This is a genomic window from Pauljensenia sp. C0170B5, assembly GCF_056590195.1.
This window is the reverse complement of record NZ_JBWPVR010000001.1, coordinates 57,672-173,014: the sequence shown is the minus strand read 5'-3', so window position 1 is coordinate 173,014 and position 115,343 is coordinate 57,672. Positions and strand designations below refer to the sequence as shown.

The 115,343-nt window shown below is 57.8% G+C and carries 100 protein-coding genes, 4 tRNA genes, 2 pseudogenes and 1 CRISPR repeat array (2 of these 107 cut by a window edge); of the genes and pseudogenes, 36 read left to right on the top strand and 70 right to left on the bottom strand.

Annotated features, from left to right (window positions below):
• From AC1EJZ_RS00770 to AC1EJZ_RS00750, 5 genes are all read right to left on the bottom strand, one after another.
• Positions 1–773, bottom strand: the 5' portion of a protein-coding gene (locus tag AC1EJZ_RS00770; protein WP_480293775.1) for a phosphatase domain-containing protein. The gene continues 739 nt to the left of window position 1, outside the view; the window shows 773 of its 1,512 coding nt (coding positions 1–773); the start codon lies at positions 771–773; its stop codon lies off the left edge, out of view.
• The gene (locus tag AC1EJZ_RS00765) at positions 739–3,429 is read right to left on the bottom strand and encodes a beta-glucosidase (protein WP_480293774.1); all 2,691 of its coding nucleotides are present in this window, start codon (positions 3,427–3,429) and stop codon (positions 739–741) included. The genes AC1EJZ_RS00770 and AC1EJZ_RS00765 overlap by 35 nt, the downstream gene beginning before the upstream one ends.
• Positions 3,430–3,506: 77 nt before the next feature.
• Positions 3,507–4,865 (bottom strand): MFS transporter, encoded by a 1,359-nt coding sequence (locus AC1EJZ_RS00760; protein ID WP_480293773.1) that lies wholly within the window; start codon positions 4,863–4,865, stop codon positions 3,507–3,509.
• A gap of 166 nt (positions 4,866–5,031) precedes the next feature.
• Entirely contained in the window at positions 5,032–6,702 is a 1,671-nt protein-coding gene (pgm, locus tag AC1EJZ_RS00755) for a phosphoglucomutase (alpha-D-glucose-1,6-bisphosphate-dependent) (RefSeq protein ID WP_480293772.1), read from the bottom strand.
• A 60-nt stretch (positions 6,703–6,762) separates the two neighbouring features.
• Positions 6,763–7,098 carry a hypothetical protein gene (locus tag AC1EJZ_RS00750; RefSeq protein ID WP_480293771.1) on the bottom strand — a complete coding sequence of 112 codons (336 nt, stop codon included), beginning with the start codon at positions 7,096–7,098 and terminating at the stop codon, positions 6,763–6,765.
• 189 nt (positions 7,099–7,287) lie between these two features.
• On the opposite strand from AC1EJZ_RS00750, the gene AC1EJZ_RS00745 reads away from it, so the two are divergent.
• From AC1EJZ_RS00745 to AC1EJZ_RS00730, 4 genes are all read left to right on the top strand, one after another.
• Complete coding sequence (locus AC1EJZ_RS00745) at positions 7,288–8,541, top strand: AGE family epimerase/isomerase (protein ID WP_480293770.1); 1,254 nt, start codon at positions 7,288–7,290, stop codon at positions 8,539–8,541.
• Positions 8,542–8,560: 19 nt separating this feature from the next.
• Complete coding sequence (locus AC1EJZ_RS00740) at positions 8,561–8,707, top strand: hypothetical protein (RefSeq protein WP_480293769.1); 147 nt, start codon at positions 8,561–8,563, stop codon at positions 8,705–8,707.
• Positions 8,708–8,715: 8 nt separating this feature from the next.
• A tRNA-Ser gene (locus tag AC1EJZ_RS00735) sits at positions 8,716–8,802 on the top strand.
• Positions 8,803–8,952: 150 nt separating this feature from the next.
• Positions 8,953–9,041 (top strand) — tRNA-Ser (locus AC1EJZ_RS00730).
• A gap of 993 nt (positions 9,042–10,034) precedes the next feature.
• Here the strand turns inward: AC1EJZ_RS00730 and AC1EJZ_RS00725 are convergent.
• Together AC1EJZ_RS00725 and AC1EJZ_RS00720 are read right to left on the bottom strand one after the other, a co-directional pair.
• Positions 10,035–10,181, bottom strand: coding sequence for a hypothetical protein (locus tag AC1EJZ_RS00725; RefSeq protein WP_480293768.1), 147 nt, complete (start codon positions 10,179–10,181; stop codon positions 10,035–10,037).
• A gap of 140 nt (positions 10,182–10,321) precedes the next feature.
• A complete protein-coding gene (locus tag AC1EJZ_RS00720; RefSeq protein WP_141757250.1) occupies positions 10,322–10,630 on the bottom strand; it encodes a hypothetical protein in 309 nt (102 codons plus the stop codon).
• A 177-nt stretch (positions 10,631–10,807) separates the two neighbouring features.
• Here AC1EJZ_RS00720 and AC1EJZ_RS00715 point away from each other — a divergent pair, with 177 nt between their 5' ends.
• Both AC1EJZ_RS00715 and AC1EJZ_RS00710 read left to right on the top strand, forming a co-directional pair.
• Positions 10,808–12,094, top strand: a complete 1,287-nt coding sequence (locus AC1EJZ_RS00715; RefSeq protein ID WP_480293767.1) for an IS1249 family transposase — start codon at positions 10,808–10,810, stop codon at positions 12,092–12,094.
• A gap of 286 nt (positions 12,095–12,380) precedes the next feature.
• Complete coding sequence (locus AC1EJZ_RS00710; protein WP_070726137.1) at positions 12,381–12,734, top strand: hypothetical protein; 354 nt, start codon at positions 12,381–12,383, stop codon at positions 12,732–12,734.
• Positions 12,735–12,756: 22 nt separating this feature from the next.
• On the opposite strand, the gene AC1EJZ_RS00705 is transcribed toward AC1EJZ_RS00710, so the two are convergent.
• Positions 12,757–13,416 (bottom strand): hypothetical protein, encoded by a 660-nt coding sequence (locus AC1EJZ_RS00705; RefSeq protein ID WP_070726135.1) that lies wholly within the window; start codon positions 13,414–13,416, stop codon positions 12,757–12,759.
• A gap of 366 nt (positions 13,417–13,782) precedes the next feature.
• On the opposite strand from AC1EJZ_RS00705, the gene AC1EJZ_RS00700 reads away from it, so the two are divergent.
• The 3 genes from AC1EJZ_RS00700 (at position 13,783) to AC1EJZ_RS00690 (ending at position 15,422) form a co-directional block, all read left to right on the top strand.
• Positions 13,783–14,151 (top strand): antitoxin HicB, encoded by a 369-nt coding sequence (locus AC1EJZ_RS00700; protein WP_285016385.1) that lies wholly within the window; start codon positions 13,783–13,785, stop codon positions 14,149–14,151.
• A gap of 434 nt (positions 14,152–14,585) precedes the next feature.
• Positions 14,586–14,960 (top strand): sigma-70 family RNA polymerase sigma factor, encoded by a 375-nt coding sequence (locus tag AC1EJZ_RS00695; RefSeq protein ID WP_070726130.1) that lies wholly within the window; start codon positions 14,586–14,588, stop codon positions 14,958–14,960.
• Positions 14,961–15,185: 225 nt separating this feature from the next.
• Positions 15,186–15,422, top strand: a complete 237-nt coding sequence (locus tag AC1EJZ_RS00690) for a hypothetical protein (protein ID WP_480293766.1) — start codon at positions 15,186–15,188, stop codon at positions 15,420–15,422.
• Between the two features lie 144 nt (positions 15,423–15,566).
• On the opposite strand, the gene AC1EJZ_RS00685 is transcribed toward AC1EJZ_RS00690, so the two are convergent.
• The 5 genes from AC1EJZ_RS00685 to cas6e form a co-directional block, all read right to left on the bottom strand.
• Complete coding sequence (locus AC1EJZ_RS00685; protein WP_070726127.1) at positions 15,567–15,755, bottom strand: hypothetical protein; 189 nt, start codon at positions 15,753–15,755, stop codon at positions 15,567–15,569.
• A 66-nt stretch (positions 15,756–15,821) separates the two neighbouring features.
• Positions 15,822–18,780: a CRISPR direct-repeat array (repeat unit 29 nt; unit sequence GGAAATACCCCCGCGTGCGCGGGGAAGAG).
• Positions 18,781–18,799: 19 nt separating this feature from the next.
• Positions 18,800–19,114 carry a type I-E CRISPR-associated endoribonuclease Cas2e gene (gene cas2e, locus AC1EJZ_RS00680; RefSeq protein ID WP_070726124.1) on the bottom strand — a complete coding sequence of 105 codons (315 nt, stop codon included), beginning with the start codon at positions 19,112–19,114 and terminating at the stop codon, positions 18,800–18,802.
• Entirely contained in the window at positions 19,114–20,064 is a 951-nt protein-coding gene (gene cas1e / locus AC1EJZ_RS00675; RefSeq protein WP_285015489.1) for a type I-E CRISPR-associated endonuclease Cas1e, read from the bottom strand. The genes cas2e and cas1e overlap by 1 nt, the downstream gene beginning before the upstream one ends.
• 15 nt (positions 20,065–20,079) lie before the next feature.
• A complete protein-coding gene (locus AC1EJZ_RS00670) occupies positions 20,080–22,686 on the bottom strand; it encodes a CRISPR-associated helicase/endonuclease Cas3 (RefSeq protein ID WP_070726120.1) in 2,607 nt (868 codons plus the stop codon).
• A gap of 43 nt (positions 22,687–22,729) precedes the next feature.
• Positions 22,730–23,410: a type I-E CRISPR-associated protein Cas6/Cse3/CasE gene (gene cas6e, locus AC1EJZ_RS00665; protein WP_070726208.1), complete on the bottom strand. Its 681-nt coding sequence runs from the start codon at positions 23,408–23,410 to the stop codon at positions 22,730–22,732.
• Between the two features lie 215 nt (positions 23,411–23,625).
• Between cas6e and AC1EJZ_RS00660 the strand changes: the two genes are divergently transcribed.
• From AC1EJZ_RS00660 to AC1EJZ_RS00640, 5 genes are all read left to right on the top strand, one after another.
• Positions 23,626–25,335 (top strand): type I-E CRISPR-associated protein Cse1/CasA, encoded by a 1,710-nt coding sequence (locus AC1EJZ_RS00660; RefSeq protein WP_083314415.1) that lies wholly within the window; start codon positions 23,626–23,628, stop codon positions 25,333–25,335.
• Positions 25,332–26,003, top strand: a complete 672-nt coding sequence (locus AC1EJZ_RS00655; RefSeq protein WP_070726119.1) for a type I-E CRISPR-associated protein Cse2/CasB — start codon at positions 25,332–25,334, stop codon at positions 26,001–26,003. The genes AC1EJZ_RS00660 and AC1EJZ_RS00655 overlap by 4 nt, the downstream gene beginning before the upstream one ends.
• A complete protein-coding gene (gene cas7e / locus AC1EJZ_RS00650; protein ID WP_227469252.1) occupies positions 26,000–27,064 on the top strand; it encodes a type I-E CRISPR-associated protein Cas7/Cse4/CasC in 1,065 nt (354 codons plus the stop codon). Before AC1EJZ_RS00655 ends, cas7e begins: the two co-directional genes overlap by 4 nt.
• Positions 27,061–27,882, top strand: coding sequence for a type I-E CRISPR-associated protein Cas5/CasD (gene cas5e, locus AC1EJZ_RS00645; protein WP_070726117.1), 822 nt, complete (start codon positions 27,061–27,063; stop codon positions 27,880–27,882). Before cas7e ends, cas5e begins: the two co-directional genes overlap by 4 nt.
• 71 nt (positions 27,883–27,953) lie before the next feature.
• The gene (locus tag AC1EJZ_RS00640) at positions 27,954–28,826 is read left to right on the top strand and encodes an NADPH-dependent oxidoreductase (RefSeq protein ID WP_480293765.1); all 873 of its coding nucleotides are present in this window, start codon (positions 27,954–27,956) and stop codon (positions 28,824–28,826) included.
• A gap of 100 nt (positions 28,827–28,926) precedes the next feature.
• On the opposite strand, the gene AC1EJZ_RS00635 is transcribed toward AC1EJZ_RS00640, so the two are convergent.
• The 4 genes from AC1EJZ_RS00635 to AC1EJZ_RS00620 form a co-directional block, all read right to left on the bottom strand.
• Positions 28,927–30,360 (bottom strand): MFS transporter, encoded by a 1,434-nt coding sequence (locus AC1EJZ_RS00635; protein ID WP_480293764.1) that lies wholly within the window; start codon positions 30,358–30,360, stop codon positions 28,927–28,929.
• 219 nt (positions 30,361–30,579) lie between these two features.
• Positions 30,580–31,107 (bottom strand): menaquinone-dependent protoporphyrinogen IX dehydrogenase, encoded by a 528-nt coding sequence (gene hemG, locus AC1EJZ_RS00630; protein ID WP_157886418.1) that lies wholly within the window; start codon positions 31,105–31,107, stop codon positions 30,580–30,582.
• Between the two features lie 128 nt (positions 31,108–31,235).
• Positions 31,236–32,309 (bottom strand): ABC transporter permease, encoded by a 1,074-nt coding sequence (locus tag AC1EJZ_RS00625; RefSeq protein WP_480293763.1) that lies wholly within the window; start codon positions 32,307–32,309, stop codon positions 31,236–31,238.
• Positions 32,306–33,202: an ABC transporter ATP-binding protein gene (locus AC1EJZ_RS00620; RefSeq protein WP_070726111.1), complete on the bottom strand. Its 897-nt coding sequence runs from the start codon at positions 33,200–33,202 to the stop codon at positions 32,306–32,308. The genes AC1EJZ_RS00625 and AC1EJZ_RS00620 overlap by 4 nt, the downstream gene beginning before the upstream one ends.
• Before the next feature lie 136 nt (positions 33,203–33,338).
• On the opposite strand from AC1EJZ_RS00620, the gene AC1EJZ_RS00615 reads away from it, so the two are divergent.
• Both AC1EJZ_RS00615 and AC1EJZ_RS00610 read left to right on the top strand, forming a co-directional pair.
• Positions 33,339–34,676, top strand: coding sequence for a sensor histidine kinase (locus AC1EJZ_RS00615; protein WP_480293762.1), 1,338 nt, complete (start codon positions 33,339–33,341; stop codon positions 34,674–34,676).
• Positions 34,673–35,386 (top strand): response regulator, encoded by a 714-nt coding sequence (locus AC1EJZ_RS00610; protein WP_092648999.1) that lies wholly within the window; start codon positions 34,673–34,675, stop codon positions 35,384–35,386. Before AC1EJZ_RS00615 ends, AC1EJZ_RS00610 begins: the two co-directional genes overlap by 4 nt.
• Positions 35,387–35,388: 2 nt before the next feature.
• Here the strand turns inward: AC1EJZ_RS00610 and AC1EJZ_RS00605 are convergent, their stop codons facing one another.
• The 22 genes from AC1EJZ_RS00605 to AC1EJZ_RS00500 form a co-directional block, all read right to left on the bottom strand.
• Positions 35,389–38,586: a hypothetical protein gene (locus AC1EJZ_RS00605; protein WP_480293761.1), complete on the bottom strand. Its 3,198-nt coding sequence runs from the start codon at positions 38,584–38,586 to the stop codon at positions 35,389–35,391.
• An 8-nt stretch (positions 38,587–38,594) separates the two neighbouring features.
• Entirely contained in the window at positions 38,595–39,614 is a 1,020-nt protein-coding gene (locus AC1EJZ_RS00600; protein ID WP_058237570.1) for a LacI family DNA-binding transcriptional regulator, read from the bottom strand.
• Positions 39,615–39,624: 10 nt separating this feature from the next.
• Positions 39,625–41,073, bottom strand: a complete 1,449-nt coding sequence (locus tag AC1EJZ_RS00595) for a GH1 family beta-glucosidase (RefSeq protein WP_285015461.1) — start codon at positions 41,071–41,073, stop codon at positions 39,625–39,627.
• A complete protein-coding gene (locus AC1EJZ_RS00590; protein WP_227469248.1) occupies positions 41,070–42,143 on the bottom strand; it encodes a carbohydrate ABC transporter permease in 1,074 nt (357 codons plus the stop codon). Before AC1EJZ_RS00590 ends, AC1EJZ_RS00595 begins: the two co-directional genes overlap by 4 nt.
• Complete coding sequence (locus AC1EJZ_RS00585) at positions 42,140–43,240, bottom strand: carbohydrate ABC transporter permease (protein WP_083314412.1); 1,101 nt, start codon at positions 43,238–43,240, stop codon at positions 42,140–42,142. The genes AC1EJZ_RS00590 and AC1EJZ_RS00585 overlap by 4 nt, the downstream gene beginning before the upstream one ends.
• Positions 43,241–43,352: 112 nt before the next feature.
• Positions 43,353–44,660, bottom strand: a complete 1,308-nt coding sequence (locus AC1EJZ_RS00580; RefSeq protein ID WP_227469246.1) for an ABC transporter substrate-binding protein — start codon at positions 44,658–44,660, stop codon at positions 43,353–43,355.
• Positions 44,661–44,910: 250 nt separating this feature from the next.
• Positions 44,911–45,792, bottom strand: a complete 882-nt coding sequence (locus AC1EJZ_RS00575) for a sulfite exporter TauE/SafE family protein (protein WP_285015453.1) — start codon at positions 45,790–45,792, stop codon at positions 44,911–44,913.
• A complete protein-coding gene (locus AC1EJZ_RS00570) occupies positions 45,789–47,165 on the bottom strand; it encodes an anaerobic sulfatase maturase (RefSeq protein ID WP_480293760.1) in 1,377 nt (458 codons plus the stop codon). Before AC1EJZ_RS00570 ends, AC1EJZ_RS00575 begins: the two co-directional genes overlap by 4 nt.
• Positions 47,166–47,317: 152 nt before the next feature.
• Positions 47,318–47,662 (bottom strand): peptidoglycan bridge formation glycyltransferase FemA/FemB family protein, encoded by a 345-nt coding sequence (locus AC1EJZ_RS00565; protein ID WP_058237573.1) that lies wholly within the window; start codon positions 47,660–47,662, stop codon positions 47,318–47,320.
• 38 nt (positions 47,663–47,700) lie between these two features.
• A complete protein-coding gene (locus AC1EJZ_RS00560; protein ID WP_285015450.1) occupies positions 47,701–47,835 on the bottom strand; it encodes a hypothetical protein in 135 nt (44 codons plus the stop codon).
• A 24-nt stretch (positions 47,836–47,859) separates the two neighbouring features.
• Positions 47,860–48,084: a hypothetical protein gene (locus tag AC1EJZ_RS00555; protein WP_058237574.1), complete on the bottom strand. Its 225-nt coding sequence runs from the start codon at positions 48,082–48,084 to the stop codon at positions 47,860–47,862.
• Complete coding sequence (locus AC1EJZ_RS00550; RefSeq protein WP_157886420.1) at positions 48,081–48,425, bottom strand: hypothetical protein; 345 nt, start codon at positions 48,423–48,425, stop codon at positions 48,081–48,083. The genes AC1EJZ_RS00555 and AC1EJZ_RS00550 overlap by 4 nt, the downstream gene beginning before the upstream one ends.
• 309 nt (positions 48,426–48,734) lie before the next feature.
• Entirely contained in the window at positions 48,735–49,787 is a 1,053-nt protein-coding gene (locus tag AC1EJZ_RS00545; protein WP_480293758.1) for a permease prefix domain 1-containing protein, read from the bottom strand.
• 9 nt (positions 49,788–49,796) lie between these two features.
• The gene (locus AC1EJZ_RS00540; RefSeq protein WP_092649007.1) at positions 49,797–50,117 is read right to left on the bottom strand and encodes a PadR family transcriptional regulator; all 321 of its coding nucleotides are present in this window, start codon (positions 50,115–50,117) and stop codon (positions 49,797–49,799) included.
• A gap of 936 nt (positions 50,118–51,053) precedes the next feature.
• Positions 51,054–51,809: a cyclase family protein gene (locus AC1EJZ_RS00535; protein ID WP_092649008.1), complete on the bottom strand. Its 756-nt coding sequence runs from the start codon at positions 51,807–51,809 to the stop codon at positions 51,054–51,056.
• A gap of 39 nt (positions 51,810–51,848) precedes the next feature.
• Positions 51,849–54,404: a DEAD/DEAH box helicase family protein gene (locus AC1EJZ_RS00530; protein ID WP_092649009.1), complete on the bottom strand. Its 2,556-nt coding sequence runs from the start codon at positions 54,402–54,404 to the stop codon at positions 51,849–51,851.
• Position 54,405: 1 nt separating this feature from the next.
• Entirely contained in the window at positions 54,406–56,079 is a 1,674-nt protein-coding gene (locus AC1EJZ_RS00525) for an Eco57I restriction-modification methylase domain-containing protein (RefSeq protein WP_092649010.1), read from the bottom strand.
• A complete protein-coding gene (locus tag AC1EJZ_RS00520; RefSeq protein ID WP_092649011.1) occupies positions 56,076–56,720 on the bottom strand; it encodes an N-6 DNA methylase in 645 nt (214 codons plus the stop codon). The genes AC1EJZ_RS00525 and AC1EJZ_RS00520 overlap by 4 nt, the downstream gene beginning before the upstream one ends.
• Before the next feature lie 500 nt (positions 56,721–57,220).
• Positions 57,221–57,397 (bottom strand): hypothetical protein, encoded by a 177-nt coding sequence (locus AC1EJZ_RS00515; RefSeq protein WP_157886421.1) that lies wholly within the window; start codon positions 57,395–57,397, stop codon positions 57,221–57,223.
• Between the two features lie 817 nt (positions 57,398–58,214).
• Entirely contained in the window at positions 58,215–59,159 is a 945-nt protein-coding gene (locus tag AC1EJZ_RS00510) for a hypothetical protein (protein WP_257590332.1), read from the bottom strand.
• Between the two features lie 2 nt (positions 59,160–59,161).
• A complete protein-coding gene (locus tag AC1EJZ_RS00505; protein WP_257590333.1) occupies positions 59,162–60,166 on the bottom strand; it encodes a hypothetical protein in 1,005 nt (334 codons plus the stop codon).
• A gap of 211 nt (positions 60,167–60,377) precedes the next feature.
• Positions 60,378–61,670: an ApeA N-terminal domain 1-containing protein gene (locus AC1EJZ_RS00500; protein ID WP_480293755.1), complete on the bottom strand. Its 1,293-nt coding sequence runs from the start codon at positions 61,668–61,670 to the stop codon at positions 60,378–60,380.
• 285 nt (positions 61,671–61,955) lie between these two features.
• Between AC1EJZ_RS00500 and AC1EJZ_RS00495 the strand changes: the two genes are divergently transcribed.
• Positions 61,956–62,165 carry a helix-turn-helix transcriptional regulator gene (locus AC1EJZ_RS00495; RefSeq protein ID WP_092649014.1) on the top strand — a complete coding sequence of 70 codons (210 nt, stop codon included), beginning with the start codon at positions 61,956–61,958 and terminating at the stop codon, positions 62,163–62,165.
• On the top strand, positions 62,162–62,608 hold the full coding sequence (locus AC1EJZ_RS00490) for a hypothetical protein (protein ID WP_092649015.1): 447 nt from the start codon (positions 62,162–62,164) through the stop codon (positions 62,606–62,608). The genes AC1EJZ_RS00495 and AC1EJZ_RS00490 overlap by 4 nt, the downstream gene beginning before the upstream one ends.
• A 76-nt stretch (positions 62,609–62,684) precedes the next feature.
• On the opposite strand, the pseudogene AC1EJZ_RS00485 reads toward AC1EJZ_RS00490, so the two are convergent.
• The 14 genes and pseudogenes from AC1EJZ_RS00485 to dnaA all read right to left on the bottom strand — a co-directional run.
• Positions 62,685–62,753 (bottom strand): annotated as a pseudogene (locus AC1EJZ_RS00485) (LPXTG cell wall anchor domain-containing protein); the annotation flags it as partial.
• 15 nt (positions 62,754–62,768) lie between these two features.
• Positions 62,769–63,218, bottom strand: coding sequence for an InlB B-repeat-containing protein (locus AC1EJZ_RS00480; protein WP_480293754.1), 450 nt, complete (start codon positions 63,216–63,218; stop codon positions 62,769–62,771).
• Between the two features lie 11 nt (positions 63,219–63,229).
• Positions 63,230–63,835: a hypothetical protein gene (locus tag AC1EJZ_RS00475; RefSeq protein WP_480293752.1), complete on the bottom strand. Its 606-nt coding sequence runs from the start codon at positions 63,833–63,835 to the stop codon at positions 63,230–63,232.
• A gap of 24 nt (positions 63,836–63,859) precedes the next feature.
• Entirely contained in the window at positions 63,860–64,585 is a 726-nt protein-coding gene (locus AC1EJZ_RS00470; RefSeq protein ID WP_480293751.1) for a hypothetical protein, read from the bottom strand.
• Between the two features lie 213 nt (positions 64,586–64,798).
• A tRNA-Ala gene (locus AC1EJZ_RS00465) sits at positions 64,799–64,874 on the bottom strand.
• 78 nt (positions 64,875–64,952) lie between these two features.
• Positions 64,953–65,105 (bottom strand): DLW-39 family protein, encoded by a 153-nt coding sequence (locus AC1EJZ_RS00460; protein WP_227469239.1) that lies wholly within the window; start codon positions 65,103–65,105, stop codon positions 64,953–64,955.
• A gap of 33 nt (positions 65,106–65,138) precedes the next feature.
• Positions 65,139–65,212 (bottom strand) — tRNA-Ile (locus AC1EJZ_RS00455).
• 122 nt (positions 65,213–65,334) lie between these two features.
• Positions 65,335–65,739 (bottom strand): DUF3566 domain-containing protein, encoded by a 405-nt coding sequence (locus AC1EJZ_RS00450; protein WP_070726086.1) that lies wholly within the window; start codon positions 65,737–65,739, stop codon positions 65,335–65,337.
• A complete protein-coding gene (gene gyrA, locus AC1EJZ_RS00445) occupies positions 65,736–68,321 on the bottom strand; it encodes a DNA gyrase subunit A (RefSeq protein WP_257590334.1) in 2,586 nt (861 codons plus the stop codon). Before gyrA ends, AC1EJZ_RS00450 begins: the two co-directional genes overlap by 4 nt.
• 72 nt (positions 68,322–68,393) lie before the next feature.
• Complete coding sequence (gyrB, locus tag AC1EJZ_RS00440) at positions 68,394–70,430, bottom strand: DNA topoisomerase (ATP-hydrolyzing) subunit B (protein WP_058237582.1); 2,037 nt, start codon at positions 70,428–70,430, stop codon at positions 68,394–68,396.
• Positions 70,431–70,645: 215 nt separating this feature from the next.
• Positions 70,646–71,359, bottom strand: coding sequence for a DciA family protein (locus tag AC1EJZ_RS00435; protein WP_480293750.1), 714 nt, complete (start codon positions 71,357–71,359; stop codon positions 70,646–70,648).
• Complete coding sequence (gene recF, locus AC1EJZ_RS00430; protein ID WP_480293749.1) at positions 71,352–72,605, bottom strand: DNA replication/repair protein RecF; 1,254 nt, start codon at positions 72,603–72,605, stop codon at positions 71,352–71,354. The genes AC1EJZ_RS00435 and recF overlap by 8 nt, the downstream gene beginning before the upstream one ends.
• 4 nt (positions 72,606–72,609) lie before the next feature.
• Positions 72,610–73,743, bottom strand: coding sequence for a DNA polymerase III subunit beta (gene dnaN, locus AC1EJZ_RS00425; RefSeq protein WP_058237585.1), 1,134 nt, complete (start codon positions 73,741–73,743; stop codon positions 72,610–72,612).
• A gap of 531 nt (positions 73,744–74,274) precedes the next feature.
• Positions 74,275–75,681 (bottom strand): chromosomal replication initiator protein DnaA, encoded by a 1,407-nt coding sequence (gene dnaA, locus AC1EJZ_RS00420; RefSeq protein WP_070726077.1) that lies wholly within the window; start codon positions 75,679–75,681, stop codon positions 74,275–74,277.
• A 473-nt stretch (positions 75,682–76,154) separates the two neighbouring features.
• Between dnaA and rpmH the strand changes: the two genes are divergently transcribed.
• The 9 genes and pseudogenes from rpmH (at position 76,155) to AC1EJZ_RS00375 (ending at position 83,817) form a co-directional block, all read left to right on the top strand.
• On the top strand, positions 76,155–76,292 hold the full coding sequence (gene rpmH, locus AC1EJZ_RS00415) for a 50S ribosomal protein L34 (protein WP_083314406.1): 138 nt from the start codon (positions 76,155–76,157) through the stop codon (positions 76,290–76,292).
• Positions 76,293–76,299: 7 nt separating this feature from the next.
• Positions 76,300–76,674 (top strand): ribonuclease P protein component, encoded by a 375-nt coding sequence (gene rnpA / locus AC1EJZ_RS00410; RefSeq protein WP_480293747.1) that lies wholly within the window; start codon positions 76,300–76,302, stop codon positions 76,672–76,674.
• Positions 76,671–77,081: a membrane protein insertion efficiency factor YidD gene (yidD, locus tag AC1EJZ_RS00405; protein WP_480293746.1), complete on the top strand. Its 411-nt coding sequence runs from the start codon at positions 76,671–76,673 to the stop codon at positions 77,079–77,081. Before rnpA ends, yidD begins: the two co-directional genes overlap by 4 nt.
• The gene (gene yidC / locus AC1EJZ_RS00400; protein WP_480293745.1) at positions 77,071–78,441 is read left to right on the top strand and encodes a membrane protein insertase YidC; all 1,371 of its coding nucleotides are present in this window, start codon (positions 77,071–77,073) and stop codon (positions 78,439–78,441) included. Before yidD ends, yidC begins: the two co-directional genes overlap by 11 nt.
• A 93-nt stretch (positions 78,442–78,534) precedes the next feature.
• A pseudogene (locus AC1EJZ_RS00395) lies at positions 78,535–79,038 on the top strand (Jag family protein); the annotation flags it as partial.
• Between the two features lie 151 nt (positions 79,039–79,189).
• Positions 79,190–79,879 carry a 16S rRNA (guanine(527)-N(7))-methyltransferase RsmG gene (gene rsmG, locus AC1EJZ_RS00390; RefSeq protein ID WP_285015407.1) on the top strand — a complete coding sequence of 230 codons (690 nt, stop codon included), beginning with the start codon at positions 79,190–79,192 and terminating at the stop codon, positions 79,877–79,879.
• A 48-nt stretch (positions 79,880–79,927) separates the two neighbouring features.
• On the top strand, positions 79,928–80,812 hold the full coding sequence (locus AC1EJZ_RS00385) for a ParA family protein (protein ID WP_092649023.1): 885 nt from the start codon (positions 79,928–79,930) through the stop codon (positions 80,810–80,812).
• Between the two features lie 1,015 nt (positions 80,813–81,827).
• Positions 81,828–82,742: a ParB/RepB/Spo0J family partition protein gene (locus tag AC1EJZ_RS00380; RefSeq protein ID WP_413772595.1), complete on the top strand. Its 915-nt coding sequence runs from the start codon at positions 81,828–81,830 to the stop codon at positions 82,740–82,742.
• Positions 82,743–83,160: 418 nt separating this feature from the next.
• Positions 83,161–83,817 (top strand): HAD family hydrolase, encoded by a 657-nt coding sequence (locus AC1EJZ_RS00375; RefSeq protein WP_480293744.1) that lies wholly within the window; start codon positions 83,161–83,163, stop codon positions 83,815–83,817.
• 72 nt (positions 83,818–83,889) lie between these two features.
• Here AC1EJZ_RS00375 and AC1EJZ_RS00370 read toward each other — a convergent pair whose 3' ends face one another.
• The 7 genes from AC1EJZ_RS00370 to AC1EJZ_RS00340 all read right to left on the bottom strand — a co-directional run bounded on the left by AC1EJZ_RS00370 (position 83,890) and on the right by AC1EJZ_RS00340 (position 94,158).
• Positions 83,890–84,849 (bottom strand): D-alanine--D-alanine ligase family protein, encoded by a 960-nt coding sequence (locus AC1EJZ_RS00370; RefSeq protein WP_480293743.1) that lies wholly within the window; start codon positions 84,847–84,849, stop codon positions 83,890–83,892.
• A gap of 91 nt (positions 84,850–84,940) precedes the next feature.
• The gene (locus AC1EJZ_RS00365; protein WP_480293940.1) at positions 84,941–86,260 is read right to left on the bottom strand and encodes an aminotransferase-like domain-containing protein; all 1,320 of its coding nucleotides are present in this window, start codon (positions 86,258–86,260) and stop codon (positions 84,941–84,943) included.
• Between the two features lie 123 nt (positions 86,261–86,383).
• Complete coding sequence (locus AC1EJZ_RS00360; RefSeq protein ID WP_070726064.1) at positions 86,384–86,740, bottom strand: thioredoxin family protein; 357 nt, start codon at positions 86,738–86,740, stop codon at positions 86,384–86,386.
• Positions 86,737–87,789 (bottom strand): thioredoxin-disulfide reductase, encoded by a 1,053-nt coding sequence (gene trxB, locus AC1EJZ_RS00355; protein ID WP_092648034.1) that lies wholly within the window; start codon positions 87,787–87,789, stop codon positions 86,737–86,739. Before trxB ends, AC1EJZ_RS00360 begins: the two co-directional genes overlap by 4 nt.
• An 11-nt stretch (positions 87,790–87,800) precedes the next feature.
• On the bottom strand, positions 87,801–91,112 hold the full coding sequence (gene murJ, locus AC1EJZ_RS00350; protein ID WP_480293742.1) for a murein biosynthesis integral membrane protein MurJ: 3,312 nt from the start codon (positions 91,110–91,112) through the stop codon (positions 87,801–87,803).
• Positions 91,109–93,622 (bottom strand): DUF6049 family protein, encoded by a 2,514-nt coding sequence (locus AC1EJZ_RS00345; RefSeq protein WP_480293939.1) that lies wholly within the window; start codon positions 93,620–93,622, stop codon positions 91,109–91,111. Before AC1EJZ_RS00345 ends, murJ begins: the two co-directional genes overlap by 4 nt.
• Complete coding sequence (locus AC1EJZ_RS00340) at positions 93,622–94,158, bottom strand: NUDIX hydrolase (protein ID WP_082628632.1); 537 nt, start codon at positions 94,156–94,158, stop codon at positions 93,622–93,624. Before AC1EJZ_RS00340 ends, AC1EJZ_RS00345 begins: the two co-directional genes overlap by 1 nt.
• 212 nt (positions 94,159–94,370) lie before the next feature.
• Here AC1EJZ_RS00340 and AC1EJZ_RS00335 point away from each other — a divergent pair, with 212 nt between their 5' ends.
• The 3 genes from AC1EJZ_RS00335 to AC1EJZ_RS00325 all read left to right on the top strand — a co-directional run bounded on the left by AC1EJZ_RS00335 (position 94,371) and on the right by AC1EJZ_RS00325 (position 99,906).
• Complete coding sequence (locus AC1EJZ_RS00335) at positions 94,371–95,795, top strand: CCA tRNA nucleotidyltransferase (protein WP_082628699.1); 1,425 nt, start codon at positions 94,371–94,373, stop codon at positions 95,793–95,795.
• 132 nt (positions 95,796–95,927) lie between these two features.
• On the top strand, positions 95,928–97,397 hold the full coding sequence (gndA, locus tag AC1EJZ_RS00330; protein WP_058237597.1) for an NADP-dependent phosphogluconate dehydrogenase: 1,470 nt from the start codon (positions 95,928–95,930) through the stop codon (positions 97,395–97,397).
• Positions 97,398–97,533: 136 nt separating this feature from the next.
• On the top strand, positions 97,534–99,906 hold the full coding sequence (locus AC1EJZ_RS00325) for a transglycosylase domain-containing protein (RefSeq protein ID WP_480293741.1): 2,373 nt from the start codon (positions 97,534–97,536) through the stop codon (positions 99,904–99,906).
• 196 nt (positions 99,907–100,102) lie between these two features.
• On the opposite strand, the gene rplI is transcribed toward AC1EJZ_RS00325, so the two are convergent.
• The 5 genes from rplI to AC1EJZ_RS00300 form a co-directional block, all read right to left on the bottom strand.
• The gene (gene rplI, locus AC1EJZ_RS00320) at positions 100,103–100,561 is read right to left on the bottom strand and encodes a 50S ribosomal protein L9 (protein ID WP_058237599.1); all 459 of its coding nucleotides are present in this window, start codon (positions 100,559–100,561) and stop codon (positions 100,103–100,105) included.
• 23 nt (positions 100,562–100,584) lie between these two features.
• Positions 100,585–100,827, bottom strand: coding sequence for a 30S ribosomal protein S18 (gene rpsR, locus AC1EJZ_RS00315; RefSeq protein WP_058237600.1), 243 nt, complete (start codon positions 100,825–100,827; stop codon positions 100,585–100,587).
• A gap of 116 nt (positions 100,828–100,943) precedes the next feature.
• Entirely contained in the window at positions 100,944–101,507 is a 564-nt protein-coding gene (locus AC1EJZ_RS00310) for a single-stranded DNA-binding protein (RefSeq protein ID WP_070726052.1), read from the bottom strand.
• Positions 101,508–101,543: 36 nt separating this feature from the next.
• Complete coding sequence (gene rpsF / locus AC1EJZ_RS00305; protein WP_058237602.1) at positions 101,544–101,834, bottom strand: 30S ribosomal protein S6; 291 nt, start codon at positions 101,832–101,834, stop codon at positions 101,544–101,546.
• Positions 101,835–102,029: 195 nt separating this feature from the next.
• The gene (locus tag AC1EJZ_RS00300; RefSeq protein WP_480293740.1) at positions 102,030–103,481 is read right to left on the bottom strand and encodes an MATE family efflux transporter; all 1,452 of its coding nucleotides are present in this window, start codon (positions 103,479–103,481) and stop codon (positions 102,030–102,032) included.
• Between the two features lie 290 nt (positions 103,482–103,771).
• Between AC1EJZ_RS00300 and dnaB the strand changes: the two genes are divergently transcribed.
• Both dnaB and AC1EJZ_RS00290 read left to right on the top strand, forming a co-directional pair.
• A complete protein-coding gene (gene dnaB / locus AC1EJZ_RS00295) occupies positions 103,772–105,121 on the top strand; it encodes a replicative DNA helicase (protein WP_058237603.1) in 1,350 nt (449 codons plus the stop codon).
• A gap of 113 nt (positions 105,122–105,234) precedes the next feature.
• A complete protein-coding gene (locus tag AC1EJZ_RS00290) occupies positions 105,235–105,456 on the top strand; it encodes a hypothetical protein (protein ID WP_480293739.1) in 222 nt (73 codons plus the stop codon).
• Here AC1EJZ_RS00290 and AC1EJZ_RS00285 read toward each other — a convergent pair.
• Both AC1EJZ_RS00285 and AC1EJZ_RS00280 read right to left on the bottom strand, forming a co-directional pair.
• Complete coding sequence (locus AC1EJZ_RS00285; RefSeq protein WP_480293738.1) at positions 105,453–106,109, bottom strand: CPBP family intramembrane glutamic endopeptidase; 657 nt, start codon at positions 106,107–106,109, stop codon at positions 105,453–105,455. The genes AC1EJZ_RS00290 and AC1EJZ_RS00285 overlap by 4 nt on opposite strands.
• A gap of 183 nt (positions 106,110–106,292) precedes the next feature.
• Entirely contained in the window at positions 106,293–107,057 is a 765-nt protein-coding gene (locus AC1EJZ_RS00280; protein WP_480293737.1) for a GntR family transcriptional regulator, read from the bottom strand.
• A 231-nt stretch (positions 107,058–107,288) separates the two neighbouring features.
• Between AC1EJZ_RS00280 and xylA the strand changes: the two genes are divergently transcribed.
• Together xylA and AC1EJZ_RS00270 are read left to right on the top strand one after the other, a co-directional pair.
• Positions 107,289–108,635: a xylose isomerase gene (gene xylA, locus AC1EJZ_RS00275; protein ID WP_480293736.1), complete on the top strand. Its 1,347-nt coding sequence runs from the start codon at positions 107,289–107,291 to the stop codon at positions 108,633–108,635.
• 358 nt (positions 108,636–108,993) lie between these two features.
• The gene (locus tag AC1EJZ_RS00270) at positions 108,994–110,487 is read left to right on the top strand and encodes a CoA-acylating methylmalonate-semialdehyde dehydrogenase (RefSeq protein WP_480293735.1); all 1,494 of its coding nucleotides are present in this window, start codon (positions 108,994–108,996) and stop codon (positions 110,485–110,487) included.
• Positions 110,488–110,739: 252 nt separating this feature from the next.
• Here the strand turns inward: AC1EJZ_RS00270 and AC1EJZ_RS00265 are convergent, their stop codons facing one another.
• The 3 genes from AC1EJZ_RS00265 to AC1EJZ_RS00255 form a co-directional block, all read right to left on the bottom strand.
• Positions 110,740–110,964, bottom strand: a complete 225-nt coding sequence (locus AC1EJZ_RS00265) for a hypothetical protein (RefSeq protein WP_092648039.1) — start codon at positions 110,962–110,964, stop codon at positions 110,740–110,742.
• Positions 110,965–111,303: 339 nt separating this feature from the next.
• Positions 111,304–112,146 carry an MBL fold metallo-hydrolase gene (locus tag AC1EJZ_RS00260; protein ID WP_480293734.1) on the bottom strand — a complete coding sequence of 281 codons (843 nt, stop codon included), beginning with the start codon at positions 112,144–112,146 and terminating at the stop codon, positions 111,304–111,306.
• Between the two features lie 222 nt (positions 112,147–112,368).
• Positions 112,369–112,578 carry a cold-shock protein gene (locus tag AC1EJZ_RS00255; protein WP_058237610.1) on the bottom strand — a complete coding sequence of 70 codons (210 nt, stop codon included), beginning with the start codon at positions 112,576–112,578 and terminating at the stop codon, positions 112,369–112,371.
• Positions 112,579–113,063: 485 nt separating this feature from the next.
• Between AC1EJZ_RS00255 and AC1EJZ_RS00250 the strand changes: the two genes are divergently transcribed.
• Positions 113,064–114,626, top strand: a complete 1,563-nt coding sequence (locus AC1EJZ_RS00250) for an SLC13 family permease (RefSeq protein WP_480293733.1) — start codon at positions 113,064–113,066, stop codon at positions 114,624–114,626.
• On the top strand, positions 114,627–115,343 hold the 5' portion of the coding sequence (locus tag AC1EJZ_RS00245) for an ATP-binding protein (protein WP_480293732.1). The gene runs 1,290 nt beyond the window's last position; only the first 717 of its 2,007 coding nucleotides appear in the window; the start codon lies at positions 114,627–114,629; its stop codon lies beyond the right edge, outside the window.

Here is a 115,343-nt window from a genome sequence, read left to right as displayed (position 1 = left end):
GTCAAGACAAGATGCTCAATGTAGGACAGGTGGCCGCCAGCCGTTGAGGAAAGACTCTCCGGCACCAGCTGGTACAGTTCCTTACCCGCAGTGACGAACACCTGCTGGCCTGACGGCATGGTGGGGATGGCATTGATGCGCTGAAGAACTGCCCGTTGTTCGCGTGAAAGCTGAGTGCGCAGTCGGCGGCGGCGCTCCGCAGTGGGCGTGACATCGGTGTGCGTATGTTCGTTACGCACGTGATGCAGAATCGGAGCGTCGCCCTCGACAATTCCCAGGTGTGCCACGTCGCCGGCGTGCAGAACCTGAATCCACGCGTCATGCCAGCCGGGCGCAAGTCCATGGTCGCTCAGTGTCAGGTCGATGTAGCCTTCCGCGTTTGCGAAGCAGATGACGCGCGCCTTTCCCACGGTGATCAGGGCGGGTTGGCGTGGCACCTGCGCGTCGAAGAACTGTCGCCAGCCGCGCCTTTCGGCCAGCCATCGACGCTGATCATCTGTGCGGCTCATCAGGGCGCGCGCCAAGATGCGCACCTGCGTTGCAGAGCCGTACCCTCCGAATCCGACGACGGAGGGATAGAAGCCGCCGAAGGCCAGTGCATGCGCCAAGCCGGTGGAGGCGAATTCGCTCACCGTATTCACTGCGCGCAACAAAGGCGCGAATGTGGCGCGGGCACCCTGGTTCTCGCGGCGGGCATCCCCTGTGTGCGGGCTGTCGGGCTGATCCCCTGTGTCCGGTTTAATCGTCGGATTCACCTTTCGTGTTGTGCTCACTGAGACGCGAATCAGCCTGCGAGGCGAGGGCGCGAACGGTTACCAGCGTACCAATGAGTTCCGCGGTTGCCCTCCGAACGACTGATTCGCCCACTCGTCCTTCGCGCACCGCGCGCACAATCGGAGCCGTGAAAGTGTCATCCGGGGAAGCCGGAGTGATCCAGTTGGTGCCTGCAGGCACCATCATGTCAACCGGGCACGTGTCGTAGGAGGTCCAATCGGTCATGATCATGCCGCGCCAGCCCCACTCGCCTCGGATAATCGTCTCCAGCAGTTCGGTATCTGCAGCGGTGTGACACCCGTTGACGCCGTTGTAACTGGTCATCAGCGTTGCGGCCGGGTGCACGCCGATCGCGACTTCGAAGGATTTCAAGTACAGTTCACGCAGCGCACGCTCCGGAATCAGCGACTGGTTGCGTTTGCGGGAGGCTTCAGCGTTGTTCGCCAGGAAGTGCTTGTAGCAGGCACCCACTCCCCCGCTTTCCAGGCCCTTCGCAAAATGCCCCGCCATCATGCCAGTCAGATACGGATCTTCCGAAAAGTATTCAGGGTGGCGCCCGCACAGGGGGTGGCGATGCAGATTCATGGCCGGTGCCAGGATCACGTCAATCCGGTTGGCGTGGGCTTCCTGGCCGATCACCCGACCGACTTCCTCAGCAAGATCCACGTCAAATGTGGAGGCGAGGACGACCGTCGTCGGCATCCCGATGTTCGGTTTCCTGATGTTGACACCGGAATTGCCGTCAGCCACTACGAATTCAGGCAGGTCAACGCCCGCGACGGTGGCCATGATGCCGGCAGCGCCTGTCCCTTCCATCCCCCAGTCGTCTCGCGAACACACCAGCAGCCGCACACACTGATCCACGTCGAGCTGTCTGGCCAGGTCAGCTGCCGTGGCCCGCCCTGCCGCCACGTCGTCAAATGTGACTGGGGTGTCAGAAGGCAGGGCTTCCTCCAGTCCGTCACGCGAGGGGACATGGCGCACGGGGATAAAACCGGGAGTATCCCTGATTCCGCTGCGCGTGCCCTGAGGCCAGGTGTGGGACGGATCGCGCCGTGAAAGCGCAGTGACCGGCTCAGGTGCGCGCATTACTGGGTGCCCGTGGGCAAGAACCCGGTCAGCGTCAAGACGGAACTGGCAGGTCTGGCCGGCATCGGCCGCGTCGTGTCCGACAAACAGGGTGTACTCACCTTCCGTCACGATCCAGCTGGACACCTCTTCATCCCACACACTCAGGCGGTCAGCGCCAACGTCCAGGTGCACGACATGTGATTCACCTGGCTCAAGGAGTGGCGTTTTCGCAAATGCCACGAGTTCACGTTCAGGTGTTTCGATCCGCTCATGTGGCTTGCGCACGTAGGCCTGGACGACGTCCCGGCCGGCACGCTCCCCCGTATTCGTCACTGTCACATCGATTTGCGCATGCGGGTGGCCCCCCTCGTCACTGTTGATCGTTGCCGAGGGCGTCAGGTCGAATGTGGTGTAGCTGAGTCCGTAGCCAAATGGGTAGGCCGGCTCGGCGTCGAATGTGGAATAGAAGCGGTAGCCCACATAGATGCCTTCTTCGTACGCCGTGTCGATCCATGTGCGGTGTTCGGCGTTGTAGCGCGTCTTTCCACCTGCACAGTCGTAGAAGTTGACGTGGGCGGGCAGGTCCGCGAGTGCCCGTGGCCACGAATCTGGCAGGCGGCCAGAGGGGTTCACTGCGCCCGACAGGACGCGTTCGATGGCGGGGCCGGCCAGCATACCTCCCACTCCTGCAAGGATGAGCGCATCGACCGGGTAGGTGTCCATGAAGGACACGTCAATGGGGTACGGAGTGTTCAAGATGACGACGGTGCGGTCGAACAGGTCGCATACAGTGCGCACGAGGGTGTCCTCGGCGCCGTCAAGTCTGAATTCTGCCTCATCTGAGCTGTTGTCCGTGTTTTCTCCGCAGGGGCGGGTGATCACGATAATGCCGGTGTCGGACAGTGCGCGGGCGCGATCACGCAGGTCACGTGGTGGCAAATCGTTGGTTCCGGTGCGGTAGAAACATGCCAGTTCTTCGTTGAGAGTGAACGTGTCGGATGCTTCGATGGCATCACGCAGCCGCACCGTGTAACGCGGGTTGATCCTGCCTGCCCCGACGATGGCGGTGCGGAAGGCATGCACGCCTGCTCCGAACAGGTTGAGTGTGCCCGAAGGCAGCGGCAACGTGTTGCGCCGGTTTTCCAGCAGGACGATTCCTTCTTCGGCGGCGCGCAGGGCGATGGCGTCGTGGTGTGCGAACGCTGGATCGGGGGCAGTGTCGGGCAGGGTGGTCAGCGTGAAGCTGGTCGGTTCCATCACCGTGCCGTTCAGGTCGCGAAATCCCCGGACCGTGACGCGGTGGCAAGTTCCTCGCCGGGTGAGCACGCCGAATACTGTGATCCCCAGGTGGGTCACGCCCCGGATAGCCAGAACGTCAGCCAGCACGTACGGGGTTGGGGAGCCGTCCAGGAAAACATCGCCCGGATGTTCCTTGTCGATCTGCGTGCTGAATGCCAGTGAGACACAGCCTTGAAGGGAGCGTTCCAGCATGAACATCTGGCCGTCGGGATCATCGATATCGACGGTGATTCCCTCGGACGGGATGCGCAGCGTGGGTGCGGACGGTGTTGGAGTGACAGCCATGTCAGGTCCCTTTCACAGGTCAACAGGATCAACAGGATCTGTCACTAGCTTATCCACGTGCACTCATGGCGCACACTTTAATGTGGGTCACTCTCACTGTCAGAATCGTTGGAAATGTGCTCGTCAGGCGTCTGCCCGTTGGACGCTGGTTCTTGGGAGGCTGGCTCCTCGGGTGAGCTCGAGGCCGTGTCTGAGTCTGCGTCTTCGTCTTTTGGCGAGTCTGCGATCAGTGGTTCGGCTTCAGCGCGCAGCACGTCGCGACGCAACCTGGGCAGCCCGATCAGCATGACCGCGACCATCACCCAGCCAAAAGACACGGTAACGAGGAAGCCGCCGTGAGCGCCGGACGCGTCGATCACACGGCCACCCAGCGTCGCCCCCACCGACACACCGATATTCATTGCCGTGGACATCCACGTCAATCCCTCAGTGAGCTGTGAGGAGGCTACGACTTTCGACACGATCGCATTGACGTTCGTCATGGTCGGCGCGATCGCCAGTCCCGTCACGAGCATTGCCACGCCAAGGGCAAGCAGGGAGTGCGCCAGCAGGAATGTTGACACACCGATGGCGAGTGCCAAGATTCCGATGGCAAAGAGTTTCCACAGCGCAGTGGTCCAGTGGCGAGCACCGTAGAACAGTGCAGCCGTGAACGAGCCCATTGCGAAGAAGCCGAGCAGCACACCGGCAAGTTCCGGGTGAGCGTGCTCTTCAGTGAAGGCCACCACTGCCACGTCGTTCGCACCGAACATGACACCCGCACCGATGAAGGTGAGCACCAGGATGATGATGACAGGGTTGAGCAGAACGGTCGGCTGGCGCACGCCCTTGATTTTCGGTGTCGGGGTCGGCTCGCTGGCGCGCTGCGGAAAGAACCCGATTGAGCCGACGATGATGAAGAACACCGACAAAATCAGACCCGTCCCCGGATGGAGCGCTGTTCCCAGCAGCGTGGCAACGATCGGTCCGATGACAAAGACAACCTCGTCAACTGCAGCTTCAAATGCGTACGCGGTGGTGAGCTGTTTCGGCGTGCGCACCACTTTTGCCCAGCGGGCACGCACCAGCGCACCGGGTGAACCCCACGTTGCGCCGGACAGCCCGGCGAAGATGAACAACACCCACGAAGGGGCGTGCAGGACGGCGGCACCAAACAGTCCGATGGTCGCAAGTGCCGACACCATCAGGGACGGCACCATAATGACAGCCTGGCCGCGTTGATCGACCAGGCGGGCAAGTATCGGGGCGCAGATCGACAAGGAGACGACGGAGATTGCACTGACCGCGCCCGCAAGCGTGTAGTTGCCATACATGCCTTTGACCAGCAGAATCGTTGAGATTCCCATCAATGACATGGGTGTGCGCAGCACCATACCAGCCAGTGAGAATTTCCATGCCCCTCGGATGCGCAGCAAATCAGCGTAATTCGAGAGCACGATTCACTATCCTAACCGTCTGCAGGCGGGTCAGCACCACCATTTTTGGCCAGATTCGTCACCCAGACGGGTATAGGATCACTGCCCCGCCGGCAGGTTCGCTCGTCGGACCCGCGTCACCTTCATTTCAGCTTTACGGCAGCGTGCAGCAGCGTTGCATCAAGCCTTACGTGAGTGCTTCGCTCACCACGTCACGCGCAGCGTCCTGAACCTTCGCAAGGTGGTCATCGCCCTTGAATGATTCGGCGTAAATCTTGTACACATCCTCGGTTCCTGACGGGCGGGCAGCAAACCACGCGTAGTCAGTGGTCACCTTCAGGCCGCCGATTGCCGCATCGTTACCCGGTGCGCGCACCAGCTTCGCAGTAATCGGGTCGCCGGCCAGCTCCGTTGCGCTCACATCGTCAGCAGCCAGGTTCTTCAACTTGTCTTTCTGCTCCCGGTTCGCGGGCGCATCAACACGCGCGTACGACGAGGCGCCGAAGCGTTCCACCTGCTCAACGTGAATGTGCGAGGGCGACTTGCCTGTCACCGCCATAATTTCCGAGGCGAGCAACGCCAGGATGATTCCGTCTTTGTCGGTGGTCCACACGGTGCCGTCTTTACGCAGGAACGAAGCTCCGGCCGATTCCTCACCGCCGAAGCCCACTGACCCGTCCAACAGTCCGGGCACGAAGTACTTGAAGCCCACGGGTACCTCGATCAGCGTGCGATCCAGTGATCGGACAACACGGTCAATAAGGGAGGAGGACACCAGGGTCTTACCGATCGCTGTGGACTCTGACCATCCTGGGCGGTGCGTCAGCAGGTATTCGATGGCGACCGCCAGGTAGTGGTTCGGGTTCATCAGGCCGTCAGCGGTCACAATGCCGTGACGGTCTGAATCTGCATCATTGCCGGTGGCGATGTCGTAGGGGGTGTGCCCGTTGGCATCGGGCGTCATCTGATCACGCAGGGAAGCCATCGCGTAGGGGGATGAACAGTCCATGCGGATCTTGCCGTCCCAGTCCAGCGTCATGAACGACCAGGCCGGGTCAACTTTCGGGTTGACCACCGTCAGGTCCAGATCGTACTGTTCGGCGATTGCCGCCCAGTAGTCCACCGAGGCGCCACCCAGCGGGTCTGCTCCGATGCGGATCTTCGCTTCGCGGATTGCATCCATGTCGATGATCGTGTCGAGCTGGCGCACGTAGTTCGCCAGGAAGTCGAATGTGCCCACACATTCGTGGCTGTACAGGTCAGTGTCGAGGACGCGCGGGATGGAGCGCCATCCTTTTTCAAGGAGCTCGTTGGCTCGCTGCGCGATCCACGAGGTGGCATCCGTGTCAGCCGGGCCACCGTGAGGCGGGTTGTACTTGAAGCCACCATCGCGCGGCGGATTGTGGGATGGGGTGATGACGATGCCGTCAGCCAGTCCGTCACCACTGGTGCGTAGATTTTCGGGCGCACCGTTCGCATTGAGCACGGCCAGGGACAACGCGGGGGTCGGCGTGTAGGAATGACGCTCGTCAACCTTGATCTGCACGCCTGCAGCGGCAAGCACCTCAACGGCGGTCTTCCATGCAGGCTCGGACAGCGCGTGAGTATCGCGCGCAATGAACAGCGGGCCGTTATATCCCTGGCTTTCGCGATACTCCACGATGGCCGCGGTGATCGCGACGATGTGCGCCTCATTGAATGCGCCATCGAGTGAGGATCCACGGTGCCCGGAAGTTCCGAACACGACGCGTTGGTCCGGATTGCTGACATCCGGCTCAATGTCGTAATACGCGGAAAGAAGTTCTTGAACGTCGATCAGGTCTTCTGGTAGGGCAACTGTGCCAGCTCTTTCATGCATGACTCCAGTGTGTCACTGATCGGTGCCACCTGTCGCCCTATTCCAGCTTTCGGCACGTGCCTACTTGGTTGCCGGATCATCTCCATCAGTGGGATTAATAGGCGTTTCCAGGGAGGATTCACCTGAATCAAGATTCTCATCAGCAGCAACTGCTCCGCCTGCAGCATCGGTTGCATCAGTGGCGGTGGAGCCTGCCTCGTCAGTGTGTGCCGGCGGAACGACCGGCTTGGCTGCGGCAGCCTGCTCAGCCTGCTGGCGACGCGAATGACGTGCCCACAGCAACGCGGCGATGGCGAGGACAACCAGCAGGAGGCCAATCAGAACGTACGGCAGTACAGTTGCGCCGGTGTTGGCCAAAGGTGACGACGCGTTGAACGTATTGATGACAGTAGGCATCTGAACTCCACTGAGACGGTAGGCTGAGTACTGATAACAACCACTCTACGACGAAAAGGCAATGACGCGATAGAGGCTCATCAGTGCCATTGGAGGTTAACGAAGACAATGGGTTGGATTGGTTCAGTTGAACACAATAACTGGCTATCGGCACAAATGCGCGCCCTCCTAGAAGAGGCGAAATGCACGATGGCATCCACCGGGTTTGCTCACCTGACCACGGAGGGGGACGCTGACACGACCCGACCAGTGGAGCTCGCGGTCACCTCGCGCATGACCTACGTGTACTCGTTGGGTGTCCTGATGGGAATCCCCGGTTGCCGTCGCTTCGCAGACCACGGGATCCACTGCCTGTCGACACATTTTGTGGATGAGGCTCAGGGCGGCTGGTTCACCGGCCTCACACACGACCTGGATGCTGAGGGCAACGCGGTCCCGTGGGAAGGCCCCTACGCCGATATGAAGTCGCAGTTCCACCACGCGTTCCTGATTCTGGCGGCTTCCGCGGCCACAGTCGCCAACAGGCCCGGCGCGCTTGAACTTCTCAACGCTGCGCTGCACGATCAGGAGCGGTTCTGGCTGGACAAGAACGGGTTGGTGCACGATTCGCTGACCGCTGACCATAAGCCGACCGACCGTCTGCATGCGATGGATTGCCTGCTGCACACCGCCGAGGCTTACCTATCGGCCGCCGAGGCGACAACCGATCCGCTGTGGATTGAACGTGCCGAAGTGATCGCGCAGTTCGTCAACGAGCAGGCGTCATCCCACAACTGGCGCCTGCCCGAATACTACGACGCGCAATGGAAACCGCTGGATCATGTCCCCTCCGGTTTCGACGACGGTCGGCGCGTGTACACCGGCTACGTCATTGGCCACTCAATGCAGTGGGCGCGCCTGGCTGTCCATATTCGCGCCGCACTGCGCTCGATGGGTCGCCAGCAGCCGGATTACCTGTTCGAAATGGCACAGGAGCTTTTCCACCGCGCCCGCGTTGATGGATGGCGGCGCAACGGAAAGCCCGGTTTCGCACTGACCGTGTCCGCAGATGGTGAGCCTGTGGATACGCACCACCTGCAGTGGGTCGTATGCGAAGGTGTGTGCGCTGCGCTGGCGATTCGCCGCGCAATGCTCGATGACGGTGTCAACCCTGCTGAGGTGGAGAGCTACGAGCACTGTCACCGTTCCTGGCTCGACTTCATCAACGACTACCTGATCTTGTCTCCTGGCAGGTGGATTCGCGCGCTGGATGAGAACAACGAACCGGCTTCCGAGCCGATCGCCTCACGCCTGGATGTGTACCACGCAATCCAGACATTGTTGATGTCACGCGTGCCGCTGTGGCCGCCGTTTGCCTCGGCAATTTCGCGCGGTCTTCTGGATCATCCGGAGGAAGCACCTACGGATCGGCGTTCGTGGAACATTTTCAAGCATCGCTGGTAGGCCGTTTCGGCTGTCGTGCGTGGCGCGTGATGCGGGTGGGTCACCCTCGTTCGTCATCATCATTGACGAGGGTGACCAGCGCACTGATGGTGCCGTGATGTTGACATCGTCACGTGTTTCACTGCTGTTTCAGATTTTCATCTGCGCGCCCGAACAGGTACACTAGGCGGGCTGGGAGGGCTGACCGAGCGGCCGAAGGTGACGGTCTTGAAAACCGTTGTGTCAGCAATGGCACCAGGGGTTCGAATCCCTTGCCCTCCGCGGGATTTCCCGAAAATGGCGCTTCACCTCGGTGATCACTGTTTTCGGGATTTTTTCCAGCTACGTGCCGCCGCGCCGGGAAGTTTGCCCGGATCGTGAGTCTGCGTATTTGTGGCACGGGCGCAAGCCCGGTAGACTCAAGCGGTACCTGGAGACGTCGCATAGTCCGGTCGAGTGCGCCTCCCTGCTAAGGAGGTAGGGGTTCACGCCCCTCGCGGGTTCAAATCCCGCCGTCTCCGCGGTTGCCCCGCTGTTTCGTTGGAACGGCGGGGTTTTTCGTTGGCATGACAGGGTTTCGCTGTAGCTCGTGCCTACGCGTGTGACTGCAAATTACGCCCGGTTTCGGGCCACCTTGAAGGCTTTTTTAGACACACAGTAGTCACAGGCTGAAGCTTGCAGTCGAGGTTGGAGCCGCTGGTCGAGACAGCCGGAGGGCTCCCGATCAACCACTCAAGGTAGCCTGATGGTTTGCGATCAACCGGTCAAGGTAGAGATCAACCGGTCAAGGTAGCCGGAGGGCTGGCGATCAACCGGTCGAGGTAAGAGAGACCTCGCTAAGAGTCTCATCATGTGAGAACCGCATGATGGTGCCAAAAAGTCGGGGTCTTCCTTCTACACGAGACGTGCATTCAGCGCTCTTACCTTGACCCGTTGACTCAAAAGCCCCTCATCGACCTTGACCCGTTGACGGCACACTCGATCGGAGGACCATGCTTCGACCACCTGCCGCGCTTCTCCCCACTTGTTTTCACGAGCTGAAACTAGATCCGCAAGAGATTGTTACTCGCACATTGGGACAGACTCCCACGGACTTTTGCCTCAGAGGCAATCAATCATCCGGTGGTGAACCTCGATGGAGTCAAGCGGACGTAAATTGCTCGACCTCCTCAACCGAAACTCACGAGAGATGAATTACTTTGACCTGCCTCCCTCCGTTGTGCAGATCACATGCAGCATCGAACATCCAACAGCTCCCGTAGCACGCGACATACGGGAAACAACTCTTCGAGATGACAAACCAATAAGGTAGCAACCTTCGGCAAACACTGATACCGCGCACGGAGCGAGAACTCTCCCCAAGATTCAGCGACGTTGGCACGCTCATCACCGCGATGGCTTTTGTATGTATGACGAAATGCGATCTTTGAAAGCCACGTTCCAAGCTCTGGGTTCGCTGCAAGTTCTGTTGTAACGACAGGCATTCGGTCGCGCCACAAATATCTGAGCCTAAGTTAACCAGCCAATTTTTTGCGTTCTCTCACCAAGCGGTTTTCAATGATCCGATCCAAGTCTTCCTGACTGGTGACAGGCTTGAATCCGCCTGTGTTTTCTCCCGAATGATCGGTGTTGCCCTCGCTGGGCGCAGTTGAATCAGACATGGTCTGTTCCTTTCTTCCCGTTTATGGCTCGTCAGCCTTGTTGGTCCAGCCAATGGTCTCCGGGCTGTTTACGGAGCGCCACAAGGGGGCATAACAAAACCCCGCACGGTCAAACCAATGCGGGGCAAAATTCTGAAAGGTTAAATGCGGCCTATCGCTTTTAGACTGCGTTCAACATGCTGATCCCAAGTTTCCTTACTTGGATCATAGTTCCACGGAGCGGAGGCTACCTCGTCAGTAACAACCGTCAATCCGAGGCTACGCAAGCCGGCGAGAATCTCTTGCGGCTCATGACGAGAATCCACCCAAATCTCAGTCTCATAGCCTGGATAAGCAGAAGTACCACACGTCCACGCCACATCACGCAAAACCGGCGCAAGTTCTTTCTCTCGCGCATACTCAACACAATGATAAATAGCTTCAGGAACGGATCCACTCAAGGTACTCACCCCCGTCTCCAACGATAATTATAAGTTTGTCGAGCTCTGCTCCAGATTGCCATAAGGCTGTTTTCGTTATATTGCGTGCATCTTCTAAAGGAAGAGACTCCAGACTCTTATACATGACGAAACGAGATTGCCTTGCGCCTCGTCTTATCTGATCACACGCTGACAGAAAGCGAGTTAATGCCCGGATTGTGTGTACGTGGTGTTGGTTTTTGTTCGGTGTGTCAGGGGTTTGAGCGCTGTGTGCATGCTTTGAAAGCATGTATGGTCCATGGTGGTAGAAATCGGCCGCGTTGTGGTGTATGCGGCCACAAGCTTGTCAAGAACGGTCAAACCAGTGCTGGAAGAACCAGGTGGCGGTGCCGAGCGTGCGGGGCGTCGAGCGTTATCAACCGCCCAGATGTCACCAGGCGAGCCCAGGCATCACTTTTCGTGTCATGGTTTGTGGCAGGAGTGTGCGTCAAACAGCTGGCAATGCCGACAACCACGTTTGCCAGAAAGGTCTCCTGGTGCTGGCACATCACTGTGCCCCAGCCACCGCTAACGGGCCACTCCTATCCCCAGATCATCATCGACGGGATCTACCTTGCCCACCACTGGTGTTTACTGATCGCAACAAACGGGTCACATGTCATTGGCTGGCAATGGTGCGACCGTGAATCCGTAGCCGCATGGCAGGCGCTTCTTTCCAGGTTCTCAGCCCCTACCGTGGTCATCACCGATGGCAGGCCAGGAGCACTCAAAGCGATCCGGCAATGCTGGCCCGCCACCGGGGTTCAGCGCTGCCTGTTCCACGTATGGCTCAACACGAAAACCGACCTGACAGGGCACCCGAAAACCCCTGCCGGCAAGGCATTACTGCGCCTCGGAGGTAACCTCGCCGCCATCAACACTCTCGACGAAGCCGCCACATGGGCCACCCAACTCAACAATTGGTGGAACGCTTACGGGTATCTCACCCGCGAACGAACCTACAACACCAGCTGGCAACCAGGACAACAACACTGGTGGTACACCCACTACCGGCTTCGACGCGCCTACCTGCGCCTAGCGAAGCTACTGGCCAACAAGTCCCTGTTCACTCATCTTGACCCCAGCATTGCCACCCTTGGGATAGCAAGAACCACAAGCAGTCTCGAAGGCGGGATCAACGCCGGCATCAGAAAACTGCTCGCCGCTCATAAAGGCCTGTCACAAGGCCACATGCGAACCGCGGTCCAATGGTTCCTCAACAACAAATCAATCCACCCCCACCAACCGGTACGCTACCTCACCAGCCACTACCAGCCACCAGCCCACAAACCCCTCACCACGCGTGCCGACAACCCCGGCACACCAGCCCGCTACGACACCACCATCGACTACGACACCAACTACCAAAACGGATCACTACACATCAAAAAAGGCTGGGCCGGACACCAAACACCCCGCGACACGCCCACCCCATACACACATTTCGAGCATTAACTCTTCGTTTCCACTTGGATGTGCCGGTGCGTGATATAAGCATACCTAGAGTGTTTAGCGTAGTAGACAAATAATGTTTAGTGAGCTATACTTAATGTGTGAAAAGGCGAGACCTACTCAAGAAACTCAAAACCATTGCCCAGCAAACAGGCAACCCCATGACCACCACAGAAGGCGGACGACACACCCAAATCACAATAGGCCCCCACGTCACCTACGTCCCCCGTCACAGGGAAATAGACGAACACCTGGCCAAAGAAATCCTCAAACAAGCGAAAGGACTCAAATGAACATCCACGCAACCGCCAGCTTTCACGGCAAATGGTGGGTACTCGAATTTGAAACACCAGCAGGAGTGCGATTCACTCAAGCACGCCACTTAAAAGACGCCGAAGAAATGATACGCGATATCTGCACCATGGAACATGTGAACGTCGAGAACGTTGCTATCAAGCCGCAGGTTCCCGCCATTGTGCGTGAATACCATGAAAAAAGCACCCGTGTCACCCAAGAACAAGAAGCCCTCGCACGCACATCGAAAAAAACAGTCGCAACACTCAGGGATCTTGGAATGTCTGTCCGCGATGTTGCCAGCGTCATGGGAATCTCACCGGGGCGAGTATCCCAACTCGCCAAGTAGGCGCACTACTCCCTTAAAACATCTAACACTTTATCACAGGATTGTGTGAGTGGGTAGCGTTCATGCGCGTGTTGACCACAGCAAGAGGGTAGGTTTTCGGCTTACCCGCCCTAGGTTCAATGACCCCCCGGTGTACCCATAGGTCGAAGCGGTTGTCTGTGAGGGTGGGCCATATTGTTTTCAGGTCCTGCCGCGTCACATACACGTCTAGGCTGGCAACATGCAGGAGCCGCGTCCAGGCTGCCTCGCCCTGGGTGAGATACAGGCGGTCGCAAATGTTGCACCACGACTGGTCGGTGAGCCCGCGCTTGGTGGGGTACCGGTAGATCCTCCCACCACATTCACACGTGCCGACGAGCATGGGAGCATGCTCGGTCAGGCGGGCGATGTGGTGGTGGATGCGGTGGATCTCGTCCAGGACAGCATCCGCATCCGGGTAGTGTTCTGCTGCCCATGGCATGTCACGCTGCAGGTCAGCTATCGGACTGCCTGTCGAGTGCGTGCCGCGCTCACCGGCAATCAGCGTGGCGTAGGAGGAGAGGATTTTAAGGGCTCCTACGTGTGTGCGGATACCTGGCCACCCGTCGTCGGTTTGGTCGATCCGGTGGTCGAGCCCGAAGGGTAGGCCGTTGTGCCTGGCGCACCTGGCTGGCGTGACGCGGGCTGACCTGACACCACACACGGCCAGTGACTGCGCGGTGAGCAGTGGGAGCCATGCGGCTATGTCGGATAGCTCGTTGATGGCTCCTTTTTTTCTGTCGTTTTGTTGTGTCTTTGTACGTCAACCTGTCTCCCATCTTTTGGTGTACACACCTCTTGACACTACTGTTAATAGGTGTTACCATTTAGCTATGACGAAGCCAATGCCGTACCGGAAACTAACCGCACTCCTCAAGTAGGCAGGCTTCACTTCACGCCAAGGCAAAGGCGACCACGAAATATGGACCAACGGGCCTTTCCGCGTTACCATCATTCAAACCCGCGAAATCTCTCCAAGCCTCACCCGCAAAGCACTCAAAACAATCGAAGCAAGCAAAAGAAACACGAAATGAACGCGATAACCATCACTGCCCGCCGCTGGAGCGGCGGCTGGGAACTGTGGAACGGTAACGACATCTGGACACAGGTGCGCACTCTTGCCAAAGCCCGCCAGCAAGTAATTGACTACCTCGACACGATGGAAGAAGACATCGATCACTCCACGTGGAACATCACGATCGTCCCTGAAATAGCACAAGCCGCCCAGGTCGAGCAATCTGCCGCAGCATCTAAACTGGCTGAAGAATCCGCCAGAGCGGCCTCCGCGGCATCCCGAAAAGCAGTGCGAGCCCTGAAAGACGATCACTACTCTCTGGCAGATATCAGCTACATTATGGGCTTGTCCCGCGCACGCGTCTCGCAACTCGCCAACTCTTAACATCCAGATTCTTTCCGCCAATTCAGACCAGCTGCCATTTCTCTTGACAGCGCTTCCTTGTCGCGGGGTTGGGAACCGGTGGGGTTGCCGTCAATAATGGTGGATGCTTCTGGCTGTGCTTGGTCGTGTCGTGCTCACCGTCGCGTTCCTTTCATTTTGGTTTCAATTCTTGCAGGTTTACAATCGTTTTTCACCCGTAGGCAGGTGCGGTGAGCTGTGGTCGTAATGAGTCGCCTACCTAAATGCTCTAGGGGGATTGACTTAAATAAGTCAATGGGGGTAGAATATAGTAATGAAGCGGAGAGACCTCATCAAACAACTCGACAAGCTCGCCAAAGGAGAAACACTCACCCTCACAGAAGACGGCAATCACTCCCACGCCCCAGAGAAGTCAACGAGCTACTAGCGAAAGCGATCATCAGTAGGGCACAGAAATGACACACATCAACGCAACCGCCACCCGCTGCGACGGATGGTGGTCCGCCGACTTCACCATCAACAACCGCGAGTACGGAACCCAAGCGCGCCGCCTCGACCAGCTCGAAGCCATGATCAAAGACGCCGCCACACTCATGACCGGCCAGCCCGAAGAAAGCTTCACCGTCACCATCGAACCCTGCGGGCTCCCACTCGAAGCAATCAACCGCTACAAGAACGCCACAAAAGCTGCACGAGAAGCAGAACAGGAACTGTCCGCGTCTTCGCGCAAAGCAATCCAACTCCTGACACAGGCGGGCCTGTCTATGCGTGACATTGGATCGATCATGGGCATATCCGTACAGCGCGTCTCCCAGCTCGCTAACTCCTAAGTTCATAAGTCCGTATCCGACTTACTACTAGTCAAGGACGGCTAAGTCACTGTGCGTCGTGAGTGCCCACTGGGAACCTAGGCCGTTGACTGCGCGGCGGTTGGCGACAACGGTCCCCGCGGGCGCATTATCGTTACCCATCTCGGTGTGCGCTTCGTTGCCCCATTGGCCGGGTAGGACGCAGCCGCCGTACCCTTTTGTTCTGACGACGATGCACCTGCCCATGTGTCGCATATTCACAATGTCGCCGGTGTCGCCGGCTCCAGCGCGTACTTTCCGGTCGATTCTATCGTCTACCTGTTGGGCGAGGTAGTTGGCGATGGTGTCGAGGAGCCTGCTAGCGCTGACTCCTTCCCTGTAGATGCGGGCTTCGACGCGGTGGTCGCTTCCGGAAGTGGGTTGGTCGTGGGTGGTGATTTGGTGGTGAGGACGCGATGGATGACTCGGTCGAGTATTGCTTGAGCGATCAACATAGTGATTGTGATGGGACTGGTTTGTGTGATGCGCTAGATGTGCTCTTTGTCTTGGGTACGAGGGCGTGCGTCGATTCAGTTTCCACGCTTAGTGCGTCTTCTGCGAGGGTGAGGCCGACTCGGCGGCGGTGATCTAGGCAATGACCACGTCAACACCGCATACCTGAGAAACGTCCGCGGTGGTGTGGCGCATCTGTAGCCTTTGGGGCGAATTCGTCTGCCACGTCATTGAACGCTGCACGCCAGGAATATCGACGAACTGAGTGTGACGTGTGTTGGGTGGCGGGTCGGACAGGCCGCCTTTGTGTTGCGTCAGATCCATACGAGGGCGGACACGTTTGTGGGGAGTAGGTATGCGTTCGGGAATTGGTTCGAGGCAGCACCAGTGCGAAGTACCCCCGCGTACGCGGGGAAGAGATGCCCAGGCAGCGCAGACGCCGCCAGCCCGTGGAAATACCCCCGCGTGCGCGGGGAAGAGTCGGCGGCTTGCTTGACGCATAGGTCTAGGTAGGAAATACCCCCGCGTGCGCGGGGAAGAGCTGACTTCCGGGTTGTACGGGAGGCGGATCGCGGAAATACCCCCGCGTGCGCGGGGAAGAGTAGCTGCCTGACCAATGAATGACCCGATACCAGGAAATACCCCCGCGTGCGCGGGGAAGAGCTGCGTGATACGGGGCAGAAAATAGACTGGCTGGAAATACCCCCGCGTGCGCGGGGAAGAGTGGATGATCCAGGCGCGCTGCGTCGCATCGATGGAAATACCCCCGCGTGCGCGGGGAAGAGCTCAATGGGAGCCGCCGTCGACCTGACCATGAGGAAATACCCCCGCGTGCGCGGGGAAGAGGTGATCTGGACCGAGGTCGACGGGCTGATGATGGAAATACCCCCGCGTGCGCGGGGAAGAGTCGAACGACAACATTGTTTATTCGCTCCATCCGGAAATACCCCCGCGTGCGCGGGGAAGAGCGGTGGCTGGCAGTGCGAGGCGGGCGCGGCACGGAAATACCCCCGCGTGCGCGGGGAAGAGTGCCGGGCGACACTGAGCGGGTCTAAAGCGCCGGAAATACCCCCGCGTGCGCGGGGAAGAGCTCCCTGCTCTATCTATTTTTCTTCCAAATCCGGAAATACCCCCGCGTGCGCGGGGAAGAGTCGTTTGGTGTGAATTGTGCGAGGTCAGAGCCGGAAATACCCCCGCGTGCGCGGGGAAGAGAACGAGTACTTTGACTGCGCGCGGTCAATATCAGAAATACCCCCGCGTGCGCGGGGAAGAGAAACCTGATTGGGCTTATATGCCCATGAGTTCGGAAATACCCCCGCGTGCGCGGGGAAGAGGTGAACGACACGCGCAGTGAGGTGCGTGACTTGGAAATACCCCCGCGTGCGCGGGGAAGAGTGATGCGGATGATGATTTCCGCGCTGCTGCAGGGAAATACCCCCGCGTGCGCGGGGAAGAGCGACGCGGGTGGGTGGGACTACGCCGGTCGATGGAAATACCCCCGCGTGCGCGGGGAAGAGTTATTGAACGCTTGGCCTAGCTTCTTCATGTAGGAAATACCCCCGCGTGCGCGGGGAAGAGACGATGCGAATAATTCCGGCCTCTGGCTTACCGGAAATACCCCCGCGTGCGCGGGGAAGAGCGCGCGACACGGACTGGCGTGATGCCGTCCATGGAAATACCCCCGCGTGCGCGGGGAAGAGAGATCATGCGGAAAAGTGGTTGCCGTGGCGTCGGAAATACCCCCGCGTGCGCGGGGAAGAGCGCTTGAGTATTTGCGGCCGCGCCATGACACCGGAAATACCCCCGCGTGCGCGGGGAAGAGAATGAGCTCGAATCAATTAAAGATCGACATCTGGAAATACCCCCGCGTGCGCGGGGAAGAGGAGGATGCGAACAGTCATGGGAGACACCGCACGGAAATACCCCCGCGTGCGCGGGGAAGAGAGTTTGTGCGCGGTATGCAACGCTACTACCGCGGAAATACCCCCGCGTGCGCGGGGAAGAGATCACCATGCGCCATCTCGTTACCAAAAAGCCGGAAATACCCCCGCGTGCGCGGGGAAGAGTCTGGTGGCAGCACGCGCGGTGACAGACCTGCGGAAATACCCCCGCGTGCGCGGGGAAGAGCGCTAATGGCTTTGCTAGTTTTGCGCTTTGTTGGAAATACCCCCGCGTGCGCGGGGAAGAGTCAAGGGCCGGGCGGTAGAATGCCGGCGTCATGGAAATACCCCCGCGTGCGCGGGGAAGAGTCGCCGGGCAGATCGTATGTATGCATGAACATGGAAATACCCCCGCGTGCGCGGGGAAGAGGACCTCGAGGATCTCGTCACCGAGACCGGAATGGAAATACCCCCGCGTGCGCGGGGAAGAGCAGACACCGAAAGGCAAACCCCTATGGACACCAGAAATACCCCCGCGTGCGCGGGGAAGAGGGCCGCTGACCGTCTTACCGGCACTGTTTGCTGGAAATACCCCCGCGTGCGCGGGGAAGAGTCAAACGCGACACCACCGACCTTGCCACAACCGGGAAATACCCCCGCGTGCGCGGGGAAGAGTCGCCTGAGCCTTGGGCAATTGCGCTGAGATTGGAAATACCCCCGCGTGCGCGGGGAAGAGTCAAACACCGTGGGCACGATCGACGCCAAAGCGGAAATACCCCCGCGTGCGCGGGGAAGAGGGCAGCTCACGCTGCACACCCCAACGGATACCGGAAATACCCCCGCGTGCGCGGGGAAGAGCGAGGAAGCCGATTAGGGAACGACGCGACACCGGGAAATACCCCCGCGTGCGCGGGGAAGAGCGAAAAAGAGCCGCGCCGGTGATGATTGGCTCTGAAATACCCCCGCGTGCGCGGGGAAGAGTCCCTCAAGCGCACGAATGCGATTGATTGCACGGAAATACCCCCGCGTGCGCGGGGAAGAGCCCACCGAGTAGGGCGACGATGAGTGCGATCAGGAAATACCCCCGCGTGCGCGGGGAAGAGATCAAGCGGGACGGTCGCGTACGTACCGTCCTCGAAATACCCCCGCGTGCGCGGGGAAGAGAGTGGTGTGACGGAGTGGGGGGCTTTTTCCCAGGAAATACCCCCGCGTGCGCGGGGAAGAGCGCTTGGAAACTGCACAAGATTCTCGGCGCACGGAAATACCCCCGCGTGCGCGGGGAAGAGGGGTTGCGCCTGGTCGCGTAGGCAGGCATCGCGGAAATACCCCCGCGTGCGCGGGGAAGAGAAGAACTAGAACAGGATCCATCACCGATCACCGGAAATACCCCCGCGTGCGCGGGGAAGAGTTGGTGTACCAGTCACCTGCGTGATAAGCGGTGGAAATACCCCCGCGTGCGCGGGGAAGAGTCTAAGTGACCTGCAGATATTAGCGGGAGTTGTACAATTTCTGAGTGGCCCTGCCGGGTAAGCCAGCGATCACCGTTACCCCATCAATATCCACAGCGGTTCGCGCCGAGTCACCAACTGACACCACGTTGAATCCTTGCTCTCGTGAAGGGTCACTGAAAATCATAGTAACAGCGCCTGAAGTGGGCACAGAGCTAATTCGTTCCCACAAACGTTCCACTACAGCTTTCGACAAGTTCCCCACATATAGACCCACATCGGCTTCAGTCAGGAAGCGGCTTAGATATCCGTGAAAATGCTCCTGCGATGCACGAACGCTCACAACAACAAACATCAGGAATCCTGCCCGTACTGCACATGGCCCGGAACCTGCTCATCATCCCCGATCAGTCGATCATCATCACGTTCCGGCAAATGCACCCGCAATACATCCATCAAGGCGTCCAGCATTCCCTCCAGGATTCTTTTTCTCCTGATCTCAACGCGCAGACCCTTACGAATCGCGGTCACAGGATCCTCATCATGAGCGTGCGAAAACACTAATGGAATAACCGTGTTTGCCTTATACAGATCCGCTAGATCATAGAGCAACGCCCTAATGTCGCCTCGATGAATGATTCCAAGCGCTGGATTAACCCCCAAAGTCGTACAAGCCGTCGCCGCGAGCCCATACATGATTGAGTTAGCGATGTTGAGGCCTACGTTGACCGGATCCTTCGCGTGTGTATCTCGCCTAAAACCACGTATTCTCGCCTTCTTCGCCTCGTTCCGATACGCATTTCGCATGAGGCGGCCCTCCATCCCTCGCATGGCTTCAATATTGGATCCGGGCATATCCTCCAGACCAAATTGGCGCTTATAGAGTTGAACCGCAGCCTGCTTTTGAAAATCCTCCGAGGCAATCAGGCGAGTCTGAGCAATCGCCCAGCGTGCAGATGAGGTCAGCGGTGTCGCATGCGAATACGCATTCACACCATTCGCACCACTGAAAATCACAGTGCAACCGGATCTGGTACACGACGTCAAGGCGGCGCTGGAAATACTCGTACCAGGCCCTAAACACAGCACCGCCAGTCCCGCGACCGGAATCTGAATTCGCGACAGAAGCACTTGCTCATCTTCTTCAGCGGTGTCGCCCTCGCTCCTCCTTAACGCAACAACACCGGTACGGTCCTGCCGAACCAGACACTGATCGACGTACAGGAAAGAAACTCGATCCTCGAAACGGACCTGCTCACCTGCCGGAATAACACTGAATGCTATAGCTTCCTCGGAGTACCCCATCGCTGACTCACTGACCTAGTCCTCATCCACAAACCCGACGAGCGGGTCGTAAAGATCTTCCGCATCAGGCACGAAATAGTAGCTACGCAGCAGTGAATGCGCCTCCCCAAGCGAAACCGGCCCTCGTTTAGATAAGGCTTCGAACTGTCTTCCGCTCAACGGAAGAGAAGCTCTTAATGCTACGCGTAGCCCATCTTGATCAAATGCTCTCACCGCCAATAGATCCTTCGCATCGCCTTCGAACGCTCCGGGAATTCGATCAGGATCGCCGCCGAGGATGACGCGAAACGTCTCGCTCCCATCCAGGAATCGCGTCTGCCTTTCTTCCACCGTCAGATCCTGGGTGAGCTGACTGAAATCTTCAACGTAGGCGTCGGGAAGAAGAGCATCAGATAGCCTTGCCCTTCTGTCGATGCCTGCCCGCGCCCTCGTCGCCCACACCGCCAATTCCTCAATATCATTCGAATCGACAGCATCATCGAAGGAGATAGTCGCCACGTCAACGAACGCTTGCGCATCGGCAGGCATCTGGATTTTCTCATGACTCATGAGCCACTCCCTCGTTCTGCGCAGCTCGGCGGGTAAGTATGGCAAGCACTGCCACGGCTGAGCGGATGAAATTGCAACGACCGACAGGGATTGACATACCATTTTCGGCACTCGCTGAGAGCGCTCAGGATCGGAACGTCTCCACTGGCGTCCGGCTCGTTGAATGACTGAAGCCGGCGGGCAAAGCTCGGTCCTCAGAAGGTCGAGGTCAATATCCAGTGACGCTTCGATCGCCTGTGTCCCGATTAGGACAATCTGATCGCCACGACCATTCGGCCCGAGGGTGTCCTCCAAGGCACTCGCAACTCGCCTGCGGTGCTCAGCTGTCATTCGAGAGTGAAGGACCAAAATGCGTCCGTCGGCCTCCAGTTTTCTGCCCAGCTCCTGCGCTCGAGCGACAGTATTGCACACAATTCCGATACGCGAACGAGGGAAATCGAGACACTGCTGCCGACACCATGACACATGAGAGTCCACGAGCCTTTCATACGGCTCGTCAGCCAGTTCCACTCGAATAGTCCTGCTGGCCGCGGACATTGGCACTGTATTCAGCCCAGCCTCGTTCAACGTCTCTGAAGCCGGAAAGTGTGTGTCACTCAATTGGAGATCACGAGATCTATACGCCGTCATCAGAGCTTCGCGTTGCCAGCTCGGCATTGTTGCAGTCAGGAATGTCACCCGCGTTCGGGTGGCAGAAAGCCAGGGCAGAATTCCTTCAAGAAGTTTCGTCTGGTACTGGTCAAGAGTGTGCACCTCGTCAATCACGACGTGCGCGTTAGCAAGTGCCAGCAATCTGAGGTGAATCCACTTTGCCGGCAGACTTGCCATCAATGCCTGGTCCACGGTCCCCACAGCTACAGGCGCGAGGAGCCTGGCTGCGCCGCTCTTGACGAATGATGAGGGATACAGTCCGCTGGGTTGAGACGATGTGCTGTCCTCGTGCGTATCAACCGAAACAGGATTGACGTAGAAATCCTCCACCGATGCCAACTCGTGCGCCAGTGCCGCAACGTTTGAGGTCGTCGAGTACGCTCTTTGAACTCGCCGCATGATTGCGTTTGAGGTTGCCTGAGTTGGAAGAAGAAAGATGAGACGTTCATTTCGAGTCGAGTGGCGCAAAAGGGCCGCTTCGGTTTTTCCTCCACCGGTTTGCGCCATTAACGACCACAGCCCGTCACCTACCGACAAAGCTTCCTCCTGGATGGGCCGAGGGTCGTGTTCACCCAGGATCGAGCGTTGTGCCTCTTCTTCGCTCCCCCACGAGCTGTATATTCCGACCGTATCGCGCACCCGTTTCGCAGCATCTTTTCGCCGCTGGACGATCCACTGAGCCGGATTCTTCAACGCGTCAGGGGTCCGGGTGAGGATCTGACCCCCGGCTTCCACAAACGGCACCCCTGAAGCAATTCGATCCGCAAGGATCGTCAGACCGGAAAGCAGGAGCGTAACCGTCGGGCTCACTTCATCGGGCATTTCACTGACGTCAACATCGCAGGCCGCAGCAACGCACGCCACGAGATCCCGCTGAGCCTGGAGCCATCCGTACTCTTCAAGTTCTTTGCTTGCAGTCTTCCGCTTAGCTGCAAAAATCCGGTTGTGCTCCCCCAACGAAAAGTAGCCATGATGTCCAAGCGCCGCGAGGGCATGCCACCTGTCCCGCGCCTCGTCGCTCGATGACAGAAAACCCCCAGCGACGCAGTAGGCAGACCACTGCTCGTGTCTGCGAGCAAATTTATTATCGAAATCGCGCAAGGGTGACCCAACCGGTATCTGTCCATAGAAGCCGGACCCGTCGATGACTTCCCGTATTCGTCGCCAGTGGTCGTCATCTCTGCGGTACTGCATCTGAAAAATCGGTGACGCCTTGCCGATGTCGTGAGAACCTACGACGAACTGAACAATTCGGCGGGCATGCTCTCCGAGTTCTTGCTGAAGAAGATCTCGCAAACCATCACGGAGCCAGAGATCAAAAAGCACCTCCGCGACGGTCGCAGAGTCCAGGAGATGCGCCAAGAGCGGATAGGGAGTGCCCACGCCGTCATCCTTCGACCACAGTTCAAGGTGCTCGTTCATCCGCACTTCTTTCCGCACTCAGACTCCTCGTATCGAGGCATGCTCATAACTGGCGTACTGACAGCAGCCCGCATCCGTAGGACTTAGCCCTGCCAACACCGTTAAGAATGAGCTTGTTCAACTGCGCAGAGTCGGCAACAATAGCTGCGCCATCGACCTTATCCACCTGCACAACTCGTTGCGAGGTTTTCCTGCCCTGGCGCGAAGTTCCCAGCACTTCCCTCCGATGGTTGATGATTTCAAGATCAGAAAGGCCGCCGGCAAGCTTGCCTTGAAGCCACGGCGTCATCCTGCTGATCGACTCCGGCGCCTGCTCGTCGCCGTCGAAGGGGACGGGCTTGATGCCACCGTTGCTCCTAGGATCAGAGCCGGAATCTCTGTTCTGCCGGCGCACAGCATTGATCGCGATGCGGAAAGCCACCGGTGTTCCCTCTGGGACCAGCGGCAGCTCCCGAGAGATCATCTCCGCGCCCTCAGGAAGGTTGACCGGAGCCACGCTCGACTGGATGAGGAAGAATGGCGGCTGACCAGGCAGATGCTCGACACGGAATAGCACATTCCACTGCGCCCGAGGGTTCGCGGAATCAGAATCTTCGAAAAGTGCCATCACCGCACGATGACGAAAAAGAGGATCATCCATTTTCCCCGACACTGAACCCTGCGCATCTGGAACTTGCTGCAGAGCAACCATCATCGGGTATTTGACGAGGTAGATGGATCCCATGTCTTTGCCTTTCATAGGGGTCGGACTTCTGTTGTCCGCCCAACTTCGACGATAGCCAAAGAACGCCGCGTTGCGAAGCCTCAGGTCGGGCGATCAATGCCTGAGCGGCAGCTGCAGCACGGGCGACGCTGAAGTGAGCTGCACAACTCTTTGTTCGTGTCCACTAGTATAATGGCCGCACTAGTTCATTTACTTCAGTAGATAGGACAGGAGCATTGGAGCTCAACGCGATCGAGGACGTTGCGTGGATCGATACCACTGTCGGCCTTATGACGCCCAAGGATTTCCTGCTTGAATGCCACACACCAGACGTGGCTCTCCGCCTTGATCGCCCAGCTTTCGAGGTCTCCGCACAGATCAGATTCCTTACCTCAATCCTCGCGGTCGCGATTCGCCACGATTCTGCTGATGTGCGACCCGGCAGAGGCATCGTGAAAGACCTGATCAACAATGGCCTCTCCCGTGACGCTGCAGACTTCATGGTGGAACAGCTTAAGGATGGATCCAACGTCTTCGACACCGAGCAACCTTTCATGCAGCGCCCCCCACTTCCTCGAGAAGAAAAGAAAATAGGGGACAGGTATTCGACAACTAAACCAGACGCTGTCAAGAAGCTGTCACCTGCAATGCCTCCGAGTCAAAGTGAAGATTTCTGGAATCGCAGAGTTGCCTACCCAACCACGCTTGCCCTGCCAGAAGCTCTACTCAAACTCACTACTTATCACTACTTCTCTCCGGCCTCAAACCTCAGTGTGACCATTGATTTTCGCACATCCCCCACGTCGCAGCCTATTTCCTACGTCGAAAAGCCACGTTCAGCAACTCCTGGCTTCCGTTTTCCTGGCCGAAGCCTCACTGCCACAGAATTCTACTGGCGGTACCCCAATGGGTCTTTTCTTAAGACCCTTCTTAGTTCCCTCCCCGCACGCTGGGTTAACGAGGGTGGCCTTCCCGCCTTTGCGGACCGAACCTGTGAAAAATCTCGAGCATCTAATGGTGACTTTTGTTCCCTCTGGTCTGCCACATGGAGCTCCAACACAGCGATCGGATACTGGAAAGGTACCGATCTGGTTCAGGTGAGGGTATGCGGAGTCCCAGAAGAGTGGCTACCGTTTCCTCTCAAAAAGATTGAAAAGAACAAGCGTGGCAAGAAAATACTCGAATTTATCGATACACCTCTTATAGAATGGCGGAACCACCGCAATACGCAGGATCCCTTCTACTTCTACCTCGAAGATTCAAAAGGCGTGCTTAAGGCGCAACGCTTGGACATTGGTCGCGACCCCACGGATCTGTCAGTGGAATGGTATTCCCTCAACAAGTCTGAAAAGCTCCTAGACAGATCTGCTGGCAATCTCTTCCCACCTCGATTCGAAAACGTGGACTTTCCCGAACCGGTTTTCCTCAGACACCTAGTGGAGGGAACGTCCCCATCACCAGTCGTGCGAGCATCCGAAATCTTTCAGCCACGCCGCGATCAATGGGGCTTCGATCTGCCAGAGGACGAACAGGATGCAATTGTCGCAATGGCAGTGGTTGTCACAGATCTGCACCGATATGTAACGGCGGCCTTTCCTCGAGGCGAGGCCAAAACGCAGGGAGGCAAATCACGCACCCAACGGGCCCGTCCACTGTTAGCAGGACGCTATAACGACGTATCCAGCGAATTCTGGCGCAGGATTTCCGCCGTGTATGAGGGATTCATTCAAAGTCTTCGCGCCCATGAGTCTTACCCAGGCGATCTCTTGACGGATCTTCGCGCCGCATCGTTGGAAACCTTCGATGAGATCACTGAACCTTATCTGGCAACAGATGCACAACAGATTTACGAGCTCCGCGCCGACCTGCAACGGGACATCAACAGGCGACTGAAAGACGCTAAAAAGGATGGCAAAGTCGCATTTTCTCAGGATGGTGAGCAATGACAACTGAAAGTCTTCCGGGTAGACAGCTTTTGCAGGAAATTCTCCGGCGACGAAACGATTCCGGTTTCCGCAAGCAGCGGGCGGAACTCAGACGCGGAGCGGACGACACCACCGAGTACTACGCAATTCCGTACGTGTACCCCGCGCTGCCAGCAGGAACTCGGGAGCATGAATATCGCGTGCTTCTTCGCATGGCTGCGATCGCCGCTGAATTCACGGATGTACCCTCATTTGAAAGAACGAAGGAGTTAAGGCGTAAACCGTTTGGACGCTGGTGCCAACAGGTGTCGTGGGCGAAAAAGAAGTCGCGCAGTTCTCGTGAAACCTCGGAGGTGAGTTCCGCGAGCACAGCCGAGACACTCGCCAGTTCTTCACCCACACACGATGCGATCGCAGAGCGCCTTGCCTATCTGCATACGCAGGACTTCGAGGAGGCAGTGAAGACCATCCGCCGCATCCTTCAGATCGCGGAATCAGTGGACGCAGTTCCCGCCCTCGACTACCTCGATCTTTATCGCCTCCTCCTCCACTGGGGTAAAGGCGCGAGCGCGCAATCACGAGCAATGCGGATGTCACCTCTGCGTGACTACTATTCCAATTTCGTTCCCCGGACTGATCAGATCATCGACGCAGCCGACCATTCAGAGGACTCAGACAAAGGAGAATGACTTCCATGGCAAAGAACCTGACCTTGCACTTTCTGACAAACGTGCCGTATTCGAATCTCAACAGAGATGATGCCGGAACGCCCAAACGGGTGATCGTTGGAGGCCAATTGCGAGCACTCCACTCCTCACAGAGCATCAAGCGAGGGATCCGCGCACGATATGAAGAAGCGAGTCTTGATACATCGGTTCGCTCGGGGCAACTGACCGACGAAATTGTGCGACTTGCGTACGCGATCAGGCCAGAATCTGATCTAGAGGCTTTGAAGGAACGAGCCAATGAATTAGTCAGCAAGCTGACTTCAAACAAAGGCAAGAGCGCCAACGGTTCCGACCGCTCAGTGTGGATGAGCAGAGAAGAGATAAACGTAGCAACCCAGAGAGTTCTGGACGAAAAGGGCGGTGAATTCATCCAAGACGACACGACGGGTTCCCTGGCGATAGCAGCCTTCGGGCGAATGTTTGCGAAAAAGCCGAACAAAAACACTGAAGCCGCAATCGCGGTGTCACCGGGAGTGACCACGCATGCCACGCCCATTGAGAGCGACTACTTCACAACTGTTGATGACCTGAAGGTTCGCGATCACAAAACCGGTGCCACCTATCTGGGTGTGCAGCGTTACGTCAACGGCACTTTCTACCGCACGGTGACCATTGATAAAGAACAGCTCAAGCGCAGCTGGAGCGCTTTCGACGATCCCGAATCCCGCGATAATGTGCGCGAGCTGCTTCGGGCAATGGTCTATGGCGCTCCGCGCGGCAAAGAGAATTCCACTGCCCCCTATACCATGCCTGTCCTCATTCTGGCGGAAGAGCAGCGCTGCCGAACCTCATACGAATTTGAAACACCCGTCGAGCCGAACGAAGGCGGAGGTTTCGAGGCACCCAGCATCACTGCCCTGAGCGACCAGTACCAGCGAGCTCGCGAATTTGATGCCGGAAACTTTGGCGACCTGCAATTGCTATCGGGCACCGCGAAGTGTCCGGAATCAGAGTTCCCAGGTGCTGACCGAGTGAACCTTCACGACCTTATTGAGCGCGTCGTCGATTGGATCTATGCGTGATTGACGGCATTTATCTGCGCCTGGCGGGAGTGCTGCAGTCGTGGGCTGGACCGGCAATAGCTGGAAATATCGTCCATACTGAGCGGTTTCCCACCCGGACGGGATTGAAGGGTTTGGTAGCGGGAGCACTGGGGGCGCCGCGTGACGACTGGCCCGAGTGGCTTGACGATGTTGAGTTCACCGTGCGCCAGGACCGGCGGCCGCGCGTAGTTGACGACTACCACACCATCAATCCGCGCACAGAATCTACGAAATTCAGGACGCGGCTGCTTCTGTCACATGGTGACAAAGTATCGGACCATAGTTTGGTTTTCACGCCTGACCAGCAAAACGGAACGTCAGTCGTTAACAGAACCTACCTGGCTGATGGGGAATTCATCGTCCGGATTGTATGCGACGCGCGCCTCGACGAACTGGAATCAGCCCTGTCATCCCCGTCATTCACCAGTTATCTGGGGAGGAAAGCCTTCCCGCCGGCCTTTCCTTTCTATCTGGGACGCGGATCCGTCGATTGTCTCGAGCAAATTCCCACACTCGACTGGCACAGTCATGCGCGCCGGAAAGTTACTCGACCTGACGCTGGAACAGGAACCGCCGATGTGCGGACCGCCGATTCCAACGCAGCGTCCGATTCAGTTCTACCGCGCACGACCCCGCTGATTTTCGTTGAGTATTCGCAGTACACCGGGCCAAAAGGGAAACGCACACAGTGTGCAGTCCCGCTGGCAACCGATCAGACACAGCGGCTTCAAGCGATATCCGACCTGCTCAGCATTCGACGCGAACTTGACTCACCCCCGCGTGGACAGGTGTTGTGATTTGGCCGGGCGGGTCGGACAATGATGGGCAGACATCAACGAGCTGCATGCCGCACAGCGAAGGAGGCACCGTGTCCGACCAGCCATCCCATTCAGACCAGTCAGCCCAGCCCACCCATCCGACCCAGCCAGTGAAACCACCCGTATCTGATGACGATCCACTGCTCACTGCTCCGACCACTCCGGTCACCAACGAGACGATCCGCACTCAGCTTGCGCACCGCACGATCCGCGCATTCACAGACGAGCCGGTCGGTAAGGACATCATGGACACGCTGATCGACGTGGCACGCCGCTCGCCCACCTCCAGCTTCTACCAGCAGATGACGATCATCCGTGTCACGAACGAGGACACGCGCAACGCGCTGGCCCGCAACGCGGGCCAACCCTACATTGGAGGCACGAAAGGCGAACTGGTCATCTTCGTCGCGGACCTGCACCGCAACGCCGTGATCCGCGAGCGCGCAGGCCAGCCCACCGACCCGGCATCAACGATCAACGCCTATCAGCAGGCCGGTCGCGACACCCTGATCGCCGCGCAGAACTACGTGATCGCCGCTGAATCCCTCGGGCTCGGCGCCGTCTACCTTGGCTCCATCGGCGCGAAGCCGCAGGAAACAACCGATCTGCTCAAACTACCCGCACACACCTACCCCGTTGTCGGAGTCCTGGTTGGCCACCCGGCCCAGGAACCCCAGTTCAAGCCGCGGCTCCCGCGCGAGCTGACAGTTGGCGTTGACGCATACCCTGACCTGGACTCCGATCAGGCACGCGCGGCACTGGATGACTACGACGCCCTCGTCACCCGGTACTACGACATGCGAAACCTGAACAGCCGCGTCGACTCGTTCAGCAACCAAATCATCTCGAAGTACGGCACGAGCCCATCGGAAACTGCCCCCGCCATGCAGGTCATGAACGATCAGGGCCTCGTCCAGAGGTAGTCCTCAGAACCCGTCAGCTGAGCGGCTCCCAGAATCTGTCAACAGGCAGATCTCAAAGCTAGTCAGCAGGCAAATCACAAATCCTGTCAGCAGCTCGTTCTTAGAAGTAGTTCGCGGGCGTCTCCCCGCTTACGGCGCGCTTAATCGGCAAAAATGTCGCGAATGCGCAGATCAGTGCTGCCAGGGCGCAGCCGACCGTCGTCAGGAATCCTCCGATGGCGCCGAACGCATCGATCAGGTGACCACCGATCAGTGAACTGGCAGACTGGCCGACCACCCACATTGTTCCGCACAGCGCCATGCCTTCGGTAAATCGGTAGGACGGCACCATACGCACAATCATTTGATTCACGTTCACCACGGTCGGTGCCTGCGCCAGTCCGGCGATGAACATGACGATCGCGGCACCCCACATGGAGTGCACGAATACCAGCATCGAACAGCCCACGGCCAGCGCAATCAGCCCGATGTAGAAACGTTTCCACAGCTCACCCTTCCAGTCGATCGCACCGTAGGTGAGGGCCGCGATCATGGATGCAGCTGAAAAACAGGCGGTGATCACGCCGGACAGTTCCTGGTGGCCCTGCTCGCCACTGAACGCCACGACCGACAGTGTCGTGATCGACAGGAACGCGCCGTAGGCCAGCTGAATGATCAGCATCGATGCGAACGCAACCGACCACAGGCCCTGGCGCGCCGCCGGTTGTGGCTGCGGGTTTTCGGTGGGCAAGTCGCCCTCGTCCGTGGTGGGTGAAGTGACGAGGGAGTCCTGCACGTCGCCATGACGGCGCAGTATTCGCGAGACCTGGCGCGCGATGGATCGGTGGCGGGTAGCGTACTGCGGGGCCGGTTCGTAGGTCGAATCTGCCAGCATGATCCACATGCCCACGCTCATGAGGACCGCAGCTAATGCCAGGGACACGAGCGGTGAAATGGAGGTGGCAAGAAATGCTGCCAGCGGATTGCCGATCACCCACATGCACTCTTCAAGCGTGGAAGTCAAAGACAAAGCAGAGTTGAGGCCTTGTGGCCGCTCACGCAGCGCAACAGCCCACCGTGCTCGCAGCATGGAGCCGAACGGTGCATATAGGCCGAGCAGGGGGCTGAGAGCAAAGAGCACCCAGATCGGGGCGCGCAGCGCCAGGGCCACCATGACGGCGATGTCGGCCAGAACCCAGATCGTGATGATGGGAATGGAAACGCGGCGCTGGCCGTGGTTGTCAACCAGACGGCCAATGATCGGGCCGGCAACGGCCGAGGTGAGCGCCACGACCGCTGACAGAGCACCCGCCAGACCATAAGAACCGTAGGCGTGCTGAACGCCGATGAGCATGCCCATTCCGACCAGGGGAAACGGGAACTGTGCGATTGTGCCGCCGAATGCGAAACGAGGGGTGCGCGGAATGCTCAGCAGGGAGCGGTAGACCTTCACACCGTGTGATGGCCACTCATCTGCCGGCGAGCTGGAAGAGTGTGACGCATCGGCGGCGCATTCGGAAGTCTCGGGTGCAGGGGTCACATTCTGCGCGCTCACGTGTTCTCCGCAAAAATCGAGCTGAACTACTGTGTGAAGGGATTGATGAGGGCTGCATAGTCAGCATGCCGCTCAATGCACCATTGTCCACCATCGAGCAGGTTGTCGCACCGTGATTCTCCACGCATACACATCGAACTTTCAGTGGCCGCGCAGCACCGGCAGATCCGGGGTATTCATGGGGATATCGTGCGATCCAGCAACCGGATCAGCGATAGTTTACTTCCCGTGAGCGGCCAGTGCGGAAAAGTCGTGGGCGAATGTGGCCACGTCATCCCAGTTGGTGAATTCGACACGCTGGGTGAAGTCAATGTCGCGTCCCATGAAACGGCGGATCATCTTGATTACCGCGGCATCGAACGGGTTGTAGAGCGAAAAATCGAGGTCACCGGCAAATACGTCAATCATGTCCGGTTTCCATGGGGTGTGTTCGAAGAAGCGACGCATGTACACGTTTGTTTCCGGAGTGTTTTTGCCATCATTCGCGGCCACGAGGTTCACTCCGAAAAAAGCACTGGGGATGTGAGCCAGTGCTGCAGCGTTGGTGCGGGCAAAGCGCCACACTCGTGGGGAAAAATAACCGTACCTGGTGGAGGCTCCGACGATGACTGCCCGACCCGGTGCAGGCTCGATGCGTTCGCGTCCCGTGATGTCCAGGACGCGAGCATCGTTCCCGTCCTGGCGCAGGATGTCAGCGACGCGCCCACAGATGCGGCGTGTATGTCCAAATCGGCTTGAGCAGAGCACCACGATGTCCATAAACCCAGTTCCCGTCCGTCACATGTCAGGTACGGATCCACATCATAGTGCCGTTTTGCGGCTCGTAATATGACGGACTGTGGCAAAGAGCGTGCTGCGCGCACAGTTCCCGCTGCTCACACCGTTTTGATCGCGTCCTTGAGTGCAACGCGCTTGCCGATGCGCATCACCGCACGCTCGTACACGATCGAGCTCAACCACACCAACACCACCGTGGTGACGATCAGGATCGCCGTGCTGATGAACGGTTCCCACCACTGTGCCGTTCCCATGTACAGGCGTGCCGGCATCGCAATCGGAGCACTGAATGGCACATAGCTCATGACGGCCATGACCGTGGTGTTGTCAAAGTAGAGGATGACCAGAACGTACGGAATCATGATGAGCATCATGAGTGGCCCGGTCACTCCTGCGACGTCTTCCTGGCGTGACACCAGTGAAGCAGCACCGGCATAGAGCGCAGCCAACACGATGAAGCCCAACAGGAACAGAATCACGAACCAGATCAGAGCCGATCCCAGCTCACCGAGCAGCAAATCCTGCCCCGTCACCAGCAGACCCGTCGTCGCCAGAATTGCAGCCACACCGATACAAGTGAACGCCACGATCGTGTTACCTGCGATCTTGCCGCACATCAGTGCGCGCGCACCCGTCGTGGCCAGCAGAATCTCCACAATGCGGCTCGACTTTTCCTCCACGACGCCTTGCGCCACGTAACTGCAGAATGTGACCGCACTGAGCATGAACAGGGCCGCAAAGATGAGCGAGATCATGAACGCCATCATGCTGTCCACTTGTGGTGGATCCAGAAGTTCAACCTTTGGGTAGGCCGCCAATACATTGATCACGTTGGCCGGTTCTTTTTCCAGTGCCACCACTGTCAGGCCAACGGGTGAGTCTCCCTCGTCAATGACGGCTTCGACGCTGCCGTCGCGCAGGAGTTCTTCACCGCCGGACCTGTCAGCAACTTCGGTGGCATCTAGCCCCACGCTCGTGGCCATCTGCGTAACGGAGGGTCCGACAGTGGCGACCGAAGGCACCTCATCATCGCCGCCGAGCAGCCCGGGGATGATGGTGCCCGCAAGGACGCCAAGACCCACGATCGACACCATGACGATGAAAGCTTTGGACGTGAATCGTGTTTTTGCCTCGCGTGCGGTAATCAGCACGACTTGCTGGAACCAGTTCATTCGATGACCTCTTTGAAGATTTGTGCCAGTGAGGGGACGATGGGGCCGAAGTGCAAGAGCTGACCCGCTACGTCGCGACGGTGCAGAGCCTGCTCGACGACGCGTTGTTCTGCCTGCTCGTCGGGTGCTGAAAAGCGTGCAAATCCGCCTTCCAGGGCGCTGACTTCGATTCCGGGCATGTCACGAATCCACCCGCAGTCACCGCTGACTTCGATTTCGAACGAGCGGTCCGAGTACTGTTCGCGCAGCTCTTCCCTCTCTCCCGCGGCCACGATGTGACCGTCGCTGATGATGACGAGGTCCTCACATAGGCGCTCGACCACGTCGAGCTGGTGAGAAGAGAAAAGCACCGGAATACCTGTGTCCGATATGCGTTGCAGGACGCCGAGCACCACATCCACCGCGAAAGGATCCAGACCGGAAAAGGGTTCATCGAGGATCAGCGCTGTCGGGTGGTGCACAATCGCCGCCGCGACCTGGGCGCGCTGTTGATTGCCAAGCGACAGGTTTTCCACCGGTTCCGCAGCGCGTTCCGATAAGCCGAGTTCATCAAGCAGCTCATCAGTGGACGTGGATGCGTCGTGCGCGGACACGCCGTGCAGACGCGCGAGGTAGATGAGTTGTTCGCGCAGCGGCATTTTCGCGTACAGGCCGCGTTCTTCTGGCATGTATCCGAATTGCGCGCGCTGAGCGGTGCTCGTCGTGTGTGAATCGATCAGGACTTCACCCGAGTCAGCTTCCAGGACGCCCATGATGATACGCATCGTCGTTGTTTTCCCGGCGCCGTTTCCGCCAACGAAACCCGTCATGCGCCCATCGGCAACAGTCATGGACAGATCGTGGAGGACCTGGTGGCCGGAAAATGACCGGTTAAGATTTCGAACTTCCAGCATGGTGCTTACGCTACGTGCCACCCGAGCCGATCCGCATCCGTCTGGCGGATGATTCCTATCGGTCGTGCGACTGATTTTCGCTTCCCGCCACCTCCCTGACCCCGCGCCCGCAGGATCATGACTTTATGCTGGATTCATGACGGGTCCGATTGTCGAGTTGAACTCCACATGGGTCAGGCCGCGTCCCACTGAACAGGGGCTCAGGCGTGACATTGTGTTGGCCTGCGTGCTGGCCGCATGGTCAGCTCTGACGGTTCCCCTCTACTTGCGTTCGGGCATATTCACGGAAGTTGCCCCCATGTGGCTGACGCTCGCCTCCCTGGCGATCACGTTTACAGCTTCCGCGCTGCGCCGACGCATTCCCTGCACCGTGGCCCTCATTATCACGGCGGCGTTCCTGGTCAATGCGCATTTTGGCGTGCCCGAACAATTGGTCACCTCCCTGTGCCTGTCGATCGCTCTGTACACGGTGGGCGCGTGGGGTCGCCAACGCGTGCGCGCATTGGTGGTGCGGCTGGTCTGCACCGCGGCGATCGTGATCTGGTGCGTCGTGTGGCTCATCCTCGCCTCCTCCAATGTCGAACTTTTCCCCGGTATCTCCCGCGCCGGCGTCTTTTCTGCCTATGCCACGGTCATTCTCATCACCGTCATGACAAACCTGTTGAACTTGATACTTGCCTGCGCAGTCGGTGAAGCCTCCTGGCAGTGGGCACGCACGCGGGCACGCCTCGAAGCGCAAGGCGGAGAGTTGGAACGGGAACGTCGCACCACCGCTACCCAGGCTGTCGTGCTGGAACGACTGGCTATTGCGCGCGAACTGCACGACGTGGTGGCTCACCACATCTCTGTCATCGGCATCCATGCCGGCGCTGCCCGGTTGAACCTGACATCGGATCCTTCGAAGATCGGCCCCGCCCTGGAGCACATCGAGGAAGGCACGTCCGCCGTGGTCACAGAGCTGCGCCGCCTCGTGCACACGTTACGTGACCCGAGCAATGGTGAAGACGGGCCGACCGTCGGTATCGCACAGATCCCTTCCCTTGTAGAAGAGGCCGCGCACATCGGTATGGATGTAACCACAGTTGTGGTGGGTGAGCCGCGTCCGGTGCCGATGCTGGTCGACGTCGCTCTATACCGCGTGGCTCAGGAGGCGCTGACGAACGTGCGTAAACACGCGCCGAAACGCAGCCGCGTCCAGGTCATCGTCCGGTTCGCCTCTGATGCGGTGGAGGTTGAAGTGGTTGACACGTCCAGGGCAATGATTGCCGATCGACGAGGGCGGCCCGCGCATTCGGCGAGCACGTCAACGGGAATGGGGTTGCGTGGTATGCGTGAACGTATCGGTGCGGTCGGGGGCACTGTCGAAGCGCATCCCGGTCAATACAGCGGGTTCGTCGTACGCGCACATGTCCCCCTGATGAAATCGACCGGTGATCGTGATCTCAGCACAGTCGCCAGGCAGGAGATGGCATGATTCGAGTCGCCCTCGTTGATGATCAGGCGTTGGTGCGTTCCGGGCTGCGCATCATTGTCAACACTGCTGACGATATGGAGGTTGTCGCTGAAGGTGCGAACGGACTGGAGGCACTCGACATTGCACGCAGTGCGAGGCCGGATGTGATCTGCATGGATATTGAAATGCCCGTGAAAGATGGGCTCAGCGCGGCGCGCGAGATTGTGGACGAATGTGCAGATAGCGGGCCGGAGATCATCATGCTGACAACGTTTGGAGATGATTACTACGTTGTTGATGCTGTTTCTGCCGGCATCAGCGGGTTTCTGCTGAAAACGTGCAGGCCTGAGGAACTTCTCGACGCGATTCGGCGCGTCGCTGAAGGCAAAGCGATACTGGATGATGACGTGACGCGCATTGTCATGAACGCGATGCGTCAGCGGAGCGAAGGTGCTCGTGGCGAAGGTGGTACTCGTGGCTCTGAAATGGATGCGGGCCACGCTTTGGATCCACGCCAGGCTCTGGAAGCCGCCAATGTGACTGACCGCGAGCGCGAGGTACTCGAACTTCTGGCAGCCGGCCACACCAACGCGGAAATCAGCGAGGCTCTTTTTGTCAGTGAATCCACGGTGAAAACTCACGTGTCGAGTTTGCTGCGCAAGGTGCACGCTCGTGATCGTATTCAACTGGTGGTGTGGGCACATGCGCACGGCATCAGACCGCGCAGCTGACGTCAGGCCCACACGGTGCGTACCTGTGAATGCGTCTGATTGTTGCGGCTGGCCAGGCGAGCCTGCGCCAGCGGCCTCATCGCCTCGGCGCCCGATACCTCCACAAGCTGGCAAGGTCCAATCAGTTCGGCCCAGGCGCGCGCGAATTCTTTGGCTCCGGCTTTTCGCCTTCCCACCTCCTTGGGAACCTGCACGTACAGTGCCGAGGGTGAGATCCGTTGCGCGATCCAGCTGACCATGCGCAACAGCAGCGTCGACGGGCGCTGCGAATCTCCCTGAAAGGTCACGCGCAGCAGAAACCGCGGTGTCTCAATGGGAGCGAAGACTTCACTGACTGCATCAATGATGGTGCGTGCACTCGCATCGGGCACATCCGGCAAAGACACGACATAGCCGGCGGGCATTGCCTGGGTTCCCACTGTGACCGCGCCGTAAGGGCGGACCTGAACCTCATCGAGTGAGACAAGGCGCTGGCCGCGTTCTGAGGCGACAAGGCCGCGAGAGACGGCAACAGTGGCACCGGCATAGACGCGGGCGGGGTGTGAACGCCCTCGTAACATGCGCCATATTTCAACGGGGAGCCGCCATGCGCCTGCGATGCCCAGGAGCACCACCATGAATGCCAGTGCTATCAGGATGCGGACAGGGTGCGTGCCCCACATGACGAGCATTGGCCAGATGATGCCGGCCAGCAGGGCACACAGGCCGGAAAGGAGGGCCACGGCTGTCCAGAGGGTGGGCGACGAATAGAACGTTGGATTCTTTCCGGCCGACACTGCCGTGTCGTGGCTGGTGTCGCCTGAATAGGGCTGGCCGATACCCCACTGTTCGTAGGTGGCGGCTCGTGACGCTATGAGCTGCAGTGTCTGGTCATTGAGCTGGTTGATGGTGGCACGCCTGTCGCCTTCAAGAAGTGCGCGCAACCTGGCTTGCCCAGTGAGCGTGAGCGAGTGATCGATGCCGGTGACGATCTGTGGGAACTGACCTGATAGCAGGGTGTTGGCGGGCTGCGGCTGGTTGCCGGGGTGCGGGCGGTCGCTGACTTGCAAGTAGTCGCTGGCCTGCGGGGCATGACCGATTGGCAGGGTGACATCCAGTCCCCACAACTGTTCGTGGCGACGATTCATACGCGATATTTCCGCATCAGAATCCAGGGAGATACGCGGCGGCATCACACAGATCACTCCCCAGTTGTGCGCCACCTTTCCTGGCCATTGGGGATCCAAGCGCAGTGTGCGCCCACGCAGCTGCTGAGTTGCAGCTGATGTGGCCACAGCGGTCAGGTCAATCAGCGTGTTGACGGCCGGGCAGTTCCATCCCTCCCCCAGCAAGCCTCGGGTGCCGACCAGCAGACGTACTGTGCCTTGCTCCATCAGTGCGGATACCGCTCTGACAAGCACTGCCGCAGAAGGGGAGGATGATTCCACTTTGACTCTGGTCACCAGGTGGTCTGCCTGTTCCGGCTCGTTCTCGTCACCGCTATCAACTGCCAGGCGCAGACCGCTGAGTTCTTCAAGGGCGGGAATGATCCACTGCGCGTCAGCGCTGGCAACATGCAGGTGCTGTGAGGTCAGCAAAATCGGGTGCAGTCCCGCTGTTGTCGCGTCAGCACACACTCGGGCAAAACATTCCACCGCGCTGGCAACGGGGCCGGTGGAGCGCCCTCGTCGATTCCCTTCAGTGGCAAAGTCGCACACGATAACTGCCCGAACGTGTTGACCGTCCGCGCTTGCCAGCTCGTGATGCACAATATCGACGGCCGCATCGTTCTTGGCGTGTGACTGCGCCATGACGGTGTCAACCGGATTCCGACCCGCACGGATCCCTCTGTCAGTCAGGTAATATCCAAAGTCTTTGAGTGTGCGGCGCATCGCGTGCCATTCATCGGCTCGGCTCGCATCCGGCAGAATCTTCTCCAACGCGAAGCGTGCACACACCCGTATGGCGCTGTCGATGCTGGGGCGTCTGTTGCCGATCAGTCTGGGCAGTGTGAGTGCTGCAGGGTGATCACCGTGGGTGTGAATCAGAACCTGCGCAGCTGATTCCGTGAATGCATAATCGGCCTCCAATTGTGCATCTATACCTGTAGGCTGCTCGCCGTCTATACCTATGAAACCTATTGATTCCAACAAAAAGTCGAGGCCTTCACCCCCTGCAAAAACTGCCTTCAAAAATCTACGCAATTGGCGATCATGAGAGGTAAGGAATGTGATTTCATCATCTGCCGGCTCAGTGAACCACACAAGATCCCGGTATGGTGCAAGGTTGCCTTCCCGAACGACGGCAGGGGTCGGAACCTCAAAGTCGACGTCACCGAACAAACCTGAATAGGTGTCAAATGCGCGGCCATCGTCCACACTGGGCAGCGTGGCGGTCAGACCGATCACGATCGGTTCGCGGCCACTGGCACGAATACGCGCCAACAGCAGTCCGATAACCAGTGCCCAGTGGTCAAGCAGATGATGGCATTCATCAAGGATGACTGTGCGCACGCCAGCCTGAACTATCCGATCAATTGCAGCAATTGCATGAGGGTGCAGTACGCGTTCCACCAGCTTAGGATCCTGCGCTGTCAGGGTTGTGCGGATCTTGGAGGCTCGACGAGAAATGCCGGAGCGATAAGCCGCGCTATTTGAGCTCTTCAGATCTTTCAACCATTCGTCAGCCGCCTGCACTGAGCGGCCCGCATCCACCAGGTCGTCGATCCACTGCTCCCGCGCCAAATCAGCAACAGCATCTGTGCTGCGGACGGTGGACAATGCCTGATATGTCAGCGCAGTGAAATCGCCGACCAGTTCCGGATCTTCGCTGATCGTAGCTTGAGGTTCATCGTCCGGCACGGGTGCATAGGCGGCGGCCGCCCGGCTCAGCTTCGTGGCAGTCAGAGCCCATTGATGGCGAATAGTTGTCGTGGGAGCCAGTGCAACGGCTTTCCATCCTGAACGCATGGCCAGCATCAGGCCGACCAGTGTTTTGCCTGCTCCTGGCGGCGCCACAATATGCAGGGGATGATCCGGGCCTGGTGTCAAAGTGGCAAGAATGTCGCGTTGGTACGTGCGCAGGGTTCCCGTGAATTGCCACGTGCTCAGTGGGCGCTCCTCTTCACAGCTATCGGTATCACAGCGCTGACGCCTGTTCCTGTGCGCATCACAAGGCACAGCTGAGTCGTCATCACGTGCGCTCGATTCGGGCTTGTGCATGCTCCACTCTAACCTGATGCGCGGACCACCAGCTCACAGGGCAGCAAGACAGGAGCTTCCGTATGTTCGCCGTTGATCAGGTCACGCAGCATCCGCGTGGCAACGTCAGCCATCTGATCAGCAGGGTTCGTCAGTGACGTCAATGGCGGAGTGAAGCTCGCTCCCATTTCCGAGTTGTCGATCGACACCACGCAAACATCATCCGGTATGCGAATGTCCTGGTCACGCCACACATTGATTGCGGCCATCGTCATCAGGTCCGACGAGGAAAAAACAGCGTCAACTTCGCCGCGCTGAATCGGCTCTATCAACTGATACCCCGCCCGGGCTCCCGATTCAGCAGTGAACGAGCCGTTGACAACGAGTGCCTCGATATCGTGAGTTCGCAGCTCATCACAGAAACCAGCCAGACGATCCTGCGCTGCCACCATATCCGTTGATCCGGTGATAATAGCCGGTTTGCGCGATCCACCCTCGACCAGTCGGCGGGCAGCCATACGACCAGCCTGCTTGTTATCCACATCGACCCACGACTCAAAGGAGGTGGATTGTTCGGGTCGTCCGATGAACACGATTGGAATGGGCGCGTGCATGAAGGTTTCAACCTGGCCGGGGATCTGGTGATGAGAAGTCACGATCGCACCGTCCACATGCCCGTCGTACAGGAATGGTCGCAGGCGCTGGTGGTGGCCTTCCTTGTCTGCAAATGCCAGAACCAGTTGCACGTCCGTGTCATCCAGGCTGGAGACAACCGCCTGCACAACCGAAGAAAAGAACGGGTCGGAAAAGATGCGTTGATCCGGCTCAGGCACAATCAGCGCGATCGTGTCAGTTCTCCGTGTCACGAGCGAACGGGCCGCACGGTTAGGCCGATAGTTCAGCTCCTTGACAGCGCGCTGCACGGCGCGCACTTTCTGCGGTGACACACGGGCATCCCCGCGCACGACACGCGATGCCGTTGCACGTGACACGCCAGCTGCACGCGCCACGTCCTCAAGGCGCACTGCGCCCGTGCGTGGGACTCCCATGACTCATCCTCTATTCCTGGGCGTCTGGAATCTTCAGCGTTCCGGTGCGCATGACGTCGCGGTACCACAGCGCTGAAGCCTTCGGTACTCGCTCGAGCGTGTCATAGTTGACGCGCACGATGCCGAATCGCTTCGAATATCCCAATGCCCATTCGAAATTGTCCATCAGTGACCATTCCAGGTAGCCGCGCACGCGGGCGCCCTCGTCAATTGCCTGGTGAACAGCTGCCAGATGATCACGAATGTACACCAAACGGTCGTGTGAATCGTCAACGTAGTCGTGCTCATCAGCAGCATCAGGGTAGGCGGCACCGTTCTCGGTCACCACAAGGTCAGCTCCTGCCGGCCCGGTGTATTTCTGATATAGGTCGGTGAGCAGCAGGTACAGGTCGTGAGCGTCGACTTCCCATCCCATATCTGTCAGCGGCAAGTTGCGCGAGACTACGCGCACAGACGATGAACCGACTTCCGGGCTGGAACGCAGCACTCCCTGCGCATTCGGTGCAGGCACCGATTTCCTGTATCCATCCTCAGGTGCGGCCACTGCCATTCCGTTATAGAAGTTGACGCCCAGCACGTCGATCGGCACATGAATCGTCTCCATGTCTCCGGGGCGTACATACTGCATGATGTCGGCTTCCAGACGCATGTCTTCGACCACGTCAGCAGGGTATTCGCCGCGGAAAATGGGGTCGAGGAAGATACGGTTGTGTAGCCCGTCAATTCGTCTGGCGGCATCACGATCAGCCTCGCTATCCGGGTCAGCGGGGTGTGCGACAGTGAAGTTCAAGGTAATTCCACGCGTCGGCTCCTCACCTTTTTCATTGGCGAGGGCGTCGATGGCACGTATCGCCAGTCCGTGCGCCAACAGCAGGTGGTGCGCCGCCGCCACAGCCTCATCAGGGCTGGTGTGACCGGGTGCATGCTCACCGCATGCGTAGCTGAGGAATGACGAGCACCACGGTTCGTTCAGCGTTGTCCACACGTCCACGCGGGCGCCAAAACGGTCGTATACGGCGGCTGCGTAATCAGCGAACAGTTCGGCGGTGTGGCGGTTTGTCCAGCCGCCCTCGTCCTGCAGGACCTGCGGCAGATCCCAGTGGTAGAGCGTGAGCCACGGCTTGATTCCCGCTGCGCCGAGCTCATCGATCAGGTCACTGTAGAACGCCAGGCCTTCTTCGTTGAGAGTGTGCCCGTCAGGCATGACCCGCGCCCACGACACGGAGAATCGGTAGGTGCCGACACCGAGGTCTTTCATCAAGGCGACGTCTTCTTTCATGCGGTGGAGGTGGTCGCATGCGACGTCGATAGTGGATCCGTCGATGATGGCGCCCGGGGTTTGGCAGTGAACGTCCCAGATGGACGCAGCTTTCCCGCCCTCGTATGCGCCGCCTTCAACCTGAGCTGCCGCGGTGGCGACGCCCCATCGAAAATCTTCAGGGAAAGTGAGTGTGGTCATCCTTTGACAGCTCCTTGCATGACGCCCGAGACGAGGTGTCGTCCGGCCAGGAAGAACAGAATAATCAGTGGTGCCGTTGCCACGACGACGCCTGCCATGATCAGGGAGTAGTCCTTGAAGTAGGAGGCTTGCAGCAGTTGCAGTGCAACGGGCAGTGTTGGGTTTTTCGCGCCCAGAACGATGAACGGCCAGAAGAAGTTGGTCCATGAGCCGACGAACGTGAACAGGGCAAGCATCGCCGCGGCGGGTCGTGCAGCTGGAATCGCCACTGACCAGAACGTGCGGAACATGGAGGCGCCATCCACGCGGGCTGCCTCGATCAGTTCGTAGGGCAGTGCGTCGCGGATGTACTGCGTCATCCAGAACACGCCGAATGCGCTGACCATGCCCGGCACGATGACGGAGGCGAGTTTGCCGCTCCATCCCAGTTTTGTCATCACCATGAACAGCGGGACAACGCCCAGCTGTGCGGGCACCGCCATCGTCGCGATGATGAAGGTCAGCAGCGGTTCACGCCCGCGGAAACGCAGCTTCGAAAACGCGTAACCCGCCAGCATCGAGAAGAACACCACAGAGGCGGACGAGATCACTGCGACGATCACCGAGTTGATGAACGCCCCCCACACGTTGATGTCGGAGTTGAGGACGCGCTGAATATTCTCGATCAGGTGCCCGCCCGGAATCAGGGAGGGAATCGGATTCTTGGCAATGTCAGGCGCGGTGGACGAAGCGAGCAAAAACGCGAAGTACAGCGGGTAAGCAGAGATCAGCAGGATCACTACCAGCAGTGCGTACTTGTACCACCGCGGCCGCTGGGTCGTGCCGAAACCACGATGTTCGGGTGTGTCCGCGCGCCGGCCACGCTTTTTCCGCACAGGTTCGGAGAGCTCATGAGCAGTTGATTGAACTGACGAGGCAGCCTGGCTCTTTCCTTCCTGAGTCCGTGCCCTGATGGTGCGACGACGGTCTTGCCTGGCTCTCGCGCGCGCCGCTGCGCGCGCAGCCCTTTTGCCGCATCGCTGCTCAATCATGGCAATCGACGGCTGGTAAGCACCTTCAAGGGTACTCATGACAGGTCAGCTCCTTTCCCTGCAGAAGTTGAATGTGCCGAACGGTGATCGGAGTGTGCGGCCGAGGTGGCAACCAGTTCGTGCTGCGCACCCGATTTGTCGGAGCGATGTTGTGCTTCGACGGCGCGCCGACGCGCCTCGCGCTTCTCAGCACGGGAAACCCTCTGACCGGAGGAGGAAATTCGCTTGGTCAGGAGGAAGTTGATCGCCGCGAAGAAAACGATGATGAGGAAGAGCAGCCATGCCACGGCAGATGCCTTACCGAAGCTCTTTTGCGCGCCCCACCCGACCTGGTACAGGTACATCGTCAGGGTCAGCCACTGGTTGTCGGCGCCGCCACCACCCATCGTGTCGTACATGCGCGGCTCGTCGAAGATCTGCAGGCCGCCGATAGTGGAGGTGATGACAACGAAAATAATGGTCGACCGAAGCTGCGGGATCGTCACCGAAAAGAACTGGCGGGCCGGGCCTGCCCCGTCAACGGTTGCCGCTTCGTACAGTTCACGCGGAATCGCCTGCATGGCGGCCAGAAGAATCAGAGCGTTGTACCCCGTCCAGCGGAAATTCACCATATTCGCAATAGCGATATGGGAGGCCAGAGCGTTGGCATGCCAGCCGATCGGACTGATGCCCACCATGCCCAGCAGCGTGTTGATCATGCCTGACTGGTCAGCGAAAACTTTCGAGAAGATCAGGGCCACGGCCACAGGCGCCACAACGTAAGGCAGCAGCACACCCATGCGCCAAAATGTCTTGGCACGCAAGTTGGCATCGAGCACCCAGGCAATGAATATCGCGGCGATGATCTGCGGAATTGAGGACAGTAAGAAAATTGAGAATGTATTGCGCAGCGCGATCCAGAAGACTGAATGGTCCAGAACGGCTGCGTAGTTTTCAACTCCGTTGAACCCTTTATCCCCACCGATCAGGTGCCATTTATGGACGGACACCCAGGCTGTATAGACCAGGGGGAACAATCCGGTCACGGAGAAAACAATAAAGAATGGCGAAATGTACAGGTACGGAGAGGCTTTGTACTCGAATCTACTGAGACGATCTCGCCATGTAACGCGCGCAGTGGCAGCATCGCTCGACATGGGTTTTCCTGTGTTCTTTCAGGTAGAAAAGCACGAATGTGCAAGATGGATCCGATGAGCTGGGGACTGTGGCGGGCCCATTTTGAGCCCGCCACAGTCTCACAGTGAGGAGTTATTGAAGATCAAGCTGGTTGTATTCAGCAATAACCTTGTCCCAGGACGCCTGGGCATCATCAGTCTTGTCGACATCGACGCGCGTAATGCCGTCGGTGACCAGCGTGGTCAGAGCGAAGAAGTTGGGTCCCTTGTACGGCTGGACCGTGATCTTCTTCGACATGTCAGAGAAGATCTGCCCGATCGGAGCGTTGTTGAAGAACTCGTTGGTGTATTCGGTCAGCTCCGGAGAATCCAGTGCTTCCAGCTGCGAGGGGAAGTTGCCTTTGGTCTCAAATGCCTTGATCTGCTGTTCGGGTGCGGTCAGCCATGCTGCGAGTTCCCTGGCTTCCTCCGGGTGTGCGCCCTGCGCAGGAACAGTCAGGTAGGAGCCGCCCCAGTTACCACCGCCACCGGGGAAGACAGGAGCCACGTCCCAGCCTTCGACGCCTTCAGCATTTCCTTCGACAACGCCGAGCATCCACGGCGGGCACAGCATCGTGGCAAAACCATCATTCTGGAATGCGTTGGTCCAGTCTTCCGACCACTGTGACAGGTGGGCAGACAGGTTATCCTCGACCGACGCCTTCAGTACCTGGTCGTACACCTTCTTGATGGTGTCGTTTTGGTCCAGCGGGATCACGGTATTGTCAGACTCTTCGAAGGGCTGTTCAACCTGGTTCAAAATACCCTGGTAGGTACCGGTTCCACCGTCAAACCACGGAATTCCGGTTGCCTCGACGAACTGTTTGCCGACTTCGAAGTACTTGTCCCAGTCGCCTTCCAGCAGCTTGGCCACCTCATTGCGATCAGTTGGCAGGCCGGCTTTTTCGAACATGTCTGCGCGGTAGCAGATGGCTTCCGGACCGGCATCCGTGCCGTATCCCATCAGCTTGCCATCTTCAGTCATCGCAGCTTCGGCCTTCCAGTCCAGCCAGCGACCCTCAACGTCAGGTGAGCTCAAATCGACGAATTCATCTGGGTACTGCTTCAGTTCGGGCCACCAGTCCACTTCGATAGCTTCGATGTCCGACAGGCCGGATCCTGCTGCCAGACGGGTGAGCATGTTGTCGTGGGCTTCGTTCGAGGTGGCCGCTTTCTTCTGCTCGACCTTGATGCCCGGATGTGACTCCATGTATTCGTCAAAGAGGTTGTCGTAGCCAAATTCGTTGAATGTTGCGACAGTCAGCGTGATGTCGCCGTCTGATCCGCCGCCAGCCTCGCCTGATGCTGAAGATTCCGATCCTCCGCCTGACGAGCAGGCTGCCAACGCAAGTGCGCCAATTGAGAACACCCCGATGGTGCCCATCATTTTTCTCGATCTCACAACTACTCCTTCGTATGTGATGGTGTCGTCCATTGCCGATGCGCATGGACCAGCGCCCTGATAAGGCCACCTTTGGGAGCGCTCTCTCATTGTGTTCACAGGCTGAGAGCGCTCTCAACAGGATGTTTCCCATCATGCCACCATAGTGAGTAGGCTGCCACCGTTAAATGGACACAATTTAGTAACACCTCTCACAAGGCGGGTGTTCAGGCTTTCGTCGGTACTTCTTGTGCCTGACGGCAACCGTTGCTCACAGTGCCACAGCTGTGGAGACCAGCGTCGCTACGGCGACGATTAACAGCAGCCCACCGAAAGTCAGTGTCAGGGTGCTGTCTTTGGCTCGAGTGGTCAATTTTCCGCCGAAGATTCCACCCACCATTGAGGCAGCCGCGAACGACAGTGTCACAACCCAATCGACGCTCACGTGAGTTCCCACCCGAGATAGCAGTCCCATCGCTGAGGCAATGATCATGATCAACAGCGACGTGCCTGACGCTTCCTTGATCGGGAATTTCAGCACCAGCACCAGCATCGGAACAACCGCGAACCCGCCGCCGACACCGAAAAAGCCAGTCAGGAAGCCTGTCAGTGTTGCCGCAGCGATCAGTGCCCAGACGTTGACGCCGTCCAGTGAGAAAAGACGACGAGGCGCGCGGGCACCCTCGTCAATACGGGTGGAGGAAGGGTCAGCATCGTCGCCATCAGCACCATCAGCGGGAGTATCGTCGAGGGCATCTGTGGACGCATCGCCGGATGACGATCCGGCACGGCGCAACACTCGCCAGATCATGAGTGTGCCCACGCACAGCAGCAATGCGCCAAAACAGAGCATGAGGATGGTGCCGTCTACCAGCACGCTCAGGCGTGAACCGGCCAGGGACCCGATGCACGACAGGGCTCCGAAAATGAGCCCTTCCTTGATTCGAACCCGTCCGTGGCGCTGGTGGTCAACGATTGACACGACGGCGGTCAGAGCCACGATGACCAGCGACGAAGCGGCGGCAGAATGGGGGCTCTGCCCCAGCAGATACACCAGGATCGGGACGGACAAGATGCCGCCGCCGGCGCCCAGCGCGCCCACCACGACACCCACCGCTAATCCGACTGCCAACGCTGCAACAATGCTCATCATGTCCTGCATGTTCCCTTTCGCGTGTCATTCATAATGTCGCTGGCGGGCCGGCCCGAGACAATCAGGCCCGCCATGCGCTCCAGGTCAGCGCTGATGTGTCGGTAGAAGTGCTCGTATCCGGCGCACAGATAGTTCTGCCCGTACTCTCCGTCGACCGAGCGAACGAAGCGGTCCTTCGGGCATCCGCCATAACACAGCTGCAGGTACGGGCAACGCCGGCATTGTCCGGTCAGCTCGAGGCGTTTCTTGCGTGAAAAGCGGCCCATCGTGTCAGTTCGGGCCAGGTCAGCAAACGCGTCCGATGCCACGTTTCCCACAAGCCAGTCAGGTTCAACCCAGTGGTCGCAGGCGTACACATCGCCGTTGAATTCCATGGCGAAATTGAATCCGCACTCGGGCGCATGCACGCACACCGACGCGGCACCGAAAAGCGCAGACAAGGCTGAATCGAAATCCTGGACGAAGACGCGCCCCACATCGCGCTTAACCCAGCAGTCGAAAACGGTGGAGAGGAACTGGCCGTACGCCTCAGGGTCCACGCTGCGTGATGTCACATCCGAGCCATGCTGACGGTAGAACACGCTCGGAGCGCGCTCCCCTTCGCCGCGCCAGCCGTTTTCAGCCAGATCAGCATATTCGGGGTCGACGCGCTCCACGATGGGAATGAACTGCATAAACTCAGCGCCCAGCTCATCGCGGAAGTACTCGTACACTTCGCGGGCGTGGTGTTCGTTCGCATGGTGAACGGTGCACAGGACATTGCAACGCACACCGGCTTCCTGCAGGTATTGCCACCCTCGAATCACCATCGTGTGTGTGCCGCGGCCACCCTTATTCAGTCGGTAGGCATCGTGCAGCGCCTCAGGCCCGTCAATCGACACACCAACCAGGACGTCGTGCTTGGCCAGGAATTGCGCCCAGTCGCGGTCGATCAGAGTGGCGTTGGTCTGAATCGCGTGGACAACGCGTTGCGAGGGGCGGCGGTAATCCTCGCACAGCTGGACGGCACGTCTGAAAAAGTCGAGTCCGCGCAAGGTGGGCTCGCCACCTTGCCACAGCATCGTCACCTCGCCGTCGGCGCTGGCGGCCAGGAACTCTGCGATGTATCGCTCCAGCGTGTCCTCGCTCATGCGTTGGCGCAGCACGTCGTAGAGCAGTTCCTTCGACAGAAAGAAGCAGTACTGACAGTCGAGGTTGCACGCCGCACCAGAGGGTTTGGCAACGACGGAGAAAGGAAATCTTTCGCGTGCCAGAGGTGTCCCGTCGAGAGAAGGGGCCTCGGTGCGCACATGTGGAAACGGCAGTGGTGTCAGTGCCGGCACGGAGTCTGCTGCGGGTTCGGGATCCGGCGCTCGAGGTGATCCGCGTGTCATGGATACCTCCTGCCCGTTCATCGTCAGCCGTTTTGATCCAGCGTAGTCACGGTTTTCGCTCAGGCGCCACCGCATCAAGGCCCGGGCGGGATGTCTTATGCAACGTCACATCGTGCAGTGATCGCGTCCCTGCCCGACAGTTGGCTCCCTCGTTATTGACGAGGGGCGTGCCGCATCACTGTTCGAATGCGCGCCAGCTGATCACGCAGTTCGGTGAGACGCAGGACCAGGCGGTAACGAAGCATGTTGATCGGGATTTCCCCGTACGTCCACACCTGTGTCGGTTCGGCAGCAAATTTCGTCTTGAACGTATCGAGGTGGGCGAACTGGGGAGCGTCTTCTGAGCCGATTCCCATCAGATCCAGGGTGTGGCACTTGCGTTCGCGGGCCACCTGAATCATCTTCCACACCAAGGCGTCGGGAGCCAGTTCGCGTTTGGCCTGAGGCGTGGCAGCGGCAAAGTAGTAGGTGGCGAGGTCGTGCGCATGGGTCATCATCAACCAGGCCGAAGATTGACCTTCGGGGGCGTAGGTGATCAGTGTTGCCGCATCCCCTGTGCCAATGCAGTCAGGAAGTCATGGTAGTAATCGCCCGTGAAGGTGGCGAAGTGTTCCGCGCTGCCGAGATTGTTCATGATCTCGACAAGAGGGCGAAATTCTTCAGCGCTCAAAGAGGTATAGGTGTGAATAGCACTCTAATCGATCTCGCGCAGGGCTTTCCGCGCGTCGCGTCGCCCTCGTTTTTTCATGCGAGCGAGCACATCGGAGTCCTCATCGCCCTTAAGGTCCAGCATCACCGTACGATCGTAGGCCACGGCATCGCTGCACGGCAGGCACTGCGCCTGAAGGCTCGCCACAATTCTGAGGAACGTGGCATCACTGCGTGATTTCTTGACGTACGCGGCTAGGTCATCGATCATGCGTCGTTCAACTGAGGCAGGGGGCGCTCATTCCAGACCGGCCCGCCACGAGACCACAGGAACGGTACACGATGAGTCTCATACGACTTCAAGGTTAAGACTGCTTCATAGTGCCCATCAGTCCACAGGTGGCGGGACCCCTCACAAAGGTCGCGGCCCTCATGCAGTGCGTCCACGCGATCCCATTGCACTGTCGCCTCGATCGGCACCAATGACTGCGCACGTGACAGGAATGCCTCGTATTCCTCGTCAGTCAGTGTCTGGATATGCGAATCAGCCGATACTTCCGCTGCAGTGTAAGGGTCGCGCGAAACGGGCGCGCTTTTTTCTTTGTGACTCACGACGCTCACCTTCTGTGTCTGACCTACGGAGCAGGGATGATGATCCGTATCCCACCAACCGGCCATACTCATTGGAAAAACGTCACTGTAGGCGGATATTGCGCCGAATCTTTCGAGCTCCTCAACGGACAACAACGGTTCAGTAACGAGTTGCAATTCCTCATCGTAGCATTTGGATCATCCCGAGGATCTCACTGTGATCACTTGAGGCTGACACCACAAAGGCCCCGGCCCATGACACCTCACCCCGCCGATCAGGCCACTCGAGAGACCGTTCGTCGGGGTGAAGCTCAGATGATTGCGATGCTTCTACTTTTCCGTGCTGAACATGTAGTTCGTGGCCACCACGATCGCGCCGTAAATCAGTCCGGCGATCGGCCACACCAGCCACGAGGTTTCCCAACTGCCCAGGAATGACACCGCCAGGAAGATTGCAACGGTCAGCAGCCAGTACACTCCGCTGATCATGCCCAGAGGGCTGTGTGAGGTCTTCTTGGCCAGGTCGTACTCTTCAACCTGCAAGATGACGTTCATGCCGTTCATAACAGTCTGAACTGCAGTAATGCTGTAGGTCGCGACGGCGAAGACGATCAGGGAGAGAGCAAAGCAGATTGCCAGTATCCCGTCCCCGAACACGTCCGACAGTATACTGCCAAGTATCAAAATCAGTAGCCCGACGATGTAGGAGATCACGGAGATCGTAACGGCACGCGAATATGTCGGCTTAAACTCCTTCTTCTGCTGCTCAGTTCGATACGTTGCGGCAATGGTGGGCGCCAGAATCTTCTTCGACATGTCCTCATACTCACCTGAGTAGGGGTTTTTCAGCATGAAGTACAGTCCGAGGCAGACCAGAATTGCCACTACTGTCAATCCGATGGCACCAGCGATCATCTCAACGGTCTCGCCGCGTCCGTCAGCCACCATGCCACCGCAGATCAAAGCGATTGGAGACAGGATAAATGCTGCCACTCCCAAGGCGATGGGGCGTGCCCGTTTGCGTCGATGCTCAATGAACTCGGCGGCTCGTTCAGGACTGATCTGAATCGGTGTATCAGCCAGGGTGACTGTGCGCTCGGTCGGTGCTGTCACCTGGGGATCGTCCACCTGGCTTGCCGCTGCCGACTGGGGTGATGCGGCCTGGGCTGGAGCGGCTACTCCCAATTCTGCTGCCAACTCATCAACATCTCCGAAGTCAGCGATGACCTGGGACAGTGCGTAGTGTTCGGGCAGTCCCTGCGCCAGGAGTTCGTCGTATTTGTCTTCCATCAGCTCGAGCATTTCACTGCGGGCCTGGTCGGTTTCAGGGGTGTGGGGAAGGGATGAGAACATGTACTCGAGATATTGCTTGATGGCTTTCATGATTACTCCTCAACGAATGAATTGATCAACGAGGGTTTTGGTGTCGTTCCACTCGGAGCACTTGTCATGGTAATAGGTACGTCCTTCTGTGGTGATATGGAGGTAAGTCCGAGGTTTTCCGCCGGTTCGGGTGCCGGGGTACGAGGTCACATATCCGCCTTTTTCAAGGCGCTTGGATGCGGAGTACAACGTCGTTTCCTTCATGACGAAGTCACTGTTGCTCAGTTCGGTGATGGATTTGGATATTTCGTAGCCGTAGCTGTCCGAGTCGAGCAGAACTCGCAGAATCATCAGTTCCGTGCATCCGCGCAGAACTTCACTACTGACCATGTGGGTTCCTCCCTTTGTGATCCCGTCGCCGCACTGTTGTGGTGATGTGTATGCCCCTCAGCAAGTACTCCATGTGAAGTACTACGTCTGATGTAGTAAACACTGTACACCTACTACTACGTCACATCAAGTAGTTTGGGTCACTTCATGGTGCGGTGATTTCCGCCTTACGTGTGTTGGCAGCGACTGAGCCGAAGATCACGCGCTGCACCTCCTAGAGGCCGAAGCCGTCGACACCTCGTGCATCAGTGTCGATCGAATCGAATTCGCTCGCCCGGATTCCGTGCAATATCGACACCTCTCGCATCAGTGTTGATCATGCGACTTCCCCTCGTCCACCACTCCCATCGCGCCGAATCCTCGGCTCATTCACCCCACTCACCGTCTCTTGCGCACCTCCAACCCAGTCCCGCCGCTTCCTCGCACAAAACCCTAAATTTGACGCCTCGTTGTGCACATTCCCCTAGATCTAAGGCCACCACATGCACATTCCCCTAGATCTAAGGCGACCTCGTGCACGATGCCCTGGAAAAAAGAGAGCCTTTTCAGCACTCTTTTCCATGTGTCCACGTCAGCCGGCATTAGCTTCAGCGACGCCCGCGACAGACCTTGTTGATCTAGGGGTTTGTGCAATTTTCTGCCTAAATCTAGGGCTTCGTGCATTTTCTTCCCTTAAATCTAGGGGATTGTGCGTTTTTCTCCTCTAGATTGAGGAGATTGTGCACGCAGACGGCTGCTTGACGATCAGCGCCGACGGTCAGCGCTGGCATGGCGGATTGCGGAGGCGAGCGAAAAGTTCGGACAGTGTGCGCTACGCGCAGTGTTTAAGGCGAGCGCCGGCGTGGCGGATCAGGGGGTGCAGGGCAGATCACGCTCATCGATGTTGCTTTCATTAAAAGTTGTGCCTAACGTAACTAAGCAATTCCTAATTCACTGTTAGAAAGTGAGAGTGCGTTTATGCGCCACCTGGCGAAGACTCTGGTGACCATCAGTGCATCGATTGCGCTGATCAGTGGATGTTCCACTGGGGCCACTGACGCTGGCGAATCTGACCTGGCGACGCATCAGGATACTTCCGCCCAGCCGGCATCGGCTCAGTCCGGGCAGGTCCCACGCGACATTATCAGTGCCTACCGCAATTGGTCGATACGTCGCCAGCCATTGAGACGCACTCGGGTGAATGCCGGGGCCGTCGAGGTGGCGCTCGGCATTATCCCAGTTGATGTCGTTGCCCAGTCGAACAAAGATCACGCTTCCCGGTTCGATGTGGGTGCGTTGGTCGCGTGCACAGTCTTCGAGGTCCTGCGCGGTGACCTGGGTTCTGGGTGGGACGCGACCGTTTTCTGATCGCGCGGCCACGTCGAGCAGCACGCCGGGCGCATCAATGATGGGAATGCTTTCCGCGCCTCCTTCTGAAAATCCGTCGTAATTTTCGAGGGTGTCTGCGCGAGATGAGCACCCGTAGAAGTGCAGATCGTCTGCCTGGTGGCATAGCGCGTCGATGTGTGTTCCGGCGTGCTCGTTCATGACGATCACGCCGGAGGCGCTGGAGCGCGGCAGTGTGCCGGGCTGTTCGCGCAGGGTGTCTTTGTGGCGACGGTACAGATGGTAGGAGTATCCGGGTCGGTGGGATCCCAAAACTGGCATACCGTCGAAGCGTTGCTGTTCCAGGTCAATGATCTGAGGTGTCATGTCCGCCTCCGCACTTTCGTCGGTGCACGCCGCGATATTTCAGTCCTCAAGAGTGATGACTGTGTCGAAGAGGCCCACATCTCTGAGCTCTTTGTGCGAGCGGATGCCTGTGTAGCTAAGCGATGCGTCCTCATAACGACGAAACGCGAAAACGGCCTGATTCATGTGGATCGAGTTGAATACCCCCAAGTCTACGAGGAGATGAAAATCATCAACTGTCAAACCAGTTACTGTCTTGAACAAGTCAGGCTCTATTTTTGTGATTACGTCTTGCAACGTATTTTCCCGGAAGTCTGTCAGGTACATAAATGCCGGAATGCGCGTAGCGAACTTGATGAGCTTCTCTTGAATCTGCTTGCGCTTGGACTTGTATTCCTTTTCCTCTGCTGTAAGTTCCTTTCTTTTGTCTCCTGAAAGAGTGTCGCCTTTTTGCTTCTTGGTTTTCGACACTGACTCGCTCTTGTTAACGACCGTTTCGAAGACGTCTGACCCAAGCGAGCGGAAGCCCTCGATGTTCATAATGGCTTCCATTGCGGCTTCGTTGTTCATAATCTTGCGCAACGTAGCGTTGTCTACGTTCACCAGAATCGCAGACTCCCACTTGCGCGCCAATAAGGTTGCTGACGTGCCTGACATTGCGATGTCAAGGATGCTTCCGGCATCTATTTGCGTCATATTCGCCCCGTCATAAGCGAGCACTGGAAGGAAACTCACCAACTCAGCAACGGCATTCTCCGGGTTCGACATCTGCGGATTGAGCCCAGCACCATAGTCTGCTACCTGCCGAAGAGCTCGAGTCGGTGCGAAATCGAAGACGAAAGCAACAGGCTTGAGGACTTCCTCCTTTGAGGGATTGTCGCCATTTGGGTTCTTAATGGACCACGGAGACTGCACACGAAACGCTGCCTGGAAATAAGTTTCTGGACTGGCGAGGTTACGCAGCATCAAAATCGATGACCACTGCTTCACCGTGACACCGGTGGTCAGCTTTCCACACGAAAGTGTAATTGTCTTCGTCTCATGTCCATCCCTAATAGCTCTCCGCACAGGTGGGAGTGCCTCTATTCCCACGCCTGCACCTGCGCCCGCCACTACAAGTACCTGGTAGTCATGCCAGTATGTGTTATGTCGAGCCTTCAAAAGATTCGCCATCGCATGGCATGCAGCTACGTTGGGCATAAACCAGAATGAGTGTTGCATATACGGCAGTAAACGCGAATCAGCATACGGGAATGGTGGTCTCGTTCCAGCTCTGAGCGAGTCAAGTTGAGTTGGAGCATGCTCTCCACGAATGAGATCCAACCATTTCTGTACATCTGACTCATGTTTGAACATCGCTTCCCGGCCCGTTCCGGTGGCGGAAAAGAACTCGTTCAAATCGAACTCATCGAATTCCCCTTGGTGGGCTGTAGTAATTAAGTCATCAGGCATTTGGTACGTCATGAGACGTAATTCAGGCAACGCACCGTATGGATTCCATGCGCCGGGCTGTTTTTCGGCCCATTCTTGTTTGGCGCGTTGCTCATCGGTATATGTCCAGTTGAAGATTTGTTCTTCAATAAAGTCGCCTGACCCTATTGCGCGAAACGGCGTACCAGATAAGTACAGGTAGGCACGCGTGGTGATCGGCAAGAACTCATCCTCGTTGCTACCCAATTCATCGAGTTCTTGATCGAAGGTTTCCAGGCCCTCATGGAACTCGACTTTGAGTTCTCGTGCGGCTTCTCTTTCATCCTCACCTTCAAAGAGTTCCTTGACGGAGTCGCGCCACGCCCCAAAGTGATATTCATCAAAAACGACCAAATCCCAGTCCACTGCGTGGATCCATTTGTTTTTCGCCTTGATTAGGCCCGTTCGACGATCGCGGCCCAGTAGGTCCTGGAAAGATCCGAAATATACGAACGGACGCTCGCGATCAAAATCCAGTTGGCCCTTCATCGTTGCCGCATTACCATATTGCCATCCCTCAAAATCAACGTGGTTGGACAGGTCCTCTTGCCACGCATCCTGCACAGCGGGCTTGAAAGTCACCACAAGGACCCGCATGGCGCCCATTCGCTTTGCCAGTTGATAGGTTGTGAACGTCTTTCCAAAACGCATCTTTGCGTTCCACAAGAATCTCGGTGTTGCTTCTCCGTCCTCATGCCATATTGAGCGGTAATACGCCAAAGTCTCGCTCACTGCCCGATCTTGTTCGGGACGCATCTTGAACGTTTCATAGCGTTGCCCGGTGTATGTCTTTCCTGCGCGAAGTTCTTCGATGGCGGTCTTCACGTCTGCGGGAGTACATCGAACCCACTCTCTAGCCGAGCCGCGAGGGGGATTCTCGAAGCCTTTTGCCACAAGACGGGCAATCACATCCTTATCACTGAAATTGCCGCCATCTTCGCGCTCCGCAATCTCATCCACATGTAGTTCGTATTCCTGCTGCATCTGGCCCTGAGACTCTCGAATGCGATCATTTACATCCGCTTTTGTAGTCTGGCCAACCTTGATCAGTCCCTCATAGTCAACAGGCGGATTCTTTGGGGTCCACGCGTAAATATGCAGCCGGGATGAGGGCTTAGGTGGGAGTAAATCAGAAATATTCCTCATGTCACTTACCATTCATGGGACGTATTGACTGCTCGATTAGATTGATCTCCGACTCATCTAGCCCATAACGCGAGTAGAGCTCCTTATCGGAGAAACTATGGTCCCAACTTTGCAGAGGTACATACTTAAACCGGGACTTTGTAATGTGTTGAGTCGATGAGCGTAAAGCTACCAAAAAACGTACGAATTTCGTTATGACGTAAGAGAGGCAACTTTCAGCCTCCCTCTGACTTTCAAAAATCCCAAGTAATATGTATGTTTCCGTCACCACTGCATTCGGCTCAAGTATAGATGTTCGCCCCAGAACCCTCCTAGTTCCAGTTTTATCAGGCTGGCCAGCATGATCATGAGATGCGTTTGAGGTGAAAACTTTCCACCTATCCACCGCATCTAATCTCGTTCGTATTTCATTCCTAGAAATCCAATCAATCCCATTGTTCCGCACTAGCTTTACTGAATCAGTAGAAGTTATTTCTGAGCGACCTCGAAAATTAGTCGGAAATCCAAAAGGCTTACGTGAACTTACTTGAGTAGCCATTTGCAAGTTCTCGGGAAGAATTGTTTTCGACTCTTCTAGCGACGTTTTCATTTCGACTGAGTAAATCTTACGCAAAATCGATATTGCCCTACTGTTGCGAATGAAAATATCGTTTCCCGGTTCGAGCAAAGCGCGCTCAGACACGTCTTCATCGCCGTGTACATGGGTCGTGACACTCGTAATCCCGTTATGATTCTGCGCCCATAGAAAGTAGCAAATACCGCCTGCTACATCTACATCGGGGAACACATCACGGCTATCCGGAAAGTCATGGAGTGCCACAATTCGGGAATCAGTAAGCATTTCTTGACGGAAATCATCGAGTCCCTTACCTCCTGAATACCACCGTGCCGGAATAATCATGCTTAGATATCTAGGATCAAGTTTCTTTGCTTGATCGATGAATAAATGATAAATTGGCTTAGCGCTAACTCCGTAACCCCCATCACTGAGCTGGTAGGGAGGGTTACCGATTACAACATCAAAATGCATTTGTTCTCCAAACATCTCGTTCATACGAGACTTAATATCATCTGTGTGGATGAGGGCGTACGCGTGCGATTCCATATCATTACCGCGCGCATAGTCATCCTCACCCGCACCGCAGTAAACACAGTGTCGGTGCGTATAGATGGTCTGGTCACCGCCGGTAAGTGGGTCGAGGCGAACTTCCTTACTCCCCCCTACCCATGTATGTTCGGTGCGTTCGAACCAGATGTTTCCCCAGTCATTCTCAAAAGCCTTACAAATGGAGTGTTTACCGTTAGCCCACTTTGAACAATAAACACTGCGGCGTGCAAGCAACGCGGTAAGATTCGTGATCCCGATACCGAATACTTGGCGCGTCAAAATATGGTCTACACGCTGTTGCAGGTCGGGAATTCTCATGACAAGACCGCTTACAAGCCGACGGGTGATCTCACGGAGAAATACACCAGACTTAGTGAAAGGATCCAAAAACGTGACTTTTGGATTCTGCCACAGATTCTCGCCGTCGTGATCTTTCGCCCACGCGTCCGCTACTCGATCAAGCATCTGATTGGCAATATCCGGAGGGGTAAAAACTTCGTCGTTGGAAAGGTTTGCAACGCACGTCAGTACATCAGGGTTATGATTGACCAAATCCGTTATCGTCATAACACATCTCCCATTTCGGCCATTTCACGAACGGTCATGGGTTTATAACTGGTTACCGGTTGAAAAACGTCGTCCTCTTTAAATTCCCCAAAAAGCGCCACGTTGTATGCACTTCTCTTAGTTAGTTTGTCATATTTAAAATCACGCCTCTGGAACTTACCTCTGCCGAGGTATCCCCATTCAGAAAACGTCAACGACCCACCTGTAGGAGTCTTCATTGTCAGCGCGTCGGCCTGAACTATGTTTGCGGTGAGTACGACATCAGCAGCCTGAATCCACTGTTCGGCATCCTCTACGCCAATAAAAGCCTGAAAAATCTCACAAAGGACCCGCCGGCACACGCGCACATTGTCCTCCAATAGCTCGATTCCGTAGATGCACATGAGAGCAAGCAAGGCATAATGACGGCGTTCGAATTCGTTTTTTCCATAATTCTGTTGGACTGTCGTTAATTTGCGCTGAAGCACTTGCTTCAAGAAGTTACCCTCGCCGCATGCAGGCTCAAGAAACCGTGAATCGATGCGTTCGGACTCGCCTTTAACGAGATCTAGCATGGCGTTGACGATATGTGCCGGAGTGAAAACCTCACCGTGGTCCGTTACCCGTTCCTTAGACTTGACGAATATTTCCTTCTGATCCACCAAAAACCCCACTCCTTATCCCAAAATCAGGCTTGTTCCAGAGCCGACATAGCTCTCGATAAGCCCAACTCAGATCATCGATTACTTGGATGAACCGTCCATTCAACTCTAGGTCAGGTCAAACGCACAAAACTTGTGATAACACACTCCGCATGCATCTCGAGACCGGTCTTAGATATTATCCTCAGAATACCGCCTCAAGAAAACAAACTACGCTCCTACAAGAGGCACTTCTCTGACTAGGCATCGTTTGCGGCACCTTTAGTGGGTTGATACTCAACGGTACTAAGAAGTCACGGCTTGGTGCATGCACGTAAGCACGCCATGACCAGTGAATCCCAGGAGATTCAGTTATCCGCGGGATCTTCTGTATCCTTGCCTAATGCGGGCGCCGTGAGTGGCGACATCTAGGAATGCTAGCGCAAGCTGAGAAAGCAGAGCTGTTGTTGGACCGATCTTGGCGAGCTGCTTCGAATTCGACTGCTGCGATGCTGAATTAATCACAGTAGCAGGAGCAGTTCTCTGCCCCGGCCTGCTCTCTCCATCGGCTCGATTGCCTCGGATCGAGCGAGTGCTCCTGACGGGTCGATTGAGCCCGCCGGATCCGTCACGTCCAAGGGACCGATTGGCTTCTCTACTGCGTTGAACTTGGCGATGTCTCGCATCAGGGATGCCATAGTCCTTCACAGCTCCAATCGAGAAGTCAACGAGTTTCGTCAACGTATGTCCTTCCACACTGGCCATCTGCTTGAGCCGATACTTTCCCGCGGATAAGTAAATTACGCGGTTCGAGCTATGTGCACCAGCCAGCGTCTAGATCATCGTGTTCTTAGCCGTGTCTCCCTCACCCACAGCCGAGTCCTCTTTCCCAAAGCAGTGAGTATCTGACGCGTAATATCGGCCAGCTCCGCCTACGTCTTTGGCACCGCATCAGTCCGATCTCTGTTTGCCAGGATCTCTGCCTAGATTAGGAGCTCAGTTTTTCCATCAACGCGATAGAGATCGAACTTCGCACGTCCAGCTTCTTATCTCTGTCGCCCTCAACTGTTCAACCAGCAATTCCTTCGGGAGCAAGCGACAGGTCAAGTAATAGTGCTGCATCATTTGATGATAACCGTCCGCGTCATATGCGTGGGCGATGTGTCGGTTGCCGTCCGCTTCGTTCAATACCGCATCAGCTAGGACTGCTCCGGTTTTCGCTTTATTAACGTCGTTGCTCCAATACACGAGGCCGGCAATGTGCTTTGTCAATGCTGCCATGCTCAAATCAACCTCAGTACTCCCGTCCGGACTTAATAACGGAGTCCTCAACTTTCGTGCGTGGCGCAACCGCCCAGCAGAACGACAATCGCGTGATCTCGATCTGCCGCTGGTTCGGTATCCGCCGAATGACCGCGTGGACTCATATCAAGAGCCTCGGTAACAGCCACCAAGTCACTCCACTGGAACTTCCTCGGCATTGGCCTACGTTGCATCGTCCTCACATTCGACGCATTATTCACCCAGAGCCGAGCTCTTAGCAGCCACCTGTTCCTCCGCAGACAAACAGAAGTCATCGTTCATCTTGATTACGAGAGCGATTATGAGCTTTAGGACGGTGATGTAGGTCTGAAAGTGGGCACCTTCACCATCGCCATTCACTTGTGATCCGTGAAGGTATTTGTTGCGCAGCTCAGGCCCGTTACTGAACTCAACCTTATTGAGCATAAAGTTGAAGTAGGCAGCTTCGGCTTCCGTCAGCAGGGACGAGCGACGGGTCACCCACCCACGCTTTTCCATTGAATCCGCTTCTGCACGACCATTCTCCGAGAGGTGGAAGTAACTCACTGCCTCACTGGTGAACAGTGAATGAAGGATGCAAAACTGCTGCGGTTTCGCGATTGTCACCTGTGCCTCCGTATCCTGCAGGATACCTAGCTTGATAAGCTGATCAACCATACTCCGTTGATATTCATCAAAATCGCCATATCTGACCTCGTTCTTGAGTAGAAGTTCCGCGGCGCTTGTTCCTCTCAAGTCATCGCTGATGCACGTTAGCCTCGACTGGTCAGAAAAAAGCGCGTGGAGGATTCCTGTGATTTCTTGTTCATGTGTCGAGTAGATGTACTTTCCGTCTAGGAGGCTGGGTACCCGCTTGTATGCTATTGGGTCTGAACTGATGGAGAGCAAGTCGGGGTCGATTTCACCATTGTTAACAAACTGACGGAATTGGTTCAAAACACTCTCCATTTCGACGAAAAGGTGCCTAGTCCTTTCCAGAAAGGAACTTCCGGGCGTGGAGCGGGTGAACGAGAAGTTCATGGCGCCGAACTCGTCCACAAGATAGGTTCTAAAGAACCAGATGATAACATCTTCCAAGTCGATTCCCTTGTCTTCTAGGAAATGCTGGTAGAGCCTTGTCTGCAGGAAGGACGCCATTTCGGCGACTCGGAACGCCACACCTACCGGGTACTCGCTCTTCCCAGGCACACCCACGAAGCTTTCAAGGGCCCCGAGCTGCGAAGTGTCGAAGGGAAGCTCAGTATTACTTCGCGATTGGCGAACTCGAAGAGGTACTGGAAGTTATTGAGGACACTCGGGTAGTCGAGGGTTTCTTCCAACCAGCGACTGCTGTAACTAAATTGAGCGACTGTCCCATCAGAGTTGTCCAACTTGGACACCACTGGTTCGTCTTGGGTATCGGAGAGACACATCTCAACACCGAACCTGATGCCTGCCGTCTCCTCAAAGAGCTTTTGCGTCATCTCGGCATTGCGGCGCTTCGCTTTCAACTTCAGCTTGGCGTCAATCCCGGTCGCCACCATACCCTGGGATGAAGCGGTCTCGATCAACCTCACGTAGTTAGGGTTAGCCTCGGGACTGTCAAGGTATCTCTCCAGCAAATCGTGCACATCGCTAGTCGTCAGATTCGCAGGCAGGTGGATATCATCACGCGTGTTCTTCTCCAGATACTTGCGCACCACATGCTCTGCGTTCTGCGGCGATGCGAGCAGCCTTTCACGCATCTCCAGCTGGTAAGCAACCACGAGCTTCTCGCATGCAAGCATCTGACCAATGCGGACGCCCGCAGTATCAAGTACAGACAACATGATGGTTGGGTTGCACCGCTCGTACGCTCTGTTCCGGCCAAGTAGTTCGAGTAGGTCCGCGTGGTAGTCATAGTTGATGTCAGTAACGATGGCTTCACAGTTGGACTCGTTGACTCTAGAGAAGAACCGTGCCACCGCGCTGCGCATCCTTGGAACTAGGCTCTCAGCATGGGCGCGTTGTTCGGCCGTGTAAGTCTGGGGTAGAAAACCCTTCTCTATGTACGGCTGGACGTTGTGGAGCTCGATCGCGTCCACGGTCGTGGTCAGCGTGTCAGCATTCTCAAATTTCTCGATGAGCTCAGCCACGCGCGGCATGTACATCCAGGTCGCTAAATCCTGTGCGCCGTAGAACTTCACTCGTCGGAGGGTACCTTCGCCCATCAGTTGCCCCCAATCATACAATCAAGCCACGGGTTTGTACCTCGGCTGGCCGAAGCGTGGTTCCTTGGCCAATCTCATTGTAGAGATCACCCCGGACACTAAACCCGCCGAGCAGCTCAGTACGACACACCAGCGCGCCACGCCTCCTGGAAGTCGAGAGACGCCGCTGAAGACGCCTGTCAGAGCATCAAGCCCCGACTCGCCCCTGATCTAGTCGCTGCATGACGAGCTCCTCTGAGACGCCAAGCGCGGCAGCGAGCCAGCAGCGGATCAGGATTAGGCCCTCCCGCGTCCGTACCCAGGCTTCTCGTCCTTCCGTCAGATCGTTGTCAGCGTGTTTGACTCCTTTGTAGGCCTCGTTGAAAGCCTTGCACCAGGAATCACGGCTGCCGCCCTCGCCAACAACAGCGTCGGGTTCGTATCCCAGGAAGTCGAAGATGTTCTTGAGCAGCGCTTCATACGTTCCCGATACTTTCTTGTCGGGATTGGCTTTTTCGGCGATCGCGTAGCCCAATGCTTCGAGCGCCACGGCAACGTGAACAAGCTGCGACTCCACCGGAAGGGTGCGATGGAACAGGGCACTCATGGCGATCCAGGTCGGTCGAGACCAGTACGAGTACTCATTTAGCCACTTCGCAACAAGATCCGCGTTGGCCTCGTCAAGGAAGAAAAGCGGGTTATCATCGTCGGTCAACTGGCGGTCGGGATCGACGGTCCGACCGAAAGACGGTTGGTATGCGTCTCGCCAGAAACGACGCTCATCTGTCGGCGGCAGTTCCTGGTCGTCTTCCCTCATCACCGAGATCAGCCGCGATCCGCAAGGCTTGCCGTATACCAGGCACATGAGGTCTTGCATCATCCGATGCGTCTGCTGGTGCGTCTGCCAACTTTCAAGCTCAGTGCTAAGGGTTCGCACCAGCAGAGCGGTAGGGATCGTGAAGACGCCGCCCTTCGGCATGGGGTTGAAACGGAACGAAGTGCACAGTTGCAGATCGAGCGGGCCTCCCAGAGACAACGAATCCAAGTTCTTTGCCACAATCGAAACACCCTCGATGTCCTTTCCCTCCTCGCCCAGCATCAGTTGCGTTGTTACTGGAACCAGCTTCGCCCACTTGGCCAATCCGTCGATCTCCGAGGTCATCCCATTGACCCCTACATAATCGACTCCGTTTGCACCGGAGTGGATCGCGCGCCTGTAGCGAAGGCGCTCCAGAGAGTGCCCAAGAGACGACGCAGACGCACCCACGGTGTAGCCCTCGGCAAGAGTGAGCCATCCATCGCCATCCCGCAGAATGAGCGGGTCCGGGATTTGCCGACTGTCGTCATTCAGGCGGAGAGCCTCAACTAAATCCAGGGTTCGTGGCCATCTCACGAGCACACCCTTGGTGTCGAACTCAGCAACAACTACCTCGTCGGATCCCTCAGCGCCCGACCGCGTGTGCGCGATCCTCACGACACCAGGTTCCAGCTTCGTCGCCATTTGCCTCACCGCCGATTTTCCGTTGGATGCCGTCCTGCAGGCACAGCGCGGCTACCGGAACAATTCTCTCTGATGCCGGAGCCACTGTCACGAACTTCATGGGCTGCTGTGAAGTCGTACCTCGTCGTCCACGCTTCACATGTGCATCGCCCCGAGTTCCTGCGCGGCTTTCGCATGTGACATCGGGCGTGGAGCTACCACACAGATTGCAAAGCACGCTTGACAGTTTTTGCAAAGCTTACTAGTCTTTTTTGTGTCGGAATGCTTCACAGTGACAGGAGCAAGATGCGAACACAGATCCCGAAACTACGCAAAGAACGCAAGCTTTCACAGGAAGACCTTGCTCTGGCAGTCGGCGTCACACGGCAAACAATCACCTCAATTGAAACCGGTAAATACGTGGCGTCCCTGCCGCTGGCATACAAAATCGCCCACTACTTCGGCCTCACAATCGAGAACGTTTTCGACTTCACAGACCTGGAGAAAACAACATGAACGAACTCGAACAATACCGCACAGAACTCAAGAAGCGCCACAGCCTGGCTCTGATCTTTGTCATCGCCGGCCTCGCATTGAGTTTCTTCGGAAACTTAATACTGCGCGCAAACATCCCGGATGCACCGATCGTCAACATCATCACCGCAGCAGGAATTGTTTTCGAACTCATCTGCGTCGGCTACATGAGTTTCAACCTCAGCAAAATGCGCAATGACAGTACCTTGAGGCAAGCCTATATCCGTGAAACTGATGAGCGTGAAGCCGCCATTCGCGCTCATTCAGGCAGACCCATTGTCACCGTGCTGTCGATGACACTCGTCGGCGCGTCATTCATCGTCGGCGCCTTCAGTATCCCGGCATTCATCGCTCTTCAATGCGCGGCCGCATTCCAACTTATCGTTGCATTCGTCCTTACCGGATACTGGAGTCGCAAACTCTGAGCTGGTGCGTCAGACAACAGGGCCGGCGTCACACACCCCTTCGCCTTCGGCATACTACCCAGTATTGAGCTGGTGATCAGGCTTTGCGGCGTCGGATGACCATGGCGCTGCCAGCAAGCAGCATCATCACGCCTGCTGCCATCTGAACGTATCCGTCAGCTCACCCAGTGCTGGCAAGTTTCCGCGCAGAATAGCTCGGCTGGACCGAATCTCCCGGGTCGACACCTGGCTTTGGTTGAGGGTCGGGAACAGGTTCAGAGTCACGCGTCGTCCACTGAGCGTATAGTGTCATGTCCTCGGTCACCGGAGTAGTGCCTGTGAAGTTCGTGCCTTTCCCATCGCGTTGAGTATTCCACCCATTGAATTTGTAGTGGACACCGTCAACCTCCATTGAAGCAGGCAATGTCGGCATGCTCTGATCAGTTAATGAGTCAGCCTCAATACCCTTCTTGTGCACAACATTGATCGTGCCGAGGTCTTTTTCAGCAGCACCAGGAGGTGTGTTCTCATCGAAGCTCACCTTGTTGAAGGCAAATGTCACGTCCACGTTGTTGGCTTGCACCGGGCCAAGCAGGAGCTTGCCTCCAAGGGATTGTCCAAAGACGTTCACTACGGAAGCCTTCACCACGCCCTCAGCATTCCAGTGACCTGAATCGGATCTGCTTCGCCATTGGCGATCTTCAGGGCATCTTCTGGGCTGACAGTGAGCGGAGCGCTCGAATCGTCAAGCATCAGGCGCTGCATCTTGGCGATCTTCTCATAGGTCGCAGGAATGCGGTCACCACCAGGCGCTTGGTCATATCCGGTTCGGGTACGAGTACGAACCACGATTTCGTGGACGGGAACACGTTCGCCAGCGGCATTCGTCATCCACGGGACAATTTCGATGATCGTGTCTGGATTATTGTTTTCTGCGAAGTCTATTGCCGTCTTGCCATCCGCAACGAGGGAAACCCCATATTTCCCGCCGGGATTGTCCTTATCCCCCATCGCAACTTCACTGCCATCGGCGTTCGTTGCGGCGTAGACAGCGATCGGACGGAATGTGTAGCTGGAGAACTTGATCTTCATCCGCTCCGGCATCACGATGCGTTCGTCGAGCTTGACGCGCATATCGACGTGGGTCGCCTTGGCTGTTCTGTTCGCCAACTGACTCCAGTCAGAACCGTTATCCAACGCACCTACTATCGGATCTTTGTAGACAGTAATCGAGGTGAACGGAGGCATCGAAAACTGCGCCTCATAAGAAACCTAGTAACCATCGGTACGGTCGTCGTAGTAAGCGGTTGTGGTTGGCATATCGCCTTCGACTTCAAATTTCTTGATGTCGGAGTCAGGCGCTGTTTGCTCACCGCTCTTGCCGCAGTTGATGGTTGCCATCGACGTGGTATCCAGGCCGACGTAGTCGGTATTGGATACGTAGATAGCGTGCAGGGTCTGAGGCGCGGTTCCGGCTGGGAAAATGTCGCCAACCTTCTGGCTCGCAAAGTAGAACGGACTGTCTTCCGAATATTTCTTAAGATCCTTGAACTTCGGATCTGGAGACCACCCGAGGAAGTACATCCTGAAAGGCCACTGATTGATATCGGTCTGTACACCCTGCGTACCGAGAACCGCTTCCGGGTCAGTGAAGGTTTGCTTCGCCTGCACATTCTCACCGTACATAAAGGTGATCTGGACACTGTAAGGCGCGGCCTCCGAGGACTCTGCAGGTGGAGCTGCCGCTTCACGCGCAGACGTATCGTTCGGTTCGACTGAAACAGCAGTATCTTCTGCCGGGGCAGGAGCACCCTCTTCAGAAGTCGGAGCAGCTTCTGAGGCATGAGCCGCCTCCGCAGGAGCCGCTTCAGGATCGACAGGTGACGGGCTCGGCTGACCGGCATCAGATGCCGGCTCGCTGGATTCCACAGCAGGATCAGCGGCAGCGGCATCACTTCCATCACCATCTGCCCACGTCACTGGGGTGATGCCACACATCAGCAGGAGAGCCAACAACAAACTAACACTTGAAAAATGTATGACAGGATACACGGACTTTGTGTGTGACAACATCCTCATGAGGTCCCTTTTTTTCAAAGGGAGTCAGAATCTGGACCCGGATATCGTACACTCAGCAATACTCCGGCATTAGCCCAATATTCGTCGCCACGACACAAAAAGCGCTCATTGTGAATCACAATGAGCGTCCAGTGGTGGAGCTAGTGGGACTCGAACCCACGACCCCCTGCTTGCAAAGCAGGTGCGCTACCAGCTGCGCCATAGCCCCGTTATTGAGTTCCTACCGTACCTGACGGTGACAGCTCCAGACAACCGCCCAGAAAGCGGTCGGGTCGGGTCGCCGTCGTTAATGAGCGGTGGAAGATTCCGGCTCATATTCGTCGGTGACGGACCTCCACAGATCAGCGTTATTGGACAGGTCCTGAGCAATTTGACGAACGACAATCCCCGCTATCGCAGCACCGGCAAGCGCCGCAATGGTCGTGATCGCCTTCTTCACCGCTCCGCCTCCCATTCAGCTGAGTGTGGACAGTGGGCCTAGCTGGACTCGAACCAGCGACCTCAGTCTTATCAGGACTGCGCTCTAACCAACTGAGCTATAGGCCCATCCGCGCCCCAAGGGCACCGAACTATCGTACCCGAGCATCGGTGCGACAACAAAACGAGAGCCTAGTGACGTCTATGACATTCACCGACACCACAGTCGCCATCTTCCACCGCTCGCGCCTCTACTCATCCATCAAGGACACGCGCACCCCGCCCACCAATGAGGCGATGATGTTGTACAGGAACGCACCCAGCGTCGACATCGCCGTGATCATGATGACGTTGGCCACCGCCGCAATGGTCGCGTAGGACAGCACCTTCGACAAATGCAGGTACTCCATGAGCGTGACGAAACGTTCCGCGCTCAGATTCTTGAGGAATTCCTCAATGTCGCCGAAAACGTGCATGGAGTCGAGCATCAGCCACAACACCAGGGTGGCGAACACCAACGCTATCCCCAGCGCCACGGACAACAGGAAACCAACCTTCATGACTGACCACGGGTCCACGCGCGCTACCGACAGGTCGACTCTGCGCGGTACATCCTCATCCAGGATCGGCTGATCGAGGTCTTCAAGATCGCTCATTGCTCGTCCTCCTCAGTTTCTGCACTTGACGCTACAGGCTCATCAGCCTCTTGTGCAGCTGATTCGTCGGCGGTTTCATCAACGGCCTCATCTTCGTCATCCTCCGTGTGACGCGTAATCGCAATAATGCGGTCATCGTCATCCGGGCGAGCGAAAATGACACCCATAGTGTTGCGCCCGGTGGCACGCACGTCGGACGCGTTGATTTGGACAAGTTTACCGGATTCGGTAATCACCATGACATTCTCGTCACTGTCGACAACGAGGGCGCCCACCAGTGCACCTCGTTCATCCACCAAGTTGCCTACTCGCACGCCGAAAATGCCGCGACCCTTCACAGGATATTCGCTCAACGGGGTGCGCTTCGCGTAGCCACCATCTGTGACGATCAGCAGGTCCGCACCCTCGCGCACAACTTCCATCGCCAGCAGCTCATCGCCGTCACGGAACTTCATGCCGCGCACACCCGACGTGCCGCGCCCCATCGGACGCAGCTGCTCATCGCTGGCAGTAAATCGCACCGCTTGCCCCTTACGGGACACCAGGATCAGATCATCATCAGCGTTCACCAGCTGAGCAGACACCTGCTGATCAGGCTCTCCGTTGTCATCATCACGCAAGTTGATCGCAATAATGCCGCCGGTTCTGGCACTGTCGTATTCCGACAGGCGCGTTTTCTTCACCAGACCGGACCGTGTGGCCAGCACCAGGTAGTCAGCCTCGTCGTAGTCGTGAATAGCCAGGACCTGTGCAATGCGCTCATCGGGTTGGAACGCAAGCAGATTCGCAACGTGCTGACCGCGGGAGGTGCGACCGCCCTCCGGAATCTCATACGCTTTCGCGCGGTAAACACGACCCAGGTTCGTGAAGAACAGCAGCCACTGGTGCGTGGTTGTGACAAAGAAATGCTCCACCACATCATCGCCCTTGAGCTGAGTGCCGCGCACACCTTTGCCGCCGCGTTTTTGCGAACGGTAATTGTCGGTGCGGGTACGTTTGGCGAAACCGTCACGGGTGATGGTCACCACCACGTCCTCTTCGGGGATGAGGTCCTCCATCGACATTTCGCCCGCGTACGGCACGATCGTGGTGACACGCTCATCACCGTAGCGCTCGACAATCTCCGCCAGCTCGGTGGACACAATGTCGCGCTGGCGTTGCGGGGTGGCCAGGATGTCTTCCAGGTCGGCCACATGGTCACGCAACTGTGCGTGCTCGTCCAGAATCTTCTGACGTTCGAGGGCGGCCAGGCGACGCAACTGCAGCGCCAAAATGGCATCAGACTGCGCTTCATCAATGTTGAGCAGGTCCATCAGGCCGGTGCGCGCATCGTCGGCTGTTGGAGAGCGACGAATCAGCGCAATCACTTCATCGAGGGCATCGAGCGCCTTGAGGTAGCCTTCCAGAATGTGCAGGCGTTCGCGCGCCTTGTTCAAACGGAAGCGAGTGCGCCGCTCAATGACTTCGATCTGGTGTCTGATCCAGTGACGGATAAATCCATCCAGCGACAGTGTGCGCGGCACGCCGTCCACCAGGGCGAGCATATTCGCCGGGAACGAGTCCTGCAGCTGCGTGCGCTTGTACAAGTTGTTCAGGACAACTTTGGCAACCGCGTCGCGTTTGAGAACCATGATCAGGCGCGTGCCTGAACGGCCCGACGTTTCGTCACGGATATCCGCAATACCCTGGATCTGGCCGGCCTTGACCATGTCGGCAATTTTCTGGACCAGGTTATCGGGGTTGACCTGGTAAGGCAGCGCCTTGACAACCAGGCACGTGCGGCCATGGATTTCCTCAACCTCGACAATGGCGCGCTGAATAATCGAGCCGCGGCCAGTGCGGTAGGCATCCTCAATGCCCTTGCGACCCAGGATCGTCGCACCGGAAGGAAAATCCGGGCCCTTGATGCGTTCCATGAGAGCTGCCAGCAGTTCTTCACGCGTGGCATCAGGATGCTCAAGTGCCCACTGCACACCCTCGGCCACCTCACGCAGGTTATGCGGCGGGATGCGCGTGGCCATACCCACGGCAATACCTTCCGACCCGTTGATCAGCAGGTTCGGAATACGCGACGGCAGGATCGTAGGCTCCTGGGTGCGCCCATCGTAGTTGTCCTGGAAGTCAACAGTGTCTTCATCAATGTCGCGCACCATTTCCATCGCCAGGGGCGCCATCTTACATTCGGTATAACGAGGGGCAGCAGGCCCCAGGTTACCGGGAGAACCAAAGTTACCCTGACCGGCAATGAGCGGGTAACGCATTGACCACGGCTGGATGAGGCGAGCCAAAGCGTCATACACGGAGCTGTCACCGTGAGGGTGGTAGTGCGCCAACACGTCACCGACGACGCGCATGCACTTGTAGAAACCTGCATTGGGGCGGTATCCGCCGTCGTACATGGCATACAGGATGCGGCGGTGAACCGGCTTGAGGCCGTCTCGCACGTCCGGAAGGGCGCGGCCCACAATGACCGACATGGCGTAATCAAGGTACGACCTCTTCATTTCCATTTCGAGGTCGACTTGATCAATCCGTCCGTGCGGAGCGGTTGATTCAATCTCTGTGGTGGGCTCGTCACTCACGATGAAACTCTCCTTGGTCCCTGATCAGTAGGTTGTTGACGATGGTCGGATCACTGTCGTTGCGCCGCGGCGCTAGGCGTCAATGAATCGCACATCCTGAGCGTTTCGTTGAATAAACGAACGCCTGGATTCCACGTCATCACCCATCAGCAGGGTGAAGATTTGGTCGGCAGCTGCTGCTTCGCCCACCTCGACTTGCTTCAAAATTCGGTGCGCAGGATCCATCGTGGTTTCCCACAATTCCTGGTCGTTCATCTCACCCAGGCCCTTGTAACGCTGGATGCCGCCCTGCTTGGGCAGGCGATGACCGGCCTTGAGCCCTTCAGTAAGACAGTCGTCACGCTCCTTGTCCGAATACACGTATTCGTGCGGAGCATTCGTCCACTTGAGTCGATACAGCGGAGGTGTCGCTAGGTACACGTACCCTTGCTCCACCAGTGGTCTCATATAGCGGTACAGGAACGTCAGCAGCAAGGTCGCGATGTGCTGGCCATCCACGTCAGCATCTGACATCAGCACGATCTTGAAGTAGCGCAACTTGTTGATGTCAAACTCTTCACCAATGCCAGTGCCCAGGGCGCTGATGAGCGACTGGATCGTCTCAGAGTTCAGCGCGCGGTCAAGGCGAGCCTTTTCAACGTTCAGGATCTTTCCGCGAAGTGGCAAAATCGCCTGGTGTTCCGGGTCGCGCCCACCGACGGCACTACCACCTGCCGAGTCACCCTCGACAATGAAGATTTCACACACCGAGGGATCTTTGGACGAGCAGTCGCGCAACTTCGTCGGCATCGACAGCGTGTCCAGGGCGGTTTTGCGCCGAGTGGCCTCACGGGCCTTGCGTGCCGCGACGCGCGCCAACTGAGCCTGCTGACCTTTCATGATGATCGCCTTGGCGTCGGCAGGATGCGCATCGAACCAGTCCTGCAGGTGCTGGTAGACCTGCTGCTGGACGAATGTGCGGGCTTCTGTGTTCCCCAGCTTGGTCTTGGTCTGGCCTTCGAACTGCGGTTCGGTCAGCTTGATGGAGATCACCGCCGTCAGACCTTCACGCACATCTTCACCGGACAGGTTTTCGTCCTTGTCCTTGAGGATTCCGCGCTCCTTGGCATAACGGTTGATCACCGTGGTCAGTGCCGTGCGGAAGCCCTCTTCGTGTGTTCCGCCTTCGGTCGTATTGATCGTGTTGGCGTAGGTGTGCAGGCTCGACGAGTACGCCGTTGTCCACTGCATCGCAATTTCCAGCGACATCGTGCCCGGATCGTTTTCAGCTTCAAAATCAATGATCTCGGAGTTAATGACGTCAGTCTTGCGGCTCGAATCCAGGAATTCCACGTAGTCGCGCAAGCCATGTTCATACATGTAGGACACGCGGCGGAACCCTGGAACAGGATCGTCAGCTGGGCCTTCATCATCCCCGGTGATCTCGTCGCCCTCGTCCTGAACCCAGGGGCGCTCATCGGTCAGCGTGATGCGCAGCCCCTTATTGAGGAACGCCATCTGCTGGAAGCGGTGACGCAGCGTCTCAAAGTCAAACTCAGTGGACTCGAAGATCTGTGGATCTGGATAGAACACCTGGGTAGTGCCCGTTTCGTCGGTTTCCTCGCCACGTTCGAGCTCAGAGACCACTGCCCCGCCATCAGCAAAGGACATCCGCCACACGTACCCCTGTCGACGCACCTCAGTATCAACCCGGGTGGACAGAGCGTTCACGACGGAAATACCCACGCCATGCAGACCGCCGGAAACAGCGTACCCGCCGCCTCCGAACTTGCCTCCGGCGTGCAGAATCGTCATGACGACCTCAACGGTTGGTCGCCCCTCGGTGGGGTGAATATCCACTGGAATACCGCGCCCGTTGTCGACTACCTTCAGGCCGCCATCAGCCTGGATCGTCACCTCGATGTGGTCGGCATATCCAGCCAAAGCTTCGTCAACGGAGTTGTCGACCACTTCATACACCAGATGGTGCAAGCCGCGTTCTCCCGTTGAACCGATATACATGCCAGGCCGCTTACGAACAGCCTCCAAACCTTCCAGAACGGTGATGTCTGATGCCCCGTAATGCCCCTGGTCCTCATTTGGCTGGGAATTGATCCCTTCGTCCGCCACTCACCGGCTCCCCTCATTGTGATGGTGCTGTGCACCGCGGGCTGGCTGCCCTCCCGGAAAATTCCGGGACCGTGTGTCCACATGACACACTACTCATAATCTGTTTATATTTTACCAAAAAACAGGGTTTTTCGACTTGATTTCACGTTGGTGTAGGCCACGCTAAAGTACTCGTGAGCTGCGAAAAGACAGGTTCTTGTGAAGTGTGGGAGGGGTCACCCATACGTGTCACGCACACCTCTGCCCTTCACTGACCATCGGCCCTTGTTCCAGGAGGGGGCCGACGGGCCGCGGACGATGACCTGATCGACCACTCCGGCACCGACTTCTTCGGCAATTCGGCGCTCAATATGCGGCAGAAGCAGCACGAGCTGTTTGGCCCACGCCGTTGATGAACAGCGCACAATGAGTGTGCGGTCATTGAAGGTTTCGATTGAACAGTGCTGGGCCACGTTGTCTCCAACAATCACTGGCCACTGCGCCATAACGGACCCCATCGCGGTCGACGAATCCCATCCGCGATCATGCGTGGTCTTTTTGATGACACGTCCAATGGAGCGCGGTTCATTCCACCGTAAGCGACCAGAAGCCAGTCCCACACGCCCGGCGCGCCCAGCCCCGCTTCGATGCCGCAATGCCCACAGAGGTCCCAGCATGGCGCGCGCACGCAGTTCCTCGCGTGCATTGCGAGGTTCGAGGGTGACCTGACCACTGTGTGCATCACCGTTCGATGCACCGGTGTCACCTGCACCAGCGTGAGCGCCATGGGCGAACTCATCGCGCTGAGTGCGCCCAGAAGAGCCGGCGGCGCGCGGGTGAGTGCTGCGCGTGGCTCCCCGAGCCAGCATGGCACGCTGCATGCGAGCAGTGGCCTGCGCGATCACATCGGTGCGCTCACCATCAGAAAGCAGTCCGGAATTTTCATTCACGCTCAATCACCGAGCCATCTTCTGGATCCCAGTGGACGCGAAAAATGTGAGCGTCCAGCTGATCGGGCACATCGCTCTCAACTGCCGCAGTAATGAGCACCTGATCTGCCTGCCTGATGACCTCGACAAGGGCTTGACGCCTCTTCGCATCGAGTTCAGCAAAGACATCATCGAGGATGAGGATTGGCCGTTCTCCCTCGTCACTCAGGACTTCAAAGGATGCCAGGCGAAGTGCCAGGGCAGCCGACCATGATTCGCCGTGAGATGCATAGCCTTTAACGGGTAAGTGTCCCAAAGTCAGTTCCAGGTCGTCGCGGTGGGCACCCACAAGGTTCACACCGCGTCGCACTTCATCGTCTCGAACATGCTGGAGGGCCTGTCTTAATGCCTCAATGTGCGCGGTCGGGTCAGTGACGTCGATATCGCTGAAGGCTGACACGGAGGCTTCCAGGCCCACTGAAAATTCTCGAGGCGAGTCAGCCACACTGCTATAGGCATCAGATGCCGGTGTACTCAGTAACGTGACGACGCGGTGGCGCTCAAGTGTGACCTGCGCAGACAGTTCCACGAATTGGTCATCCCAGATTTCCAGCGTTGATAGGTCAGGGACCTGGCCACGACGCACACGTGCACTGGCAGCTTTGAGCACTGCGGCGCGTTGGCGTGCCACACGGTCAAAATCTGCACGAACGGCGCTGAACGTCGGGTGAAGCTGGATCGCGCATTCGTCGATGAAACGGCGCCTGACCTGCGGTGCATCGCGCACAATGGACAGATCCTCGGGTGCGAACACAACGGTCCTGACCATTCCGAGGATTTTCTTAGCCGCCAGCGTGGTGCGATTCAGGCGCGCCCGATTGGCTTTTCCGCGCACCACTTCCAGTTCCACCACCTGGTCGCGCCTGCCGGCTTGATCGCGCCTTTCGGAGGATTCACCTGCCTGTGACGTATCCGAAGCATTGTCACTGTTGTCCCCGCTCAGCGACGTCGTGTGCTCCCCTGTCACCAATTTCACGCGGATCATGGCACCACCAGGAGGAGCCTCCTCGCCGGTCGGTACCCGCACCAGTGCCGTGTCGGCAGCGACCCGATGAGACGAAAACGTTGACAAATAGGCGATGGCCTCAACAAGATTCGTTTTTCCCTGACCGTTGTGGCCAACGAAAACGCTCACTCCAGCGGGAAGTTCACACACCTGGTGACGGTAGGAACGGAAATCATCAAGTGCGACGTGCGAGATACGCACACACTCACGCTCCGAAGCGGATGGGCATCAGCAGGTAGCGGAAACTGGTGTCCTCTCCCCCATCGAGTTCACTTTGACCAGTCATGACAACCGGCTTGGACTGGTGTGTAAAGCCGAAGCGCACAAAGTCGGCCGACAGTACCGACAGGCCTTCAATCAGATACGACGGGTTGAATCCTGTGGTGATCTCGTTGTTGACCTGAGCTTCAATTGCTTCCGAACCCTGGGCGCTTTCACCCTGGCCGGCTTCGAGGACCACCTGACCTTCTGAAAATGCCATCCGCACCGACGTCTTACGCTCAGCCACCAGCGCCATACGCTTGACCGCTTCAAGCAGCACGTGACGATCACATACAGCCTGAATCGGTGTGGTTTCCGGGAAAAGTCGGGATACCGGCGGGTAATCCCCGTCCATCAACGTGGAGGTGGTGCGTCGACCCGATGCCTCAAAACCAATCAGAGATGATGCTCCTGGCTTGGATTCACGTGACAGACCGATCGTCACGCGCGACCCTGATGCGGTGGACTTGGCCACGTCGCTCAGAATCCGGGCCTTCACCAGTGCCGCATCGGAGAACTGCGGGTCACTGGGTTCCCATTCCAGGTCACGCACAGCCAGGCGGTAGCGGTCAGTGGCGATCAGCGATATGCGCTCACCTTCAAACTCCATACGCACACCCGTCAACAGTGGCAACGTGTCGTCGCGCGACGCGGCGATCGAGACCTGGCCGATGGCCTGGGCAAGTGTTTCAGAATCAACAGTGCCGCGTGTTTGGGGATGTTCGGGCAGCAGCGGGTACTCATCCAGTGGCATCACAGCCAGCACAAAGTGAGACGATCCGCAGGTGATCGTCACTTTCGGTCCGTCAACAGTGAAATCGACCGGACGCTGCGGCAGTGACTTACAGATGTCGGCCAGCAGGCGACCCGATACGAGAACCTCACCGGGCTCATGTACTTCGGCAGGAATATGCGAGTTCGCGGATACCTCGTAGTCGAATGACGACAGCGTGACGATCTCAGCATCTGCGCTGAGTCTGACACCTGCCAGAATCGGGCTGGGTGGCCGTTGCGGCAACGCTCGGGCAGTCCACGATACGGCTTCCGACAAAATGTCACGGGCGACAGTGAACTTCATTCTGTACCCCTCCAACTCCCCGTGCGAGCACTCATTAGCTGTTTTGATGAACCGAACCAACTCTACTCGATTCTCATGCAGAAGTTGACCCCAAGGCGAAATATGTGGATTAAATCAGAACTGACCACGAACCCGTGTGATGAGCTTCGTCGAGCTCTTCGCGAACTCACTAATCGGCCACCCATCGTTTGTTGTGAGTTTTCCACTTTTTCATCTTTTATTTCTTTTTCTTCATCGTCATAGGACATGTGGAAAGTGTGGAAAAGCCCGTCAACCCCCGCGATTTCAACGATTCGTTACGTGGACAAATGTGGGCACGAGATGTGGACACTTTATGAGCCGATTGTGGATTCACACAAGACCGGTCCGTGCATCCACAACGAGCAGGCATCGATCCACAGATCGAATCACAAATTTCTTGTCATTACCCACAGGATATCCACAGTTTTATCCCCAGCGGTGGGTAAGTAAGGAATATGCGGCTGGACGCGCCCCCTTCGTCAATTCGTGGCTCAACGGTACGGGCGATCCTTACGAATTGCGAGCTTTTTGCTTGATGCGGTTGGTCAACTCGGTGACGTGGTTGAAAATGTCACGCTTTTCCGCCATCTGCTCGGTGATCTTCTTATTGGCATGCATCACCGTGGTGTGGTCACGACCGCCGAACGCTGCGCCAATCTTGGGCAATGAAAGATCTGTCAACTCGCGACACAGATACATGGCGATCTGGCGTGCTTCCACCACCGTGCGGGAACGGTCAGTTGAACACAGTTGATCCAGCGTGACATCAAAGTAGTGCGCGGTCTGACCCATAATCAGTGCGGACGTGATCTCGGTGTCATCGGGATCAGAAATGATGTCCTTGAGGACCATCTCAGCCAGCGGCAAGTCAATGCGTTGCTGCGTGATATTGGCGAAAGCCGTCACGCGCAGCAGCGAACCCTCGAGTTCTCGAATATTCGACGAAATACGCGAGGCGATGTACTCCAGCACAGCCGGATCCACTTCGATCCCCTCGCCAACGGCCTTCTTCTGCAAGATGACGATACGCGTTTCCAGATCCGGTGGCTGAACGTCGGTGAGCAGACCCCACTCGAAGCGCGAACGCAGCCGGTCCTCAAAGCCTGACAGCTGTTTGGGCGGCAGATCCGAAGTCAGAACGACCTGTTTATTAGCGTTATGCAGGGTGTTGAAGGTGTGGAAGAACTCCTCGACGGTCTGCTCTTTGCCCTGAATGAACTGGATGTCGTCCACCAACAGAATGTCCACTTCGCGGTAGCGGCGCTGGAATTCCTCCGCGCGGTCTTCGCGAATAGCGTTAATGAAGTCGTTCGTAAATTCTTCGGAATTGACGTAGCGCACACGCAGATGCGGATACATCGACAGTGCGTAGTGACCGATCGCGTGCAGCAAGTGAGTCTTTCCCAGTCCTGACCCACCGTAGATAAACAGGGGGTTATAGGACTTGGCCGGTCCTTCAGCCACTGCCGTTGCCGCCGCATGGGCAAAACGGTTCGAGGGGCCAATGACGAATGTGTCGAACGTATAGCGAGGGTTGAGCCGGGTTTCCGTTGAATCGATATTCACAGCATCGAGCACGCGCGAGGCTCCGGCGTCGCGCGGAGTTTGCAAAGGTGGAACATGATCATCGTCGGGTGATGCGCTCTCGTCTTCAAGCGGTGCAAGCGAGGTGTCAATGGTGACAGCGATGCGCACGTTGCGACCCAGTGCCTGGGACAGTGACTGCGTGACGTCGTCGGAAACGCGTGTCTCAATGAAACCTTTGGTGAATTCGTTGGGGACGGCCAGCAAGATGGTGCCTTCGATGTCGCCCAGAGGTTTCACCATGTTGATGAATGACGCCGCCAATGGCCCTAAATCAACGGATTTCAACGATTCGAGGGCGTCTGCCCACGCATCGGATAACGACTTGCTCACTGTTCTTACCTTACCTGCGAAACCGACGTGACATTCAACACTTGAACGCTACCAGTTTGTGACGACGTCCGGATAACTCACTGTATCGATCTGAGCGTAATCCACAAGTTGGGGAAAGGTCTGTGGAAAACACGCTGGCAAATGACACACGTGTAGTTACAAAGCCGAATTCAGAGATGCTGCGGAAAATCCGTAAATTACACCGTTGTGGATAACATGTGGAAATCCACGGATGTGGAAAAAGTTATCCACGGGCCAGTCCACAGTTGTGGACGAAAATTGGGAGTGTGGAACCGGTGACAATTGGCCTCGATTGCGTTGACGGCTCTGGGTCAAACCCCTACGCTTGAAATCTGTCTGTGCTCGCATGAGCACGCCGTGAATCGTCCTGCGAGAACAACTCGGTGGATACTCGCGGTGAAAGAAATAAAGGAAGAGTGGAACGAGGGGTTCCACCGTCAAGGAGTAGCGTCATGGTGAAGAGGACCTATCAGCCCAGTAACCGTCGTCGTTCCCGTACGCATGGTTTCCGTTTGCGTATGCGGACACGTGCAGGTCGCGCGGTGATCTCCAACCGTCGCCGCAAAGGCCGCGCACGTCTTTCTGCCTGAGACTTCGGTGTTGCCGCGCGCGCATCGCATGGTGGATTCGACCGATTTTTCAACGACAATCCGTCATGGTTCTCGCAGCGGTAATGCGATGGTCGTGGTGCATTGCCGAACCGACGAGGATGCTTCCAAGCGCCTCGTCGGTTTCATCGTGCCCAAGCGCGAAGTCGCGTTGGCAACACGACGCAACACCATCAAGCGTCGCCTGCGCCACCTCATGGCCGCGCGAGTAGCTGACCAGCCCGACGGTGCGCGCATTGTTGTCCGCGCAGGGCACCGAGCTCTGGGTGAGGACTCGGCCACACTGGGCGTCAACCTGGATCGGGCACTGACGCGGGCATGGCGCAAGTGGGATGAACGCGAGCAGCAACGGGGCCAGAAATGAGCCTCCTGCGCACCATCGCTTTGGCACCCATACGTTTCTACCAGCGCTTCATCTCTCCCGGTTTGCCACCACGATGCAAGTACGCACCCACATGTTCGGCTTACGCCGTGCGTGCGATCGAAGTTCACGGCATCATCAAAGGCACAATCCTGGCGTCATGGCGGCTCCTGCGATGCAACCCGTGGTCCAATGGCGGTGTCGACCATGTGCCGCTTCAAGGCCAGTGGAGTGCACCCCCCTGGGTTCCGCCTGACGATTGGGCGGGTTATCTGGACCCCGATGACTTCCCCGTGATGGGGCTTAGCGATTGTGACGAGTCGCCCTCGTGCACTCACGATACGATCGATGAGACATGCGCACATTCGCCTGTGCGAGACACACATGAAGGAGATGTCCATGTGGTTTGACAAGATCATTTACCCATTTACCGTTGCGATTGCATGGGTGTGGGTAAAGATCCACGATCTGCTGGTGGCGCTCGGAATGAGCGGTGGGCCAGGTGTGGCGTGGATCGTGTCGATCATCGTGCTGACGATTGTGGTGCGCGCACTGATTACGCCTCTGTACGTCAAGCAGCTGCGTTCGCAGCGAGCGATGTCCGTCATGCAGCCTGAAATGAAGAAGATTCAGGAAAAGTACAAGGGCAAGACGGACCAGGCATCTCGTCTCAAGATGAGCGAGGAGATGCAGGCGCTCAACAAGAAGTACGGGACGAATCCTTTTGCCTCGTGTCTGCCGCTGCTGGTTCAGATGCCGATTCTGTTCGGTATGTACCGCGCACTGTGGAACGCGGGTGCCGTTGCGCAGGGAACGTTCAATCTTGGCGACCACATCGGTCCGATCGATCAGGCGCTGGCTCAGGAAATCGAGCGGACGACGGTGGCAGGTGTGTCACTGTCAGGGCGCTTGACCGAATCGACGGGTGTGGGCCTGGCGGTCTTCATCATCTTGGCCATCTTCATGGTCGTGCTGCAGTTCCTGACGATGAAGATCTCGATGGAACGCAACATGCCGCAGCAGGCTCAGGATTCATCAAACCCGATGATGCGCACCCAGAAGATGATGATGTACCTGATGCCGTTGATGTTTGTCTTCACGGCATTTGTGGTGCAGATGGGCATCATGATCTATCTGTCGATCTCCACCGCGTGGACCTTCGGCCAGCAGATGGTGATGATGACTGTGATGCCGACCCCCGGTTCACCGGCCTACAAGGACGTGCTGGCCAAGCGTGAACGTGGGTACAAGGAGTGGGCCAAGCCTTACTTCGAGGAATACGACCGCAAGCGTGAGGAACTCGGATCTGATCCTGAGGCTGTCGCACAGCTGAACCAAACATCGCTCAAGGAAATCAAGAGCAAGGCCAGGAGCCAGCGCGTAGCCGGCAACTTCCCTGAATCAATGAGTGAGGGTGAAGTGGTGGGCGTATACCGTAACCTGGCGCTGCAGGAGTGGACGACGTTGCCTGACGAAACGTGGATGCGTGGCGTCCACCGTGCCAAGGAGCGCAGCGTGGTGCGCCAGGAGAAGGCTGCGAAGCGTGAACAGCCCCGACGGATGAGTCGTGAACAGCGCAAGCAGGCAGAAGCTAAGGAACGTCAGTTGGCTGCCGAGCATGAACGTGCCGAACAGAATCGGCGAGCTCGCCGCGAGGCGAGCGACCGTGCCAAGAGCGAGCTGACCCCTGAAGAGGTGGAACGCCGCCGCGCACAGCGCAAGAGTCAACGCAACAACCCAGGCCAACGCAAGAAGAAGAAGAGAAAATGATCGGAAAGTGGTGGCACTGACACACAGCGACAGTGACACTCACCGCCGATCCCCTGCACCTGAACAAGTGGAGCCCCACGGAAGGACATCTCAATGAGTGAGAAGAAAGACGAAACGTTGTCACGTCTGGAAGAAGAAGGCGAAGTCGCGGCAGATTACCTGGAGGAACTGCTCGATATTGCCGATCTTGACGGTGACATTGAGATCGACGTTGAAAACGGTCGCGCGTCGGTGGAAATCGTGGCTGACGACGCGACTGGTCTGGAAAACCTGGTCGGTGAGGACGGTGAAGTTCTCGACGCCCTGCAGGAACTCACGCGCCTGGCAGTACAAACCGAGCTGGGCGAACGCTCACGCTTGATGCTGGACATCGCGGGCTTCCGTGCCGATCGCCGCGTCCAGCTTCGTGAGCTGACACAAGAGGCCATTAACCGCCTGAATGCGACGGGTGAGCCGCAAAAGCTTGAACCGATGAACCCGTTTGAGCGCAAGGTGTGTCACGACGTGGTGGCCGAGGCTGGCCTGCACTCCGAATCGGAAGGCGCAGATCCACATCGCTATGTCGTGATCTCCGATCCGCGTGACGATGAGAGCGACGACGTTGATGACGACGCGGACTTCGAGGATTCAGACAGCGATGACGAATCTGTTAACGAGGTGCGCGCTCTGGAGGAATTGCAGGAAGGCGACTTTGTTGCTCCGGCTTCTGATGTAGCGGAGGCAACCTCGGAACTTGCTGAGCGCGACGATGAGTGAGGATGCGGCGCCTGCGGCCGGTAGTGTACCTGACGGCACCGGCGACGCTGACCTGGTGATCCCCGAAGAGCCCACCGAAGCTGTGCGCGAGTATTTCGGTACCAGTTTCTCGGCATTGGAGCACCTGGTCGACATGCTGCTTGACGAGGGAGAGATGCGCGGCTTGATCGGACCGCGTGAAGCCGGACGATTGTGGTCGCGCCACATTGTGAATTCAGCTGCGGTATTGGATTTTCTGCCTAAGCGTGGACAGGTGCTTGATGTGGGTTCAGGCGCGGGATTTCCTGGCCTAGTTATTGCCATATGTAAACCATCACTTGACGTTCACTTGGCAGAGCCGATGGAGCGTCGGTGTGAATGGTTGGCGGACGCAATCGATGAGCTGGGTTTGGACAATGTGACAATCCACCAGGCTCGCGCGGAAGATCTGCGCGGTAAGGGTCGTGCTGATGTGGTGACGGCTCGTGCGGTGGCGAAAATGTCGAAGCTCGTGCGAATGACGTCCAAGCTGATTGCTCCTCATGGTCAGTTGGTGGCGTTGAAAGGTCGTCGTGCTGCGCTCGAAGTTGAGGACGCACGCAACGAATTGAAGCGCCATCATCTCCTCGCTGAGGTTCATGAAGTACCGTCGGTGATGGAAGATGAATCGACCTATGTGGTCGTTGCCCGTCGCGATGTGTGACCTCGGAACCAGCGGCTGACAGAGTAGACAAGAAGAAGGCAGGCTGAGATGAGCGAATTGACGCAAGGTGACGCTCCCCTATCGCGGCGTCTTCAGCAGAACTATGCTGATCTTCGTATGCTCGAGCACGCGGTCTTCACGCGGCCAGAGCGCCCTGTGGTCATGACCGTTGCCAACCAGAAGGGTGGCGTTGGAAAGACGACGTCCGCCGTCAACTTTGCTGCAGCTCTGGCTCTTGGCGGGTTGAATGTTGTGGTCATTGATGCTGATGCCCAGGGAAATGCGTCGACGGCGTTGGGTGCAGAACATGGCGTGGGCACTCCGTCAATCTATGACGTGATGGTGGAGGGAGCATCGTTGGCAGGCGTGATTCAGGACTGCCCTGATGTGGAAGGCTTGCGGGTGTGCCCATCGACCATTGACTTGTCGGGTGCTGAAATTGAAATGGTGGATTTGCCGCGTCGTGCATTTTTGCTGTCCGATGCGGTTTCGGAGTTCTTGTCAGTGAACCGTGACGTGGATGTCATCCTGATTGACTGTCCCCCGTCGCTCGGATTGGTAACGCTCAATGCACTGGTGTGTGCCGACGAGGTCATGATTCCGATTCAGACCGAATATTACGCGCTGGAAGGTTTGACCCAGCTATGGTCAACGATCGAACGGATTCGATCTGAACTCAATCCGCGGTTGAGGATCTCGACGATTGTGCTGACGATGGTCGATAAACGTACCAAGTTGAGCGAAGAGGTTGCAGCTGAAGTGCGCGAACACTTTGGGGAGATCACGCTGACAACCGTCATCCCACGATCCGTTCGCATTTCCGAGGCGCCGAGTTACTCGCAGACTGCAGTAACCTATGATCCGCGATCGACCGGTGCGATTGCGTACCGCAAGGCGGCGCTTGAGTTGACGCAGCGATGGGCACAGAAGTAACTGATCGCGTCATTTTGCGTGGCCGTGACCTGTGAAGGATAATTACAGTTCCAGTGTCTGTGCGGGTGGCGGGCCTGTGAGTGAGTCAGGTTGTATGCGAATGCAGGAAATGTTTCACGTGAAACATTCACGAAGAGGCCCGTTTGGTCAGTGATGACAAAAGCCCGGTGAAGTTGGATGACCAGGTGCGATGTGAACCCGACATGATGGTGGATAGGGACTCCTGCAACTCGTGATATCGAGCGCTCTTTGTTTGGACGGTGGACAAGGTTGCAATCGAATGTGCTCACAGCAATGTTTCACGTGAAACATTCGTTGGCGCTCAGAGAACTGTAGAATCGAAAGCATCGATACGACCGAAGAAAGTGAAGCGCTGGGAACGATGGCCAGGAAGAAAGACACTGCACATCAATCGTCCGATTCAGGAAAATCGACTCGTCGGCACGGAGGACTGGGACGTGGATTGGCGGCACTGATTCCAGATTCTCAGAGCGAAAATCCGCATTCGGTGTCGCGGCCGCTTGATGTCTTATTTCCAGAGCATACGGGTAGCCATGCTCCAGTTCGTGGGGGGTCACAACGAGATTTGTTGTCTCCGCGCTCGTCACGTCGGACAGCACGCACACGGAAGGGCACGACCACGCCCGAGTCAGAAGGTACGGGGAATTCAACAACCGTTGTGTCAGAGTCGTCGGACGCATTTGCATCCAGTCAGTCCCGCAACTTGGGTTCTGAACGCGCCCACAAGGATTCAACGAGAAAGAATCGTGTAACATCTGCTGGAACAAGAAAAGGTGCAGCCCGCAAATCACAATCGGATGACGGCGCAGTGTCGCGAAAAGGTGAGGGTGCGTCACCTCGTAAAGGTCAGTCGAGGTCACGGCTCTTTGCTGAGGTCCTTGAAGGAACACCTGCGAATGTTTCACGTGAAACATCGCCGTCGGCCGCCGATTCGCCAGGACCTGACGGAGATCACGCGCCAAAAGAAAACTCGGGATCAAATAACGCAGAAGCAGTGCCGAGATCAGACGCTGGTCACGCAGGTACTGGTGACGAGAAGTCTGACCTGGTCGAAGTTCCCGGTGCGACCTTTGCTGAGATTCCAACTCAGTGGATTGTGCCGAATACCCGTCAGCCTCGGAGCGTTTTTGACGAAGATGACCTCAATGAACTGGCCGCTTCGATTCGAGAAGTCGGGGTGCTGCAGCCGATTGTCATTCGACCCATCGAAATCACGTCTGATACGCCTGACACATTGCGTGAATACATCGAGGAAAAGCCGGAAGCGCGCTATGAACTCATCATGGGAGAGCGACGTCTGCGCGCCTCTGAAATCGCTGAGGTCGACACCATTCCCGCCATTATCCGAAGGACCCAAGATGAAGACCTTCTGCGAGATGCCCTGCTGGAAAACCTCCACCGCGCCCAGCTCAATCCACTTGAAGAAGCCTCGGCCTATGCTCAGCTGATGGAGGACTTTGGAGCAACGCAGGAAGAGCTGTCAAGGCGCATTGCACGATCGCGTCCGCAGATTGCCAACACCTTGCGATTGCTCAAACTCCCACCCGCCGTGCAGCGAAAAGTTGCTTCGGGCGTGATCTCTGCTGGCCACGCACGAGCCCTGCTCTCTTTGCCAACACCAGATGAAATGGAGCTGTTGGCTGACCGAATTGTAGCAGAAGGGCTCTCGGTGAGGACGACGGAAGAAATCGCTCGGCTCAACAAGCCTAAGCCTGCACGGGTACAACGCATCCGCAAACCTCAGCAGCTCTCTGAGTTGGGGCGCCACGTGGCAGCGGAACTGTCTGATTTGTGCGATACCCGTGTAACGGTGAACGAAGGCAGCACCAAAGGCAAGATCGTCATTGAGTTTGCCGGCGCACAGGACCTGGAACGCATCGCAGCAGTCCTGCGCGCACAGGCCAGGTAACGCGTACGCAGATATAGACAGGGCCGCACGTGCGCGATCGTGATGCCGACATTTATTGTCAACAAGCGTCTCAGGATGGGTTAATGAGTCTTGAGGACTAGACCACTAGAGATGATATGGGTGTCGCGCTGTCATGCTATGCGCTAGCGGCATGGTGCCATGACGCTGTCACACCGTGATGATGTGATGCGGTGGCGCAAGGCGCCGAGGAATGCACCCGTGAATTCACCGGCCGTGCGCCGCAGACTGTGATCGATACTATTCGTGAAGCCGGTGTGAATGATCACAAACTATCCCATTACATCTGAAAAACGGAGACAATCAGAGCAGCGATACGAATACGGGTGAGCTGCCGGAAACGCTACCAGCGCAACCAGCGGTGAGTCCGTCCACCGGTCCAGTAGGAGATTAAGCAGCAATGGGGAATGCGCAGTGCCTGATCAGCACCGTATTGTTCGACATTGGTGGTGTGCTTGTCACACACCGACCTGATGCGGCGAAGATGGCTCAGGTCATGAATATGGATACCACCCCGTCAGACACCGTCAAGCTGGTTGATCATTCCATCTGGTTCCACCGTGATGCCTACGATGCTGGCTGTTCAGACCGTGAATTCTGGGACCACGTCGCAGGAGATTGCGGATTGGGTGAACTCAGCGATGCCACGATCGCCGCTCTCGTCCAGGAAGACATTACACGCTTCGACCTGCCTGACCCGGACGCCCTCGAACTCGTATGCGAACTGAAAGCCCGCGGAATGAACCTGGGGATCCTGTCCAACGCGCCGCACGCGATTGCCGACAGCTTCCCGCAACTGTCCTGGGCTGAGGCCTTCGACCACTTCACATTCTCCGCTCCGCTGGGCGTGTGCAAGCCGGCACAACGCATTTATAAAGAAGCAATCGCCCGTTCAGGGGTGCCAGCGGACAACATTCTCTTCATTGACGATCGACAGCCCAATATTCGCGCCGCCACACTGGCAGGAATGCACACCATTCAGTGGACCGACCCAGCCACCGCGCGTGAGGCGCTGGTCAACCTCAACCTGCTCGACGAATGCGTCGCAGCGAGCTGACACGAGCTGCAGACACTCGCTGAAGTGCTGAAGTGACGAGGGCGCCTTCGGAAAGCACGCCCGACCACAACCTCACAGATCTGAGGCCACGAAATGCACGATGCGGTCGCACACCGCGCTGAATGAATCCTGCGCATCTGCAGCCTGAGGGAACAACGACGTGTCTGTCATTCCGGGTGCCACATTCGCATCGATGAACCACACAGTTCCAGCAGGATCAACGATCACGTCAATGCGGGAGAGGTGACGCAATCCCAGCAAAGCGTGGATCTCCAATGCTGTTTCCTGCGCATGATCGAGAACCTCTTGATCAAGACGAGCGGGCACGAAGTATTCCGTGCTGTCCGTGGTGTAGCGGGCATCGTAGTCGTAACGCCCGTCATCGGTGACGATCTCAATAGGCGGCAAGGCCGTGGGCCCGTTCTCCAGGTCAAGAACAGAGACGGCAACTTCGGTGCCTTCCACGAAATTCTCGATCATGACGCGCTCACCATAGGCAAAGGCGTCAACCAGCGCCAGCCGCAGCTCCTCAGCCGAGGTCACTTTCGACAGACCCAGGGCCGATCCACCATCAGCCGGCTTCACGATCGCCGGGTAGTGCATTGTCTGATCCAGTGGATCCAGCACACCGGAGGCGCCAACCTGGCGGAAAAGTTGCTGAGGGAGTGTCACCCATCCGGGAGTGTTCAAACCCGATGAACCAACCAGGCTCTTGGCTGTGGGCTTATTGGTCGCCATCATGGCCTGAGCCGAGTTCGACCCGACGAAGGGAATATCAAGGTTTTCGAGCAAGCCCTGCAAGGATCCGTCCTCGCCCAGGGAGCCGTGAATCAGCGGCCAGATCACATCGGGCTGAAAATCCTTGATACCTGTCAGCAATTCACTGTCCAGGTCGCACACGCATACCTTGTGGCCCAGGTGATGCAAGGTGGATGCCACGCGGCGGCCCGACCGCACGGACACGTCGCGCTCGTGGGTAAGTCCACCTGCAATGATCAAGACCCGCTGTGGGTGATCTGTCTGACGAGTCATAGCGTCGATACCTCCTGAGGTAGTCGTGGCAATATCTGTCAAAGAACGTGAGTGGTGTGAACAGTGCGCTCAGGCAGGTTCACGGACCTATTCAGTTATCTGAAGTCGGCAGTGTGGGCTCGACATCGATGTGCGCGTTCGCAGGGACCGACCCGACACCGAACATGTCCACCAGCTCCTTCTCAGCGTTGACCACAGTGGACAGACGTCGCACACCCTCGCGAATTTCCTCGGGAGTGGGGTAGCAGAACGATAATCGCATGTGATTGGTACCACGCCCATCATAGTAGAAGGCAGTTCCGGCCACGTAAGCGACCTGGGCTCGCACCGCGCGCGGCAGCATCGCCTTGGCGTTCAGGCCGTCGGGCAGCGTGACCCACGTGTAGAAGCCGCCCTCAGGATGTGTCCACGTGCAGTCCGGCATGTACTCAGCCAACGCCTTCATCATTGCGTCGCAACGCTCGTGATACATGGAACGGAAGGTTTTGACCTGGCTGTACCAGTCGTAATCAACCAGGTACCCGCCGATCGCCATCTGACCCACCATCGAGGGGCACAGGATCGCTGACTCGCTGGCCAGGACCAGTTTGTCGCGGATTGCGTGGGGTGCGTAGGCCCATCCGATCCTGAAGCCCGGTGCAAACATCTTGGAAAACGATCCCAGGTAGACCACGACTTCCGGTGCGTAGGACTTCAATGCGGGAAGCGGATCTGACCCGAAGCCGAGCAGTCCGTAGGGGTTATCTTCCACGATCAGCACGTGTTCACGCTGGCAGATCTCAACGATGTGCGGTCGGCGTTCCTCGCTCAGCGTCACGCCCGCTGGGTTGTGGAAGTTCGGAATCGTATACAGGAACTTAATCGTCTTTCCAGACTTACGCAGAGAGTGGATCATATCCTCCAACGCCTGCGGAATGATGCCATCGGCATCCATGTCGACGTGCACCACATCGGCCTGACGCGCACGAAACACACCAAGGGCTCCCACATATGACGGCGACTCCGCGATGACAACGTCACCCTCGTCAATGAACAATTCGGAAACAAGGTCCAGGGCCTGCTGCGAACCGGTGGTGATGACAACGTCATCGGGGTCGGCACCTGCGATGCCGTCATAGGACATGACGTCGCAGATCTGTTCGCGCAGCGGTTCCCAGCCTTGACCGGAGCCGTATTGCATTGCGACCGAGCCGTTGCGTGCGATCAAGTCGCGCGCCGAGTCAGCCAGGCGCTCAATAGGCAGGTCCTTCAGGTTGGGCATGCCGCCAGCCAGTGAGACAACTTCGGGGCGCGACACTACCGAGAACAACGCGCGGATTTCAGAGGCGCGCAGGTTGTGAGCTCGCTCGGCATAATGGTCAAACCATGGGTCGAGACGGTTTCCATGCTGAGCGGCTTCCCGGCCGGGCATCTGGCTCACAACGATTTCCTTCCATTGTGCTACGCAAGTGCTGATCACACGTTCTATCACCAGTGTGCCACCACTTCACACACGGTCAGTAACGGTGACACTCGTGAGGCGACATATGATGAATCAGGTCACACTAGCGCGCCGATGTTTCATCGCGCAAGCACTGTCCAGTCCGTGACGCAACTCGGTTTTCGGTTGCGCACCATCCCACGTGCGGGTGGGCTGCTCGTCGTCATACGGATTGATCAGGACGGCGCTGGGAACCCACGTCACATGCCATCGTTTCGCAAAGGTGACGAACTGCGGGGCGTCGGTATCGACAGCCACAACCGTGACATCTGCAGCGAATTCACCTGCAAGTTCGTCGAAAACCGGCTCAACCATGCGCGATTCGGGACTCCAGTGGGCCAGGCATGCAATGAAAACGATGCGGTCGTCGGAAAGGAGCGTGTCGAGTTCACGCAGGTCGACACGCTTCACAGTGTTGCCAGGTACCGTTCAGCGTCGAGGGCGGCTCGGCACCCTGATCCCGCTGCCGTAATGGCCTGCCGATACATGTGGTCCACTGCGTCACCGCAGGCGAATACGCCAGGCAGTGATGTGTGGGTCGACGGCTCGTTCACGGTAATGTAACCGGCTTCGTCCAGGTCAATCTGGCCGCGCACGATGTCGGTGCGTGGCAGGTGTCCGATCGCAACGAACACGCCCTGGACGGGCAAGGTGGTCTCAGAGTCGTCAACGGTGGAACGCAAAACGAGGCCTTCCACCTCGGTGTCGCCCTCGACGCTGGCTACTGTCGAGTTCCACGCGAAGGAAATCTTCGGGTCAGCCTTGGCGCGGTCTGCCATCACTTTGGAGGCGCGCAGTTCGTCGCGACGGTGAACGATCGTGACGGACTGTGCGAAACGAGTCAGGAAGGTTGCTTCTTCCATTGCAGAGTCGCCGCCACCGATGACCGCCAGGTCCTTGTCCTTGAAGAAAAAGCCGTCGCAGGTGGCGCAGTAGCTGACGCCGTGGCCGGAAAGCTCATCTTCACCTGGCACGTTCATGTGGCGGTATTCGCTGCCGGTCGCGAGAATCACGGTGCGAGTCTGCAGTGTCTCGTCATCGAGTGTCACGGTCTTGACGTCGCCCTCGAGGCTGACGCTGCGGGCATCCTCGAAACGAATATCGGCACCGAAGCGTTCGGCCTGGGCACGCATATTCTCCATGAGTTCGGGCCCGAGGATACCCTCAGGGAAACCGGGGAAGTTCTCCACGTCCGTCGTGTTCATCAGGGCGCCACCTGCGTCCAGTTCACCTGCGATGACGATGGGCCTCAGGCCGGCGCGCCCGGTATAGACAGCTGCCGTGTATCCGGCGGGGCCTGATCCGACGATGATGACGTCATGAACGGTGCCGTCGGTGTGAGACTGTGTAGCCTCGGTGGCCTGGTCGGCGGTTTGAGGGGCCGTTGCATCGTCCGCCTGACTGTCGCCCAGGCTGATTGCGTTGATAGAGGGGATAGAGGAGACGGAAAAATCAGTCATGATGCACCTTGTCATTCCACAGTGACTTCATAGACCCACGCCTGGTTGCTACCTTCGTCAGACGAGGGCATGTAGCGGAACATTAACACGAGGCCCTGGGTCTCAACAGGCTCCGGTAATGTGATGTCAGTTGTCGGACTCATTGCCGTGGTTGCCAGCTCTGTGCCGTGACGTGCAGCGGTGACGTCAACTGACGGGTCGACGGAGGTGAGGACCAGCTCGCCTCCGGTAGTGCCCGGAGCCATGTGGACAGTCACCTTGGACACGGTGGCCTTTTCCTGCAGGTTCAGTTTGAGTGAGACGATCTCATCGGGCGGGAACTGGTTGTAGTCGAAGGAACGCGACCTCCATGCGGTGTCCAGTTTCCCGTCGATGGCGTAGATCGCCTGGTCCGGGTTGTCACCATTGTCGTTACGCCACGACAAAGCATCCACGGAGGTGACCTGCGGACGGATGATTTCCGGTTCGACAGGTTGATCGGATCCTGACTGGCCGGATCCTGACTGTTCTGCAGATTGGCCGGATTCCTGCTCGTTGTGGGTAGGACTGAATGAGAAGCCTTCGCCGGATACAGGTGCGAGCATGGTCTTGACACCCCACAGCCCGCCACCGATGACCAGGATCGCCGCAAAAATCACGGTCGGAATCGTGGGATTGATGCGCGTGGTGAGGGCACGGCTTGTCGTCGAAGATGCGTTCGAGGCCGGCTCGGGCTGCTCGGTTGCTGTGGGCTGTTCGGTTGCTGCAGATTGCCCGGTCTCAGACGCAGCTCCCGCAGCCTCGGTTGTTCCCGTCGTACTTGCTGTGCCGGCTGTACCTAGAGCGCCGGCCGCACCTATGCCACCTGAAGCGGCAGCTGCCGGCGGCACGGAGTGATCACTCGACTCGTGACCCGAGGAGGCATGATCGGTGAGCCTGCCGAACGCAATCTCATCGAAGCTGGGACGCGCGGGCTGATGAGCGCCATGTTCATGAGAGCCAAACTGATCGAGTTCGTCGTTCTCATCAGGTTCGGGTGGGTAGGGCACGGGATGCTCCTTAGGTGTGTGAGCTGGCGTCGGTTCAGAGGCGCGCAGGTCGTTCGCTTGGGATTGTACTAAGTGTGGAGTCTCTTCGTCGGGCGTCACCGCCGAGGCGAGGCCGTCTTGAGCATCCGGCTCCGGCGCCGCGGCACCCCACCTGCTGACCACCGGCATCTCACCCGTGTTCGTCGGATCTGAAGGTGAAAACCCTCTTTGCAGAATGCTCGAGAGGATCTGTGCATCCTCTTCCACCTGGGCCGGGTCATCACTGTGATGAGCGTCAGCGGGGAACGGGTCAGCATGAAGAGTGGTGTCGTATTGCGCGTCGGTGAGTTCCTGACCAACCTCAGCCTGCTCGCGACCCAGGAACTTTGACCAGTCAAAGAAGTGAATCTGCGTGCGTTGCGAATCGGTATCGTGCGAGGACCCGTCCACCACCGCGTCGGCCTGCGTGCTTTGCTGCTCACCAGAATCTGCTGTCGGCTGCGCGCGATCTGCGGCAGCTGAATCCGACTCGTCGCGCTCAGCGTCGGGGGCTTGCGGCACGGTGGTACGTGCGTGTGAAGCAAAAGAGGCAGTGGAGGCGCCCGCTCCTTCAACGACGAACACCTTGCGGATCAACGCTGGTACGGGTAGTCGCCGGTTCACCTTGCGCACAGCATCACTGGTGGAGGCAGGATCAAGCAGACGCATCATCAATGCGAACACGATGGTGACGACGAGGGCGACCACCACGGCTTTCACAGCTGCGACCAGCCAACGCGCCACCCACTGATCGATCGGGGTGGAAGCCCCCATCAGCCAGATAGCCACACCACCGGCCAGACCCCCCACACCGGCGGCAGTGAAGTATTTGATATAGCTGGCGACAATCAGACCCGGGTTGACGTAGCGAATCTTTCGCGCAACCCAGAAGACGGCGATAAAGCCCTGGAGGAGTCGGCACACCGTTTCAGCTGCGCTGGCCCCGATCGTCCACCAGCCGGGTCCTGCCAGGAAGAAAACTGACCATCCGACGATGATCTGAATGATCGTCGGGACGATTCCCATCAGGAAAACAGGTTTGGCATCCTCGTAGGCGAAGAAGACGCGTTGGCTCATCAGCACCATGCCGGTCGAAGCAACGCCCGGCATCAGGGCGATCAACACTGCCGCGTAGGCGCGCACATTCTCCGGCGAGGCCATCGGCAACACCAGCTGCATGACCGGCACAGCTGCCGCGATCAAAATGGCCGCAGCCAGCAGCGTCAACAAGGTGATGACATTGACGCCTGTGTGGAAATTCCGCGCGACCTCCCGGTGATCATTTTCGGTGACCGCATTGGCCATCCGAGTGAAGATCGCGGTCGCCAGCGACACGGAGATCAATGACTGAGGAACCATGTACACCATGAACGCTGCCGTGTAGGCCACGTAACCGGCAATGGACGCGTCATGCAGAGTGGCCCAGTGGTCAGCCTGCGTAGCCAGGTTCGTTGTTGAAATAATGCCGATCTGGCTCACGCCGAGCGTGGCGAACGTCCAGCCGGCCACGCGTGAGGCGGACTTGAAGGACGTGCCCTTGAAATGCCAGTCGATGCGCAGCTTCACGTCAGCGTGACGCAGCGGTATCAGCAAGATCAATGCCTGGAGGATCACGCCGAGCGTGGCCGATCCGGCCAGCACCCAGAACTGAGAAGAGGTGAATTCTTCAATCGGGAAGACACCGTGGTGAGGGCCCCACAAGATCAGGAAGATGCTCAGACCCAGGATGGCGATGACATTGTTGAGCACCGGCGCCCACATATAGGGACCGAACATGCCGCGCGCGTTCAGCAATTCGCCCAGCAGGTTGTACACCCCATAGAAGAAAATCTGCGGCAAACACAGCAATGTGAAGGTGATGGTCAGTGCGCGGGCGGGACCCTCGTAACTGGAGGCGAACAATGTCACCAGGAGCGGCGAGCCCACCATCATCACGATGGTGACGCCGAATAGGATCAGTCCGGCCAGCGTGAGGAGGCGCGAGACGTAACGATCCCCAGAACGCGACTTCAGTGCGCGCACGATCTGCGGAACGAGGACAGCGTCGATGACACCTGCCGCCAGAATGTTGTAGACCGTGTTGGGCAGCGTGTTGGCCACCTGGAAGGTCGCTGACACGGAGCCGGCACCTTCACCGATCGCGATGATCAGCAGCGCGGTTCGCACGAATCCGAGGATGCGGGAGACCAGGGTGCCTGACGCCATGATGGCTGACGACTTCAGCAGGGACGTCTGCCTGGGGGCACGCGAATCAGATGCATCGTGTGACTGGTTCATGGTGTGTCTCCATCATCTGAGTGTGTGTGCTTGCGTCGCGACGACACTAACGGGTCGCGTGATCGCCACTGCGAGCGCACATTGCGAATCAAACCGACGCAGAACGCCACTGCAACCAGCCCCGCGATTGACCACGTCCCAATATCCTCCCACTGTGCGCGCAAACGTACCATGACGGACTGAGAGCTATCGAGTATGGTGCCACGCGGTGTGGCCACAATGTAGGTGACGTCGATATTCCCCGATCCGATGGCCTGAACTGGAACTTCGACGTTACCAGTGGAGTTCGCCTCGAGGGGCTGAGCGGCGCTGGGTGTCGCACGAAGACGCGCATCGTCAGGTTTCAGCGTTGCGGTGACGGTGATTGTCCACGGTAGCTTATTCGTCACGCGCACAGGGAACGCAGCCGTCTTGTTAATGACATTGATCGTCGCTGATGGTTCGGCATGGACCAGTGAGTACAGCTCGCTGATCGCTCCCTGCAGGTTCTTCGCCGCCTCAATGGCGTGATCATCGTCGTGTCCTGCACTGACGGCGTTGAGCATCGCCATGTTGACGACGCTCGTCAGCTGGTGGGGTTCGTCGAGTGCGGTCGCCAAGGCTGCAACCTGAGCGCGTACTTCGTTCAGCGTGTGCAGTGTGTGCTCCCAATGGTCAGGGACCTCAGGTGTGGGATGTACGTCTTCACGCTCGGTATCGGTGGGCTCTGACGTTGCAATCTCGGCGAAGGAACGCGGTGCCATCCAGTCCGACTGTGTCAGGGAGCGGATACGTGATACCAGTTTGGAGTTGACGGCGGTGTTGCGCGCCACGGTCACGAGCTGAGGTCGGGCGATATTGGGAAGCTGACGCGTGATCAGAGCACCCATTGCCTGGGCTGCCTGACGCGCATCCAGCTCATCGCTGTCTGTAGGCGCATCCCACGCCAGCAACTCCGTGAGCTCACGAGTCGAGGTCAGCACCGTGCGAGTCGAATCAGATGCGCCCTCCGTGTGGGTGTGACCATCATCAGCATCGACTTCGACGCGTGTCACGGATGTGAAAGAGGCGTCCTCGGGAGGCGCGACTTCACCGGCGGGTGCAATGATCGTGCGGCCAGTTGACTCCGGCAGCATGGACAGCCCGAAAGTCGATGAGCGTGGCCACAGCACTGATCCGATGACGCTGACTGACTGAGCTGAACCAGTGCGTGATGTGGTCGAATCTGCCTGACCGGCCTGATTGACGACCTGCTCGGGCGTGGACAGCGTGCCGAAAACGCTCATCGACTCACGCGCCAGTTCGGTCAGACGCTCATCGCCTAGCTCTTGCAGCCGAGCGGGGTCTGCATCCATGCTGGGCAGGGCAACAACCTGCCCCCCCGATCCGACGAGGGTGTCCAGTGCGCGCGAGACAAACGCGGAAGTTGCCGGTGAATGCCACCATGACGGTGTGGGGTACCTGGGTGAAGGCCAATGAGGAAACGGAGTCATCTCTGCTGGACCGGCGCTTCCGCTTTGAGGCTGATCGCCGGATTGAGAGCCTGCATCTGCCGCCGTGCCGTTCGCGCTGCCGGACTGAGTGCCTTCAGGTTGGCTGCTTTTACCGGATTGCGCCGGGGAGGCCGAATCAGAATCGGAACGGGCAGTGGATTGGGACTGGCTGGTCGGAGCAGTCGACTGCGGCTGGGCGCTTGTCCCGGCAGATTGAGCCTGGTCAGCGGTCGTAGTCGGTGAGCGCAGCCGCCCGTCGGCGTCAAGAATGCCGGTGCGCACAAAACTGGTCAACGCTTCAGGATCAACAGCCAGTGTCACGCCTGGTGTGCGGGCAAGTTCACTGAGAGCTTTCCACTGCTCCGTGGAGCCAAATGCCTGAGTCGACGTGAAAGGAACCAGCACCGATATGGGTGTCTGCTGACGCTCATAGTAAGAATCCCACACGACCACGGAGCGGTCCTCACCGTCTATATCACCCTCATCAGTCGTGGCCAGCGCCTGGACGCAAATACCGCGCGGCCCCCACTCAAAACTGTCATCCAGCGGCAGCTCCTCGGCGGGAACCGACAAGGTGAAACCCACTTTCTGACGCGGGCCAAGCTGCCTGTCGATGGTGCGTTCGGCTACCGGGATGCCGGCATCAGTGTGGCCCGAAAAGTATGCGCTCAGGTCAGGTGCCGCGACCGCTGAATGGACGGACATGAACAGGCGCAGCACAGTTGACGAGGTGGCCTGTGCACCCGAAAGGTTCGTCAATGTGCCCGACACGGTGAGCGTTGACGTGTCATCAAGGACAGTGGGTGTGATCGACGTGATCGACACCTGCAGATTGCCGCCCTCATCGGCTTCACCGAGCACGCTGGGGCGCGTGGTGTGAATACCGGACGGGTCACCCTCGGACGTGGAAGTAAAAGAAGCAACACGCGCACTGGTGTCAGTTAGTGGCATGCTCGAGGCACCCGCGGGCGCGCACAGGCACGCGGCAGTCACAATGGCAGTGACGACCGTGGAGAAAACGCGTGCGCGGCTCTTCATCACACGTCCCGGTACAAAAGATCCAATGCGATTCTGACGATACGACGCTCGTTCGGATAGGCGAGTTGGCGCATCAGCTGCTGCAAGGATACCCACGACGCGTCTTCAGCTTCGTGATCAGGGTCCATTTCCACGGTGATCGATCCCGACACGTAGCCCATGAGGAAGTGGTGCACCACCTTGTGAACACGCCGATCAGGAGAGGAAAACCAGTAGTCGATCGACGCGAGGTGACGAATGATCCGTCCGGTAATCCCCGTCTCTTCCGCAACTTCGCGCAATGCGGCTTCCTGAGCGGTTTCGCGTCCCTCCAGGTGGCCTTTCGGCAGGCACCATTCGATGCGGCCGGCCCGGTTACGTCGCGCAATGATCGCTGCGTAAGGGGTACCGTTGACAACATCGATAACGAGGCCGCCCGCCGATGTTTCTCCCACAATCGGCAGGCGGGAACTGGCAGAGTGATACGCCCGTATCGAGGCATGGTGGCGTGGGGGACGAGGTGTCCCCACACGGCGCTCATAACGACGGGCTGACATAGTTCCACTCTATTAGTCTTGGAGCGATGGCGGGTGACGTGACATTCCTGCGTCGCGGCTCCTGAGGTTTTTCGAGGCCTGAAAACGTGGCACTCTAGTACGTAATGGATACGCACAAGCACGGTTCCCACGCTGACCGCCAGCAACTGAAAGGACACGGTGTGAAGACACGCGCACTCGAGGGTGTCGGATCTCAGGACGTGCCAGCTTTGCTGGTCAACGCTCAACGCACATTCAGCCATCTACCTGCGCAAGTACTGGAAATGGCGCACCTTTTTGACGACGCTGGCCAGGAAATTGCGCTGGTGGGCGGACCTGTGCGCGACGCGTTCCTCGGCGTGACGCCGCATGACTTCGACTTCGCAACATCGGCACGCCCCGACGAAACCGAGGAGCTGCTCAGCAAGTGGGCCGACGCCGTGTGGGACATCGGCAAGAAGTTCGGCACGATCGGAGCACGCAAAGATCACATCGTTGTGGAAATCACCACATACAGGTGCGACGAGTATGACATCGGCTCACGCAAGCCTGACGTCACATTCGGAGACACGCTCGAGGGAGACCTGACGCGCAGAGACTTCACTGTCAACGCCATGGCGATGCGGCTGCCGACGATGGCACTTGTGGACCCTCACCACGGTCTTGACGATCTGGCCGACGGACGCCTGCGCACACCTGTCACCGCTCAACAATCATTCGACGACGACCCGCTGCGCATCATGCGTGCGGCGCGTTTTGCCGCCCAACTGGGCATCGACGTCGACATGGATGTGATGGATGCGATGGAGTCGATGGCCTCACGGCTGTCGATTGTGTCCAACGAACGGATCCGGGCCGAATTTGAACGCCTGATGGTCAGCCCGTACCCGCGGCGCGGCATCGAACTCATGGTGCACACCGGCGTGGCAGCTGTTGTCATTCCGGAGCTGGACGCACTGGTCGATACGCGCGACGAACACCGTCGCCACAAGGACGTGTACGAGCACACGCTGACCGTGCTCGATCAGGCGATGGACCTGGAAACCGGGCTCGATGGCGCTGTGCCGGCACCGGACCTGATTTTGCGGCTGGCCGCGATCATGCACGATGTGGGCAAGCCTGCCACGCGGCGCTTTGAAAAAGACGGCACCGTGTCGTTCCACCATCACGAGATTGTCGGCGCGAAACTGACGCGCAAACGCCTCAAGGCCTTGACCTTTGACAGACACACAGTTGATGCGGTGACGCATCTGGTGGCGCTGCATCTGCGTTTCCACGGTTATGGCGAACAGGCCTGGACTGATTCGGCTGTGCGCCGCTACGTTGCTGATGCTGGTGACCAGTTGGAGCGCCTGCACCGCCTCACTCGAGCTGACTGCACGACGCGCAACCGCCGGAAAGCGATGCACTTGTCGGCCGCTTATGACGATCTGGAAGCACGCATCGCTCAACTACGTGAACAGGAAGAACTCGATGCGATCCGGCCGGATCTGGATGGCAGTCAGATCATGGAAATCCTCAACATTCCACCTGGCCGCGATGTGGGTCGAGCACGCCAGCACCTGCTGGACCTGCGCATGGAGAACGGCCCGATGGGTCAGGACGCGGCACGTGAGGAACTACTGCGCTGGTGGACCGAGCAGGGTGCCAGGGACTGAAACACCCGCCGGCCGCCCAAGGCACGGCGTTCGCACCGTAAAACAGTGGCCGGACTGTACACTCAATGTGAAGGGCGTCATAGCGTGGATCGGACGCCCTCGCGCCACGACAAAGGATGAAAGAAGCTCACGATGACGATTACTTCACCTGAAACGGCAAGTGCTGATATTGGCGTGTATGGAATGGGCGTGATGGGGTCGAATCTTGCGCGTAACCTCGCACGCAACGGGTATCGCACTGCGGTGACGAATCGTTCACCCGGTCGCACGCTGCGCCTCATGGACCAACATGGCGACGGATCCGAGGGCATCTTCATTCCCTCGGAAACCACCGAAGACTTCGTGAAATCGCTCGAAAAGCCGCGCGTGGCCATCATTATGGTGCAGGCAGGTGAGGCCACTGACTGGGTCATCGAACAGCTTGCGGACCACATGGACGAGGGTGACATTATCGTGGACTGTGGAAACTCCCTGTTCACTGACACGATTCGCCGTGAAAAGTGGGTGCGTGAGCGTGGGATGCACTTTGTCGGTGCTGGCGTTTCAGGCGGTGAGGAAGGTGCTCTGTGGGGGCCGTCCATCATGCCGGGTGGAACCGAAGAGTCCTACAAGCGCCTTGGCCCGATGTTTGAAACGATTTCCGCCCATGTGGACGGCGAGCCGTGCTGTACGCACGTGGGTGCTGACGGCGCGGGTCACTTCGTCAAGATGGTACACAACGGCATCGAATACGCAGATATGCAGGTCATCGCGGAGGCCTACGACGTGCTGCGCCGCGGCATGGGTGCTACACCGTCCGAACTGGCGGACATTTTCGACGAATGGAATGCGGGCGAGCTGAATTCGTACCTCATCGAGATCACGGCGCAGGTGCTGCGCCACAAGGATGCAAGCACAGGTGAGCCGCTGGTGGATATGATCGTGGACCAGGCATCGCAGAAAGGCACCGGCAAGTGGACCGTGCAAACAGCGCTGGACCTGGCAGTTCCCGTCACCGCCATTGCTGAAGCAACCTTTGCGCGCGGCGCATCCTCGCAGACCACGCAGCGTGAAGCCGCACAACACATGGAGGGCCACGCCCAGGAACTGAAGGTGGAACAGGCCGATCATGACTCCTTTGTTGAGGACGTACGACGCGCCCTGTTCGCCTCCAAGATCATCGCCTACTCACAGGGATTCGATGAGATCGCTCAGGGGGCACACGCCTACAACTGGACGATTGACAAGGGTTCTGTGGCGCGGATCTGGCGCGCAGGATGCATCATTCGTGCCACGTTCCTGTCCGACATTGGGCAGGCGTACGACGAGGATCCCGATCTGCCTCTGCTCATGGCAGCCGAACCCTTCGCCTCCCGGATCGAGGAATGCATCCCGTCACTGCGCAAGATTGTGGCATTGGCAGCGACGCACGGCATTCCTACCCCCGTGTTCTCGTCGTGCCTGGCCTACTTCGACACGGTGCGTGCCGACCGACTGCCGGCAGCACTGATTCAGGGTCAGCGTGATTTCTTCGGCGCGCACACCTACCGGCGCGTCGATCGCGAGGGAACATTCCACACGCGGTGGGCTGACGAGGGCAAGCCTGAAGAACAGTGGGACTAGGCTCGGACCATACCCAGGTGTGATTCCCTTCATGGAAAAGCTGGGATTTCCATGTGAAACGAGGGGAATAGTGGCGCGGTTCATGGCGCGATCACCGTCGACATGCTTACGCTGAAGGGCAAGGCTCATAGAGACGGTGCCTGTAACGAAAGGTGAACGCGTGTCGAAAAACGGCAGGATGAATCCGGATGAGGCCAAGAACGGGCGTCACTCGTCCCGCTCATCGCACGGCACATCGCGAGGGGCGATGCGTCCCGATCCGGCATTCCCCAAGCGCGCAGCGCGACATGAAGGAACCCATCGGTCATCCGCTTCCAACTCGTCGCCCGGGACTTCCAGGCAGGCTGGCTCCACTGCGGCAGGCAATGCCGGTGGGCGGAAAGGCGAAACCAGCCGGTCGAACTCACGCAAGACCAGTGGACGCACAGCGAATGGGCGCAAAAGGCGGTCATGGGGTAAACGCATCGGCCTTGCCTTCGTGTTCAGCGTCCTCGGCGTCATTATTGCCGGACTGGCATCCTTCCTGTTCCTGTACGCCACGTTGGATATTCCCAAGGCCGACCAGGTGGCCCTGGCTCAGACCAGCACCGTGTATTACGCGGACGGCACCTCCGAGATGGGGAAGTTCTCTGAGATCAATCGCTCCATCATCGACACGTCCACATTGCCGGACTATGTGGGGCAGGCCGTTGTTGCCTCCGAAGACCGCACTTTCTATTCCAACTCCGGAATAGATCTGAAAGGCATTGCGCGTGCCCTCGTCAATAATCTGAGAGGACTGCCGCGACAAGGTGGCTCCACGCTCACCCAGCAGTACGTGGAGCGCTACTACATGGGTGAGACTACTTCGCTGAAAGGCAAGGTCAAGGAAGCGGTCCTGGCGGTGAAGATCAACCGTGAGCAAACCAAGGACGAAGTGCTGGGCAACTACCTCAATACTATCTATTTCGGCCGGGGAGCCTACGGCATCGAAGAAGCCTCGAAAGTCTTTTTCGGACATCCGGCATCAGAACTGACCCTGTCAGAATCCGCGCTGCTGGCAGGGATCATCCCGGCACCATCGGCGTGGGATCCTGCAGAAGATCCTGATATGGCGCACTCACGGTGGGAACGAGTCATCTCACTGATGGTGCAGGACGGGTGGATCGACCAGGCGGAAGCAAATCAGCAGCAATTCCCGCAGACCATTGATTTCCAGGAGACGACCTCGTCAATGACCGGGACGACCGGCTACCTCCTGCAGCAGGTGCGTCGCGAGCTGGCCGAGACAGGTGCGTTCACTGATGAGCAGATCGATTCGGGTGGCCTGTCGATCATCACCACTATCGACAAGGCTCGTCAGGAAGCCGCAATCAATGCGGCCCAGATGATGAACGAGGTCGAGGGATGGAACCCTGATTCCATGCACGTGGCGCTGTCTGCCATTGACCCTGCAACGGGGGAGATCGTCGCTGAGTTTGCGGGCAGTGACTATCAAAAAGTTCAACGTAATGCGGTCACTGATGACATTGCACAGGCCGGTTCAACCTTCAAGCCGTTTACCTTGCTGGCGTATGCCGATCAGGGCGGCAGTGTCTACGATCAGGTTGATGGCAGTTCACCGCGCTCATTTGACGGCCTGGCTGAACCAGTGTCGAACGTGGGGAACACCTCGTGGGGTAATGTGTCGTTGATTAAGGCAACGTCCTATTCAATCAACACGGCTTTTGTGACGTTGAATGAGAAAGTCGGTCCGCAGGCGACAGTGGACACAGCCGTGAAGCTGGGAATCCCTGAAGACACGAACGGACTCGATGCGACGCTGCTCAACACGTTGGGTGTGGCATCAACGCACAACATTGACCTCACCCATGCGTATGCCACTATCGCCAACGGCGGGACACGGATGAACCCGCATATCCTGCGAGAGGTGCGTGACTCTGTTGGCAACAAGGTCTACAGCGCGCAGCTTGAGTCGGAAAAGGTCTTTGATGCAGAGACGGTCAGCGCGATTATGCCGGCGCTCAAGGCAGTGATGGAGCCGGGTGGCACCGGTGAGAAGGCGGCAGTTCTGGGACGTGAAGCGGCCGGTAAGTCCGGTACGTCTGATGATCAGAAGTCCGCACAGTTTGTTGGAATGGTTCCGGGCCTTGTCGCCAGTGTCTCGATGTATCAGTCCGACGAGGCCGGCAACCCGGTTTCGCTGGATAACATCGGCGGCCTGTATCAGTTCCACGGAGGCGACTGGCCAGCTGACGTGTGGGTGAAATTCATGGAGGCTGCAACTGCTGACCTGCCTAACGGTGACTACTCGTGGTACACCGAACCGAACCCAGTTCAACAGAACACTCCACCAACGCCGACACAACCTCAGTCGGTCCAGCCCACCCAGCCGACTCAGCCCACACAACCCGAACCAGCTGAACCGACTCAGCCCACACAACCCGAACCAGCTGAACCGACTCAGCCCAGCCAGCCTGGTCAGGGTCACGATGACGACCACGATACGGGCGGCTCTCAATCCTCCTAGACGTCTGGCGCTGGTGGGCACGTGGGCCTAGCCGGTTGGCTATCCGACTGCATGAAAATCGAGCCGCACCCACAGTGTGGAAAAAATCCACTGCGCGGGTGCGGCCCGGTATGAATGTGCCCGGCGTCCCGGAGCCTCCTTACAGAAACGGAGTACTCATCGGAACGCCGGGATCACACTCGGTGGTGTGTCACTGTCACTCAGCGATGACGCGGACATGCAGGTTTGCAGACACCTCAGAGTGCAGGTTGACCTTGACGGTGTAGTCTCCCAGCGTCTTGATCGGAGCAGGGATGACGATCTTGCGGCGATCAATCGTCTGGCCGATCTGATCCTGAACGGCCTGAGCGATGTCGGCACTTGAAACGGCGCCAAAGAGTCGATCGTTGGAACCGGTCTTGCCGGAAACAGTCACGAACTTGACTTCCTGGAGCTGATCGCGCACGACGCGGGCATCGTCGACGGACGCGATTTCGCGCTTGCGGCGAGCACGAGCCATGTCGTCAATCTGGCGCTGAGCACCCTTGGACCATGCAGTGGCAAGGCCGCGAGGAACTAGGTAGTTGCGAGCGTAACCGCTTCTCACCTCGACAACGTCACCGGCTGAACCGAGCTTGTCGACATCGTGGGTCAAAATGAGTTTCGTTGTTGCCATCAGAAAAAGCCTCCCTATGAATCTCAGCGACCGGACGAAGAGTACGGCAGCAGAGCCATCTCGCGGGCGTTCTTGACGGCCTTGGCGATGCGGCGCTGTTCCTGTACGGATACGCCAGTGACACGGCGGGCACGGATCTTGCCGCGGTCCGAGATGAACTTACGCAGCAAAGCGGTGTCCTTGTAGTCAATGGATTCGATCTTGGCCGACTTCAGCGGGTTGGCCTTCTTCTTAATGGGCTTATTGCGAAGTTGAGGCTTCGCCATAGTGTTCTCCTTGGATCCAGGTAATCGCTGTGATTACCCCATACGAAAAATGAAGCGATAAGAATGCATTGCGAAAGCGCGTTGCGTCAGATCAGCGTCGCCCTCGTCAATTGAATTTAGAAAGGCGGCTCTTCACCGAAAGAGGACGCTCCCTCGGTGCGCCACGGATCGGAAGTGGACCCTCCGGCGGGCGCATTGTAGCTGCCTTGTTGCTGACCATATCCACCCTGGTAGCTGCCGGAACCACCTTGCGCGCCAGCGCCTGACTGGCTCTGGTATCCACCCTGGGAGTATCCGCCCTGGCCGGAATCGCCTCGAGGAATGCGGGTCACTTCAGCCTTTGCGTAACGCAAGGATGGGCCGACCTCGTCAACCTGCAGGGACAATTCACTGCGCTGCTGGCCATCGCGCGTTTCATAGGACCGCAAAGTCAGGCGACCCTGGACGATGACGCGCATGCCTTTGCGCAGGGTTTCGGCCACGTTCTCAGCCGCGTCGCGCCAGACGGAGCAACGGTAGAACTGTGTGTCTCCGTCGCGCCATTCGTTCGCACTGCGGTCGAACGAGCGTGGGGTCATTGCCACCGAGAAGTCGGCAACGGCTACTCCCGATGACGTGAAACGCAATTCGGGATCTCTGGTCAGGTTTCCGACGATTGTGACGACAGGTTCTCCAGCCATGTCAACTCCTTTGGTGGGTGGTCAAACGCTCTTAATTCAGCGTGCGTCAGGGCGCATCAGTTTGTGGCGCAGGATGGACTCATTCAAGCCCATCAGACGTGTTGCTTCCTGTGCAGCCTCAGGCGTTGCTGTCATGTTAATGACAACATAGATGCCTTCAGATTGCTTCAAAATGTCGTAGGCAAGACGACGCTTGCCCCAGACGTCCACCTTTTCGACGGAGCCGTCGCTGGCTTTCACAGGGGCCAGGAACTTTTCCATCATGGGGACGACGGTGCGCTCGTCGATCGTTGGATCGAGGATCACCATCAGTTCATATGTACGCACGTGTGTACCCACCTCCTATGGTCTTAGCGGTCACGGACTTTCCGTGACAGGAGGGTAATGCGTGGACAGTGTCCCTTATGCAGAACACGGTCCGAGTGTCCATTTTAGTCGCTTCGAGGCTCTCTTAGCTACCCCGCGGGGTGAATCTGTGCGGTCGAGTTCGCCACATCCGATCGCCGGCAAGGAGGCTCATGTTCAGTGCAGGTCGGCAATAGCGCGGCGCGGTGACCACCAGGTGCGCCACGCGTTCACGAGGCCGCGCACCCCCAGGAACACGAAACCGAAGATCAGCCACAGCGCCACCATTGCTATACCTTGATCCGCCGGGCTCAGTGCGTCATCAATGCGTTGGGCAGCCATCCAGCGGTCCAGTGTCCACAGACACGGAAGGTAGACCACCATCATGAAGACACCGCCAAAGGCCAAGGTCTTGCCGTGCCCCGCGCCGATCAGGACGCCGTCAAGCAAAAACACGACCCCTCCCAACGGCATGGCGCAGGCGCTGGCAATCAGCGCCCATGTCGCAATGCGGTGCATCGATGGGTCAGAGCCGAAGAAGTGAGGCAAAAACGGGCTGGAAGCAGCGATGAGTACCGCGAGAATCAGGCCGACAGCTGCGCCCCACACGGTGAGTTTGCGCAGCAGGGTGCGCAGGTGCTCGCGGCGCCCGGCACCCAGATCGAAGCCCACCAATGCCTGCGCGGCGATGGCCAGCGCATCCAGTGCCAGCGCGGTGAACATCCACACGGCGTTGACCACCTGGTGTGCCGCCAAGGCGGTGACGGAAATGGAGGTGGCAACCATGAGGGTGGCGATGGTGGCGATCCTCATGGCGACGGTGCGCACGAACAGGGGAGCGCCGTCCAGAGCCGCATTCCAGATTCCCGCTCCTGATGGCCGCAAGGACACGTGCCGGCCTCGCGCTTTGGACAAGATGACGGCGACAAGGACGACAGCCATCAGTGTCTGAGCCAGCGCGGTTCCCAGTCCCGACCCGGCGATTCCCATGTCCAGCCCGTAGATGAACAGCGCGTTGAGGGCGACGTTGAGTGCTGCACCTCCGGCGGCAACATACAGCGGCGTGGTCGTATCGAGCAGGCCGCGCAGTGTGCCTGTGGCCGCCAGGACAACGAACATTCCGACCAGGCCGGGAGAGGCCGTGTGCAGGTAGGCGAGCGCGTGCGGCATGACGTCAGGTGAATTGCCCAGGGCTTCCACGAGCGCCCGACCGCCCAGGATCAAGCCGCATGCGGTGACAATGCCGCATCCGGCTGCCAGCCACATTGCTTCAATACCGGAGCGAATGGCGCGCACGCTGTCACCGGCCCCGAGTGCCTGTGCAGCGAGCGCGGTTGTGGAATAGGCCAGAAAGACGAACAGTCCGACGATGGTTTGGACGATGGTGGTGGCGGTGGCCAGGCCGGCCAGCTCTTCAGTGCCAAGGTGGCCCACCATCGCGGTGTCGATGAGGGTGAAGATGGGTGCTGCGACGAGTGCTCCCAGTGCCGGGATTGCGAGGGACAGAATCTGACGGGTCAGTGACCCTGAGGGGGTGGTGGGGGCGCTGTGAGAGGAGTGCGACGTGGATGAAACCGTACCTTTATGTTCATCTTGAGGGTCGCAAGAATTCATCTTCTGTTCATCCACTGATTACGCTCCTATTTGTTGTCCACACATTGTGCATAGATCTGTGGACAACCTGGTGGTGATGTTCCGCATGAAAACGCCTCTTGAGCGATTTGCATGGTGGTGGGGATCAGATCCCCGTCCCAACTTTATCCACATGTACTGTGGACGACCTGCCGAGTTGTGCACAGTCTATCCACACGTTATCCACATCAAGTGATCCTTGAGAGCTTCGCGTGAGGCGGAAAAAGAGGATAACCTCGCGTATGCGCGCACGAGCGGGCGCAGGCAATGGAAGGATTGGCAGGCCGATGGCGTCAGATTCAGATTTTGACCGGGTTCCACCGCAGGATCTGGATGCGGAGATTTCTGTGCTGGGCTCGATGATGCTGTCGAAAGAAGCCATCAACGACGTCACGGAAGAGATTCGCGGCTCGGACTATTACAAGCCTGCTCACGAAACTATCCACAACGTCATCGTGGATCTTTCCGGCCGAGGCGAACCGGCCGATGCCGTCACGGTGGCCGGCGAATTGCAGCGTCGCGGCGAGCTGCAGCGCGTCGGAGGCGCCACATATCTGCACACCCTGATTGCAGCCGTCCCCACAGCGGCGAACGCCGGATATTATGCGCGAATTGTGCGCGAGCGATCGTTGCTGCGACGCCTCGTCAGTGCCGGTACACGCATTGTGCAGCTCGGCTACGCTGATGCCGGCGGCGACGTCGATGAAATCGTCAACCAGGCGCAGGCGGAAATCTACGCTGTTTCAGAACGTCAGGCGAGCACTGATTACCTGTCGATGTCGGACGTGTCGGAGTCCATCCTCGACGAACTTGAGGAAATTGAACGCAACAAGGACAAGCTCAAGGGCGTGCCCACCGGGTTTGCTGATCTGGACCGACTCACCCAGGGTCTCCACCCCGGTCAGATGATTATTGTCGCCGCCCGACCGGCAATGGGTAAATCGACACTTGCACTGGACTTTTGCCGCTCGGCATCGATCCGCCACGGTGTCACATCGGTGATCTTCTCACTGGAAATGTCGCGCTCCGAAATTGCCATGCGCCTGCTGTCGGCAGAATCCGGCGTCTTCTTGCAGAAGATGCGCGCAGGTGAGATGACCAGTGAAGACTGGAGGCGCGTGTCTGCCACCACGGCGAAAGTGTCCGAAGCTCCGCTCTTTATTGACGACTCGCCCAACATGGCGATGACGGAGATTCTGGCCAAGTGCCGCAGACTGAAACAGCAGCACAACCTGGGCCTCGTTGTGGTGGACTACCTGCAGTTGATGACAGCTGGACGCGAGATGGAATCGCGTCAGCAGGAAGTGTCCACGCTGTCTCGCCAGCTGAAGCTGCTCGCCAAAGATATTGAAGTTCCGGTCGTGGCTGTCGCACAGCTGAACCGTGGGCCTGAGCAGCGAACAGATAAGAAACCGATGATGGCTGACCTGCGTGAATCCGGGTCGTTGGAGCAGGACGCCGACGTCATCATGTTGCTGCACCGCCCGGAGTACTACAACTCCGAGGAACGCCCCGGTGAAGCCGACATCATCGTCGCCAAGCACCGTAACGGTGAAACTGCGACGATTCGCGCACTCTTCCAGGGTCATATGGCACGTTTTGCGAACTTCACGGGACGTGAAGAACCGGGCGCATAACCCCTTCACTTCATCAGGGTTTACCCTGAATCTCCCCTTGCCTTCGGTTTGGAGGGTAGCCAAGCGGCGCTGAGTGTTGCACGGTAGAAGGCAAGGAAGGAGAGTGAAACCTGATGAGCACACTCCGCGACACTTTTCGTGGCGCCACACCTATGACCCCGACGCTGCGGTCATTCGACCAGACTGATCGTCGCCATGTTCAATGCACGAATGCGCGCCATATTGCCGCCCGTAGTCACACCGACACGACGATGATTGACGTTGAGGAAGTGCGTATGCATATGCGCATGCGGGGCGCTCGCCCTCGAACCACAATGCTGGCCGGAGGAAACTAAAGGGTACGGGCCACCCGCTGGAACACGTAATACGCGGGAATAGCAAGCAGGAACCAGACGGCAATGACGAGGTGATGGCGCATGTCGTCAGCCGGTGGGAACACAGTCATGAGCGTATTGGCCGTCCCGTGGAACACCATGCACCACAGGACTGATCTGGTGAAGGCGACCAACAGTCCCAACCACGCACTGAGCGCGAAAGAGGTCAGTGCGAATGCCGCAAATGAGGATCCCTGATGCGGGTTGCCGTCGATCCACCACAGGGGGATATGCCAGCATGCCCATACCGCCCCTACAACGAGGGCCGCTACTAGGTCTGGCGCTATGAAATTGTGAAAGCGGCGCGCGAGCAGAGGCAGCATGATTCCACGCCAGCCCCACTCTTCATTGCCGCCGGCCACCAGCGTCACGACCAAGAAGATGGACACGATGGCGATCAATGAGGTGCCTGCCGAGTCGGCGGGTGCACTCCATCCGTGTGATGACAGCCAGAATGCGGCGACCTCAAGCAAAGCGCACAGGAGAAAATAAAGCGCAGCGTGCGGGGCACGACGGGTCAGAAAATGCGCGAGATTTTTCCACGAAAAACCACCCGGCAGGCACACGCAAGCGGCGATGGTCGGGCCGAATCCACCCAGAACAAACAACGCCATAGCGGGAATCTCGGTGGCGCGAAGTGATGTGAAGTGGACCAAGAGTGCTGTCGCGCCCCAACAGATCCATGAGATCGCGAATGTCGTGAGTAGATATGTCACAAGACGGCGCCACGGATTATCGCGCACGGCCCTGCTCCTTTCACGTGCAGCGTCGAGCGGGCCGGGCTCTTCGGCGCCTGTTTATTCCGATGAGAGTGTGAACTTGAAGGAGTAGCGCTGGGCATCGTAGTAGTGAAGGCCGTATTCAACTGCTGCGCCCGCACCGTCATATGCCGTGCGCTCCATTGTCAAAAGCGAGCTTCCAGTTCCTATGTGTAACAGATCCGCTTCGACCTCGCTGGCGTTTCGGGCACCGACAGACTGGGTGGCGGACAGCAGCTCGATGCCGCGCTCGCGGATGCATGAATACAAGCCCTGGTGCGCCAGATCTGTGAATGAGGGGGCGTAGCGAGCCGGCAGCAGATTCGTCATGATCGCCAGTGGCTTGTTGTCGATCCAGCGGCGACGGGTGACGCGAACAATTTCCTCGTCGACGGTGCATCCGAGTTTGGCGGCATCATCCTCGTCGGCCAGGAGAACTTCATAGCGCAGCACTTCGGTGTGTGGGGTGAAGCCGGCTTTTGTCAGGTCGTCGTTGAGGGAGGTCAGGGCGAGGGGGCGGCGGACGTGTTTGGGGGTGACGCGTGTGCCGACGCCACGCCGGCGGGTCACCAGGCCACGGGAGACGAGTTCCTGGAGTGCGCGGCGCGCGGTGGGGCGGGAAACGGACAGGCGGCATGCCATGGAGATTTCATCTTCGATCAGTCTGCCGGGTAGGAGGGTGCCGGTGGAGATGAGATGTTCGAGAGGTTCGGCGATCTGGGTGTACAGGGGCGTTGAACTGGTACGGTCCAGATCGATTGACAGCTCAAAGGGTTCGTCGAGATTTCCTTGGTCACTGGCCATTGTGGGTTCCTTCAGATCGTCTCATGATTGGTTCATGTCATTGAGCGAATCGTATCACCTGAGGACAAACGAATATTTGTTATGACATGCGAGGTTGGTCGGTGCGGAGCGTGGAAAGCCGATGGTGTCCGCCTTGACAGAGGCCTTCATGCTCTATATTGTTTTAGTGATTAACAAATTGAAGTGATGTGGCGACAGAGCTGCGTACGTGCACATGGAGGTGTCTTTACTATGAGTGAATTGTGGTCAAACGGTCCTATCCCCTTCGTCGGGACCGACGATCCGAAAGCGGGCATGGGATTCAGGTACTACCAGCCAGACCGCGTCGTTGCCGGAAAGACAATGGCAGAATGGCTGCGCTTTGGCGTGGCATACTGGCACACATTCAACCAGCGCTTGGTTGACCCGTTTGGAGATGGAACCGCTCAGCGTCCCTTCGACCGCTATACCGATCCGATGGAACTGGCACTGGCAAAAGTGGACTACGCATTCGACTTCTACACCAAGCTCGGTGTGCAGTACTTCTGCTTCCACGATCGCGACCTCGCTCCCGAGGGTGACACCCTGCGTGAGAGCAACAAAAACCTGGATAAGGTCGTCGACCGGATCGAACAGCTCCAGCGCGACACCGGCATGAAACTGCTGTGGAATACCTCGAGCCTGTTCACTAACCCGCGGTTCCTGTCCGGCGCTGCCACCTCGCCGTTCGCGGACATCTATGCGTACTCAGCCGGCCAGCTCAAGCACTCTCTGGAAATCGCGAAGCGACTGGGCGCGGAAAATTACGTCTTCTGGGGCGGGCGCGAAGGATACGAGAATCTGTGGAACACCGATCTCAAGCGCGAACAGGATCACATCGCCCGCTTCTTCCACATGTGCGTGGACTACGCCAAGGAGATCGGCCTGGACGCACAGTTCCTCATCGAACCCAAGCCCAAGGAACCGACGACGCACCAGTACGACTTCGATGCTGCCACGTCGATCGCATTCCTGCAGACCTACGACCTGGCCGATCACTTCAAGCTCAATCTGGAAGGTAACCACGCGAACCTGGCCGGACACACCTACCAGCACGAGATCCGCGTGGCGCGTGCCGCCGGAATGCTCGGCTCGCTCGATGCCAACCAAGGTGACAAGCTCATTGGCTGGGACATCGATGAATTCCCATCTGACCTGTACGAAACCACTGCAGTGATGTGGGAAATCGTCGACGAGGGGCAGATCGGGCCGCGCGGTGGACTGAACTTTGATGCCAAGCCGCGACGTACCTCGTTCACCGCCGAAGACCTGTACCTGGGCCACATCGTCGGCATGGATACGTATGCCGCAGGCCTGCTGGTTGCCGCCAAGATGTACGAGGATCGATTCATTGAAGAACTGGTCTCCACCCGATACGAGTCATTCGACTCTGGAATCGGTGCGACAGTTGAGGACGGGTCGGCAACCCTTGCCAGCCTGGAAGAGCATGCCCTCGATGTGCCGCAGGCTGACCTGATGAAGGCGGTGCGCTCTGACCACCTCGAATGCGTCAAGGCCACCATCAACAACTACATCATCGACGCGCTCGCGCAGGCCTGATCCGGCATCGCCCCGGTGGCACGCCGGGTGAGGTCAATAAACCGAGCCAACGTGCATACCAGACAGCCCATGAACTTGATTAAATGGTTCGTGGGCTGTTTGGTATGCCAAATGAGTTCGCGAGCCTGCTGCGTCGCAGCGATGGCACAGTCAAGAGTGTGTGATGAGGCAGAACGGCAATCACACATCCTCCCATAATTTGTACTGACAAAGTGTGACTGCGTGGTTATACTAGGTGGTGAGTGCGCAGGCCACCCTCGTCCTCATCGAAACAAGGGAATACGAGGTGGCACGGGCGCGGGAAGTGTGGCCATGACAGTGGTCGCGAACGATGACAATGACGAAGGAGCTGTCACAGGTGAATACAATTGAGCACTGGATTGGTGGTGCCGAATACGAAGGCACGCCGGTCAAGACTCTCGATGTCGAAAATCCAGGCACCGGTGAGGTGGCCAGCCAGCTGCTCCTGGCAAGTGATGACGACCTCAACCACGCAGTTGAGGTTGCAACCGAGGCGCAAAAAGAGTGGGCAGCAACGTCACTCGCCAAGCGCACCGCGATCATGTTCAAGATGCGTCAACTCGTCCTGGATCACCAGGATGAAATGGCCAAGCTGATCGTTGAAGAGCACGGCAAGAACTACTCCGACGCAATCGGTGAAATTCAGCGTGGACGCGAAACCCTCGACTTTGCCACCGCCATCAACGTCGCACTGAAGGGCGAGCACTCCGTCAACGTATCAACCGGCGTGGACATCTTCACCACCCGTCAGCCTGTGGGCGTAGTAGCAGGCATCTGCCCCTTCAACTTCCCGGCGATGGTTCCCATGTGGATGCACCCGCTGGCGATCGCTACAGGCAACGCCTTCATCTTGAAGCCCGCCTCGCCGACTCCGTCGGCAGCACTGCTGACCGCACGCCTCTACAAGGAGGCGGGCCTGCCTGACGGCGTGTTCAACGTCGTGTCCGGCAACCGCGACATGGTGCAGTCAATCCTCAAGCACCCCGGAATCAACGCGATCTCATTCGTTGGATCCACCCCGGTGGCACACATCGTGCAGGACACCGGTGTGACCCACGGCAAGCGCGTCCAGGCACTGGGCGGCGCCAACAACCACGCGATCGTGATGCCCGACGCAGATCTGGACTTCGCTGCACAGCACATCTCCGCCTCAGCCTTCGGTGCGGCTGGCGAACGCTGCATGGCGCTGCCGGTTGTTGTCGCCGTCGGTGGAATCGGCCCGAAACTGGCCGAGATGGTCAAGAAGCACGCCGATGCAATCAAGGTTGGCTACGGCATGGATGAGGGCGTCGAAATGGGCCCGGTCATCTCCGCTAAAGCCAAGGAACGCATCGTTGGCCTGATCGACGATGCGGAAAAGCGCGGCGCCACAATCGTGCGCGATGGCCGTGACCTGGTCATCGAGGGGTACGAGGGTGGTCACTTCGTGGGACCGACCATTATCGATGATGTTCCGCTGGATGCGCCGGTGTACACCGAGGAAGTTTTTGGACCTGTCCTGGCAATCGTCCATGCCGACACCTACGAGGAAGCGATGAAGATCGTGAACTCCAGCCCCTTCGGCAACGGTTCAGCAATCTTCACCAACGACGGCGGCGTCGCACGTCGCTTCACACTCGATGTTGAGGCCGGCATGGTGGGCGTGAACGTCCCGATCCCGACACCTGTTGCGTACTACTCCTTCGGTGGGTGGAAGGATTCGCTGCTGGGCGATACCCACATCCACGGTCCGGAAGGTGTCCGTTTCTACACGCGCGCCAAGGCGATCACGTCTCGCTGGCCCAGTGAGAAGACCTATGAGGCGACGATGTCGTTCCAGCGTGAAGAGTGACGCCGGTCTTCCCGTGCGCTGATCTTTTTCATTGACGAGGGCGGCTGTGCGTGGCACTGCTAGATGTGGTGTTGCGTATGGCTGTCCTCGCTATGTCTCATCGCGGTGGATGGCACATGTTCGCAGGACCTGGTCGCAACCTGGCATCGCACCCTTATTGGAATGCTGCATGCTCACCCGAGCAAAGCAAAAGGCGATACCGAAAGGTATCGCCTAGGTGAAGCCGCGTCAGCTGGACGCGATCGGGATCAGTCAGTCCTGGGTATCAAGAACACGCGTGAACAGTGCGTGTACTCCCAGAGCCAGAGTGCACAGTCCGGCAATCAGTGTGATAACTGGTGAAGCGGCGGCAATTCCGGCAACGAGGGCGACCAAGCTGATCACAAGAGCAACAACAAAGATGCGATGCTGAGCCGGTGCTGACAGCTGAAGCGTCAGGGCAGGCTGTGCAATTGCATACGATTGAGTTGATGTCATGGTCTCTCCTGTTTATCTTCGTCGGCCATGCAGGAGACCCGATGACACACACCGTGCACCCGCACGGCATTGTGTTCAATCCGGTGGGGCAGATTCTTCCCCGTGGATCAATGCACTTCCATTATCTCCCGTTATCAGCACCGATGCTGGTTGAGTTGATCACAGTAATGAACGCGTGCTCACTGGGCCACGTGGTAGCGTGTGGTAGATCGAGTCCCCGTTGGCGTAGCTGATGCTGACGAGACTGACTCTTGCTAAATGGCGTACACATACTGGAAAGGTTCCTGCGTCGCAGTGCAGGGATACCTCTGTCGTGAAGCGTTCAGACTACTGACAACGTCACTTGATTTGCTGACGCCACATCCGATCTTTGGAGTAGACGAGATTGAAGGATTTTCCATCCAGTCGGGCTTGGCTTTCGTCGAAACGCTTGGCAATCAGAGCGCTGGAGCCCATGAACTCGAAGGGCACGTCATCAACATCCTCGTTCAGCACCTGGTCACACAACTCGATGGCTTCATCGAACAGGCTTAACGGCATATCCATCGTCATATGGGAAATGAAAAGCCGGTCGTAGGAGTCTGCAGTGCGCTCTTTCATGCTCAGCACACTGTCGCGGTATTCTTCCACAGACGTTGAATTGTGGTCCCACAGAAAGGTGCGCTGGTTGCAGGCGTCGCCGGTGATGAGGATTCTTTCTTCTGGGATAAGAATCGCAGTCATGCCGGGAGTGTGCCCGGGGAAGTGAAGGGCTTCCACGCATATTCCGCCCAAGTCGAAGATCTGACCGTCGGTGAGATCTTCGAAGTTCAAGGGGTGAGGTGGCACAAAATCAGAGTCGTTCATTCGCGGTGATGCATCACCGAGAGAGAAGTCGATGAATTCACGGCGAACTTTCAGGGCTGCCATTTCGTCGTATACCGGCACGTCCAGAGAATTCATGTAAACGTTGTCAAACTCTGGACCGCCCATTGCATGATCGACATGGCCATGAGTCAAGATGGTCACGATCGGCTTTTTCGTCAGACGTTCGACGAAAGCTCGCAGGCCTCGTATTCCCAATGACGAATCGATGAGAGCAGCGCGCGTAGCACCCTCCACCAGATAGAGGAGTTCACCAGTCAATGTGCGAATAGCGGTCACACGGTTTGTGACACGTTGTGCGGAGAAGAAATCAGTCATCGTGATTTCACCGAACCTTTCGAATAAGCGGGGTGGTCACGCCCTCCGAGAATTGAAGACGCGTCGCCATGGTGGAGCATCGTCGCACTTTTTGGTCCATTCAGCGCCCAGGCTTCGGTTCATGCCAACGTTTCGGCATCAACCGAAAATACACAAAAACCTCCAGCCAACCCGAATATCACCCGGATTGACGTGGAGGTTTGAGATGAAGGCCTGTCGGCCTTACTCCTCGACGCGTTTGATGTGCTCGGCCTGCAGACCCTTCGGGCCCTGCGAGACCTCAAAGTCAACCTTCTCACCCTCGTTGAGAGTGCGGAAGCCTGACGCCTCGATTTGTGAGTAGTGAGCGAACACGTCAGCAGATCCGTCATCGGGAGTGATGAAGCCGTAGCCTTTGTCCGCGTTGAACCATTTAACGACACCAGTGGTCATGAAAGCGCTGTCCTGTCTACAAAAGCCCCTGCGCAGGGGAAAAACCTCGATCCCGGTTGAGACCGACACAGTTTCATGCCCACCGCAAAGCGGAACATAACGACTGCGACATCAACGCTACCGCACATTGGGCTAGAAAAAAGGCAACACAGGTCACAGCTCGGTATCAGTCGACACGGACGCGTTCCGACGCGACTCATGTTTGAGGATCTGACGGGGTACCAGCTTGAGGGGCTCGACGCAACCCTCATGCAGGAGCTCCGATGCCTCATCGTGTGGAAAGTCTGCCGCGTACCTATCGCCCACCGCCCGCCAGCCGAAGCCCCCACCCCGCCTCAGTCCAGCAGAACCCGCGGCCATGCATCCCCACTCACTGCCGGCCATCCGCTGCCCGGCGCTTGGCGTCTGTCTCTGACGGCATGGGACTTTCGTCGGATCCTGGTGTGTGAACCACTTCATAAAGTAGGTGCGGAGGTATAGACACAATGACGCGTCCCCCGTCCGATGACATGCCGCACGCTGACACGCCGCATCCTGACGCGGCTCACACCCACACCCAGCCCAACCCAGCCACGCCAACTTCGACGTCGAAGCGTTCGCGTGGCACACGAAAACAGGCACACGCCAGGCAACGCCTGAGGCGTTCACCGCGCCCCGAATCAGGGCGCCCCGCAACCCTGACCCGCAGCAAACTCGTCGGCCGCATCATCGCGGCCGCTGCCCTTGTGACATTCCTGTTCGTCCAGCTGCCCGGTCTTGATGCGAGCGGCTCACGCATGTTCGGCATTTTCATTGCAGCCATCGCACTGTGGGTCACCGAAGCTATCCCGCTGGCCGCAACGGCAGTTGGTGTCATCTTGATGGAAGTACTCCTGATCTCCAACCAGGCAGTGCTCAGCGTCTCGGAAGAAGCGCCCGCCGCAACCGCCATCTTCGGCTCATTGGCCAACCCCGTCATCATTTTGTTCATGGGCGGATTTATGCTCGCCGACGGAGCCGCCAAATACAACGTTGATAAAGCGCTCTCCGCTCTCATGCTCAAACCCTTCCTGCGTAATGCGCGCATGACCGTCATGGGGGTCATGATGATTACCGCGCTGATGAGCATGTTCATGTCGAACACCGCCACCACCGCCACCATGTTCGCTGTCATGATGCCGGTGATTACAGCCTTGCCGAAGGGACGCGCGAGAACCGGCCTTGCGTTGTCGGTGCCGGTGGCCGCCAATGTCGGTGGCATGGGAACACCTGTGGGCACCCCTCCCAATGCCATCGCTCTGGGCGCCCTTCAAAACCACGGCATCCACGTCACATTCATTGACTGGATGCTGGCCGCAGTTCCGCTCATGCTTGTTGTACTGGTCATCGCCTGGCTGTTCATCGTCTGGCGATATATCCCCTCCGACGTCAAGTTCGACGTCGACACATCCGCAACCTTCGAGCGCACCCCGAAAGCCATCATGTTCTACGTGGTCGCCGTGATCACGATCGGCCTGTGGATGACTGAATCGCTCCACCACATTTCCTCCAACACAGTGGGCTTCATCCCTGTCGCCGGTCTGATGATCCTGGGTGTCATGGGCGGCGACGACGTCAAGAAACTCGACTGGCCAGTACTGTGGCTGGTCGCAGGCGGTATCGCCCTGGGAGCGGGAGTGGGAGCAACCGGCCTGGACGAGTGGCTCATCGGCTCAATCTCCTGGCAGGCAATCCCGATGGCGTTACTCTTGCTGACTCTGGCAGCAGTGGGCTGGGTGACCTCGAACGTTATCTCCCACTCCGCGTCCGCCAACCTACTCATCCCGATGGGGATGGGGCTGGCAGCAACGGTCAGCACGTCCCCGAGCCAGATCGCGGTTGTCCTGGCTCTGGGATGCTCGCTGGGAATGTGCCTGCCGATCTCCACCCCACCCAACGCCATCGCGTATTCGACAGGCACGACACCCACCCCCGAAATGGTCAAAGTCGGCATGGTTGTCGGCATCAGTGGCGTCCTTCTGCTCGCCTTCGTCGCTCCGCTCACGTGGCGCGTACTGGGGGTGCTGTAGGTGATTGACGAGGGCACCCCATCCGCACTCCATCCGCGGCACGCAGATGCCTGCGCCATCCTGGTGATAGGCGACGGGTCGGACGGGATTGCCGCGACACTGGTTGAGGACTTAACGGGTGCTTTCAGCCATATCGAGGTTCGCTCAATCGCCGACGTCGACGGCATTGACGCCGAATGCGCATACCTGGCGCGCAGCCGTACGCGCCTCGTCCTGGGATTTGTCACCAGCGAGGTCGGCTCTCTCGACCGCGCCTTCGAGGCACTGAAGGCATACCCGTGCACGCAGCACAATGAATGGGTGGTGGTGACGCGCAGCCGCACGCACACCGACATGAGCCGCGCCCTGGCCTCGGGGCTGCTGGCATCTGTCATCTCCGTGCCGTGGACCCTTCCGACGCTGGTGGCGCAAAGCTACGGTGCAATCACGCGGCTGCTGTTGCGCTATGAAATGAACGAGGCTGAACGTGAACGAATCGCCGGCCCTGTTCCCGACAATGCCGTGCGAGGCCCTGTGCTCTTTGGCCTTGACCACAGTGAACGGGAAGTACTGAATGACCTTCTGGCCGGGGCTGAACGAGTCCTGGGGCCGCGCCCCATCCTGGAGGTTGGCCCTCATACCGATCTGACCACGCAGGGTCAGCCCGTGCGCGCTGTGCACCTGGTACTCGACGGTCACGTTGCCCTGCACCGCGATTCCGACCAGGGTGACATTCTG

Bases quoted from the DNA above. Each gene is read 5' to 3' on its own strand.
- AC1EJZ_RS00765 (WP_480293774.1), bottom strand. From the start codon at position 3,429: ATGGCTGTCACTCCAACACCGTCCGCACCCACGCTGCGCATCCCGTCC.
- pgm (WP_480293772.1), bottom strand. From the start codon at position 6,702: ATGCATGAAAGAGCTGGCACAGTTGCCCTACCAGAAGACCTGATCGAC.
- AC1EJZ_RS00750 (WP_480293771.1), bottom strand. From the start codon at position 7,098: ATGCCTACTGTCATCAATACGTTCAACGCGTCGTCACCTTTGGCCAAC.
- AC1EJZ_RS00745 (WP_480293770.1), top strand. From the start codon at position 7,288: ATGGCATCCACCGGGTTTGCTCACCTGACCACGGAGGGGGACGCTGAC.
- AC1EJZ_RS00725 (WP_480293768.1), bottom strand. From the start codon at position 10,181: ATGTCTGATTCAACTGCGCCCAGCGAGGGCAACACCGATCATTCGGGA.
- AC1EJZ_RS00715 (WP_480293767.1), top strand. From the start codon at position 10,808: ATGCCCGGATTGTGTGTACGTGGTGTTGGTTTTTGTTCGGTGTGTCAG.
- AC1EJZ_RS00710 (WP_070726137.1), top strand. From the start codon at position 12,381: ATGAACATCCACGCAACCGCCAGCTTTCACGGCAAATGGTGGGTACTC.
- AC1EJZ_RS00700 (WP_285016385.1), top strand. From the start codon at position 13,783: ATGAACGCGATAACCATCACTGCCCGCCGCTGGAGCGGCGGCTGGGAA.
- AC1EJZ_RS00695 (WP_070726130.1), top strand. From the start codon at position 14,586: ATGACACACATCAACGCAACCGCCACCCGCTGCGACGGATGGTGGTCC.
- AC1EJZ_RS00685 (WP_070726127.1), bottom strand. From the start codon at position 15,755: ATGGATCTGACGCAACACAAAGGCGGCCTGTCCGACCCGCCACCCAAC.
- cas2e (WP_070726124.1), bottom strand. From the start codon at position 19,114: ATGTTTGTTGTTGTGAGCGTTCGTGCATCGCAGGAGCATTTTCACGGA.
- cas1e (WP_285015489.1), bottom strand. From the start codon at position 20,064: ATGGGGTACTCCGAGGAAGCTATAGCATTCAGTGTTATTCCGGCAGGT.
- AC1EJZ_RS00670 (WP_070726120.1), bottom strand. From the start codon at position 22,686: ATGAACGAGCACCTTGAACTGTGGTCGAAGGATGACGGCGTGGGCACT.
- cas6e (WP_070726208.1), bottom strand. From the start codon at position 23,410: ATGGGATCCATCTACCTCGTCAAATACCCGATGATGGTTGCTCTGCAG.
- AC1EJZ_RS00655 (WP_070726119.1), top strand. From the start codon at position 25,332: ATGACAACTGAAAGTCTTCCGGGTAGACAGCTTTTGCAGGAAATTCTC.
- cas7e (WP_227469252.1), top strand. From the start codon at position 26,000: ATGACTTCCATGGCAAAGAACCTGACCTTGCACTTTCTGACAAACGTG.
- AC1EJZ_RS00625 (WP_480293763.1), bottom strand. From the start codon at position 32,309: ATGAACTGGTTCCAGCAAGTCGTGCTGATTACCGCACGCGAGGCAAAA.
- AC1EJZ_RS00620 (WP_070726111.1), bottom strand. From the start codon at position 33,202: ATGCTGGAAGTTCGAAATCTTAACCGGTCATTTTCCGGCCACCAGGTC.
- AC1EJZ_RS00615 (WP_480293762.1), top strand. From the start codon at position 33,339: ATGACGGGTCCGATTGTCGAGTTGAACTCCACATGGGTCAGGCCGCGT.
- AC1EJZ_RS00610 (WP_092648999.1), top strand. From the start codon at position 34,673: ATGATTCGAGTCGCCCTCGTTGATGATCAGGCGTTGGTGCGTTCCGGG.
- AC1EJZ_RS00605 (WP_480293761.1), bottom strand. From the start codon at position 38,586: ATGCACAAGCCCGAATCGAGCGCACGTGATGACGACTCAGCTGTGCCT.
- AC1EJZ_RS00600 (WP_058237570.1), bottom strand. From the start codon at position 39,614: ATGGGAGTCCCACGCACGGGCGCAGTGCGCCTTGAGGACGTGGCGCGT.
- AC1EJZ_RS00595 (WP_285015461.1), bottom strand. From the start codon at position 41,073: ATGACCACACTCACTTTCCCTGAAGATTTTCGATGGGGCGTCGCCACC.
- AC1EJZ_RS00590 (WP_227469248.1), bottom strand. From the start codon at position 42,143: ATGAGTACCCTTGAAGGTGCTTACCAGCCGTCGATTGCCATGATTGAG.
- AC1EJZ_RS00585 (WP_083314412.1), bottom strand. From the start codon at position 43,240: ATGTCGAGCGATGCTGCCACTGCGCGCGTTACATGGCGAGATCGTCTC.
- AC1EJZ_RS00575 (WP_285015453.1), bottom strand. From the start codon at position 45,792: ATGATGAGCATTGTTGCAGCGTTGGCAGTCGGATTAGCGGTGGGTGTC.
- AC1EJZ_RS00570 (WP_480293760.1), bottom strand. From the start codon at position 47,165: ATGACACGCGGATCACCTCGAGCGCCGGATCCCGAACCCGCAGCAGAC.
- AC1EJZ_RS00565 (WP_058237573.1), bottom strand. From the start codon at position 47,662: ATGATGACCCATGCGCACGACCTCGCCACCTACTACTTTGCCGCTGCC.
- AC1EJZ_RS00555 (WP_058237574.1), bottom strand. From the start codon at position 48,084: ATGATCGATGACCTAGCCGCGTACGTCAAGAAATCACGCAGTGATGCC.
- AC1EJZ_RS00545 (WP_480293758.1), bottom strand. From the start codon at position 49,787: ATGAAAGCCATCAAGCAATATCTCGAGTACATGTTCTCATCCCTTCCC.
- AC1EJZ_RS00540 (WP_092649007.1), bottom strand. From the start codon at position 50,117: ATGGTCAGTAGTGAAGTTCTGCGCGGATGCACGGAACTGATGATTCTG.
- AC1EJZ_RS00535 (WP_092649008.1), bottom strand. From the start codon at position 51,809: ATGACACCTCAGATCATTGACCTGGAACAGCAACGCTTCGACGGTATG.
- AC1EJZ_RS00530 (WP_092649009.1), bottom strand. From the start codon at position 54,404: ATGAGGAATATTTCTGATTTACTCCCACCTAAGCCCTCATCCCGGCTG.
- AC1EJZ_RS00525 (WP_092649010.1), bottom strand. From the start codon at position 56,079: ATGACGATAACGGATTTGGTCAATCATAACCCTGATGTACTGACGTGC.
- AC1EJZ_RS00515 (WP_157886421.1), bottom strand. From the start codon at position 57,397: ATGGCATCCCTGATGCGAGACATCGCCAAGTTCAACGCAGTAGAGAAG.
- AC1EJZ_RS00500 (WP_480293755.1), bottom strand. From the start codon at position 61,670: ATGGCGACGAAGCTGGAACCTGGTGTCGTGAGGATCGCGCACACGCGG.
- AC1EJZ_RS00495 (WP_092649014.1), top strand. From the start codon at position 61,956: ATGCGAACACAGATCCCGAAACTACGCAAAGAACGCAAGCTTTCACAG.
- AC1EJZ_RS00490 (WP_092649015.1), top strand. From the start codon at position 62,162: ATGAACGAACTCGAACAATACCGCACAGAACTCAAGAAGCGCCACAGC.
- AC1EJZ_RS00475 (WP_480293752.1), bottom strand. From the start codon at position 63,835: ATGCCTCCGTTCACCTCGATTACTGTCTACAAAGATCCGATAGTAGGT.
- AC1EJZ_RS00470 (WP_480293751.1), bottom strand. From the start codon at position 64,585: ATGTGTGGCATCACCCCAGTGACGTGGGCAGATGGTGATGGAAGTGAT.
- AC1EJZ_RS00450 (WP_070726086.1), bottom strand. From the start codon at position 65,739: ATGAGCGATCTTGAAGACCTCGATCAGCCGATCCTGGATGAGGATGTA.
- dnaN (WP_058237585.1), bottom strand. From the start codon at position 73,743: ATGAAGTTCACTGTCGCCCGTGACATTTTGTCGGAAGCCGTATCGTGG.
- rpmH (WP_083314406.1), top strand. From the start codon at position 76,155: ATGGTGAAGAGGACCTATCAGCCCAGTAACCGTCGTCGTTCCCGTACG.
- yidD (WP_480293746.1), top strand. From the start codon at position 76,671: ATGAGCCTCCTGCGCACCATCGCTTTGGCACCCATACGTTTCTACCAG.
- yidC (WP_480293745.1), top strand. From the start codon at position 77,071: ATGTGGTTTGACAAGATCATTTACCCATTTACCGTTGCGATTGCATGG.
- rsmG (WP_285015407.1), top strand. From the start codon at position 79,190: ATGAGTGAGGATGCGGCGCCTGCGGCCGGTAGTGTACCTGACGGCACC.
- AC1EJZ_RS00385 (WP_092649023.1), top strand. From the start codon at position 79,928: ATGAGCGAATTGACGCAAGGTGACGCTCCCCTATCGCGGCGTCTTCAG.
- AC1EJZ_RS00375 (WP_480293744.1), top strand. From the start codon at position 83,161: ATGGGGAATGCGCAGTGCCTGATCAGCACCGTATTGTTCGACATTGGT.
- AC1EJZ_RS00370 (WP_480293743.1), bottom strand. From the start codon at position 84,849: ATGACTCGTCAGACAGATCACCCACAGCGGGTCTTGATCATTGCAGGT.
- AC1EJZ_RS00365 (WP_480293940.1), bottom strand. From the start codon at position 86,260: ATGCCCGGCCGGGAAGCCGCTCAGCATGGAAACCGTCTCGACCCATGG.
- trxB (WP_092648034.1), bottom strand. From the start codon at position 87,789: ATGACTGATTTTTCCGTCTCCTCTATCCCCTCTATCAACGCAATCAGC.
- murJ (WP_480293742.1), bottom strand. From the start codon at position 91,112: ATGAACCAGTCACACGATGCATCTGATTCGCGTGCCCCCAGGCAGACG.
- AC1EJZ_RS00345 (WP_480293939.1), bottom strand. From the start codon at position 93,622: ATGAAGAGCCGCGCACGCGTTTTCTCCACGGTCGTCACTGCCATTGTG.
- AC1EJZ_RS00340 (WP_082628632.1), bottom strand. From the start codon at position 94,158: ATGTCAGCCCGTCGTTATGAGCGCCGTGTGGGGACACCTCGTCCCCCA.
- gndA (WP_058237597.1), top strand. From the start codon at position 95,928: ATGACGATTACTTCACCTGAAACGGCAAGTGCTGATATTGGCGTGTAT.
- rplI (WP_058237599.1), bottom strand. From the start codon at position 100,561: ATGGCAACAACGAAACTCATTTTGACCCACGATGTCGACAAGCTCGGT.
- rpsR (WP_058237600.1), bottom strand. From the start codon at position 100,827: ATGGCGAAGCCTCAACTTCGCAATAAGCCCATTAAGAAGAAGGCCAAC.
- AC1EJZ_RS00310 (WP_070726052.1), bottom strand. From the start codon at position 101,507: ATGGCTGGAGAACCTGTCGTCACAATCGTCGGAAACCTGACCAGAGAT.
- dnaB (WP_058237603.1), top strand. From the start codon at position 103,772: ATGGCGTCAGATTCAGATTTTGACCGGGTTCCACCGCAGGATCTGGAT.
- AC1EJZ_RS00290 (WP_480293739.1), top strand. From the start codon at position 105,235: ATGAGCACACTCCGCGACACTTTTCGTGGCGCCACACCTATGACCCCG.
- AC1EJZ_RS00285 (WP_480293738.1), bottom strand. From the start codon at position 106,109: ATGGCGTTGTTTGTTCTGGGTGGATTCGGCCCGACCATCGCCGCTTGC.
- AC1EJZ_RS00280 (WP_480293737.1), bottom strand. From the start codon at position 107,057: ATGGCCAGTGACCAAGGAAATCTCGACGAACCCTTTGAGCTGTCAATC.
- xylA (WP_480293736.1), top strand. From the start codon at position 107,289: ATGAGTGAATTGTGGTCAAACGGTCCTATCCCCTTCGTCGGGACCGAC.
- AC1EJZ_RS00265 (WP_092648039.1), bottom strand. From the start codon at position 110,964: ATGACATCAACTCAATCGTATGCAATTGCACAGCCTGCCCTGACGCTT.
- AC1EJZ_RS00260 (WP_480293734.1), bottom strand. From the start codon at position 112,146: ATGACTGATTTCTTCTCCGCACAACGTGTCACAAACCGTGTGACCGCT.
- AC1EJZ_RS00255 (WP_058237610.1), bottom strand. From the start codon at position 112,578: ATGACCACTGGTGTCGTTAAATGGTTCAACGCGGACAAAGGCTACGGC.
- AC1EJZ_RS00250 (WP_480293733.1), top strand. From the start codon at position 113,064: ATGACGCGTCCCCCGTCCGATGACATGCCGCACGCTGACACGCCGCAT.